Here is a 112748-nt window from a genome sequence, read left to right on the forward strand (position 1 = left end):
GCCGGTGGTGTACCGGATCGACATGCGCGACCCGAACAGCCTGTTCGTGTCTCAGGCGTTCCGGATGCGCAACCGCGACCTCGTCTACGTGTCGAACGCGCCGTTCACCGAGGTCTCGAAGGTGCTGACCGCCTTCAGCGGCGTCACCGGGCCGGTCTCGTCTGTCGCCACGGCCTACTACTACGCAAAGTAAGGCGGGACGACGCTCGAAAGGACGCGGAAAAAAATCGCGTTTCCCCGCGTCCTCGCGTATGGGCAAAGGGTGCGGTGCGAGAATGCGGCGCGGATGCCGCATGCCTTCCGCCTGTGGTGGCCGCGCGCAAGGATGCCTAGAAGAGCCCGATGAAGATCGGACGCGTCGTCCCCGCCAGCGGGCCGTTCCGGCCCGCGCTGATATCCCTAAGCCTGTGTGTCGCGCTCCTCCCGGCGGTGCCGGCGAAGGCCGACGTGGTGATCGGCGTCGCGGTCCCGCGCTCGGGGCCCTATGTGGCGGTCGGCGAGCAGGTGCTGCGCGGGGCCGAGGCCGCGGCGCGCGACGCCAACGCCATGGGGGGGCTCGACGGCCAGCCCGTGACCCTCGACGTGCAGGACGATGCCTGCGACTCGAATACCGCGACGGCGGTAGCCAACCATTTCGTGCGCGGGAACGTGCGCCTCGTCGTCGGGCACGTCTGCTCGAATGCCTCGATCGCCGCCTCCGACATCTACGCCCAGAACGGCGTGGTGATGATCACCGCCGCCTCCGTGGCGGCCCGGCTCACCGACCGCGGGCTGCCGACCATCTTCCGGGTCTGCGGGCGCGACGACGATCAGGCGCGCCTGTCGGCCGCCGTGCTGGCCGAGCGGTTCCGCGACCGGAAGATCGCGCTGATCCAGGATCAGACCCCGGCCTCCCGGGCGCTCGCGGCGGCCACCAAGGACAATCTCAACCGGATCGGCGTCAACGAGACCCTGTCGCTCTCGTTCTCGCCGAGCGACGCCGACGATGCCGCCCTGGCCGACCGCCTCAAGGGTGCGGGGATCGACGTGGTCTATTACGGCGGCGACGCCGCCGAGATGGGGCGCCTCGTGAAGATCGCCGCCGACCGGGGTTTTCGCCCGCAATGGTTCGGCACCTCGGCCATCGCCACGCCGGACTTCGCCAAGATCGCAGGGCCCGCGAGCAACGGCGTGCTCATGACTTTCTACCTCGATCCGAGCCGCCAGCCCGCCGCCGCCAACGTGGTGAAGGCCTTCAAGGCCGAGGGCGTCGATCCCACCGGCTCGACGATCTACGGCTACGCGGCCATGCAGGCCCTGGTGGCCGCCGGCAACTTCGCGCATTCGGTCGAGCCGAAGCCGATCGCGCAGGCGCTGCACACGGAGCGGTTCGACCTCGTGCTCGGCACGGTCGGGTTCGACGCCAAGGGCGACGTCACCGCGCAGGGCTACGTGCTCTACGTCTGGAAGGACGGGAGCTTCACGCCGGCGGGGAAGTGAGGCGTTTCCCGCCACCGGGCCGATCCGCCGCGCCCTGATCCAACGAAGGATTTCAGCGCCACCGCGTCCGGCCCGCCGCGCGAATCTGTCCACTCAGGCCTCCGCCGCGTCGACCTCCGCCCCGCGCCCCAGCCCGCGCAGCAACTCGGCGAGGTGCGGCCGCACCCCCAACTGCAGAGTATGAAGCTGCCGCACCGCCTCGCTGAGCCGTCCCGCGCGGCCGAGCTGCGCGTCCGCAAAGCCGATCATCCGCGCGTTGGGCCAGGCCGGCTCGCGCAGGGCGTGGAGCCGCGCCACCAGGGTTTCGGCCGGCGCCTCCGGCTCGGCCTGCGCGAACAGCATCAGCAGCGCCGCGGTGGAGCGCGACAGGCCGTAATGGCAATGCACCAGCAGATGCGCCGCCCCGTCGAGCTGCCGCCCGAAGGCGAGGATCGCCGCGACGTCCTCCGGCTCGGGCGGTACGAGGCCGTCGCCGGGCCCCAGACAGTCGTGAAAGCGCAAGGTCGTTCGCGTATGGGCGCCGTAGGCCGCGAAGGCCTCCGGATCCGGCGTGCCGGGATCGAGCAGGGACAGGACATGGCTGACGCCGCGGGTCCCGTGCCCGGCCAGCTCCTCCAGGCCGCAGACGGTGTGCAGGGTGACGGCGGGGGTGGGTTCCATGCCCGGCGCCTAGCACGGGCCGGCCTCCGATTCGAGCCGCGACGGAACTGCCGCCGCCGCCCGCGGCTTTCGAGAACCGGTGCGGACATGCTAGCTGCGGCCGGCGAATCCGCGCCGGACGGACATCACACGCTCGGACGAGATACCGTTGGACGACACGCTCATCGCGCATCCCTCGAAGGCCGGAACGCGGCGCACCCTCCTGGCCGCTGGCCTCGGCGCGGCCGTCGCCGGGCCGCTCGCCGCTCCGGCACGCGCCGAGGGCGCCCCCGAACTGCGCTGGCGCCTGTCCTCGGCCTACGCCAAGACCCTGGACATCCTGTTCGGCGCCTCCGAGTCGCTCAGCCGGATCGCCGCCGAGGCGACGGACGGCCGGTTTCAGATCAAGGTCCAGGGTCCCGGGGAGCCGGTGCCCGCGGAGGGGCTCCTGGACGCCGTGGCGGCCGGCACGGTCGAGATGGGCCATGGCCCGGCGACCCTGGGCATGGCCAAGGACCCGACCTTCGCGCTCGCCACCGCCGTGCCGTTCGGGCTCAACGCCCGGGGGGGCGCCGCATGGTGGCTGGCCGGGGGCGCGGCGGAGCTTTTTGCCGAGGTCTTCGCGAAGGCCGGCCTCGTCTGCCTGCCCGGTGGGAATACGGGCGCGCAGATGGGCGGCTGGTTCCGGCGCGAGATCAAGAGCGTCGCCGATCTCCAGGGGCTCAAGTTCCGGATCGACGGCATGGGTGGGCAGGTGCTCACCAAGTTCGGCGTCCAGCCGCAGACGATCCCCGGTTCTGAGATCTACGCGGCCCTGGAAGCGAAGAAGATCGACGCCGCCGAGTGGATCGGCCCCTACGACGACGAGCGCCTCGGGCTGCAGAAGGTCGCGCCGGTCTACCATTATCCCGGCTTCTGGGAGGGCGGCGCGATGCTGCACTTCTGGTTCAACGCCGAGGCGTGGAAGGGGCTGCCGAAATCCTATCAGGCGATCCTGCGGGCCGCCGCCGCTCAGGTCGGCGCCGAGGTGCAGGCCAAGTACGACGCGCGCAACCCCCAGGCCCTGCGCCGGCTGGTCGCTGGCGGCGCGCTGCTGCGGCCCTTCCCGCAGGACGTGATGGAGGCCGCCCTCAAGAACGCCAACGACGTCTACGGCGAGATCGCCGCCAAGAACGCCGATTTCCGCCGGGTCTACGAGGCGATGCGCACCTTCCGGAACGAGGAATACCTCTGGTTCCAGGTCGCGGAATACACCTACGACAACTTCATGATCCGGGCACGGGCGCGGGGGTAGGGCCGTTCCCCGTCCTTGCTTGAAATCTGCACCCGGTTTCCCAGTCCGCTGGAATCCCAGCCCGCGCCCTCATCCTGAGGTGCCGGAGCGCAGCGGAGGCCTCGAAGGAGCCCTCCGGCCAGCTTAGCGATCCCTGGAGCCCTCCTTCGAGGCCCGCCGCTGCGGGCACCTCAGGATGAGGGGAGGGGGTAGGACCACGGGTTTCCCGCGCGTCGTAAGAGCCGACCCTAATGCAGCTTCACCCGGGGCTCGGTGCGGCGGGTGAGGGCGCGCGCCAGGGTGTCGAGGGCCGTCTTGATGGTGCCGTGCAGCGCCTGCTCGTGCATCTTGTAGAGCGAGCGGTACATCACCCGGGCGAACAGCCCGGCGATCAGCATGTTCTTGCCGCGCACGAAGCCCATCAGGCTGCCGACCGTCGAATACTCGCCGAGCGAGACCAGCGAGCCGAAATCCTTGTACTTGAAGGGCTTGAGCGGCTTGCCGTCAATCCTGGCCTTGATCTGGCCGATCAGGTGGCTCGCCTGCTGATGCGCCGCCTGGGCGCGCGGCGGCACCGGCGTGTCGGAGCCCGCCTCGACCAGATAGGCGCAATCGCCGATCGCGAAGATGTCGAGGTCCCGGGTCGTCTGCAGGGTCGGGGTGACCACGAGCTGGTTGGTGCGCGTCGTCTCCAGCCCGCCGATGCCCTGGAGGAAGGGCGGCGCCTTCACGCCCGCCGCCCAGACCACCAGCTCCGACGGGATGAAGGTGCCGTCGGCGAGCTGCACGCCGTCCGCCCGCACCTCGGTCACCCGCGCCTTCACGCGGACATCGACGCCGATCTTGTTGAGGAGCTGCATCACCTCGACCGAGAGGCGCTGCGGCACCGCCGGCAGGATCCGTTCGGCCGCCTCCACCAGGGTGATGCGGATGTCCTTGCCGGGATCGATCTTGTCAAGACCGGTGGAGACCACGTGGCGCAGGGTCCGATGCAACTCGGCGGCGAGCTCGGTGCCGGTGGCGCCCGCGCCGATCACCGTCACGTGGAGCTGCCCGGGGCGGACCGGGCCGGCCTGGGTGTGGGCCCGCAGGGAGGCGTTCACGAGGCGCTGGTGGAAGCGCACCGCCTGATCCTGGGTGTCCAGCGCGATGGCGTGCTCGGCGACTCCCGGCGTGCCGAAATCGTTGGTGGTGGAGCCCACGGCCATCACCAACGTGTCGTAGGGGACCGCGCGCTCCGGCGTGATCTCGCGGCCTTCGGCGTCGTGGCTCGCCGCGAGCTGGATCGTGCGCGCCTCCCGGTCCAGGCCGGTCATCCGCCCGATTCGGTAGCGGAAGCCGTGGATGTGGGCGTGGTGCAGGTAATCGACCGCGTGGTGGCCGACATCGAGGCTGCCGGCCGCCACCTCGTGCAGCAGCGGCTTCCAGATATGCGTGCGGGCGCGGTCCACCAGCGTGATATGGGCGCGCTTGCCGCGGCCCAGCTTTTCGCCGAGCTTCGTCACCAGCTGAAGCCCGGCGGCCCCGCCGCCCACCACGACGACCCGATGCAGACCTGACTCGTTCTCGACGGATGCCATCGACACTCTTTCCGCTCCCGCACCGGGATTAAACCGCCGGCCTGCTTACACGGACCGGGTGTCCGATTGCCACATCCGCCGATCGTGAGCACGCGTGACGAAGCCACGCGCAGCCGGAGCGTGCGTTCCGGGTCACGCCTTCGGGGCGCCGGGTTGCCGCAGGGGATGCGCCTCGGCCACCGCCGGCAGGGCGAGGCACTCCGCGGCGATCCGCCCGACCGTCGGATAGGCCGCCGTGTCCACGCCGAAGATGCCGGTGCCGACCCAGAGGCTGACGAGGCAGAGATCGGCGTGGCTCACCGCGTCGCCCTGGCAGAATCGGCCGGTCCCGGGCTCGTTGGCGAGCCGCGTTTCCAGCGTCCGCAGGCCGGACTCGAAGGCGTTGCGCAGGAAGTCGAGCATCCGCTCCCGGGGCAGGTCGTAGTGCTCCATCAGGAAATTGCGCACCCGCGGCACGTAGAGGGGGTGCGTGTCGCAGGCCACCACCTGCGCCAGGGAGCGCGCCCGGGCCCGCGCCCGGGGCTCCTCCGGCAGGAGGCGCACGCCGCCCTTCGTCTCCTCCAGGTAGTCGAGGATCGCGAGCGACTGGGTGAGCGGCGGCCCGTCGCCGTCGAACAGGGCCGGCACCGCGCCCTGCGGGTTGATCGCCCGGAAGTCCGGCTTGTGCTGATCGCCCGCGTCGAGGTCGATGAACGTCTCCTCGTAGGCGATGCCCTTCAGCTTCAGGGCGATTCGCACCCGGAAGGCGGCGGCCGAGCGCCAGTTGCCGTACATGTGCATGTGGAGATCTCCCGAGGCTCCGGTGAGCACAGCCGAGTTTGCGGCGCGCCGCAAGGGGGGCGCTGCGGCTGCCTGGGGGCGACAACCCGAAGCGGCGGGCCCATATCGGGCGCCTGTCCCGGAGACCCGATCCATGGCCGACCAGCCCGCCCCCCGCGCCTTCATCCCCCTGTCGATCGCGGTGCTGACCGTGTCGGACACCCGCCGCCCGGAGGACGACCGCTCCGGCGACACGCTGGTCCAGCGTCTCACGGAGGCGGGCCACCGGCTCGCGGCGCGGGCCATCGTGCCCGACGAGGTCCCGGCGATCCGCGGTCAGGTCGAGGCGTGGCTGCGCGATCCGGGCGTCGACGTGGTGCTGACCACGGGCGGCACGGGCTTCACCGGGCGCGACGTGACCCCGGAGGCGCTGGAGCCCCTGTTCGAGAAGCGGATGGACGGCTTTTCCGCCGTGTTCCACCGCATCTCCTACGACAAGATCGGGACCTCGACCCTGCAGTCGCGCGCCACCGCGGGGGTCGCGCGGGCAACCTACGTGTTCGTGCTGCCGGGCTCCCCCGGCGCCTGCCGGGACGCCTGGGACGGGATCCTGGCGCAGCAGCTCGACTACCGGCACCGGCCCTGCAACTTCGTGGAGATCATGCCGCGTCTCGACGAGCATCTGCGGCGGGGGGCGAGCATATCCGTGTGAGGCGCGAGGCGTTCCCTTACCCGCAGAGCTACGGGCTCCACAGGTTTGCGGGCTCGCCCGCCAGCCTGGAAGAGCGCGGGCCCCCTCTCCCGCCCGGGAGAGGGGGCTCGTAGCGCTCTGGCATAAGCCGCCTGCGTCAAATCGGTGTCGCCGGTAGCCCGTAGAGGGGAGGTGGATCCGCCGCGCCAGCCGACCTGGATCCCATCCCGAACGGCGCTACGCCGTGGTCCCCTCCTTGCGGCGCAGGACCGAGTGCTTCCGTCCGTAGAAAAAGTACACGACCAGCCCGATCGCCATCCAGATCACCAGCCGCAGCCACGTGTCGAGCGGCAGGCCGGCCATCAGGAGCAGGCAGAACAGGATGCCGAGGATCGGCACCATCGGCACGGCGGGGGCCCGGAACGGGCGCTTCATGGTCCGGTTCGTCCGGCGCAGGTAGATCACCGCGCCGCAGACCAGGATGAAGGCCGCGAGCGTCCCGATGCTCACCATCTCGCCCAGGATGTTGATCGGCACCAGGGCCGCCACCAGCGCCACCGCGGCCCCGATCAGCGCCTGGCTGCGGTAGGGCGTCTGGTAGGTCGGATGCACGTGGGAGAACATCTTCGGCAGCAGGCCGTCCTGCGCCATGGTGAAGAAGATCCGGCTCTGGCCGTAGAGCAGCACGAGGATCACGGTGGTCAGCCCGGTCAGCGCGCCGAGCTTGATCAGCAGGGCGAACCAGCCAATGCCGATCACGTCGACGCCCTTGGCGATCGGATCGGGTACGTTGAGCTCCTTGTAGGGGACGAGCCCGGTGAGCACCGCGGCCACCAGCACGTACAGGATCGTGCAGACCGCCAGCGATCCCAGGATGCCGATCGGCATGTCCTTCTGGGGCTTGCGCGCCTCCTGGGCGGCGGTCGAGACGGCATCGAAGCCGATGAAGGCGAAGAACACGACGCCGGCGCCGCGCAGGATGCCGCTGTAGCCGAAATGCCCGAACGTGCCGTCATTCTCGGGGATCAGCGGGTGCCAGTTCGCCGAATCGACATGGCCCCAGCCCAGCGCGATGAAGGCCACCACCACGGTGAGCTTCACCGCCACCATGATGTTGTTGAAGCGCGCCGATTCCTGCGTGCCGCGCATCAGCAGGAGCGTGATCAGCGCCACGATCAGCACGGCGGGGAGGTTGAGCAGGGCGGTGCCGCCGCCGTCGATCGGCGTGCCGGGTGCGTGCGCGAACTGGGCCGGGATCACGATCCCCACATCCTTCAGGATGCTGGTGACGTAGCCCGACCAGCCCACCGCCACGGTGGCGGCCCCCATGGCGTATTCGAGGATCAGGTCCCAGCCGATCAGCCACGCGAAGAACTCGCCCAGCGTCGCGTAGGTGTAGGTATAGCTCGACCCCGCCACCGGGATCAGCGCCGCCATTTCGGAGTAGCACAGGCCGACGAACGCGCAGGCGATGCCGCCGAGCACGAAGGACAGCATGATCCCCGGCCCGGCATACTGGGCCGCGGCCGTACCGGTCAGGACGAAGATCCCGGCCCCGATGATCGCGCCGATGCCCATCGCGGTGATCGACAGGGCGCCGAGCGTTTTCGAGAGCTGCTGCTCGCCTTCGCCGCTCCTGATGATGTCGTCGACCGATTTCCGCCCCATCAGGCCTGACGCATCCATCGCAACATCCTTTCCAGGGTGGAGCGGGCGTACGCGTCCCCCCGCGGATGGAACGGCCGCAAATCCTTTGCCACGCTAAGGGTGTTGTAGAGGCGAATTGAGCGACAACAACGAGCCGTATCGCAATAATCTTTGGATCAGGCCCGGTCGATACGGGCGATCAAGGGGCGAACCTTGAGGCGCGCCGCGAAGGCCGGCCCGCATCGCAGCGCCTCGCGGCGGACCACGTCGCCCGCCCTGGCCCGAGGGGCGCCGGTCAGGATCTCGATCCGTCCGATCAGCCGGGCCCGCCAGCCGGCCGCCGGGCGGCGCAGGCGGCCGAGGCCGGTCTCCGGCCGGGCGGTGCCGACGAAGCGGTCGAGGGTGCGGATCCAGCCTTCGGCCGGGACGTCCCCGGCCTCCAGGCAGAGGATCCAGTCGCGGCGTGCCAGGGCGGCGCCCGCCGCGTAGGGGCCGGCGCCCCCGTGGACGACGAGGGCCGCCCCGGTCGCCTCGGCGACGGCCGCCACCGCCTCGCTCGCGCGGCCCGACACGATCACGGCGTCGCCGATCAGCCCCCCGGCGACGCCGGAGACGAGCACGCCGAGGGTATCGGCGAGGCGATCAATCGCGTCCGGATGGGCCGGATCGGCCAGATAGGTCACCGCAGAAAGCATCAGCGCGCGCATAGACGATTTTGCGCCGCCGTAAACCATTCCGGCGTCTCCGCAACATGAGGACGCGTCCGTGAGACGCTGACACGCGGGGTTTGCCTGAAAAACAGGCGCCTTCCAGCGCGATGTTCTCTATATGTTTCACGTTAAACAGGGGACACATCATGGCGGGCGACCAGACGGGTTCGCGCGACGGATCGCGACCGGGGACCGCGCGGCGGCTCGAAGCCAGCGCGCCGCACGAGGCCGGCCGCCGGGGGCGTGGGGCGATCTCCAACCCGACCGGCCGTTTCGAGGCGGCCCGGCGCGAGGCGTTCCACGATCCCGACTGGGTCGCCGACGATCCGGCGCCTCTGCGCACGCAGGTGACGGCGGAGCGGTCGTCGCGGATCATCGCCCGCAACACGTCGCCCGACATTCCGTTCGACCGCTCGATCAACCCCTATCGCGGCTGCGAGCACGGTTGCATCTACTGCTACGCGCGGCCGACCCATGCCTGGCTTGGCCTGTCGCCGGGGCTCGACTTCGAGTCCCGGATCTTCGCCAAGCCGGACGCGGCCCGGCTCCTCGTGCGGGAACTCGCGGCGCCGGGCTACAGCCCGGACACGATCGCGCTGGGCACGGCGACCGATCCCTATCAGCCGGCCGAGCGCACGCATCGCCTCACCCGGGCGGTGCTGGAGGTGCTGCGCGACGCGCGACACCCCGTCGGCATCACCACGAAGTCCGACCTCGTGCTGCGAGACCTCGATATCCTGGCCGACATGGCCGCCGATGACCTCGTCCTCGTGGCGATCTCGCTGCCGACCCTGGATGCGGCCCTCGCCCGGCGGCTCGATCCCCGCGCGCCCCGGCCGGAGAAGCGCCTCGCCGCGATGACGCGCCTGAGCGCGGCGGGGGTGCCCGTGATGGTCAACGTCTCGCCGATCATCCCGGGGCTGACCGATCACGAGATCGAGGCGATCCTCGCTTGCGCCCGGGAGCATGGCGCGAGCCGCATCGGTCACGCCCTGCTGCGGTTGCCCGGAGAGGTCGCCGACCTGATGGCCGACTGGTTCGCCGAGCACTATCCGGAGCGGAAGGACCGTGCCTTCGCGCTGCTGCGGCAGGCCCGGGGCGGACGCGAGAACGATCCCCGGTTCGGCCACCGCTTCCGCGGCGAGGGCGCCTACGCGGCGATGATCGGCCAGCGCGTCCGGATCGCCGGGACTCGGCTCGGCTACGGCTTCGGCCGGATGGCGCTGAACCGCGAGGCGTTCCGGAAGCCGGGTGCGCAGCTGGCGCTATTCTGAGGGAGCGCCCTGATCAAGATCTCAGGGCTCCGCCCTGAGAACCCGCCCAAGGGCTCGCCCTTGGGGAACCCCATCGAACCCGCGGGTGAAGCTCAGCCGATGGTGCGGGCTGCGGCCGAGGCTGATCAGGCCGGCCCGGTGGAGGGCGGTGCCGTAGCCGACGTTGCGCTCCCAGCCGTAGCCGGGGTGGCGCAGGGCGAGGCGCCGCATCAGCGTATCGCGGAACACCTTGGCGACGATCGAGGCCGCGGCGATCTGCGGAACCAGACGGTCGCCGCCGACCACCGCGCGGCCGGGCAGGCCGGGCAGCGCATCGCGCCCGTCGACGAGGACGGGCGCCGCGATCCCCAGCCGGGCGACCGCGCGCGCCATCGCGTCGAGGGTGGCGGCGCGGATGTTGATCCGGTCGATCAGCGCCCGGGAACCGGCGGAAACCGCCACGCGGGCCTCGGCGCGGATCAGAGGGGCGAGCCGGTCCCGCTCGGGCTCGAGGAGCCGCTTGCTGTCGTCGAGGGCCGCGAGCAGGTCGGGCCGGATCGCCGCCGGATCGAACCAGACCGCCGCCACCACGACCGGGCCGCACAAGGCCCCGCGCCCGACCTCGTCGCAGCCGATCGCCGGGGGATAAGCGGCGGCGCGGGACGGATCGAACGGGCGCGCCATCGCCCGAGCGGCTGACATGGCCCTCTCCCGTGGGATCGCGAGTGTCATGGTTTCAAAAGGTCTGCGACCTTTTGCGGGTGCAGGGCAGGGCCCTGCAACACCGTCAGGGCTTTGCCCCGACGACCCACCCAAGGGCAAGCCCATTGGAAACCCGATCAGGCGGCGTCCCGGACAAGGCGCTCGCCGCCATGCGCCTCGATGATGTTGCCGAAGAATTGGCCCGCACTCACGTCCCAGCCCCGGCGCAGGGCCTCGGCTCGGCACTCGGCTCGGGACAGGTCGAGGGCGGCGAGGGCTGCGGCGCGCAGATCCTGGTCGAGGATTCCCACGCGGGTGCCCCCGATCACGTCGTTCGGGCCGGGCACCGGAAAGGCCGCCACCGGGAGGCCGCAGGCCAGCGCCTCCAGCAGCACGATCCCGAACGTGTCGGTCAGGCTCGGGAACACGAACACGTCGCAGGCCGCGTAGGTCGCCGCCAGCGCCGCCCCCGTCCGCGTTCCGAGGAACCGGGCGTCGGGCGCCAGCCCCTGCAGCCGCCCCCGGTCCGGCCCGTCGCCGACCACCACCTTGGTGCCCGGCAGGTCGAGCTTCAGGAAAGCCGCGATGTTCTTCTCCACCGCCAGCCGGCCGACATAGAGGAACAGCGGCCGCGGCAGATCCGCGAGCTCCGCGGGCGGCGGCGTGCCGGGGGCGGCGGGGCGGAACCGCTCGGTATCGACCCCGCGGGTCCAACGCATCAGATGGGTGAAGCCGCGGGCCTCCAGCTCGCCCTGGAGCGAGGCGGTGCTCACCATCGTGCCGCGGGCGGCCCCGTGGAACCGGCGCAGATAGGCGTAGGACCACGCCTCCGGCACCGGCAGGCGGGCCGCGAGATATTCGGGGAAGCGCGTGTGGTAGCTCGTGGTGAAGGGCAGGCCGTGGGACAGGCAGTGCCGCCGCGCCGCGAACCCCACCGGACCCTCGGTGGCGATGTGGACATGGCTCGGCCGTTCCGCCTGCCAGCGCGCCGCCACCCGTGACCGGGCGACATAGGCGAGGCGGATCTCCGGATAGCCCGGCATGGGCAGCGAGGGGAAATCCGCCGCCGTCAGCAGCGTCGTCTCGAACCCGTGCTCGGGCGCGCGGCGGACCATCTGCTCCAGGGAGCGCACCACGCCGTTGACCTGCGGGTGCCACGCGTCGCTGGCGATCAGGAGCTTCACGGGTGATGCCCTCACGCCACCGCGCGCCGGCCGGGGACCGGTTGCGGCACGGTCTCCGCCGCGCGGGCGCGCAGGATGCTCGGGTAGTGCAGAACCTCGATGCGGCCGTCGTAATGCTCCACCATCCCGGTGCAGGATTCGACCCAGTCGCCGGTGTTGAGGTAGCGCAGATCGCCGATCGGCCGATCGGCCGCGTGGTGGATGTGGCCGCAGATCACGCCGTTGGCGCCCTGCCGGCGGGCCTCCTCGGCCAGGATCGTCTCGAACCGGCCGATGAAGCTGACGGCGTTCTTCACCCGCAGCTTCGCCCAGGCCGAGAGCGACCAATAGGAGAGACCGACCCGCCGCCGAACCTTGTTGAGAACCGTGTTGAGGGTCAGCGCCAGCGTGTAGGCCCCGTCGCCGAGATGGGCGAGCCAGGGCGAGTGCCGCACCACCATGTCGAATTGGTCCCCGTGGATCACGAGGTAGCGCTTCCCGTCGGCGGCCTCGTGGATCGCGGTCTCGGCCACTTCGATGCCGCCGAAATTCATGCCGACATAGTCGCGCAGGAACTCGTCGTGGTTGCCCGGCAGGTAGACGATCCGGGCGCCCTTGCGGACCTTGCGCAGGAGCTTCTGCACGACGTCGTTGTGCTCCTGCGGCCAGTACCATCCGGACCGGAGCTGCCAGCCGTCCACGATGTCGCCCACGAGGTAGATCGTGTCGGCGTCGTAGTCCCGCAGGAACGACAGCAGCAGCCCGGCTTGGCAGCCGCGCGTCCCGAGATGCAGATCCGACAGGAACAGCGTCCGGACCCGGACCGGCATCTCCTCAACCTCGGCCACGGCTTCCTCTCCCGGCGGCGAACGGTGCCGGGATCCAGAGCGCGATCCCATCTCAGTTTGATGACGCGATCAGGCACCATCTGCCGCAGGTTGCGTGCGCTGCGGCGAAGCCTCTCAACCGAAGATCGGCTTCGTTGCGCCGCACAAAAAATTTTTTTGCCAAGTTCCGGAAGTTTTTCCGGTTTTCCTTTCGAGCCTCGGCGCCTCATAATACCAGGAACTGGCGGCCTATGAGGGTTCGGCCGGGCGTAGACAGGAAGGCGGCGAGGACGGCCCGAGGGCCGTTGGACGGGACGGCCATTCGGAGGCGACCGGCGCGCGGGGGCGCGTCGCGACGCGAGCGGCGTGAGGCCGCCTGCCGCTCCGCAGCGCCCCCCACTTCACGGCCCTGGCAGGGGTTCGAAGGCGCGCGGAACGCGCCGCGACCGCCGCCGGACCGACTCCCGAGACATTTGGACAACCGGCGCGGGCGCGAGTTCGCGCGCAACGGATTATTCGGAGGAAACATCATGGCCGCAACCCGGCGCCCCGGTCGCAACCACCTCTTCATCCCCGGCCCCACCAACATCCCGGAGCGCGTCCTGCGCGCCATGCACGTGCCGTCGGAGGATCACCGCTCGCCGAGCTTCCCCGAGCTGGTGAAGCCGCTCCTGCAGGATTCCAAGATGGTGTTCGGCTCGACCGCCGGGACCGTGATCCTGTTCCCGTCCTCGGGCACCGGCATCTGGGAATCGGCCCTGTCCAACACCCTCTGCCGCGGCGACACGGTGCTGACCTCGCGCTACGGCCAGTTCAGCCACCTCTGGATCGACATGGCCCAGCGCCTCGGGCTCGACGTGGTCGTCCAGGACGAGGAGTGGGGCACCGGCGCCGATCCGCAGAAGATCGAAGAGGCGCTCCGGGCCGACAAGGATCATAAGATCAAGGCCGTGATGGTCGTCCACAACGAGACCGCCACGGGCGTCACCAGCGACATCGGCGCGGTGCGCAAGGCGATCGACGCCGCCGGCCACCCGGCGCTGCTGTTCGTGGACGGCATCTCGTCGATCGGCTCGCTGCCGTTCTACATGGACGACTGGAAGGTCGATTGCGCCATCGCGGGCTCGCAGAAGGGCTTCATGCTGCCGGCCGGCCTCGGCCTGATCTGCATCAGCCAGAAGGCGCTCAAGATCGCCGAGGGCGGCACTGGCCGCAACGACCGGCTGGGCCACGCCTACTTCGCCTGGAAGGATCAGCTGGCCGCCAACGCCACCGGCTACTTCCCCTACACCCCCGTCCTGCCGCTGCTCTACGGCCTGCGCGAGGCCCTGGCGATCGTGAAGGAGGAGGGGCTGGAGAACGTCTACCACCGCCATCACGTGCTCGCCGAGGCGACCCGTCAGGCCGTAGCGGCCTGGGGCCTCAAGCCCTGCGCCAAGGAGCCGAAGTGGAACTCCGACACGGTCACGGCGATCGTGGTGCCGGAGGGCGCCGACGCCGCCAAGGTGATCACCCACGCCTACGAGCGCTACAACCTCTCGCTGGGCGCCGGCCTGTCGAAAGTCGCCGGCAAGGTGTTCCGCATCGGCCACCTCGGCGACCTGAACGAGCTGTCGCTCCTGGGCGCCATCGCGGGCGCCGAGATGGCCATGATCGATTGCGGCATCAAGGTCACGCCGGGCTCGGGCGTCGCCGCCGCCTCCAGCTACCTGCGCGAGAATCCGCTGCATAAGGCGTGATCGGCGCACGCGTTCGGGGCGGGGCCGGGTTGCCGGGCCCGCCCCGACGCGCAAGAAGACCAAGACTATCGAGGAAACCGCCCGTCGTCCGAGAGGGGTCCTATGACCAAGAAGATCGTGTTCCTGGACCGTGAGTCCCTCGACGCGAAGGTTCGGCCATTCAACTTCCCGCACGAATACGTCGAGCATGACTCGACCTGGACGCCGGAGGAGATCGTCTCCCGCCTTCAGGGGGCGGAGATCGCGCTGATCAACAAGGTCCCGATGCGGGCCGAGACCCTGAAGCAGCTCCCCGACCTGAAGCTGATCGCGGTCGCCGCCACCGGCACCGACGTGGTCGACAAGGCCCAGGCCAAGCAGCAGGGCATCACGGTCGTCAACATCCGCAACTACGCGTTCAACACGGTGCCCGAGCACGTGGTCGGGCTGATGTTCGCCCTGCGCCGGGCGATCGTGCCCTACGCCAACTCGGTCAAGCGCGGCGACTGGGCGAAGTCCAAGCAGTTCTGCTACTTCGATTATCCGATCTACGACATCGCCGGCTCGACGCTCGGCATCGTCGGCTACGGGGCGCTGGGCAAGTCGATCGCCAAGCGCGCCGAGGCGCTCGGCATGACGGTCATCGCCTACGACGTGTTCCCGCAGGAGGGGCTCGTCGATTTCGAGACGATCCTCGCGCAGTCCGACGTGATCACGCTGCACGTGCCGCTGACCCCCGACACCAAGGGGATGATCGGCGCCGCCGAACTCAAGAAGATGAAGAAGAGCGCCATCCTCATCAACACGGCCCGGGGCGGGCTGGTGGACGAGGCGGCTCTGCTCGAAGCGCTCAAGGACGGCACCATCGCGGGCGCCGGCTTCGACGTGGTGGCGCAGGAGCCGCCCAAGGACGGCAACATCCTGTGCGAGGCCGACCTGCCGAACCTGATCGTCACGCCGCACGTCGCCTGGGCCAGCAAGGAGGCGATGCAGATCCTGGCGGACCAGCTCGTCGACAACGTCGAGGCGTTCGTGGCGGGCAAGCCGCAGAACGTGGTCGAAGCCTGAGCTCAAGATCTACGGCGGGCTTTCCCCTCCCCCTTGCGGGGAGGGGTTAGGGGTGGGGGTGGTGCAGGAGGCACCGCTTCGCTCGATTCTGCACCACCCCCACCTCCGGCTCCTCCCCGCAAGGGGGAGGAGAGGGGCTGCGTTTCCGCATCGACACAATCAACATCAGCGCCGGCGCCTCACGGGCGCGACGGAAAGGTCCCAGAAGAAATGACGAAGAAACTGCTGTTCCTGTTCGACACCGATGCCGTTCCGAACGTGTTCGACACGGTCGTCGGCTACGACGGCGGCGCGGACCACATCACCGGCTATGGCGGCGTGAACCCCGACAATGTCGGCGCGCTGGTCGACGGCACGATCTACACCCGTGGCGGCTCCGAGAAGAAGTCGACGGCGATCTTCGTCGGCGGCGGCAGCATGGCGGCCGGCGAGGAGCTGTTCACCGCGGTCAAGAAGCGCTTCTTCGGCCCGTTCCGGGTCTCGGTGATGCTCGATTCCAACGGCTCCAACACCACGGCCGCCGCGGGCGTCGCGCTGGTGGCCAAGGCTGCAGGCTCGCTCCAGGGCAAGAAGGCCGTCGTGCTGGCGGGCACCGGCCCGGTCGGCATGCGCTCGGCGGCTCTGCTCGCCGGCGAGGGCGCCGAGGTCACCATCGCGGGTCGCGCCCTCGACAAGACCCAGGCCGCCGCGGATCAGATCAACCAGCGGTTCAAGGTCAACGTGAAGGCCGCCGCCACCCCGGACGAGGCCTCCCGCGTCGCCCTGGTGAAGGGCACAAACCTCGTGTTCTCCGCCGGCGCCATCGGCGTCGAGCTGCTGCCGGAGGCCGCTTGGGCGCAGGAATCGTCCATCGAGTTCGTGGCCGACTACAACGCCCAGCCCCCGACCGGCATCGGCGGCATCGAGGTGATGGACAAGGGCAAGGAGCGCAACGGCAAGCAGGCCTTCGGCGCCCTGGGCATCGGCGGGCTTAAGCTCAAGCTGCACCGCGCCTGCGTCGGCCAGCTCTTCGAGAGCACCGACAAGGTGCTCGATGCCGAGGAGATCTACGCCCTCGCCAAGTCGATGGCCTGAGGAGGCGCCGGTGACCGAGACGCATCGCCCCGAGACCGACAGCATCGAAACGTTCCTGACGGAGCTCGCGAGTGCCGCCCCGACCCCCGGCGGCGGCGGCGCGGCGGCGATCTCCGGCGCCATGGGCGCGGCCCTGGTATCGATGGTCTGCAACCTCACCATCGGCAAGAAGAAGTACGTCGAGGTCGAGGCCGAGCTGAAGGACGTTCTGGCCAAGTCCGAGGGGTTGCGGGTGGTGCTCACCGGCATGATCGGCGAGGACGTCCAGGCCTTCGACGCCGTGATGGGGGCCTACGGCCTGCCCAAGGCCACCGACGACGAGAAGGCGGCGCGCGCGGACAAGATCCAGGCGGCGCTCAAGACGGCCTGCGACGTGCCGCTCGCCTGCTGCCGGGCCTGCCGCGCGGTGATCGACCTCGCGGCGATCACCGCCGACAAGGGGAACCTCAACGTGGTGTCGGATGCCGGCGTGGCGGTGCTCTCGGCCTATGCCGGGCTGCGCAGCGCGGCGCTCAACGTCTATGTGAACGCCAAGGGGCTCGAGGACCGGGACTTCGCCGACGAGCGGCTGAAGGAACTGGAGGAGCTGCTCGCGGATGCCGGCGCGCTGACCGAGAAGGTCTACGGCGTGGTGAAAGCCAAGGTGAACTGAACGATCGTGTGCGTCTCCCTCTCCCGCAGAGGGGGGAGGGGATGCACGCCGCTGTCGCTGCAGCTTTCTACTGCTCAGCGTCGCCAAACCTCTCTGCCAAAATTCCTGATCGACAGTCGAGGCCGGGTGCATCATGCCCCGGCCTCGTTGTTTTTCTGTATGTTGCGTTGCAAAATCGAATACGATCCGTGTTGCGCTTGCGAAAAAGCCCCCCTGAACCGACGGATCAAAAAATTTGACGGGCGTAATCTTTCGACTCAACTAAACTGAATGGCGTCAACGGCGGCAACGAACCGCGGAGGAGGCGCCGAATGGACGTCCACGAATATCAGGCCAAGGAGCTGCTCGCGAGCTTCGGCGTGGCCGTCCCGAAGGGCGCCATCGCGTTCAGCCCGGATCAGGCGGTCTACGCCGCCACCGAGCTCGGCGGCTCGTTCTGGGCCGTGAAGGCGCAGATCCATGCGGGTGCCCGCGGCAAGGCCGGCGGCATCAAGCTGTGCCGGACCTATAACGAGGTCCGCGACGCCGCCAAGGAGCTTTTGGGCAAGCGCCTCGTCACGCACCAGACCGGCCCCGAGGGCAAGCCGGTGCAGCGGGTCTACGTGGAGACCGCCGACCCGTTCGAGCGCGAACTCTATCTCGGCTACGTGCTGGACCGGAAGGCCGAGCGCGTCCGCGTCATCGCCAGCCAGCGCGGCGGCATGGACATCGAGGAGATCGCCGCCAACGAGCCGGATTCGCTCATCCAGGTCGTGGTCGAGCCGGCGGTGGGCCTGCAGCAGTTCCAAGCCCGGGAGATCGCGTTCCAGCTCGGGCTGAACATCAAGCAGGTCTCGGCCGCGGTGAAGACGATCATGAACGCCTACCGGGCGTTCCGCGACTGCGACGGCACGATGCTGGAGATCAACCCGCTGGTCGTCACCAAGGACGACCGGGTGCTGGCCCTCGATGCCAAGATGTCGTTCGACGACAACGCCCTGTTCCGCCGCCCCGGCATCGCCGACATGCACGATCCCTCGCAGGGCGATCCCCGCGAGGCCCAGGCCGCCGAGCACAACCTCAGCTACATCGGCCTCGAGGGCGAGATCGGCTGCATCGTCAACGGCGCGGGTCTGGCCATGGCCACGATGGACATGATCAAGCACGCGGGCGGCGAGCCGGCGAACTTTCTGGACGTGGGCGGCGGTGCTTCTCCGGAGCGCGTGGCGACGGCCTTCCGGCTGGTCCTGTCGGATCGCAACGTGAAGGCGATCCTCGTCAACATCTTCGCCGGCATCAACCGCTGCGACTGGGTCGCCGAGGGCGTCATCCAGGCGGCTCGCGAGGTGAAGATCGATGTGCCGCTCGTCGTGCGGCTGGCCGGCACCAACGTGGAAGCGGGCAAGAAAATCCTGGCCGAGAGCGGCCTCGACCTGATCACCGCCGACACCCTGTCGGAGGCGGCCCGCAAGGCGGTCGACGCCTGCGCGGCGGCCAAGACCAAGCATTGAGGGGGGACCGCGCCATGAGCATCCTCATCGACGAGACCACCCCGATCATCGTCCAGGGCATCACGGGCGACAAGGGCACCTTCCACGCCAAGGAGATGCTCGACTACGGCACCCACGTCGTCGGCGGCGTCACCCCGGGCAAGGGCGGGCGCACGCATCTCGGCCTGCCGGTGTTCAACACCGTCAAGGAGGCGGTGGCGGCGACCGGGGCCACGACCTCGATCACCTTCGTGGCGCCCCCCTTCGCGGCGGACGCCATCATGGAGGCGGCCGATGCCGGGCTGCGGCTCGTCTGCTCGATCACCGACGGCATCCCGGCCCAGGACATGATGCGGGTGAAGCGCTACCTGATGCGCTACCCGCGGGATCGCCGCACCATGGTGGTCGGACCGAACTGCGCCGGCATCATCTCCCCCGGCAAGGCGATGCTCGGCATCATGCCCGGGCACATCTACCTCCCGGGCAATGTCGGGGTGATCTCCCGCTCGGGGACGCTGGGCTACGAGGCCGCCGCGCAGCTCAAGGAACTGGGCCTGGGAATCTCGACCTCGGTGGGCATCGGCGGCGATCCGATCAACGGCTCGTCGTTCCTCGATCACCTCGCCCTGTTCGAGACCGACCCGGATACCGACGCGGTGCTGATGATCGGCGAGATCGGCGGCCCGCAGGAGGCCGAGGCCTCGGCCTGGATCCGCGAGAACATGTCGAAGCCGGTCATCGGCTTCGTGGCCGGGCTGACGGCGCCGAAGGGCCGCCGGATGGGCCATGCCGGCGCGATCATCTCGGCGGCCGGCGACAGCGCGGCCGAGAAGGCGGAGATCATGCGCTCGTATGGTCTGACGGTGGCGCCAGATCCGGGGAGCTTCGGGCAGACCGTGGCCGACGTGCTCGCCCGGGCGGCGTAACAGCGCCTCAACCCTCCCCCCTCTGCGGGGGAGGGTGCCCCGCGGATGCGGGGCGGGAGAGGGGCAGCGCGACGGTGCGGGCTTCGGCTCCCGTCGCGGCCTTTCCGGACATGGCGCTCCCCTCTCCCGACCCCTGCTGACGCAGGGGCCACCCTCCCCCGCAGAGGGGGGAGGGGGCGTCGCGCTCGATCGAACACACTGCGCCACGAGGTGGCCCCATGACCCGTACCCTTCACGCAACCCCCGGTCTCGTCGATGCCACGGCCTTCGCGCCGCCGGTGATCGTCGGCACGTCGTCGGAGCAGGCGCTGGACATCCTGTTCCAGGCGCTGCTCGACGTTGCCCGCCGGCACGATCCGGACCTCGAAGCCGTTCTGCATGGCACGGCCGACATCTCGCGCTTCTCGCCGCAGATGCTGGCGCGCGCGCTCCAGGTGCAGGGCATCTGGTTTCAGCTGATCTCCATCGCCGAGCAGAACGCCGCGATGCGCCGCCGCCGCCACGTGGAGCGCACGGAGGGACGGGCCGCGCTCGGCGGCTCCTTCGCCAAGGTCTTTGCTGACGCCCGAAAGCAGGGCGTGCCGCCCGAGAAGATCCAGGCGCTGCTCACCGACCTGCGCATCCGCCCGACGCTCACCGCCCATCCCACCGAGGGCAAGCGCGTCACGGTGCTGGAAAAATTCCGCCGCATCTACCTCGTGCTGCGCGAGCTGGAGATGCCGCGCTGGACCGATCGCGAGCGCAACGGGCTCATGAACGCGCTGCGCGACCAGATCGAGCTGGTCTGGATGACGGGCGAGCTGCACCTGGAGAAGGCCACCGTCGAGCGGGAGGTGGCCTGGGGGCTGCACTTCTTCGACGAGACCCTGTTCGAGATGCTGCCCGAGACCCTGGAGACGCTGCACGAGGCATTGGCGGAAACCTATCCGGGGACGGACTTCAAGGTCCCGCCGTTCTTCCAGTTCGGCTCGTGGATCGGCGGCGACCGGGACGGCAACCCCTACGTCACGGCGGCCGTCACCCGGCAGACCCTGCACCGCAACGCGCTGGCCTCGCTCACCCGCTACCGCGACGGCGTGCGCGAGCTGGGCCGGACCCTCTCGCTGACCGAGCGCGCGCTGCCGCTGCCGGACAGTTTCCGCGCGGAGCTCGACCGGCAGCTCACCGAGAGCGGCCAGGCCCGTGCGATCACCCGGCGCAATCCGGGCGAGCCCTATCGCCAGTATCTCTCCTGTGTGCTGCGCAAGATCGAGGCGACGATCGCCCGCAACGAGGGCGAGCACCCCTCCGGCCCCGATTACGCCAGTGCGGACGGCTTGATCGAGGATCTGCGCACGCTGGAGCGCGGCCTGACCGAGGCCAAGTGCGGGGCGCTGGCCCGCGACCTCGTGCGCCCGGTTCGCCGGATGGTGGAGATCTTCCGCTTCTCGACGGTCCGGCTGGACCTGCGCGAGAACACCACCCGGACCACCGACACGCTCCACGCCCTCTGGCGCCAGCGCAACGGCGAGGGGGAGCCCCCGGCCCTCGGCAGCGCCGCATGGCGCCAGTGGCTCGACGCGGAACTCGCCCGGCCGCGCGATCCCGAGCGCTCCTTCGAGGATCTGCCGGACGCGGCCCGCGAGACGCTCGCCACCTTCGCGTTGGTGGCCGAGATGCGCGAGGCCCTGGACCGCGAGGCGTTCGGCGCCTTCGTGCTGTCGATGACCCGCTCGGTCGAGGACGTGCTCGGCGCCTATCTGCTCGCCAAGGAGGCGGGCGTGTTCCTCGACGCCGCCGGCACCGAGATCTGCCCGCTGCCGATCGTGCCCCTGTTCGAGACCATCGACGACTTGCGCGCCGCCCCGGCGATCATGCGGGCGCTCCTCGGCACGCCGGTGGTGCGCCGCTCCACCCGCTGGCAGGGCGGGGTGCAGGAGGTGATGATCGGCTACTCCGACTCCAACAAGGACGGCGGTTTCGTCGCCGCCAACTGGGAACTCTACAAGGCGCAGAGCAAGCTGACCCGCCTTGGCCAGGAACTCGGCATCGGCATCGCCTTTTTCCACGGGCGCGGCGGCTCGGTGAGCCGTGGCGGCGTGCCGACCCAGAAGGGTATCATGGCCCAGCCGCCGGGCTCGATCCGCGGCCGGTTCCGCACCACCGAGCAGGGCGAGGTCGTCTCGTTCAAATATGCCAACCGCGGCACCGCGGCCTACCAGATGGAGCTGCTGGCGGCCTCGGTGTTCGAGCATGCGCTCGCCGGCGACGGCGAGCGGGTGGGGCCCGGCCACGACGATGCCCTGGAGGCGTTGGCCGGCGCCTCGCGGGCGGCCTACGTGCAGCTGCTCCAGACCGACGGACTCGTCGACTACTTCCAGGCCGCGAGCCCGCTCGACGAGATCGCCCTCCTCAACATCGGCTCGCGCCCGGCCCGCCGATTCGGCGCCCGGTCGCTCTCGGACCTGCGGGCGATCCCCTGGGTGTTCGCGTGGTCGCAGAACCGGCACGTGATCACCGGCTGGTACGGCGTCGGCTCCGGGCTCGCGAGCTTCATCGAGGTGCGCGGCCGCGAGGGCGAGGCCACCTTGAAGCGCCTGTTCCAGGAATCGCGCATCCTGCGCCTTGTCCTCGACGAGGTCGAGAAGACGCTGATGATGGTCGATCTCGACATCGCCCGCGCCTATGCGGGCCTCGTCCCGGATGCCGGCATTCGCGATCGCATCTTCTCGATGATCGAGGCCGAGTACGCGCTGACCCGCGAGATGGTGCTGCGGGTGAGCGGCGGCACCGAGCTGGCCGAGCGCTTCCCCCTGTTCCGCGACCGGCTCAAGGGTCGGCTGCCGACGATCAATCAGGTGAGCCGCGAGCAGGTGGAACTCCTCGCCCGCTATCGGGCCGAGGCCGACGAGGACCGGCGCGAGGCGGTGAAGTCGGCGCTGCTGTTGTCGATCAACTGCATCGCGGTCGGCTTCGGCGCGACGGGGTGATGGCGATGCAGAGAGACCACGCGCCTTCCCTCCCCCCTTTGCGGGGGAGGGGGACGCGGGATGTCATGCGCCGATGGGAGCGAACCGAAACGCGCCGCCGCGCCCTGTCAGGGAACCACGCGCGCGCCATTTGCCGCCGATGAACGGGACCGCATCCCGCACCGGCATCAGAACCGTCACCAGGAGAGAGACCCCACGATGAGCTTCACCCTGATCCAGCAGGCCAAGGCCCGCCTGCACCGCTCCGAGCTGGCCGTCCCCGGCTCCAACCCGACCTTCATGGAGAAGGCGACCTCCTCGGCCGCCGACGTGATCTTCCTCGATCTGGAAGACGCCGTCGCCCCCGACGACAAGGAGAAGGCCCGCACCAATATCATCCAGGCGCTGAACGACCTGGATTGGGGCAACAAGACCATGATGATCCGCATCAACGGTCTCGACACCCACTACATGTACCGCGACGTGGTCGACATCGTCGAAGCCTGCCCGCGGCTCGACATGGTGCTGATCCCCAAGGTCGGCGTGCCGCAGGACGTCTACGCGATCGACGTGCTGGTCACCCAGATCGAGCAGGCCAAGAAGCGTGAGAAGAAGCTCGGCTTCGAGGTGCTGATCGAGACGGCGCTCGGCATGGCCAATGTCGAGGCGATCGCCCAATCCTCGAAGCGCCTGGAGGCGATGTCGTTCGGCGTCGCCGATTACGCCGCCTCGACCCGCGCCCGCTCGACCGTGATCGGCGGCGTGAACCCGGACTTCTCGGTGCTGACCGACAAGGATGAGGGCGGCAACCGCCAGACCCACTGGCAGGACCCGTGGCTCTTCGCCCAGAACCGCATGCTGATCGCCTGCCGCGCCTATGGCCTGCGCCCGATCGACGGCCCGTTCGGCGACTTCTCCGATCCGGACGGCTACGTCTCGGCGGCCAAGCGCTGCGCGGCGCTGGGCTTCGAGGGCAAGTGGGCGATCCATCCGAGCCAGATCGATCTGGCCAACCAGGTGTTCACCCCGTCCGAGGCCGAGGTCACCAAGGCCCGCCGGATTCTGGAAGCCATGGAAGAGGCCGCCAAGGCCGGCCGCGGCGCCGTCTCGCTCGATGGCCGCCTGATCGACATCGCCTCGATCCGCATGGCCGAGGCGCTGATCGAGAAGGCGGATGCCATGAAGGGCTGAGAGCCGGCAGGGAGGCGCAGCGTCAGTTGCGCCTCTCTTGAAGGCACTGGAGCGAGTGTCCCGCGGGCTTCACTAGCCCGCCCGTGATTGGCCGCAGGTTCTTGTGTGACCTCGGCTGGTTGCCGCCGGGAGTCGAACGAATGGTCATCGTTCTGACGATCGCCAGAAAAGAAAGCGGTGAGTGGAGCTTCCCCCTCCGCCTCGCCGCCTGTTCTTTCTTCTGGAAATGGCTGAACCCTAACGGGTGATCGCCAGGAGCCGGTGAAGCCATCACCGGCTCCATTCCCAAACATAATTAAAGTCTTCCGCCTCGCCAAGAACCAGCATGCGGAGAGCTGCTTCCCCCCGCGCCGCAGTGGGGAAGAGCGGTGCGGCTCAGAACGGCCGATCATCCGGCAGCCGCGCCGCCGCCATCTCCTCCGGCGTCGGGTCGCGTCGGATCGCGATCCCCTCACGCCAGTCCGCCGCGATCAGCCCGAGCCGGGCGAAGCCGTCGAGCCAGCCGTCCATCGGCCAGAGGCCGTGCCGGGCGTGAAACCGCGACGCGTTGGCGACGATGTCGCGAAAATGCTGGAGCGGCGGGTCGAAGCCCGGATGGTGCTGGTGGTAGGCCCGCGGGCCGCCGAGGAACAGGATCGGCACCCCGGCCTCCTCGGCCCGGAACGCCAGATCGGTGTCCTCCGCGCCGTAGCCCGAGAACGATTCGTCGAAGCCGCCGAGCTGATCGTAGGTCTCTGCGCGGACCGCGAAGGCCAGCGACCAGAACAGGCCGGGCTGCGGCGCGGCGGTCACCGCCCCGGCGGGCGGGAAGGCCCGCACCGGATGCGGAGCCCCGCGTCGGTCGAGGTCGGTCTCGCGCCATCCATCCGTGACGGCGCCGGCCGGAAGGTAGCCGATCTCGCAGCAGATCAGCCCGTCGTGCTCGGTGACGGCCCGGGACAGGCCGGCGACGAGCCCTGCCGAGGGGATGCAGTCCACGTCGAGGAAGATCAGCGTGTCGGTCCGAGCCGCCCGACGGCCGGCATTGCGCGCGGCCGCGAGCGGCAGGCCGGCATGGGGGAACGGGACGCGCTCGACGGGGAAGGGCAGCCGAGGGAGGGGCGCCGCATCGCCGATCTCCACCACGATGCAGGCAGCCGGCGGTGCCCCCCGGGCGAGCCCTTCGAGCAAGCGGGCGAGATGTGCGTCCCGACCCTTGTTGAGGGTGATGACCGTCGCGCTCACGCCGCGGCCCCGGCGCGCAGGACGTCGAGCCGATAGGCCGCCGTCCGGGCTTGATGCAGCAGGCCGGCGAACGGCGCGGCCTGCGCGATGAAGCCCTCGGCGGCTTCGTCGCCGGATTGCGGGTAGTCGGTCACGCCGAGCCAGTGGACCAGAACGATGTCGCCCCCGGGCTCGATCGCGTCGCCGGCCCGGCGCACCAGGCCAGCCAGATCCGGTGGCGCCAGGAAGTACAGGAACTCGGACAGCACGATCAGATCGAACCGGCCTTCGGGCCAGTCGGCCGGCACGGCACCCTGCCGGATCTCGACATTGGGCCGGTCGGCGCAGCGGGCGCGGGCCGCCTCCACCGCGGCGGGGACGAGGTCCGTGGCGACCAGCCGATCGCAGCGCTCCGCGAGGGCGCGGGTGAACACGCCGATCGAGCAGGCGGGCTCGAAGGCCGATCGATAGCGGGGTTGCGGCAGGGCCGCCAGCGTCGCCGCGTACTTGTCGCGCTCGTAGTCCGAGTTGGTGAAGCGCCAGGGGTCCGCATCGCTGGCGTAGATGCCCGCGAAGTAATCAGCCGGCACGGTGTCCCTGCGGCGGTTCATGCCGGGACAGCGACGAAGCGCTCGTAGGAGCCGCAGAGGCGCTCGATCATGGCGTGTTCCAGCCGAAAGCCCTGCGGATCGTCCGCAATCAGGTTGGTCGTCTGCGATTCATGGGCCGCGACCGCGCGCGCCTTGGTCTCGCGATAGGGCGCAACGTCGAGGCGCAGGCCCGTCGGCGCCGGGCCGACCTCGGTCTCGGGCGGCAGGGTCCAGCCCCAGACGGGATACTCGTAGACCCGGACCCGGGGCATGTGGGGCCGGGCGAGGCCCACGATGGCCGCCGCTGCCTTGTGGTCGCAATGCGGGTCGTGCCGCCACGTCACGAACACGGCGCCGGCACCGCAGGCGTCCGCAGCCCCCGCGACCGCCCGTGCGGCCTCCTCGGCGGCAGGCCCCGCGCTCGGGACGTGCGCGTCGGGCAGGCGCAGGAAGGTGACATCCGTCGCGGCGAGGCCGAGGATCTCCACCGCCCGCACGGTCTCGGTCTCGCGCAGGGCGCGCAGCCTGTCGGGCGGGTAGAGTCGGGAATGGGTGTGCGAGCCGCAGCCGTCGCTCACCACGACGAGGCGGACCGCTCGCCCCTCCGCCCGCGCCGCAGCGATCAGGCCGCCGCTGCCCAGACTCTCGTCATCAGGATGGGGCGCGACGACGACCAGACCGCCGGTCCCGACCAGGGCTTCGAGGTTCCCGATGGGCAGGGCGTCGGCCGCCGCCAGAAAGGCATCGGCGCGCATCAGCGGACCACCGCCCAAGCGGGCGCGTGAGGCGTGGTAGTCCGGCAGCGGAGGCGGAAAGGGTCGGTCACGGATCGCTCCAGGCGGTCGGCAGGGCGTGGCCCCGACCATCGGGCCGAACGCCTGAACGCGCCCTGAGCGACGTGTTCGGGCTACCGGTCGTTCTCGGTGGTCAGGGCGCCGAGCCGGGTGCCCTCGTCGGCCCCGGAGGCTTCCGCCAAGTGGACGCCCTGTCGCGGCGCATCGGTGAACACGGCGCCCGCCGCACCGAGGGCACTGCGCAGGGCCTCGATCTGCCCGCTCGGCGGATCGCCGTAGCCAGCCTCGAAATCCCGCACCAGCTGTGCGTCGAGCCCGACCTTCCCGGCGAGGTCCGCCTCGGACCAGCCGAGCAGCCCGCGGGCCGCCCGCGACTGCGCCGGGCTCATCGCCAGCGCGCTCGCACCGCTCTGCGCACCCTCGTCCGATCCTGCCAAGGCCACTCTCCCGATCTGCAATGATCAACAACGACGGGCGCCGCGGATCGTTTCCGGGCGAACATGCGGGGCGCATGACCACAATTGTGCTGAAATCCTGTCGCATCCGCCAAGGTGCAGGGATTCGGAGCGGCGCTGCTGGCGCCTCCGGATCCGGGATGACCTGAGCGCGGAGCGCGCGAGATGGGGACTGAACGATGAGAGGGGTGCTGATCGCAACCTTGGCCTGCGCCGTTCTGGCTGCGGGTCTGGCCGCATCGACGCAGGCGCAGGCCCAGATGGGGTCTCCGACCGGCTTCGGTAAGGGCAACCGCCGCCCCGGCGGCGAGGAGGAGAAGAAGCCCCAGTACGTGCCGGGGGCCAAGGCCAGCGAAAAAATCTTCCCGCTCGATTCGACGTGGACGGCGGTCAGCCTCAACGGCAAGCCGTTCTCCGGCGGCGACCGGCCGAGCTTCATCATCGACAAGCAGTACCGCGCCCGCGGCTACGGCGGCTGCAACACCTTCGCGGCCACGGCCTTCCCGCTCAAGGAGCAGCATATCGCGGTCGGGCCGCTCGCCCTGACCAAGAAGAGCTGCGACAAGGGCCTCGCGGCCACCGAGCAGGCCTTCTTCGTCGCCCTCCGCACCTCGGCGGTGTGGGATCTGGTCGGCTCTCAGCTGGTCCTGAAGAGCCCGAACGGCGAGCTGAAGTTCGACCGCGCGCTTTAAGCGGTCGTTCACCACGCCACACGAAGGCCAGCGCCGATTCAGACGGTCTTGGCGGGTTTCGGGTCCTCCTCCTCGTGCAGCGAGGAGGCGATGGATGCCCGTTGGAATCGGTATCGGACGCGGGGCGGATCTGCGCCCGGGCGCGACGCGGAGCCTGCGTTTCGCGGGTCCCGAGGGCGTCCATGGCGGCGCCCTGTGGCTGGCTGCGAGCGTACCCTTGCTGGCGACCCTGTTGCTCCTCGCCCGCCTCGCGTCCTGAGGGCGACGCTCCGTTCAAGGCGTGTCGGCCGTCTCCTGCAATCGGTCCGGGTGATCGGCCCGGGTCGGCTCGCTCGGACGCTCCGCGGCTTTGACCGGCGGGAACAGCGCCGCCAAGCCTGCCGCGACTCCGTAAAGAACCGGGTCCGAATTCAATCCCGCCCTCGGGGGATGGAGATCATTTGTCCGCATCGTTTGCCTGCGGGCATCGCGCGCATTCGCGAGCATCTGACCGCGCCCTCACGTCTGTCAGTCACCATTTCGCGATTGGTCAATGCGACGATCCGCGTTTCGTTGCCGCGGCCGCTTGATATTTTCCGCGCGGGAACCGCCGCTCCGCCAGAACGATTGGCGCTCCTCAAGAACCCTGCCCGATCGCGTTGCAGTCGGGCAGGGTTCTAAGCTTCTGTTGTGACGCGCTCTCTCGCGCCGAACCGGTCTCCACTTCAGCGAAGAGCGCTCTAGCCGCGCCGACGCAGGACGGGGAACGGCTCCGCCTCGGGAGACGGGCAGGTCGACGGGATCACGCTCATGATCGCCGCGCTCGGGCAGCGCGCCCGGCACGCCTGTGCAGCCTCGATCTGATCGCGACCGCAGGCATCGGCGAAGCAGAAGGTCCCGAGATCCTCGCAGGTCGCCCGGAAGCCGCGGATCGGCACGCCGTCGCGTAGATCGGCCGCGGATGCCGCGCTTTGCACCAGCAGGAGCGCCACCAGGCCGAAACACGTCGGGATCCGCCGCATCGCCGTGTCCATCCCTGTCCAAACGCTCACGGCGCAGCCTTAGCATCTGCAGGCGAGGGGCGCCGTGCCCTTCTCGTGACAGGGGATGACGGCCGTGACCGCGCGTCCGTCGCGGAACGGCGCGCGGCCCCGGGCCGGTAGTGGCTTACGCCTTCGCCTTGCCGCGCTCGATCGCCTGTTCGATCAGCCGGTGCGCCTCTTCCTTGTCGCCCCAGCGGACGAACTTCACCCACTTGCCGGGCTCCAGATCCTTGTAGTGCTCGAAGAAGTGCTGGATCTGGTGGATCGTGATTTCGGGCAGGTCGGTGTAGTTCTCGACTCGGTCGTAGCGCTTGGTCAGGTGGCGGGAGGGGACCGCGATGATCTTTTCGTCCTCGCCGCCCTCGTCCTGCATCACCATCACGCCGACAGGGCGGGCGCTGATGATCGCCCCCGGCACCACGGCGCGGGTGTTGGCCACCAGCACGTCGCAGGGGTCGCCGTCGCCCGACAGGGTATGGGGAATGAAGCCGTAATTCCCCGGATAGAACATCGGCGTGTACAAAAACCGGTCGACGACCAGCGCGCCGGATTCCTTGTCCATCTCGTACTTGATCGGCTCGCCGCCGAGCGGGACCTCGACGATGACGTTGACGTCGTGCGGCGGCTTCTTGCCGAGCGAGATAGCTTCAATTCTCATGGCGTTCCGCTTCCAGGATCCGGGGTGCCGATGGCGTCCGGGTTCTCTTAGTGGCGCCGCTTGAACTTGCAAATCAGTCGCCGCTACCGGCCGGCAACGGGCTTGGGAAAACGTTAGCCGAAGAGGAAGCCGACCTTCGGCAGGGGAACCCCCGCCACCCGGTCGAGCACGCGCGGGCCGGTTTTGCCGCCGAGACCCTCGTAGAAAGCGCCGGCGCGATCGTTGTCCTCCAGGCTCCAGACGCCGAGCTGCGTCAGGCCGTGATCGGCGAGGTCGTTGCGGACCGCCCGGAACAGGCGGCGGCCGAGGCCGAGGCCCTGGTACTCGGGCAGGAGATAGAGTTCGTCGATCTCGGCCTCGGTGCCCAGCGCCCGGCTGCGCGTCCGCCCGTAGGCCGCGTAGCCGACGATCCTGTCGGCCGTCTCGACGACGGCGATCGGCCGTCCCCGGCGCAGGGCCCCACGCCACCACGCGCGGTCCCGGCTCGCGATCAGGCGCTCCAGGGCGACGCCCGGGATGATACCGCGATAGGCCTCGCGCCACGACGCATCGAACACCTTCGACAAGCCGCCGAGATCGGCCTCGCGGGCCCGGCGGATGCTCGTGGTGCGCGTGCTCATGGGCTTCGGGCCTCCCCTCGTCCGACCGGCGGATAACCCGCGCGGTCCGCCCAGGTTCGATGCCGATCCGGGCAGAGTGAAGGCAAGATCGGCGCCGGAATCCAGCGGTCTGCGGCCGGGATGCCGGTTCGGCCGTGAATTGCCGGCTCGGTGGGCGGCTGGTAGAGCCCGCGCTCCTCCCCCCGCGGCAGCCCGGCCTTGTTCAACCGCTTCCTGAAGCCCGAGACGCGCTACGCGCGCCGCATGGCCCGAATCGCCCGCTTCGAGCGGCCGATCGCCGGCCCGGGCGACCGGCTGCGGGCCTGGGCCAACATGCTGCTGATGGATCACGGCGTGTTCCGGCTCGCCTATCTCAACCGCCACCGGGTCGGCACGGGGGCGCTCTGGCGCTCCGCCCAGCCCGGCCCGCACCAGCTCGCCCGGTTCCGGGCCGAGGGCGTGCGCACGGTCATCTCGCTGCGCGGCGGGCGCGAGCACGGCTCCTGGCCGCTGCAGCGCGAGGCCTGCGAGCGCCACGGGCTGAAGCTCGTCGAGTTCGTGCTGCGCTCCCGGGAGGCGCCGGACCGGGCGACGATCCTGGCCGCCAAGGCGTTCTTCGCCGGCATCGAGTACCCGGCGGTGATGCACTGCAAGTCGGGCGCCGACCGGGCGGGCCTCGCCTCGGCCCTCTACCTGATCCTGCACGAGGGCCGCCCGGTCGCCGAGGCCGCGCGCCAGCTCTCGGCCCGCTACGGCCACCTCCGCTTCGCCAAGACCGGCATCCTCGACGCGTTCTTCGCGCGCTACCGGATCGAGGGGGAGGCGAGGGGGATCGACTTCCTGACCTGGGTCGAGACGATCTACGACCCGGAGGCGCTCAAGCGGGATTTTCGGCCGGGGTTCTGGTCGGATCTGGCGGTGGACCGGGTGCTGCGGCGGGAGTGAACGTTCAAGCTATCGTCGCTTCTCCTGGGCCCGCACATAGCTCTTCAGCACCGCGTTGATCCGGGTTTGATAACCCGTTCCGGTGCTCCGGAAGTGCCGCAGCACCTCCGCGTCGAGTCGAAGCGTAATCTGTTCCTTGCCCTCGGGCAGCACAGCATCCACTTCGTCCCAAAAACCGGCGGGAATCGAGCCGGCATCGGGGTCTGCGGCCGCGCGCCGTTCGATGTCCGCATCGCCCATGTCCTTGAAGGCATCGCTGAGCGGTTCGGCCGGCGGCATGTCCTCGAACCCTTCAAACCGGACGGTTGCCTTGCGCGCGGGCTCGGGCTTCTGCGTAGACCTGCCTGTCATGGCGGTTCGCCTTCCATGCCGAAATGATGCGGATGTCGTTGTCGCGTTCGACATAGACGACCCGCAGCACTGTTTCATCGTAGAGCCCCAGGCTGATAAACCGGCGCTCGCCGTAGTCGCGGCGCCTGTCTTCACGAGTCAGCCGGAAACTCCGAAAGATCTCCGCAGCCTGTCGGAATCCGATGAGATGCTTAGCTTGATTGGCTGCATCCTTGTCGGGATCCCATTGAAAGCCCATGCCGCAGCGTAGTTACAAAACGTCGTTACGGCAATGACGGGGTATGGGGTACAGTCCCGCGCCTGTCACTCCGCCGCCGGCCGCGCTGCCTCGCGGAACGGGTGGGCCGGGTAGGTACCGATCACCCGCAACTCGCGCGAGAAGAAGTCGAGCTCGTCGAGCGCCCGGGCGAGGCCCGGATCCTCGGGGTGGCCGTCGACCTCCGCGTAGAACTGCGTGGCGGTGAACTCGCCGTCCATCATGTAGCTCTCGAGCTTCGACATGTTGACGCCGTTGGTCGCGAAGCCGCCCAGCGCCTTGTAGAGCGCCGCCGGGATGTTGCGCACCCGGAACACGAAGCTCGTCACGCAGGGGCCCGTCCCGGGCTCCACCGGCTCGGCCTCGGGGGAGAACACCACGAAGCGCGTGGTGTTGTGCGCCTCGTCCTCGACGTCGCGCGCCAGGATGTCGAGCCCGTAGACCTCGGCGGCGAGCGCCGGCGCCAGGGCCGCCCGGCTCGGATCGCCGAGGTCCTTGATCTCCCGGGCCGCCCCGGCGGTGTCGCCGGCCACCACGGCCTTCAGCCCCAGGCGGCGGATGATCCGGCGGCACTGGCCGAGGGCATGGACGTGGCTGTGGACGCTCTTCAGCGCCTCGAGCGGCGTGCCCGGCAGCACCATCAGCTGAAAATGGATCGGCAGGAAGTGCTCGGCCACGATGTGCAGCGGCGAGGTCGGGATCAGGTGGTGGATGTCGGCGACCCGGCCGGCGATCGAGTTCTCGATCGGGATCATGGCCCGCTGGGCCCGGCCCTCCGTGACGGCCGCGAAGGCGTCCTCGAAGCTGGGGCAGGGGAGCGGCGTCCAGTCCGGATAGGCCTGCGCGCAGATGATGTGGGAATTGGCCCCAGGTTCCCCCTGATAGGCGATGGTGCGGTCTGTCATGGCTCGGGCGTTCATGCGGTCAGTTCAGGCGCCGGCCCTGGAGCAGGGCACGGGCGCGTTCCAGGTCGGCTTGGGTGTCGACGCCCAGCGGCAGGTCGTCGACGATCACGGCGTCGATGCGCATGCCGGCCTCCAGAGCCCTGAGCTGCTCCAGCTTCTCGCGGCTCTCCAGCTCGCCCGGCGGCAGGGCGACGAAGCGGCCGAGGGCCGTCCGGCGGTACGCATAGAGGCCGATATGATGCCAGAGCGGTCCGTCGCCCCAGGGGGCGCGGGCGCGGGTGAAGTAGAGGGCGCGCAGACGGCCGGGGCCGACCGTGTGGCCGACGAGCTTCACGACGTTCGGGTTGTCGGCCTCGTGCGGGTCGGTGATCGGAGCGCAGAGCGTCACGATGTCGACGGTGCGATCGGCGAGCGGCAGGACGGAGGCGCCGATGATCGCCGGATCGATGGTCGGCAGGTCCCCCTGCACGTTGACGACCACGTCGTGGCGCCCCTCCGGATCGACGATCTCCAGCGCCTCGGCGAGCCGGTCGGAGCCGGAGGGGTGGTCGGCCCGGGTCATCACCGCGAGGCCGCCCACCGCCTCCACGGCCTGAACGATCTCCGCCGTATCGGTGGCCACCACCACGGGGCCGATCCCCGCCTCGACGGCCCGGCGCCAGACATGGACGATCATGGCCTCGCCCGCGATGTCGGCGAGCGGCTTGTTGGGCAGGCGGGTCGCCGCGAGACGCGCCGGGATCAGGATCAGGGGATCGGACATCGCGCTCGGACCCGACGATTCGCACCGCACGCCCGGAGCCGGACGGCCGCGCCCGCGCGCGGGCCGGCTGCTTAACAGGACGGCCTTCGATTGTCGTCCCCTCAGTCGGGGCGCCGCTTCGGCGAAAAGGTGCCACTCGGTAACAAGCTTGACGATTCCACGGCACAATTCTGCGCCTCAGCGCCGCGGAGGGCCTCGCCGGCATTGTCAGGAGGCGTGCGGAACGGCTAAGGCAACCTCGAAATCTTCCAATGTCCGGCGTCCGAACTCGCCCGTGATCAGGCGCGCGACGGGTCCGGGCGAGACGCGAGAAGAGCATGAACTCGTTCGAGGTGAACAAGGTCCTGGGCGCGGTCCTCGGCGCTCTTCTGTTCGCGGCCGGATCGGGTTTCGTCGCCGAATTGATCTACCATCCGAAGCCGGCGGGCAAAGCCGGCTACGATCTGCCCGAGCCGGAGCCCGAGGCCGCCGCCGCGGCGGCGCCGGAAGCCAAGGTCGAGCCGATCGCGGTCCGGCTGGCGAGCGCCAATGTCGAGAAGGGCGAGGCCGGCACCAAGGCCTGCCATGCCTGCCACAACTTCGAGAAGGGTGGCCCGAACAAGGTCGGGCCGGATCTCTACGGGGTGGTGGAGCGGCCGAAGGGCGCGCATCCGGGCTTCGACTACTCGGCCGCCATGAAGGAGAAGGGCGGCGCCTGGACCTACGCGGATCTCGACGAGTTCCTTACGAACCCGAAGGGCTACGTGAAGGGCACCAAGATGGCCTATGCCGGCATCGCCTCGCCGCAGGAGCGGGCCAACGTCATCGCCTACCTGCGCAAGAACGCGGATGATCCGAAGCCGCTGCCGGCCGTCGAGAAGTCCGAGGCACCCCCCGCGGCCGCCCCGGCGGCGGCGAAGCCTGAGGATAAGCCGGCCGCCGCTCCGGCCGCCGCCCCCGCCGACAAGCCGACCGCTGCGCATCCGGCCGCTTCCAAGCCGTCGGAGGGCAAGGACAGCCCGGCGAAGCCTGCCGATACCAGCACCGCCAAGCCGGTCGAGGAGAAGTCCCCGGGCAGCCCGCGGGCGCCGAGCGAGTCCAGCGACCGCAATGCCCCGGCTCCGCCCGCCGATGCCCATGACAGCGACCAGCAGGGTCAGCCCTCGAGCGTGATTCCCGCCGAGCCGACCGCCCCGACGGCGCCGGCCGCCAAGGAGCCGCCCGCCCAGGCCAATCCCGAGGCGGTGGAGCGGGCCAAGGATCTCAATGTCGGTGTTCCGACCAAGGATCCGAACGCCCCGCTGCCGACTCCTCAGCCACTCCCGAAGGAGTAAGAGCGGTACGGCCGGGGCGCGCGTCCCGGCCCCCGCCTGTCAGCCGCGTTGAGCCGGCATGGCTGCGGGCCTGTCTCTTGCTGTAGGGCGACCGCGTTCCGGCAACTTGCCGGATTGAAAACCGCGTAGGACCCCTTGGCTGACCGAAGTCCCGAAGTCGCGGAGCGCCGGGCGCCCCTTCCGCTGCTCGTCGCCGTGACCATGACCGGGACGGTGGCGCTCCATATCTTCGTCCCGGCGCTGGCCGCCGTCGCCGTCGATCTCGGCACCAACGCGGCCGGTGCGCAGCTCACCATCACGGTCTACCTGATCGGCCTCGCGGGCGGGCAGCTGCTCTACGGCCCGCTGTCGGACCGCTACGGCCGGCGGCCGATCCTGATCGGCGGGCTCGGCCTCTATCTCGCCGGGCTGCTGCTCGCGATCCCGGCACCCAATATCGGCGTGCTGCTGGTGGCGCGGGTGCTCCAGTCGCTCGGGGCCTGCGGCTCCCTGGTGATCGGCCGCGCCATGGTGCGCGACGTCTCGACCCGCGAGGACGCCGCCCGCAAGCTCGCAATCCTCACCACCGCGATGACGCTGACCCCGGCGCTGGCACCGGCGATCGGCGGCGTGGTCAACGAGGCCCTCGGCTGGCGGGCCGTGTTCGTGGTGCTGGCCGCTTTCGTGGCGGTGCTCGGTGCGCTGGTGGTGTTCACCCTGCCCGAGACCAACCGGCACAAGGTGGCGCTGCCCGGGTTCGTGGCCGTGCTGGCGGGCTATCTCCGGCTCGTGCGGATCCCGGTCTTCCGTGCCTATCTGGTGGCGGGGGCCTGCGGCGGCACCAGCCTCTACGCCTTCCTGGCGGTGGCGCCGTTCCTGCTGGTCGACCGGCTCGGGCGCTCGTCGCAGGAGGTCGGGTTCGATTGCCTGATCGTGGTGTTCGGGATGGTCGGCGGGGCGGTGTTGGCGAGCCGGCTCGCCGCGCGGGTGCCGATCCGGAAAGCCGCGCGGAGCGGCAACCTCCTCTGCATCGCGGCGGCGCTGACCCTGCTGGCGGTGGATCGGACCGGGATGCTCGGCGTCGTCAGCCTGATCGCGCCGCTCTTCGCCTACGCGGTGGGCGTCGGCCTGCTCAGCCCCAACGCGGTGGCGGGGCTGATGAACGTCGATCCGCACGCGGCGGGCTCGGCCTCCAGCCTCTACGGCTTCACCCAGATGACCTTCGGGGCGATCTTCACGGCCGCGGCCTCCGCATGGCCCGCCACCTCGGCGGCGCCGGTGGCGTTGGCGCTGCTCGCGGCCGGGCTGATCGCCGCCCTGGCGCTGCGGCGGGCGTAGGACCGAGACTCGTGGTTTCGAAAGGTCGAGACCTTTCGTGGGTGCAGGGCAAAGCCCTGCAACGCACGTCAGGGCGCTGCCCTGATGACCCGCCAAAGGGCCACAGCCCTTTGGGATCCCGTTTCAGCCGCGAACCGCCTCGACCAAACCGCCGACCCGGTCGCGGAACCCATCGGTGAGTTCCAGCCACAGGAGCCGCGCCGGATCGACGGGCCCCGGCAGGGTCAGCCGGCCGGGCGGAACCGGCGTGAAGCCGAAGCGGCTGTAATAGGGCGCGTCCCCCACCAGGATCACCAGCCCGTCGCCCGCCTGTCGCGCCGCCGCGATCGTCGCGCGGGTGAGGGTGCCGCCGATGCCGCGGCCTTCGAAGCTCGGATCCACCGCCAGCGGCCCGAGCATCACGAAGGGCGTCACCCCGGCCCGCACCGGCCCCATCCGCACCGAGCCGACGAGGAGGCTGCCCACAAAGGCGGTGACGCCGAGATCCATCCGCTCGGCCGCCCCCTCGCGCAGACGGTAGGCGGTGCGGGCGAAGCGGCCGGGGCCGAAGGCCCGGGCCTGGAGGCGCGCGATGGCGGGGGTGTCCTCCGGCCGCTCCGGCCGGATGACGAGGGACAATGCGGTCACGAGACGCCCTTGGGCTGGCTGGTCGCCGCGTAGCAGCGCCGGGCCCGCCCGGCAAACGACGTCCTATTCCGCCGCTGCCAGCGCCGGGCGTCCGCCGGCTTGCGTCAGCTTCAGGAAGCCGATCGCCGACAGCCAGATCACCGCGCCGCAGGCGGAGGCCGCGCCGAGCACCAGCCCGAAGCCGCCCCGGTCGTGCAGCAGCGCGATCGCCGGCACCACGAAGCCGCTCGCCGTGAAGCCCACGAAGTAACGCACGCTGTAGGCCCGGGCCCGATAGGCCGGGGGCACGTAGCGGGCGATCATCGCGTCGTTGATCACCACCTGCCCGTAGATCGCCGTCATGGCGATCACCAGCCCGGCGAGCAGCGGCAGGCCGGTGGAGACGGCCGCGATCCCGAGGCCCAGCGGTTGCAGCACCGAGAGCGCCACGAACAGCGTCGGCAGGCTGTAGCGGTCGATCAGGCGGCCCATGGCGAGCTGCATCAGCGCGCCGAACAGGAACACCACCGTGGCGATCGAGCCGGTAAGCGCCAGCGGCAGGGCATGGCCGACGCCCTCGTCGATCACCTTGGGCAGGCTGATCGTGGTCAGGTTGAAGGTCAGGCCGCCCGCGAAGATCGCCACGGCGAACATGGCCATCAGGGCCCAGGGCCGCGTGACGGGGATCACCGCCGCGCCCCCGGCCTGCTTGCCGCCGCCCTCGCCGTCACCCGGGACCAGCGCCACGAAGGCCGCCCCGCAGGCGAGGCAGATCAGGCCCGGCACCACGAAGGCCGCGCGCCAGCTGATCGTCGCGGCGAGCAGCGCGGTGACGCCGGAGGCCGAGGCCGCGCCGAAATTTCCCCAGACGCCGTTGAGGCCGAGGTCGCGGCCGAGCCGCCGGGCGTGGGTCACCAGCATGGCCGAGCCGACCGGGTGGTAGATCGCCGAGGCGAGGCCGAGCACGCATAGCCAGAGGGCGAAGGCCAGCGGCGTCGAGGCCGTGGCGACGCCGAGGCACGAGAGCCCGTAGCCGAAGAAGAACACCGCCAGCATGGTGCGGCGGCCGAAGCGGTCGGCCAGCGACCCCATCGGCAGGGAGCACAGGCCGAAGGCCACGAAGGCCCCGGTGGCGAGGCCGATCAGCTCGCCGTAGCCGAGCCCGGTCTGAGCCGCGATGGCGATCACTGCGGTCGGGTAGATTAGCAGGACGAAATGATCGAGCGCGTGCGCGACGTTCACGAAGCGCAGGGTGCGGCGGGACAGCGTATCGGAATCCATCGCGGCGTATCCTCCGGGATCAGACGCTGATAGCCTGACCCGATGGAGGCGTCGGGCCGGATATGCATGCGAACGGGCCAAACGCGTCGTCGCCACGCTCGACCGCGGCGGCCGATTACCAAGCGATCCCGCGCCCGATCGCGGTGGTCCGCAAGCCTCTGGCGGCCGACGCCCGGACCGACCTGCACCACCACATCCGCGCGCAGCTCCTCTACGCCACGGCCGGGCTGATGTCGGCCTCGGCCGAGGACGGTGCCTGGGTCGTGCCGGAGGGCCACGCGCTCTGGATCCCGGCGCGCCTGCCGCACACCACCGTCACCCACGGCCCGGTGGCCCTGTGTACCGCCTATCTCGACCGCGACGCCGTCGCGACGTTCCCGGAGACCTGCCGGGTCATCGCGGTGTCGCCGCTGCTGTCGGCCGCGCTCGTCGCCCTGGCCGAGGAGCCGGTGCTCTACGCCGAGGATGGCCGCGGCGGTCATCTCGCCGCTTTGGTGCTCGACGAGATCGGCCGTGCCCCCGCGACGCCGCTCACGCTGCCGCTGCCGCGGGATCCGCGCCTGCGCCGGGTCTGCCTGGGGATCATCGCGGATCCGGCCTCGGAGGACGATCTCGACGCCTGGGCCGACCGGGCCGGGGCGAGCCGGCGCACGCTGACCCGGGGGTTCCGCGCCGAGACCGGCCTGAGCTTCGGCGACTGGCGGGCGCGGGCCCGGGTGATCCGCGCGCTGGCGCTCACGGCCGAGGGGCGTCCGCCCCGGGCCGTGGCGGCGGCGGTGGGGTACCGGAGCGCGCAGGCCCTGCGCCTGACCGTGGCGCGGGTTCTCGGGCCGGCCGGAGCGCGACAGGCGCTCGTCTGATCCTCGCCGCATGCCGCGGACGTTCTACCTCTGGCTCAAGACCCTTCGGAGAACACCGGGCATGCTCTACGAACTCACCACCCTGTCCTGCCCGCTCCTGGCGCCGGGCCAAGTCTGCGAGCGGGCGCAGGCCTGGGCCGCCGAGGCGGAGGCCGGGACGCTGCTCGGCTGCTGGCGGACGGAGATCGGCACCCTGGGGCAGGTGATGGTCCTGCGCGGCTTCGAGGCCCCGGAGGCGATGACCGCCGAGCGGCGACGCGCCCTGATGAGCGCCAACCCGTTCCACGGCGGCGAGCTCCTGACGGCCTTGACCATGGACAGCTACGCGCCGTTTCCCTTCCTGCCGCCGCTTCGGACCGGAGCCCGGGGCGGCGTCTACGAGATCCGCACCTACCGGCTGCGTCCCGGCGGGCTCGCGCCGACGCTGGCGGCCTGGGAGGCGGCGATCGGGCCGGCCAAAACCTACACCGACCATCTCGTGACCAACCTCTACGCCCTGGATGGGCCGCCGCGGATCACGCACATCTGGGCTTTCGCCAGTCTGGAGGAGCGGGCGCGGCTCCGCGGGGAGGCCTACGCCGCCGGACTCTGGCCGCCGAAGGGCGGGCCCGACCAGATCCTCGAGGCGACCTCGACCATCGCGCTGCCGGCTCCGGGCTCGCCCCTGTCGTGATGCGGCCTCAGGTCGCCCGCGCCGAAAAGTCGATCCGCGGGTCGATCCAGACGTAGATCAGGTCCGAGAGCAGGTTCACCGCGAGTCCCAGCAGGGAAAAGATGTAGAGGGTCGCGAACACCACCGGATAGTCCCGGCCCACGATCGCGCGGAACGACAGCTCCCCGAGCCCGTCGAGCGAGAAGATCGTCTCGATCAGGAGCGAGCCGGTGAAGAAGGCCGAGATGAAGGCCCCCGGAAAGCCCGCGATCACGATCAGCATGGCGTTGCGGAACACGTGGCCGTAGAGCACGCGGCGCTCGGACAGGCCCTTCATCCGCGCGGTCAGGACGTATTGCTTGCGGATCTCGTCGAGGAACGAGTTCTTGGTCAGCAGGGTCGAGGTCGCGAAGGCGCCGATCACCAGGGCGGTCAGCGGCAGCACCATGTGCCACGCGTAATCGGTCACCTTGTGCCACGTGGAGAAGCCCTCCCAGCCCTCGCTGGTCAGGCCGCGCAGGGGGAACCACTGATAGAACGAGCCGCCCGCGAACAGGATGATCAGCATCAGGCCGAACATGAAGCCCGGGATCGCGTAGCCGATGATCACCACGAAGGAGGTCCAGCGGTCGAAGCGCTCGCCATCCTTCACGGCCTTGCGAATGCCGAGCGGGATCGAGATCGCGTAGGACAGGAGCGTCATCCAGAGCCCCAGCGAGATCGAGACCGGCAGGCGCTCCTTGATGAGCTGGATCACCGTCACGTCGCGAAAATAGCTGCGGCCGAAATCGAACCGGACATAGTCCCAGAGCATCTTGGCGAAGCGCTCCGGGGCCGGCTTGTCGAAGCCGAACTGCTTCTCCAGCTTGGCGATGAATTCGGGGCTGAGGCCCTGCGCGCCGCGGTAGCGCGAACTCGCCTCGCCGCCACCGCCGGAGGGGCGTGTGCCACCGCCGAGATCGCCCCCGCCGCCGCTCACCCGCGACATCGCCCCGTCGCGCTGGCCCTGGAGCTGCGACAGCACCCGCTCCACCGGGCCGCCGGGGGCGAACTGCACGATCGTGAAGGTGATCAGCATGATCCCGAACAGGGTCGGGATCATCAGGCCGATGCGGCGCAGGATGTAGGCGAGCATGATCTCCCGGAGGCTGACGAACTGGGGCTTCCCATCCACGACCTCATCCTGAGGTGCCGAAGCGGAGCGGAGGCCTCGAAGGAGGAATCCAGAGATCGCCGAGGCATCTGGAGGGCTCCTTCGAGGCCCGCCGAGGCGGGCCCCTCAGGATGAGGTCGTGGGTGGGAGAGTCGGTGTTTCCGAACGTCCTCGGACGCGATCGTGCAGAGGGACAAGATTTCACTCCCGCCCGATCCGCTTCGCCTTCTCGGCGTCGTACCACCAGGTTCCCGGCGCACCGAGGTCGTATTTCGGCGGGCTGGCCGGGCGGCCGTAAACGTCCCACAGGGCGAGGCGGTGGGTCGAGGCGTACCACATCGGCACCCAATAACGCCCGGCGCGCAGCACCCGGTCGAGGGCCCGGCACGCGGTGGTCAGGTCCGCCCGGGACTTGGCGTCGGCGATGGCGGTGAGGAGCGCATCGATGGCGGGATCCGCGATCCCTGACAGGTTGTTCGAGCCCGCCGTCTTGGCCGCCCGGGAGCCGTAGGTCTCGCGCAGCTCCGCGCCGGGCGTCAGGCCGCTGCTGTAGCGGCGCGGCGAGACGTCGAAATCGAAATCCTTGAGCCGCGTCTGGTACTGCGCCGGATCGACCACGCGCAGACTCGCCTTGATGCCGAGCAGCCCGAGGTTGCGGATGAACGGCTGCGTCACCGCATCGAAGACCGGGTCGTCATCCAGGAACTCGATCGTCAGCGGCCGCCCGCCGGGCAGGACGAGGCTGCCGCCCTGGCGGGTGCAGCCGGCCTCGCGCAGCAGGGCGTCGGCGCGCTTGAGGAGCGCCCGGTCCTGGCCAGACCCGTCCGAGACCGGCGGCGTCCAGGCCTCGCCGAACACCTCCGGCGGCAGATCCTTCAGCGGCTCCAGCAGGGCCAGTTCCTCGGCCGAGGGCTTGCCCGTCGCCTTGAGGTCCGAATTCTCGAAGAACGAGGCCGTGCGGGTATAGGCGCCGTACATCAGGTTCTTGTTCGACCATTCGAAGTCGAAGCACAGCCCGATCGCCTCGCGCACCCGGGGATCGCGGAACGCGTCCCGGCGGGTGTTGATCCACCAGCCCTGCGTGCCGCTCGGCCGCGCATCCGGAACGGTCTCCCGGGTGACGCGGCCCTCCTTCAGGGCCGGGAAATCGTAGCCGGTGGCCCAGACCCGGGCGGTGAATTCCTCTCGGAACGTGAAGGCGCCGCTCTTGAACGCCTCGAACGCCACGGTGCGATCGCGGAAATACTCGTAGCGGATCGCGTCGAAATTGTTCTGGCCGATAGTCACGGGCAGGTCGGCCGCCCAGTAATCCGGCACCCGCTCCAGCCCGATCGAGCGGCCGACATCGACCGTCCCGACCCGGTAGGGGCCGGAGCCCAGCGGCGGCTCCAGGGTCGAGGCCTCGAAGTCGCGGGCGCCGTAATAGGCGGCGGAGAAGATCGGCAGCTGCGCCACGAACAGCGGCAGGTCCCGGGCGCGGCCGGGCGCGAAGGTCACGACGAGCCGCTCGTCGTCTTCCGCCCGGGCGTCCGTCATCGGGCGGATCACCTCGGCAATCTCCGGGTGGCCCTTGTCGCGCAGGAGCTTGAGGCTGAAGGCAGCATCCCGCGCGGTCAGTCGCGAGCCGTCGTGGAACCGGGCCTGCGGGCGCAGCAGGAACGTGTAGGTCAGCCCGTCCGAGCTCACCGTGACGGCGCGCGCGACAAGCCCGTAGACCGCGTCCGGCTCGTCGAGGGCCCGGACCATCAGGCTGTCGAAGGTGAGACTCATCCCGGCGGCGCCCTCGCCACGCAGCACGTAGATGTTAAGCGTGTTGAACGTGTTGAACGCCTGATTGCCGGTCGTGCCGGAGAGCTGGGCGGAGAAACGGCCCCCGCGCGGCGCCATCGGGTTCACGTAATCGAACCGCTCGAAGGTCGGGGGATACTTGAGCTCGCCGAAGCTGGAGAGGCCATGGCGCTCCCCGTCCTCCGCCCAACCCGGCCGTATCGCCGCGAGGGCGGCACCGCCGAGGACGACCCCGCGCCGGGTCGGCGTCCAGAGGCGACCCGTCAACGGGGCGCCCCGGTCTTGGTCGCGAGCGCCTTGTCGTACCACCACGTCGTCGGGAAGCCGGAGCTGGCATAGAGCGGCAGGATCGCCGGGTGGTTGAAGCGGTTCCAGCGCAGCGTCCGCTGCTGGTTGGAGGACCATTGCGGCACGACGTAATCGTGGGCGAGCAGCACCCGGTCGAGCGCGTGGGTGGCCGCGATCACGGCGGGCCGATCCTTGGCGAAGATCACCTTCTCGATCAGGGCGTCGATGCCGGGATCCTTGATGCCGATCAGGTTGCGCGAGCCGGGACTGTCGGCCGCCTTCGAGCCCCAGTACTCGCGCTGCTCGTTGCCCGGGGAGAGCGACTCGCCCCAGTTCGTCGTGGTGATGTCGAAGTCGAAGTTGCGGATCCGGTTCTGATACTGCGCGGCGTCGATCACCCGCAGGGTCGCGTCGATGCCGATCAGCTTGAGTGAGGCCGAGAACGGCAGGATCACCCGCTCGAAGGTGTTCTGGAATTCGAGGAACTCGACGGTGAGCGGCTCGCCGGTCGCCTTGTTGACCATCTTGCCGCCGCGCAGCTCGTAGCCCGCCTCGCGCAGCAGGCCGACCGCCTCACGCAGGTTCTTGCGCACGGCTTCGGGGCTGTCATTGACGGGGTTGGTGTAGGGCGTGGTGAAGACCGAGGCCGGGATCTTGTCCTTCACGCTCTCGAGGATCGCCTTCTCGTCGCCCTCCGGCAGGCCGGAAGAGGCCAGCTCCGAGCCGAAGAAGTAGGAGTTGATCCGGTTGTAGAGCCCGTAGAACAGGGCCTTGTTCATCTCCTCGTAGTTCATCGCGAGGTTGAAGGCCCGGCGGACGCGCGGGTCCTTGAACTTGTCCCTGCGGGTGTTGAACGCGAAGGCCTGCATGATGCCCATGCCACGGTCGGGGAAGGCCTCCTTGATCAGGCGCCCTTCCTTCACGGCCGGGAACTCGTCGTAGGCCGTGGCCCAGTTCCGGGCGATGTTCTCGACGCGGAAATCGTAGAGGTCGCCCTTCAGCGCCTCGACCAGGACGGTGCCGTCGCGAAAATACTCGAAGCGCTCGGTGTCGAAGTTGTAGTGCCCGGCATTGGCCGGCAGACCCTTGCCCCAGTAATCGGGCACGCGCTCGTAGGTCGTGCTGCGGCCGGGATCGAACTTCGCCAGCCGGTAGGGGCCGGAGCCGAGCGGCGGCTCGAGGGTCGTCTCGGTGGGGTTGCGCGGCTTGCCGTTGGCATCCTTGGCCATCCACCAGTGCTTGGGCAGGATGCGCAATTGCCCGATCACCTGCGGCAACTCACGGTTGCCCTTCTCGGTGAAGGTGAAGGTCACCTCGTGCGGCCCGGTCGCCTCGGCCTTCGACACCGTGTGGTAGTAGGCCGCGTAGAACGGGCTGTTGGCCTTCAGGATGTCGAAGGACCAGACCACGTCCTCGGGGGTGATCGGCTTGCCGTCGTGCCAGCGGGCGTTCTCGCGCAGGCGGTAGGAAACCGAACCGAGATCGGGGGCGACCCGCACCGCCTCGGCGATCAGGCCGTAGGAGGTGAACGGCTCGTCGGAGGATTGGGTCATCAGCGGATCGTAGATCTGCTGGATGCCGTTCTCGAGGTCGCCCTTCAGGCCGGAGACGATGATGTTGAAGTTGTCGAACCCGCCCTGGGTGCCGAGGCGCACCATGCCGCCCTTGGGGGCGGCCGGGTCGGCATAGTCGAAATGCTTGAAGTCAGGGCCGTATTTCGGCTGGCCCATCAGCGTGAGCGCGTGGACCCACTGGCCAGTGGCGGCGGGCATCGACGGCGGATCGGACGGCATCGCGGCCGGCTCCTGCGCACGGGCCGGGGCGAGATGCAGGCAGGCGACGAGGAGCGTCGCGGCGAGGAGGCGTCCGGTCACGGTCTGCGCTGTCACGGGCAGGCTGTCTCCGTTGTGTGGGTTCGCGCGGGGCGCGGGCGGTCAGCGAAGCTCATAGGCTGGGCGCGCCCCGGGCGTCGAGCGCGCTCGCACACGGGGCGCATTGCAGGAGGGGCGCGGGTTCTCCCTCCCCCCTCTGCGGGGGAGGGTGGGCCCCGAAGGGGGTCGGGAGAGGGGAGCGACGGTGCCGGATGAAACGCTCGCCTTCATGAATGTCGCGCCCCGTCCTGAACCCGGGTTCCCCTCTCCCGACCCCTGCTGACGCAGGAGCCACCCTCCCCCGCAGAGGGGGGAGGGGATCCGCACGCGGCGCGAGACCACTGACTCACACCGACCGGCCCCGTCGTCCCTCCACCAGCCACATCGCCAGCAGGGCGGCGGCCAGGGCGGCGAGGGCCGCGAGGCCCAGCGCCAGCGGGTAGACCTCGACGCCGCGGATATTGGCGCTGTCGCTCGGCCGGAAGCCGATCCAGTCCGCGCCGGAGAGCCGTCCGCCGCGCACCACCGCGAGCCGCGGCACGTCGATGGCGCCCCCCGACCCGGCGATCCGGCGGATCGATCCCCCCGACCCGTCCGCCACCGCCTTCAGCCGCTCGGTGTCACTGAACACATCGGCGAGTTCGCGGGGATTGGCCGGGCCGACGCTCACGAAGGCCACAAGGTTGCCCGAGCGGAGCGTGTGCAGGCCCAGGCTTTCGGCGTCGAAGGTCGCGGTGAAGAGGCCCGGCTCCTTGGGCTTGAGCGTCAGCGTCGTCACCTTGCCGGTCGGCCCGGTGACGGTGACCGGCTCGGACTGATCCGCCATGGTCTGGCGCTCCACCCGGACCTCCCGGCCGCGGCCGGTGGTCTGGGCGCGCAGGGCTTCCTCCTCGAGGGCCGGCTCCTTCATCAGCCAGTGGCCGAGGCGGCGCAGCAGGTCGAGATAGGGGCCGCCCTCCTGGTAGCCCCGCGCCCAGAGCCAGGCTTGGTCCGATAGGAGCAGGGCGACGCGGCCCTTCTCCTCCCGGGACAGGGCAAGCAACGGCAATCCCTCGGCCCCCGACAGGATCGGCTGGATGCCGGCCCGGGTCCGGGCCTCGACGATGCGTACCCAGTCGCCCCAGGCGGGCGGATTGGCATCCGAGCCCGGCAGGTCGCGGGTCACCGGGTGGCGCTGGCCGACCTGGGTCGGCGTCGCCTTGTAGGGCTTTTCCACGACCCGCCCGTCCGGATCGCCCGGCAGGATGCCGGCGAGGCGGGTGCGGGCCAAGCTCGCCGGGCCGGCGAATTCGGGGCCGGCGGCGATCAGCAGGGCGCCGCCCTCGCGGACATAGCGGACGATGTTGTCGAAATAGGCCTGCGGCAGCACGCTCTGGTTGGCGTAGCGGTCGAAGATGATCAGGTCGAAGTCCTTGATCTTCTGGACGAACAGCTCGCGCGTCGGGAAGGCGATCAGGGAGAGTTCGGAGATCGGCGTGCCGTCCTGCTTCTCCGGCGGGCGCAGGATGGTAAAGTGGACGAGGTCGACGTTGGCGTCGGACTTCAGCAGGTTGCGCCACGTCCGCTCGCCCTGGTGCGGCTCGCCCGAGACCAGCAGCACCCGCAGCTTCTCGCGGATCCCCTCGATCGGTAGCACCGCGCGGTTGTTGACGGTGGTCAACTCGCCCGGCAGCGGCTCAACCTCGATCTCCACCACGTTCGGGCCGCCATGCTCGATCCGGGTGGTCAGCGAGAACGGCTTGTCGGTGGCGACATCGCGCCGGCCGATCTCCTCGCCGTCGCGGCGCACGGTGACGACCGCGTGGCCGGTGCCGCCGCGCTCCATCACCTCGGCGCGGATCGTCAGGTCCTTGCCGACGATGCCGAAGCGGGGGGCCTCCAGCAGCTTGATCTGCCGGTCGCGCTCGTCGGGATGGCCGGTGACGAGGACGTGGAGCGGCGCCTTGATGCCGAGCTGGGCCATCGCGGCCGGGATGTCGTGGACCACGCCGTCCGTGAGCATCACGATTCCGGCGAGCCGCTCCGGGGGGACGTCGGCCAGCGCCTGGCCCAACGCCGTGAACAGCTTGGTGCCGTCATCGCCCTCCTTGGCGTCGGGCACGTCGATGAAGCGGGTTTCGATGTTGGCGAGTGCCCCGAAGCGGCGCTGCAGCTCGGCACGGACCGCGTCGGTCATCTGCGGCCGGTCGCCGAGCTGCTGGGAGCCCGAGCGGTCGACCACGATGGCGGCGATGTCCTTCACGGGCTCGCGGTCCTCGTGGACTAGGGCCGGGTTGGTCAACGCCGCCAGCACCAGGGCGAGGACGAGGACACGCAGCAGCGCGGTCCGGCCCCGGGCCAGCACGGCGAACACCGCCAGGATGGCGACGATCACCCCCAGCACGGCGATGGCCGGCCAGGGGAGGAGGGGGGTGAAGCTGAGGCTCAGCATGACGGTCCGGCCTCCGGAACGTGGATCGCCCAGGCACTGCCCCTTTCCCGGGCGCGTGGAGCGTCAGCGGAACCCGACCCGGGATCCAGCACGGGAACTCGCGAAGCGTCCAAACGGCTTGTCCGGTGCCGCTGCGCGACGCTTGTCGTGCTGGGTCCCGGATCACCTTCCACTGCGTTCCAGGCGTCCGGGAAAGGGGCGCGCGCCAAAGCGGAAGCCGGCGTGAGGGTGAGACGGGATGCGCCGATCTGAGTGTTCAAAAAAATCACTGCCCCAGCCGCTCCAGCAGCGCGGGCACGTGCACCTGATCCGCCTTGTAGTTGCCGGTGAGCGTGTACATGACGATGTTCACGCCCCCGCGGAACGCCATCTCGCGCTGGCGCTGGTCGCCGCCCACCACCGGGTAGAGCGGCTCGCCCCGGCGGCCGATCGCCCAGGCGGCGGCGAGGTCGTTGCCGGTGATGATGATCGGGCTCACCCCGTCGCCGGCCCGGGCCGGGCGGCGCTCGGCGCCCTCGGCGGCCGGCGGTAGGGCCTCGACCCAGGTCTGGCCGGTGGCGTAGCGGCCCGGGAAGCTGTCCACGAGGTAGAACGCCTTGGTCAGCACGTGGTCGAGCGGCACCGGCTCCAGCTCCGGCACCTCCAGCGTCGCCAGCATGGTGCGCAGATACGTGGCCTCCGGGGTCGGCGGGCCGCCTGGCCGGGCGGTCAGCGCGTCGCGTGTGTCGAACAGGATGGTGCCGCCGTTGCGCATGAAGGCGTCGATCTTGCGGATCGCCGTCTCGGAGGGCTGCGGCCGGTTCGGCGCGATCGGCCAGTAGATCAGCGGGTAGAAGGCCAGCTCGTCCTTCGCGGGGTCGATCCCGGCGGGCTCGCCCGGCTCCAGGGCGGTGCGGGAGGCCAACATCTGCGTCAGGCCGGTGAGACCGGTGCGGCTCGCCTCGTCGACGGCGGCGTCACCCGTGATGATGTAGGCAAGCCGCGTGACGAGGGCGGATTCGAAGCCGTTCGGCCGGTTGACCGGCGGCTGGGCCTCCTCGGCGCGGACGGGCGAGGCCGGCAGGGTCGCCAGCAGGACAAGTCCCACGAGCGCCAGAACCGCCGGGCGGCCGCGCAGGCGGGCGGCGAGGCCGCCGCGGCGCAGGAAGCCGCCGAGCCACAGGCCCGCCAGGGTATCGAGGGCGAGCAGCAGCAGCGCCAGGGTGAACAGGCTCGGGCGCAGGTCGACGGTCTCGGCTCCAGCGAGCGACTCGAACCGGGCGCCGCTGATGGCGGTCATATCCAAGGGCTTCAGCCTGTCATCGGGCTTGAGGGCGTTCACGCTGATGCCTCCGTCCGGCGGGCCATAGAAGCCCGGCGGATGCTCCAGGGTCGCCCGGTCGGCGTAATCGGCCGACACCGCCGTGGCCGAGGCCGGGGGCGAGCCGAGCGCCCCGAACCCGTCTAGCGTCACCCGCGGGGCGAGGACCGGGGCGGCCGCCCGCGGCGCCTCGCCCTGAACCGGGGCCGACGCGCCGGCCAGGGCCACGACGCGCCGGAGCATGTCGATGAACAATCCGGAGAGCGGCAGGTTCGACCACGTCGTGTCGGCGGTGACGTGGAACAGCACGATCGTGCCCTGGCCGCGCTTCTGCGCCGTGACGATCGGCGTGCCGTCCTGAAGGGAGGCCCAGGTCCGGTTCGGCAGGTCGCCGTCGGGCTCGGCCAGGATCTGGCGGCGCACGCCGATATCGGCCGGCGGCGTCAGCCCCGCGAAGGGGCTCTCGGGCGGGAAGGGTGCGAGGGTCTTCGGGCTGTCCCAGGACAGCGTGCCGCCGAGCGTCCGGCCCCCCCGGCGCAGGCGCACCGGCACGAGCGGGTCGTTGCCGGCGGCGAGCCGCGGGCCGGCGAAGCGCAGCAGCATGCCGCCATCCTTCACGAAGCTCTCGATCCGCGCGGTGGTTTTTTCGTCGAGGGCGCCGACATCGGCCAGCACGAGGACCGAGACCTGATTGTCGAGGAGCTGATTGATCGATTCCGCCGTCCCTTTGGCGCCGCGGGGCTCCTGCACGTCCGCGAAGGGCGCAAGGGCCCGGGACAGGTAGTAGGTCGGCGCCAGCAGGGGCTGGGCCTGATCGAGGGTGCCGCCGAACACGAGGCCGACCCGGCGGCGCTTGCCACGCTCGTCCTGCAGCACCACGGCCCCGGCCGAGCGCTCCCCCGCGATCTCCAGCCGGCTGATGCTGTTGCGCAGCTCCACCGGCAGCTCGAAGGTCGATTCCGCCTCGGTGGCATCCCCCGCGAAGGCGAAATCCCGCTCGGCGAGCGGCAGGCCCTTCTGGTCGAGCGCCCGGATCACGCCGGTATCGCGCCCGTTCGGAACTGCCCGCAGGGCGTGGGTGACGAGCTTGCCGGCCGTCTCGGTGGCGGTGAGCGCCAGGGCCGGCGGCCGGTCGGCGCGCAGCACGGTGAGCGCGGCGCCCTTGTCGCCCGCGAGGTCGGCGAGCGCCTTGACGAAGCGCGTATCCTCCGCCCCAGCGACGCCGTCGCTGATCCAGACGAGGCCGGCGCCGCGGTTCTTGTCCAGGAAGGTCTCGATCGACGCGAGATGCGCGTCGCGGGAGGGCACGATCGGGCGCGGCGCGAGGGCGCGCAGGCGCTCCAGGGCGGCGGCTGGGGTCTTCGCCTCAAGGGCCGCCGGGGCGTCGGCGAGACCGATCACGGCGACCGGGCGGCCGTCGCGGGCGGCGCCTTCCACGGCGTCGGTGGCGACGCGCAGGCGGTCGCGCCAGTCGTGGGCGGCGGGGAAGCCGTTGTCGAGGAGCACGAGGAGGGCGCTGCGTCCGCCTCCGGCCCCGATGCCCCCGGCGTTCCAGACGGGGCCCGCCACCGCCAGGATCAGGGCGGCGGCGATCAGCAACCGCAGGATCAGGAGCCAGGGCGGTGTGCGCGCCGGGGTCTGCCGCTGTGGGATCAGGTCGGCGACGAGCTTGAGCGGCGGGAAGTTGATCCGGCGCGGGCGCGGCGGGGTCACCCGCAGCAGGAACCACAGGGCCGGCAGGCCGATCAGGGCGGCGAGCGCCAGGGGCGCCGCGAAGGTCAGACCCAGCATGGCGGCCTCACTCCGTGCCGCGGGCGGCGATCAGCGTGGCGAGCCGCAGGGCCGCCTCGCTCGCCGGCCGGTCCGTGCGGTGGATCGTCAGGGTCCAGCCCTGGCCACGGGCGATGGCGGCGAGCGCCGCCCGGTGCTCGGCGATCCGGGCCCGGTAGCGCGCGCCCCAGGCGTCGGCATCGCCGATATCGAGGCTGAGGCTGCCTTCGAGATCGTGCAGGACCGCTTGCCCGGTAAACGGGAACGTCTCCTCGATCGGGTCCACCACCATCAGCAGATGGCCGCGGCTGCCGCGGCCCGCGAGGCTCTGCACGGAGGATGCGATCCGGTCGGGTTCGGTGAGGAAGTCGCCGATCAGCACCACCTCGTCGAACCGGGCCGGCTGCGCCTGCGGCGGCAGGTCCTGAGTCAAGCCGGCCGTGTCGGCGACCAGCGCCTGCGCCAGCCGCTCGACGATCCCCCGCGAGGCGCTGGCCCGGGTCAGCCCGAGGAGACCCACCCGCTCACCGCCCTCCACGAAAGCGTCGGCCAGGGCGAGGCCCAGGATCAGCGCCCGCTCGACTTTCGGAGCGGAAGCCAGATCCGAAGCAAAGCCCATGGAGGCCGAGCGGTCGATCCACAGCCAGATGTTGTGGGCGGCCTCCCATTCGCGCTCGCGCACGTAGAGCCGGTCGTCCCGGGCCGAGCGGCGCCAGTCGACCCGCGCGGCGGCCTCGCCGGTCACGAAAGGACGGAACTGCCAGAAGCTCTCGCCCGGGCCGGCCCGGCGGCGGCCGTGCAGGCCATGGGCCAGCAGGCTCGACACGCGCCGTGCTTCCAGCACGAGGCGAGGCATCTTGTCGGAGAGCGCGGTCGCGCCTTCGCTCTCGCGCCGGCCGGGGGTGCGCCTGCCCGCGTCGAGGGCGTTCGTCGCGACCATCGTCAGCGCAGCCCTCCGAGGCGGCTCAGCGCGGCCGATGGCTCGAAAGCACGCATTGTCTTCCTGTTAGCCGGCATCCACCCAACTCGAAAATGCTTCCGGATCAGATCTTCTCCGCGAGCTTGGCGATCAGCCCCTCGATGGTCTCGCCGTCGGCTCGGGCGGTGTAGCTCAGCGCCATCCGGTGCTTGAGCACCGGCTCGGCCAGCGCCTTCACGTCGGCCACCGAGGGGGCGACCCGACCCTCGATCAGCGCCCGGGCGCGGGCGGCGAGCGTCAGCGCCTGGCTGGCGCGGGGGCCAGGACCCCAGAGGAGCTTGTCCTTCACGATGGCGTCGCCGCTGTCGGGCCGGGCGGCGCGCACGAGATCGAGGATCGCCTCGACCACCGCCTCGCCCACCGGCAGCCGGCGCACGAGGCGTTGGGCGGTGAGCAACTGCTCGGTGGACATCACGGCGCGCGGGCGCACCTCGTCGACGCCGGTGGTCTCGATCAGGATCCGGCGCTCGGCGGCGCGGTCGGGGTAGCCGACGTCGATCTCCAGCAGGAACCGGTCGAGCTGCGCCTCGGGCAGCGGGTAGGTGCCCTCCTGCTCGATCGGGTTCTGGGTGGCGAGCACGTGGAACGGTCGGGGCAGGTCGTGGCGGGCGCCCGCCACTGAGACGTGGCCCTCCTGCATGGCCTGGAGCAGGGCCGACTGGGTGCGCGGGCTCGCCCGGTTGATCTCGTCGGCCATCAGGAGCTGGGTGAAGACCGGCCCCTGCACGAACCGGAAGGCCCGGCGGCGCTCGGCATCCTCCTCCAGGATCTCGGTGCCCAGGATGTCGGAGGGCATCAGGTCTGGGGTGAACTGCACGCGCCGCGCGTCGAGGCCGAGCACGGTGCCGAGCGTCTCGACCAGCTTGGTCTTGGCCAGCCCCGGCAGGCCGACCAGCAGGCCGTGGCCGCCGGCCAGGATGGTCACGAGTGCGAGATCGACCACCTTCTCCTGGCCGAAGATCACCCCGTGGATTGCCTCCCGCGCCGCGCCGACATCGGCGAGGCAGCTCTCCGCCGTCGCCACGATGCCGTCGTCGAGGGTGGTGGCCGGGCTGATCCCCTGCGTCATGCCGCTATCCAACTCCTGCCCGGGCCTCGAAGGGGCCCACCGGTCAATCCCGTAAGTGTGGGGCTGATGATACCGGGCTGGCAAGGTCGGGATCGCCGCACGCCGATTTGGGGCGCCGAACGCGCCCCGGTGCGGGTCAGATCTTACCCTGAAGACCCATCGTGTAGTATTTGTGCACGATCTTATCCTGGTTCTCGAGGAGCCAGTCGATCGAGGGCTCGTTGGTCATCGCCTTGCGGATCGCCTCGGTCATGCCCTTGCGCTGGATCTCGAACAGCGCCTTGTGGTCGACCGTCTCGGCCTGGATCACGCCCGGGCTCAGCCAGACCGAGCAGATGATGCCGAGGTCGTTGGCCTTCTCCTTCGGGATGTAGCCGGCCCGCACCGCGTCCAGCACGCCGTTGGCGATGGCGAACTGAACCGTGCCCATCAGGATCGACGTGTACTTGCTCTCGGTCACGCTGACCTTGGAGACGCAGAGCGTCACCGGGCGGACCATGATGTCGGTGTTGAGCAGCGCGAAGACGCGGCTGTGGCCGACGACCTGATCGCCCGTCAGCGTCGCGAGCGCGGTGCCGACCGGCCCGTCGAGCTCGCCGATGATGACCTCGGGCTCGGAGGCGGTGTTCGGCGGCCCGCCCGCCACGAGGGCCTCGCCGGCGCGGAGGATGATGCGTTCACTCATTGCGGTAGGCTCCATCGGTTGCGGCAGGTGCAGGTGGCCGCCATCCGTCGAGGCGGACGGGGAGCCGCGCGCGTTCGAGCGGCCCGGGCCTTCGCGATCCGCGGGGAGGCGGATCGGCTGCCGAAGGCCGCGCGTGTCGTCTATGACGGCCGTGAGCGCGCCTCGTACACGATTGCGGTCGCCGCGGGATAGGCGAGGGGCTGCATTTCCGAACGCGATCCGCAGTTTCGGGCATCGCTGCGGACCGGTTCGGAGGCCGGAGCTCGGTATAGGTCCAGGTTCCAGCCGCGGCGAAGGTCTTGGCGTCGGCGACCCGGACCTTTAGGAAGGCGCCCAAGCCGGGGCGGTCCCGCCCGCGATCGCCGGACCGGCCGATTTCCCCTGATGTCTCTCGCGGATCGCGGCGTGGGCAGCTGCACGGGCTTCCCGCGTATCCGGACCTGACCATGCGCCTTCGAGATGTGTTCGCCGCCGGATCGTCGGACAAAGCCGGCCTCGCCGGGGCGGCGCAGTCCCTCGCGCGTCCGCTGACCCGGCGCCTGAAGCGCCGCCGCGGCGAGCCCCGGCAGGCGGATGTCGTCCAGGCCGTGAGGGCGTCCGACCTGTTCGATCCGGCGTGGTACGCAAGGCGCTACCCCGACGTGGTCGGCGAGGGGATCGATCCGGCGGTACACTACGCGGTCCATGGCGGCCGGGAGGGGCGCTGGCCGCACCCGCTGTTCCACGGCGACCTCTACCTCGATTCCGTGCCGGGGCTGCGGGCCGAGGGCGTCAACCCGGTGCTCCACTTCCGCGACCACGGCGCCGAGGCGGGGATCCGCCCCAACCCGCTGTTCGATCCGGACTGGTACGCCGAGCGCTATCTCGGCGGCGCGGCGCAGCGCGGCCGGGCGTTCCTGCACTTCCTGGCCCACCCCGATACCGATCCGTCGCCGGCGTTCGATACGGCCTGGTACCTGTCCCGCTACCCGGATGCCCGGGCGGCCGGCGGCAGCGCGCTGGCCCATTATTACGAGACCGGCCGGAAGCAGGGCTACCTGCGCAACCCCGAGGAATTCGCCGGCCTGTCGCGGCACGTGGACCTGATCCGCCGGGCCGGACTCTTCGACGCGGAATTCTACCGCGCGCGCTGTCCCGAGGCCGAGACCAGCGGGCTTGAGGCCCTGGAGCACTACGTGATGGCGGGCGGCTACCGCCGCTACGCGCCCCATCCGCTGTTCGACCCCACTTGGTACGCCGCGCAATCTGCCGCCGTGCGGGCCGACGCCCTCAATCCCCTGGTCCATTATCTGGAGCACGGCGCCGCCGAGGGGCTCGACCCCGGCCCCTGGTTCGACACCCGCTGGTACGCCGAGACCTACCTCGCCGACGATGAGGCCGGGCAGAACCCGCTGGTGCATTTCCTGGCCGATGGCGGGCGCAGCACCAGCCCGTCGCCGCGCTTCGACGCGCCCTGGTATCTCGCCCGCTATCCGAGGGTCGCGGCCCTCGGGCTCAACCCGCTCGTCGATTACGTGCTGACCGGCCTGGAGGCGGGGCGGCTCACCCGCCGCGTCCCCGGCACGGCGGTGCCGGAGGCGTCCGATGCCCGCCTCTCGTGCCTGAAGCGGGAGCCCCGCCGGCACAGCCGCACGGCCCTGTTCATCACCCACTGCCCCGAGGGGCGGATCCGGGGCCATGTCGAGCCCTACCTCAAGGCCTTCGCGGAGAACGGCGCCGACATCGTCCTGATCATTGCCGCCGACCAGCTCAAGAACGCGGTGCCGCAGGCGATCCTGGATCTGTGCGCGTCGGTCTACCTGCGGGAGAACACGGGGTTCGACTTCGCCGCCTGGGCGCATGTCCTCCTGGAGGACACCGATCTCCTGGACGCCGAGACCCTGTACCTCGCCAACGACAGCCTCGTCGGCCCCCTCGGCCGGACCGATTTTTCCGCGCTGCTCGCGAAGATCGACGCGTTTCCGGAGGCGGTGATCGGACTCGCCGACAATTTCTATTACTCTCACCACCTCCAGAGCTTCTTCCTGGCCCTGAAGCGGCGCTGCCTGTCGTCCTACGCGTTCAACCAGTTCCTTCTGTCGGTGGCGAACTGGCCGGACAAGAATTCGGTGATCACCGAGTACGAGCTGACTTTCTCGCAGCGGATGCGCGCCGCGGGGCTCGGGATGCGCAGCCTGTTCTCGGCGCAGAACAAGCACATGTCGCTGGTCAACGACCCGCGCAACAACCGCACCCTGTTCGACTGGGAGAACATGCTGGCCCAGGGCTTCCCGTTCGTGAAGCGCTCCCTGCTCGGCGAGCACGCCGCGATCGGCGGTACGGCGGTGCGGGAGGCGATCGCGACGAGCGGCTTCGACCTCGACCGGCTCGACGTGACCTACACCTACCCGGGCGCCCGGATCTGGGCGGACCTGCGCAAGCCCCAGGCGCCGGAGCGGCCCCTGCGCGTGTCGTTCGTCGCGCCGATGAACTACGCCAACGGCCTCGGCGTCGCCGGCCGCAGCTACGTCCGTGCGCTCCACCACGCCCCGTTCGCGCTGAACATCCACCCGATGGAGCGGCCCTTCCACGTCCACGCCCGGGTGGCGCCGGCGTGGCAGGCCCGGACCTTCTCGGGCCCGGCGGATGTCGCCCTGGTGCATTTCAATGGCGACAGCTGGCATTCGCTGATGAGCGACGCGCAGCAGGCGGTGGCCGCGCAGGCCCCGCTGAGGATCGGGCTGTTCGTGTGGGAGACCTCCCACGTGCCGGGGGGCTGGCTGCCGACCGTCGATCGCCTCGACGCGATCTGGGCGCCCACCGAATTCTGCGCGGCGATCTTCCGGCAGATCACCGACATCCCGGTCGATGTCGTGCCCTACGTCGTGGAGAACGAGGCCGGCGAGCCGGCGAGCGCCGCCGCCAAGGCGAACCTGCGCAAGGCCTTCGCGATCGACCCCGCCAAGCGGGTGATCCTCTACGCGTTCGACGGGTCGAGCTATCTCGCCCGCAAGAACCCGCACGCCCTGATCCGGGCGTTCCGGGCGGCGGGGCTGGGGCAGGCGGGCTGGCAGCTCGTGCTCAAGACCAAGCACGTCTTCGACCTGCCCGAGGAGGGCCAGAAGCTCCTCGATCTCGTGGGCAAGGCCGGCGACGTGGTGGTGATCGACCAGCCCCTGTCGCAGAATGAGCTCGGCGCCCTGTTCGCGCTCTGCGCGGTCTATGCCTCGTCGCACTCCTCGGAAGGGTTCGGCCTGACGATCGCCGAGGCGATGGAGATGGGCAAGGTCGTGGTCGCCACCGATTACGGCGGCTGCCGCGACTTCCTCGACGCCAGCTGCGGCTTCCCCGTAAAAGCCGAGGTCACGGCGCTCGACCAGACCTACGGCCCGTACCTGCGCGGGGCCGAATGGGGCCAAGTGGACGAGGCCGACCTCGCCCGCGCGCTGACGGATGCGGCCCGCGCGGTGACGGGTGGGGACGCGGCCCGGATCGGCGCCGCCGCCCGGGCCCGGATCCGCGAGCGGCTGTCCACCGGCGCGGTGGCGGCCGCCATGGAGGCGAGCCTCGATCGTCTCCTGGCCGCCGAACGAATCTGACGCCCCGGAGACGCGACCCGTGTTGAAGAAAAAGCCGGTCCCGGCCCCGTCGGCCTCCTGGGGGACGCTCGCGTGGCCGGACGCGATCCTGCCGCTGCCCCTCGACCCGCAGTTCCGCCCCGTGGACGAGCGGCGGCTCGACCAGATCGCCGCCGGCCAGCTGCCATCCTGCCGGGCCGTATTCGTGGCCCCGGCGGCCGCGGAGTTGCGCCCCGACCTCGTTGCCCAGGTCACGCGCGCCCTGGCCGCGCGGCCCGATATCGGCATCTTCTACGGCGACGACGCCGTGGTGGACGGCGCCGGCCAAATCCGGAGCGTCCACTGCAAGCCGGCCTTCAACCCGGCCCTGCTGATGGCCGACGACTATATCGGCTTCCCGCTCCTGGTCCGCGCCACGGCCTTCGCGGGCCTCAGGCCGGATTTCCGCCAGCGCTACCCCAGTGCCGCGTGGTTCCGGTTCCTGCTCGGGGCGATCTCGGCCGGCATCGGCATCGACCGGATCCCCGAGACCCTGATCGCCGCGTCGCTGGAGCGGCCCAAGGCGACGCGCACGGCGCGCGCTCACGCCCTCGACCGCTGGTTCGAGACGACGGGCATGCCCCTGCGCACCGGGCCCGGGCTGACGGCTGACACGCTGGAGATCCGCCGGACGCTCGACCCGCGCCCGCCCGTCACCCTCGTGGTGCCGACCAACCAGAGCCGGCCCAAGGACGATCAGGGCCGCCCCGTGGAGGGCGCCAAGCCGCACGTGATCAACCTGCTCGATAGCCTCGGCCGCAGCACCTATCCGGCCGACCGGATCCGCGTGCTGATCGGCGACGATGTGGCCGACGACACGATCTACCAGGGCCGCTCGGACCGCTTCACGGTGACCCGCCTGCCGACGATGCGGGCGCCCGGAGAAAAGTTCAACTACGCCGCCAAGATGAACACCCTGTGGCGGGCGGCCGAGACCGACCTCGTCATCCTGATGAATGACGACCTGGTGGTGCGTCGGCCCGGCTGGATCGAGGCGCTCCTGACCTTCGCCCTCGACCGGGGCGTCGGCGGCGTCGGCGGCCGGCTGCTGTTCCCCAACGGCAAGATCCAGCATGCCGGCATGACCGGCGGCATTTTCGACGTGTTCGCCCATCCCTGGTACAACCGGGACGCGGCGGAACCGACCTACGGTGACTGGGCGCTGACCCAGCGCGATTGCTCGGCGGTGACCGGTGCGCTGTTCGCGACCCGCAAGGCGGTGCTCGACGCCGTGAACGGCTTCGACGAGGAATTCGCCCTCGATTTCAACGATGTCGACCTGTGCCTGAAGCTGCGCCAGCTCGGCTATCGCATCGTCTACACGCCGTTCGCCGAGATGGCGCACCACGAGAGCGCCTCGCGCCAGACCAGCTTCGCCCCGGGCTCGCAGACCGCGCGCTTCCTGCGCCGCTGGCACGACGTGCTGGCGGAGGATCCCGCCTACTCGCCCCAGCTGCGCACCGACACCGACGTGGTCGCCCCCCGGGCGGACGCGACGCGCTGGATCGTGGAGCGGCGCGGCTAGTGCATCGATCCAGACGGAGGATTCAGCCGAGTCTGGAAAAATTGATGCTGGAACAATGAGCGAGTGCTCACTCGCATGAACGAAGTGAGTGCGTCTGAGCACTCGGGGCGCGCATAATCCGCCGCCCGCGCAGCGGGAACCGGGCGATACGCGGAGACCGTCGCCCAGCACGCAGGCCCGGCCCTCTCAACGCCGCCGCGTGCGTCCCGGTCGGGGCCGGAAGCTGGAGTTTCTATTCGTCTCGAAGTCGGATTAAGCAAACCCAGCAAAGAACCCTGTAGGTCCGGTAAAACGCGCTCAAAGGCAGTTCTCAGGGATGGCGGAATAGCCGACAGTGCTGCCACCCTTCGAGCGGGCACTGTCCGCCGCGTGCTGGAGCTGACCGTGAAGAGGATCCTCGTCGCCGCCGCCCTGCTTCTGGCCGCCGCCGGCGCCTACGCGGAGATCCGCCTGCACGAGGGCGGGCGCCCGATTGCCGGCACCGCGATGCGGCCCGGGGTCGCCGCCTTCAGCCCCGCACCGATCCCGTCGGACTGGGTCGTCTCGGGCAACCCCGTCACCGAGGTCGCGGAGGTCTCGGAGACCCATGACGGAAGCGCGAACGTCTATCTCTGGCGCACCACGGCGAGCACGTTCCGCTGGACCCATCACAGCGACGAGATCATCACGATCCTCGACGGTGACGTGTTCATCACCGAGGCGGACGGCAAGCGGCACCACCTGACCCCGGGCGATGTCGCGCATTTCCCGGTCGGGTCGGTCCAGCTCTGGGAGATACCCAAGACCCTTCTGAAATCGGCGATCCTCAAGCATCGCGAGCCCGCGCTGGTCGAGGCGTCGCTGCGCTGGATGCGCCGGGCCCGCGCGCTGGTCGCTGGTTGAGTGCCCGGATCGTCTCCGTCGTCCGTGTGAACCCGGTCGGCTGAAGCGTGAGGTGGCGGCTTTCGACCCTGCTCAGCCCCTCGCGCGACTTTCGGGCGTGCGCTAAAGCGGACACTGGTCTCCGGATCAGCTTGCTGTAAAAAAGCCAGCGTGGGCGTGATTGGGCCCTGCTGGCCCGTGGGATGAATACACTGCCTACTGATCAGATTGTCAGTCACCCGAACCGACTTGCCGCCCTCGACGCCCTCGTCGTCCTCGACACGCCGGCCGAGCCCGGCTTCGACGATGTGGTCCGCCTCACCACGAAGCTCTGCGCCGTGCCGGTGGCCCTCGTCAGCTTGGTCAGCGCCGACCGACAGTGGTTCAAAGCGCGCGTCGGGTTCCCACCCTGCGAGACCGATCTCGACCGCTCGGTCTGCAAGTTCGCCCTCTCCGCACCCGATCTCCTCATCATCCCGGATCTGGCAGCGGACCCGCGAACCGCCGTCAATCCGCTGGTGACCGGCGAGCCCCATATCCGCTTCTATGCCGGCGCGCCCCTGCGGTTGGGCAATGGCCTCGTGGTCGGTGCGCTGTGCGCCATCGACACCGAGCCCCGGCCCGAGGGACTGACGCTCGATCAGGCCGACGATCTACGGGCGTTGGCGCGCCAGGTCGTGGCGCAACTCGAACTGCGCGAGGCGCTGCGCATCCGGGATGTCGCGGCCGTGAGCGAGCAGAAACTCGTCGCCGACGTCAAACGGAGCGAGGCACGCTATCATTCCCTGTTCGAGACGATCGACACCGGCTTTTGCGTCGTCGGACTCCGCTTCGAGGACACTGCCAACGGACTGCGCGCGGTCGACTACCGCTTCCTGGAGGTCAACCCGGCTTTCGTGAAACAGACCGGGCTCAGGGGCGCAGCCGGTCGGTGGATGCGCGATCTCGCACCCGATCACGAGCAGCACTGGTTCGACACCTACGGTCACGTCGCCCTTACCGGCGAGCCGATCCAATTCGAACACGGGGCGGACGCGCTCGGTCGCTGGTTCGACGTGCGGGCCTTCCGCGTCGGCGATCCAGAGGACCGGTGGGTCGCCATTCTGTGCAACGATATCTCGGCGCGGCGCGCGGCCGAGGTGGCGCTGCGGGCGAGCGACACGCGCTCGCGCTTGGCCCAAGAGGCCGGGCAGGTCGGAACCTTCGAACTCGACGTCACCAGCGGCGACATCACGGTGTCGGCGGAGTACTGCCGGCTGAACGGGCTGCCGATCGCGCCGGTCTACAGTCTCGTCGATGTGACAGCCCCGATCCTCCACGCCGATCGGACGAAACTGTCTACCGCGACCTCGCGCGCAGACGGCAGCGCGGCCGAACCGATAGAGTACCGCATCCACCGGGTCGATGACGGGGCCCTGCGCTGGATCTCCCGCCACTGGCAGCCCACCCGTGACGAGGCCGGGGTCATCGTCCGCTGGTTCGGTACCGTCCGTGACGTGACCGAGCGGCACATCGCCCAGGAGGCGCTACGGGTCAGCGAGGAGCGGCTGAGCCTCGCCTTCGAGGCGTCGGGCTCGCTGGGCTGGTGGGACTGGGACATCCCAAACGACCGGCTGTACGCCGGCGAGCACTTCGCCCGGATGTACGGCGTCGATCCTGACGTGGCGGCTGCAGGCGCACCCCTCAGCGCCTTCGTCGACGGCATCCACCCCGACGATCGTGATTGGGTCGGTGAGCGCATACAGAGGGCGCTCGACACGGCCGGCGAGTTTGCCGAGGAATACCGCTTGCTCGCGGCAGATGGCGGCATCACCTGGGTCTTCGCCCGCGGGCGCTGCTATCACGACGCCGCAGGCCAACCTCTCCGCTACCCGGGCGTGGCGACCGATGTGACGGATGCCAAGTATGCAGGCCTCCGCCAAGACGCGCTGCTCCGGCTCGGCGACCGCTTGCGCGACCTCGATACCGTGCCCGCACTCGTGCAGGCGGCGGCCGAAATCATGGCGGAGATCCTCGGGGCTTCGCGCGCTGGCTATGGTCTCGTCGATCCGCTCAACGAGACCCTCGACATCCCAACGGACTGGTGCGCACCGACGGTCAAGTCCATCGCCGGGCTGCACGGGTTCCGCGACTATGGCAGCCATATCGACGATCTGAAGCGCGGCGAGATCGTTCTGATCGGGGACGTCGAAAATGATCCCCGCAGCCGGGACACGGCTCAGAGATACCTCGCCCTCGGCATCCGTACGCTGATCAACGTGCCGGTAATGGAGCGCGGCCGCCTCGTGGGGATCGGCTTCGTCCACTACGCCAAGGGCCGCAGCTTTCGGCCGAAGGAACTGGCCTTCGTGCAAACCGTGACCGATCGCGTGCAGGCAGCGGTCGCGCGCATCCAGGCCGAGCAGCAGCGCGTCCTCCTGAACGGAGAATTGTCACACCGCCTGAAGAACACCCTGGCGATGGTCCAGGGCATCGCGGGTCAAACCCTGCGAACGGTGCCCGATCAAGCGCCGGTCCAGGCGTTCACCAAACGGCTGATCGCCCTTTCGCGAGCCCACGATGTGCTGATGCAGGACAGCTGGGCTGCGGCCCCGATCCAGCCGGTCGTCGAGAGCGTGTTGGCCTTGCAGACTTCCCTTGAGCGCTTCCGCATCGAGGGTCCGAGCCTCGCTCTCGCGCCGCAAGCGACACTGTCGCTGTCCCTGCTGCTGCACGAGTTGACGACCAACGCCGTCAAGTATGGCGCGCTCTCCGTCGAGGGCGGCTCGGTCGGCCTGTCCTGGCGGATTGAGGACGGCGCAGAGAAGGCCGTCGTGTTGACATGGCAGGAGCAGGGTGGTCCGCCTGCGACCGCACCGACGAGGCGCGGCTTTGGAGCGCGGCTGATCCAGACCGGCCTCGTGGGAACGCGCGACACGCGACTGGATTACTCTCTCACGGGTCTGGACGCGGAGTTTCGTGCGCCCATGTCCCAGGTTGTGGCATCGTGATCGGGGCAGACGCCAGTCCTCGAAGGGGGATTGTGTGACGGCATCGGTCGAACGGCGGCCCATCGTTCTCCTCATCGAGAATGAGCCGATCCAGATGATGGTCCTGTCAGACCTCATCGAGGAAGCCGGCTGTGACGTCGTCGAGGCGACGACACCGGCCAAGGCGATCCAGATCCTCGAACAACGCGCCGACATCCGCGTCGTCATGGCCGATCTCGATGTGCGCGGCTCGGTGGTGGGACTGCAGCTGGCGGCGATGATCCGCGATCGCTGGCCGCCGGTTGAGCTGATCCTGACGGGCGCTGTGAAACCGGATCTGTCTCGCATCCCGGCACGCGGTGTGTTCCACGATAAACCGTTCGACGAGCGCAAGCTCATCCAAAGTATCCGCTCGTTCGTGGCGGCGGGCCTATAAATGGGCTCCACCCGATAGGAGCCACGGAACGCTGCGTGATTTGCCTGCTCCTTCGGAGCTTGGCTCACAAGCGGACGGTCTCAGACCCTTCCTTCTGAGACATCGCCACGGCCGAGTTGATTGCGCACACACCCTCAGAGCGCCTCCCCGCGCATCAGCCGGGGCCGCGATCCGCGGGCTGCCGCCGCCTCGCCGATGAAGAAGCGCTTGAGCCCCGGCAGCCGGTCCACGATCCCGAGGCCGAGGTCCCGGGCCAATCGCAGCGGCAGGGCGTCGTTCGAGAACAGGCGGTTCAGCCCGTCGGTGGCCGCCGCCATGGCGAAGCTGTCGAAGCGCCGGGCGCGCTCGTAGTCCCGCAGCACGTCGGGGCCGCCGGGATCCAGGCCGAGGCGCAGCGCTCCGGTCACCGCCTCGGCGAGCGCGGCCGCATCCGCGAGGCCGAGGTTGAGTCCCTGGCCGGCGATCGGATGGATCACATGGGCCGCGTCGCCCAGCAGGGCGAGACGCGGCGCGCAAAAGCTCCGGGCGAGGCCGAAGGCCAGGGGATGCCGGCTCGGCCCATGCTCCAGCGCGAGCGCTCCGAGATCGAGGGTGAACCGGCGCTCGATCTCGGCCAGCACCTCGTCGGGCTCCCCGGAGAGCAGGGCGTCGGCCGCGTCCGCACGTTCGGTCCAGACGATCGAGGACCGGTGGCCCAGGGGGCCGCCGTCCCGCAGCGGCAGGATCGCGAAGGGCCCGGCGGGCAGGAAATGCTCGAAGGCCCGGCCCCCGTGCGGCCGGGCATGGCCGATCGTCGCCACGATGCCGACCTGCGGGTAGGACCAGCCGACCCAGCCGATCCGCGCCGCCTCCCGCAGACGCGACCGCGCGCCGTCGGCCGCCACCAGCAGATCGCCGCGCAGGCGTTCGCCCGTGGTCAGCTCCGCGTGGATCGCGGCGGCCTCCGGAGTCGCGCGCACCACGCCGGCCTGCATGAAGTCGACGCCGGCCTCCCGGCAGGACTCCGCCAGCGCCGCGGCCAGGGGTTCGGCCTCGACCATGTGGGCGAAGGGCTCGCCGGCGTCCCGCTCGTCGTCCGCATCCTGGCCGAAGGTCAGGAAGACCGGGCGCACCGGGTCGGCGAGGCGGCTGTCGCTGATCACCATCTCGGCGATCGGCTCGACCGCGCCCGTGAGCCTGTCCCAGACCCCGAGCCGGTCCAGCATCCGCCGCCCGCCCGCCGCCAGGGCATAGGCCCGGCCGCGATGACGCGCCGGATCGGCGCCGGCCGGATCGATCACCGTGACGGCGAGCGCCGGCCCGTGGGCCTGCTTGAGGGCGCGCGCCAGGGCGAGGCTGGGCAGGCCGCCGCCGGCGATCAGGAAGTGGCGGCTGCCGGGGCGGGGCGTCTCGGCCGTCATCGTGGCGGATCTCCGGTGTGGCTCCCGCGCGGGAGACGTTGGCTTGGTTCGCTCGAAAGGCCTATGTCGCACGCGGGCAACGAACGGAAACCCCGCGCAGCCATGACGGATGCCAACACCGACGCGATGACGGACGCCGTCGCCGAACTCATCGCCATCCTCGACCTCGAACGGCTGGAGGTCGACCTGTTCCGCGGCCAGAACCCGAGGACCGGCTGGCGCCGGGTCTTCGGCGGCCAGGTAGTGGCGCAGGCGCTGGTCGCCGCCACCCGGACCGTGCCGGACGACCGTCCAGCCCATTCCCTGCATGCCTACTTCATGCTGCCGGGCGATCCCCGTACGCCGATCGTGTACGAGGTCGAGCGCATCCGGGACGGTCGCAGCTTCACCACCCGCCGGGTCAAGGCGATCCAGCACGGGCGGGCGATCTTCGCCACCACGGTCTCGTATCAGGTGGTGGAGGAGGGGCTCGTCCACCAGCCCGCGATGCCGCATGTCGCGGGGCCGGAGGGGCTCCTCGACGGCAAGGCCCTGGCGGCGGCCGGCGGCAGCGGCATGCCGGAGGCGATCGCCGCCTATTTCGGCCGCGAGCGGCCCATCGCCCTGCGGCCGGTCGACCTGAACCGCTACCTCTCCGCCGAGGCGGGCGGGCGGCCCCCCGAGCCGGTCTTCAACGTCTGGCTGCGCGCGGCCGCCGCCCTGCCGGACGATCCGGCCCTCCACCGGGCGGTCCTGGCCTACGCCTCCGACATGACCCTGCTTGACGTCTCGCTGATCCCGCATGCGCGCTCGGTGTTCGATCCCACCATCCAGGCGGCGAGCCTGGACCACGCCCTATGGTTCCACCGGCCGGTGAAGATCGACGACTGGCTGCTCTACGCCCAGGACAGCCCAGCCGCCGGCGGCGCCCGCGGCTTCGCCCGCGGCCAGATCTTCGACCAGGCCGGCAACCTCGTGGCCTCCGTGGCACAGGAGGGCCTTATTCGCCCGGTCCGGGATTAAAACGCGTTGTCGCGCGCGTGTTGCCGATCTGCAACGGGTGGGGTTGCATCGTGGTGAGCAGATTGCCCAGATTGCGTGCACCTCGCCCGATGGATCTGCGCGCCGATTGATCGTCGGCGGTCAATCCGTGGGCAGATGTCTCCGGGCGTAAAAGGTTCCCGGTTAAGCTTATCTGGCACGCTCCTTGAATAGCGGCGTTCGACCGCGGGCCATCCCGACCCCGCGGGCGACCCCGGCCGGGTCGCCCGCGGATCGGGTGACGGCAACGGTTCCCAGGCATTTCCAAGGGGGCGTCGCCCATGAAAATCGTGATGGCCATCATCAAGCCGTTCAAGCTCGAGGAGGTGCGCGACGCGCTCACCGGAATCGGCGTGCATGGCCTGACGGTGACGGAGGTGAAGGGGTATGGCCGGCAGAAGGGCCACACCGAGATCTACCGCGGCGCGGAATACGCGGTGAGCTTCCTGCCCAAGCTGAAGATCGAGGTCGCCGTCGCCTCGGACCTGACGTCGAGCGTCATCGACGCCATCGCGGGCGCGGCCCGCACCGGCCAGATCGGCGACGGCAAGATCTTCGTGATGCCGCTGGAGAAGGCGGTACGCATCCGGACCGGCGAGACCGACGCCGACGCCCTCTGAGCCGCGGCCCGGTGCCCCCGGGCCAGCGCAAGACAGAGTCTTTTCAAGCAATACGGATTTGAGACCGGGAGCCACGTGCCCATGAAACTTCGTCATGCCCTCATGCTCGGCTTGGGAGGGGCGGCGATCGCCGCCCTCCTGATCGAGCCGTCCCTCGCACAGACACCGACAGCGGAAGCCGCCTCGCCGCCCCCGTCGCCGATCCCCAACAAGGGTGACACGGCCTGGATGATGATCTCCTCGGCCCTCGTGCTGCTGATGTCGGTGCCGGGTCTGGCCCTGTTCTACGGTGGCCTCGTGCGCACCAAGAACATGCTCTCGGTCCTCACCCAGGTCTTCGCGATCGTGTCGATCGTCGGCCTGCTCTGGGTGTTCTACGGCTACAGCCTCGCCTTCACCAACGGTGCCGGCCTCAACGACTTCGTGGGCGGCTTCTCGAAGGCCTTCCTGAAGGGCATCGATGCCAACTCCACCGTGGCGACCTTCTCCAACGGCGTCGTGATCCCCGAATACGTCTATCTGTGCTTCCAGATGACGTTCGCGATGATCACCCCGGCGCTGATCGTCGGCGCCTTCGCCGAGCGGATGAAGTTCTCGGCCCTGGTGGTGTTCGTGATCCTCTGGGTCACGGTGATCTACTTCCCGATGGCCCACATGGTCTGGTACTGGGGCGGCCCGGACGCGGTCGGCAACGCCGCCAAGGCGCTCGCCGCCGCCACCGACGACGCCTCCAAGGCCACCGCCCAGGCGGCGCTGGACGCGGTCAACAAGGATGCCGGCTTCCTGTTCCAGAAGGGCGCCCTCGACTTCGCCGGCGGCACCGTGGTGCACATCAACGCCGGAATCGCGGGCTTCGTCGGCTGCCTGATCATGGGCAAGCGCATCGGCTACGGCCGTGACCTGCTCGCCCCGCACTCCCTGACCATGACGATGATCGGCGCCTCGCTGCTGTGGGTCGGCTGGTTCGGCTTCAACGCCGGCTCGAACCTCGAGTCCAACGGCACGGCCGCACTCGCCATGCTCAACACCTTCGTGGCGACCTGCGCCGCCGCGGTGGCGTGGCTGTTCGCCGAGTGGGCGCTCAAGGGCAAGCCGTCCCTGCTCGGCATGCTGTCGGGCGCGGTCGCCGGCCTCGTGGCCGTCACCCCGGCCTCGGGCTTCGCCGGCCCGATGGGCTCGATCGTGCTCGGCCTCGTCGCCGGCGTGGTCTGCTTCGTGATGTGCTCCACGGTGAAGAACGCCCTCGGCTACGACGACTCGCTGGACGTCTTCGGCGTCCACTGCATCGGCGGCATCCTGGGCGCCCTGGCGACCGGCATCCTGGTCGACCCGAACCTCGGCGGCGTCGGCATCCCCGACTACACCTCCAAGCCGGGCGAACTGGCGGTCGGTGCCTACGACATGATGGGCCAGCTCATCATCCAGGCCGAGGCGGTCGGCCTGACGCTGCTCTGGTCGGGCATCGGCTCGGCGATCCTCTACAAGCTCGTCGACCTGACGATCGGCCTGCGGGTGACGCAGGAAGAGGAGCGCGAGGGCCTCGACATCGCCGATCACGGCGAGCGCGCCTACAACTACTGAGAGCGAACGGCGCGGTCCTGCGGGGCCGCGTCGCCCAAACGGAAAACCCTGGCTCCGCGTGGGCCGGGGTTTTTCTTTGCAGGAGTCGCCGCTTGGATCGGTGCGCCTCAGAAGGCTTTGGGCAAGCCGGCCTGCTTCAATACGGCGTTGGCCGTGTGGCGGGATTTTATGGCGGAATCGACCACGACCTTCCGGCCGGTCTCATCGTTGCGCCAGATCTCGTGATCGCCCCGCCCATTGCGGAAGAAGCGATAGCCCTGAGCCTGCAGGAGCTTCTTGAGCGGCGGCGTGAAGTCGGTCACGCGGCTCCCACGCGCACCCGATCATGCGCGTAGGCGATGAGATCGACCTCGATATCTTCACTCTCATCGTCTTCGAGAAGATCCTGGATCATTCCGGGGAGCTTCCGCCGCAACGCTTCGAGCGAAACCGCCTCCGTCGCGAGCCCTGGAACATCGCTCTCCGAGACGTACCAGACGGCTGCGTCCGTATCCCAGGCGCAGCGGACAACGGCGTGGCGGCTCATCGTGGAACTCCGAAGCTTGCATCGAGACATTGCGCGGTCCCGTCATCGGGGCAAGGCTGCGTCACCTCGCCCCCAGAGGAGATTGCAGCCGCCGCCTCTCACGCCGCCTGCGTCAGCGCCGCCTTCTCCTCGGCAAAGGCCCAGTCCAGCCAGGGCGTCAGCGCCTCCAGATCGGCGGTCTCCACGGTCGCGCCGCACCAGATCCGCAGGCCCGCCGGGGCGTCGCGATAGGCGCCGATGTCGAGGGCCACGCCCTCGCGCTCGAGCCGCGCGACGAGCCCCGCCGCGAAGGCCGAGACCGCCGCGTCGCCCCGGGCCAGCACGTCCGGATCGGCGATCACGAGGCAGACGCCGGTGTTCGAATAGGTCGCCGGATCGACCGCCAGCGGCGCGATCCAGGGGGTGCGCGCCACCCAGTCGTAGATCGTCTTGGCGTTGGCATCCGCCCGGGCGTGCAGCGCCGGCAGGCCGCCGATCCCCTCGGCCCAGGTGAGCGTGTCGAGGTAATCCTCCACCGCCAGCATGGAGGGCGTGTTGATCGTGTCGCCCTTGAAGATGCCCTCGATCAGCTTGCCGTCCTTGGCGAGACGGAAGACCTTCGGCAGCGGCCAGGACGGGGTGTGGCTCTCCAGCCGCGCCACGGCGCGGGGCGAGAGGATCAGCATGCCGTGCGCGGCCTCGCCGCCCATGACCTTCTGCCAGGAGAAGGTCACGACATCGAGCTTGTCCCAGGGCAGGGCCTGAGCGAACGCCGCCGAGGTGGCGTCGCAGATCGTCAGCCCCTCGCGGTCGGCCGCGATCCAGGCGCCGTCCGGCACCTTCACGCCGGCCGCCGTGCCGTTCCAGGTGAAGACGAGGTCGCTGTGCTTCGTGTCGATCGCTGCCAGGTCGGGCAGAACGCCGTAGGGGGTCTGGTGGATCGTCGGATCGATCTTGAGCTGCTTCAGCGCATCCGTGACCCATTCCTTGCCGAAGGCCTCCCAGGCGGCGACCGCGACGGGCTTCGGACCGAGCAGGGTCCACATCGCCATCTCGACGGCGCCGGTGTCGGAGGCCGGCACGATGCCGATCCGGTACTCGGCGGGCACCTGCAGGACGGAGCGCGTCAGCTCGATCGCCCGGGCGAGCTTGGCCTTGCCCAGCGGCGAGCGGTGCGACCGGCCGAGGGCGGCATCGGCCAGGGCGGCGGGGGTCCAGCCCGGGCGCTTGGCGCAGGGGCCGGAGGAGAAATGGGGCACGCGCGGGCGCTGCGTGGGGCGGCTGGTCATCGCGAAGTCATCCTGCAGAGGGGCGCTCCCCGGCGGAGGGGAGTCCCGAGCTCGCGCATGCGCCGAAACCGGCCGTCTGGCAAGCGCCTGTCGGCATTGCGATCTTCGCGGGGTGGCCCCCGCCGGGACAGGCCTCCGGCCCGCGCGGAACAGTCGATTAAGCCTGGCCCGTTAGGCTTAATGCTGTGCCGCGTAGCGTTTGAGGTACAGCGATGTCTATGCACAGCGCCGCGATAGTGGCGATCTGGTCCGCTCTACTTGTGGTTATTGGAGCGTTAACGGCCCACATCGCGCTCCCGAGCCGCCTGCGAAGACCGGCGGTGCAGGCCCTGCAGCGCGATCCCCTCGATTACGACCGGGACGGTCCCGTGATCGACCTCGAGGCGGCCTGAGCGGCGCCGGGCAGGTCCGGCCGCCGCGCGGCGGTGATGCGCTCGGCCTCTTCCCGCCGCCAGCGGGCGATGGCGGCGTGATTGCCGCCGGAGAGTATGTCGGGGATCGCGCGGCCCTCCCAGTCCCGGGGGCGCGTGTAGTGCGGGTATTCGAGCAGGCCGCCCTCGAAGCTCTCCTCGACGCCCGATTGCATCTTGCCCATCACGCCGGGCAGGAGCCGCACGCAGGCGTCGAGCACCACCAGGGCGGCGATCTCGCCCCCCGAGAGCACGTAATCGCCGATCGAGACCTCCTCCAGGTTGCGCCCGGCGATCACCCGCTCATCCACCCCCTCGAACCGGCCGCAGACGATGACGGCGCCGGGACCCTCCGCGAGGGCGCGCACCCGTGCCTGCGTCAGGGGCCGGCCGCGGGGCGACATCAGCAGGCGGGGTCGCGGATCGTCGGCCGGGCTCGCGGCGTCGATGGCGCTGGCCAGCACATCGCAGCGCAGCACCATGCCGGCGCCGCCCCCGGCCGGGGTGTCGTCCACCGCGCGATGGCGACCGATTCCGTGTTCGCGGATGTTGCGGGGCTCCAGGCTCCAGGTGCCCCGGGCGAGGGCATCGCCCGAGAGCGAGACCCCGAGGGGCCCCGGGAACATCTCCGGGTAGAGGGTCAGGATCGTGGCCCGCCAGGGCGTGTCGGTACGCGTCATGGCGCTTGATCGCGCGTGGGGTGCGGCACGGTCAACGCCGCCGGCACCGATCGGGCCTGCCCGGTGTTACCCGCCATGATCCGGATCCTGGCCCTTCTCGCTCTCCTCGTCGCCGGGCCGGCCCGCGCGGCCGAGCCGCTGGCACCCCCCGGTGCCCCGGCCGACGCCTTTCCGAAGCCCGACCGGCCGGTGGCCGAGATCGTGGCGCCCCGCTGGTCCTCCGACTCCGCGCGCGACAAGGCCGGCGAATTCGCCGCGGTCGCCCGGGGGATGGGGTTCAAGCCCGGCGAGACGGTCGCGGATATCGGGGCCGGCAGCGGCTACTACGTGGTGCGGCTGAGCCCCCTGGTCGGGCCGGGCGGCCGGGTCCTCGCCGAGGACGTCACCCCGGATTACCTCGCCGCCCTGGAGACCCGCGTGAAGGGGCTCGCCAACGTCACCGTGGTGCGGGGCGAGCCACACGATCCGCGCCTGCCGCCGAACTCCGTGGACGCGGCGATCCTCGTGCACATGTACCACGAGATCACCCAACCCTTCGGCCTGCTCCACAACCTCGCCCCGGCGATGCGGCCGGGTGGCCGGGTCGGCATCGTCGATGCCGACGACATCCCCTCCCGCCACGGCACGCCTCCGGCGCTCCTGCGCTGCGAACTCGCGGCCGCCGGGTATCGGGAGACCGGGTTCCATCCGCTGAAGGACGGGGCCTATCTAGCGGTGTTCACGGCGCCCGCGCCCGATCAGCGCCCGGCGCCGGGGACGATCCGCCCCTGTCGGGACGGGGCGAGCCGGCGGTAGGGCGAGCCGAGCCGCCGGCGACCTTCACGTTTTCTCAGCCTAAAATTGTCAGCATCGCGGCCCCGTCGCCCACGATGCAGGCCGCCGCATGCTCCTCGGACTCTGGCTCGATCAACCGCTCTGGGCGATCTTCGCGGTGCTGGCCCTGCTGTTCGGCGCCCTCAGCGCAGGCTTGTACGGGCTGTCGCATCGGCGCCGGACGCGCCCGCTGATGCGCCGCCTCGGCGCCGGCATGGTGCCGACCTACTTCACCGCGCTCGCGACCCTGCTGGCGCTGCTGACCGGCTTCGTGGCCAACGATGCCTGGGAGCGCCAGCGCTCGGCCTCCCGCGCCCTTCAGGCCGAGCGCGCCAACGCCCTGGCACTCTACGATCTCAGCCTCGCTTCGGCCTCCGACATGCGCAACATCCGGGCGGCCCTCGTCGCCTATCTCGACGCGGTGATCGAGCGGGAATGGCCGCGGATGAGCGAGGGCGGCTATGCGCCGGAGGCCGGGGCCGGGCTGCGGCGGCTGCTGGAGACGGTGTCCGATCCGAAGATCACCGCGGAGGCGGGGGCGCCCACCCACAGCGCCTTGGTCAGCGCCGCCATGGCGCTGCGGAGCGACCGCGGCGAACGGCTGGCGCTCAGCCAGACCGCCAGCGACGGGACCAAGTGGCTGACCCTGCTGATCCTGGCGGCGCTGACCCTGGTGGCCCTGGGCCTCGTCCACACGGAGCACCCGGCCGCCCAGGCGACGGTCCTGACGACCTTCTCGCTGGCGATGGTGACCACCCTCGGGCTGATCGCCCTGCACGAGCGCCCCTTCGACGGGCCGCTGGCGATGAGCGCGGAGCCCCTGGTGATCGCCCGGACCGCGGTGGCGGCGCCAGCACCATAAGGTTCGGTCGATAGGCTGATCCTCCCAACAATCCCCCTCATCCTGAGGTGCCGAAGCGCAGCGGAGGCCTCGAAGGAGGGCTCCAGGGATCGTGGCGCCTTCTGGAGGGCTCCAGGGATCGTGGCGCCTTCTGGAGGGCTCCTTCGAGGCCCGCTGGCGCGGGCACCTCAGGATGAGGGCGCTGGTTGGGATTCGCGGGCTCGAAGAGCGAAGTTGCGGCCTCGTTCAGACTTGAGCGATCAACCCGGATCGTCCGCGGGTTTCTCCCCCGGCGGCGCGAACAGATCCTCCGGGGGGACGACCGTGACCCGCCGCTGTGCCATGTCGAGCACCGGCACGAACGCCTTGGTGAAGGGCAGGAGCGCGGTTGCGCCACCGTCCGGCGAGCGCAGCTCCAGGAGATCGCCGCCGCCATAGTTCGGCACGGCCACGATCGTGCCGATCACGGTGCCGGCCTCGTCGAAAGCCGTGACGCCGATCAGGTCGGCGGCGTAGACCTCGTCCTCGTCCTCGGGGGCGGCGAGGCGGTCGCGGGGGATGAACAGGGCGAGCCGGTTCAGCGCCTCCGCGGCGGTGCGACCGGAGACGCCCTTCACCCGGGCGATCAGCATATCGGGGGAGGTGCCCGGCGCGGGGCGCACCTCGGCGAGCGTCAGGCTGCGCCCGTCCGCGGTCAACAGGGCGCCGTAGCTGGCGATCGCCCGCGGCTCGGCGGTGTAGGATTTCAGGCGGACCTCGCCGTTGAGCCCGTGCGCCCGCCCGAACTCGCCCACCAGGACGAGATTCGGGTCGGCGGCCTGCGGCGCCGGCTTGGGGGCCGGCGCCTTAGGCGAGGTCGCGGCGTCGGGCGCGATCGCGCCGACGGCCGCGTTCATGCGGCCCCGGCGGCCGCCGTCGCGGGGAGGGGGACCTGCGGGGCGGCGCGCCATGCTGCGCGCGCCTTAAGCGGCGGCGTCCTCGGCGGGGGCGGCGGCCTTCTCGGCCCGCTTGGCGGCGCGCTCCTTGGCCTTCTCGCCGGGCTCCGCCTTCTGCGGGTTGTTGCGGGTCGGGCGCTTGGCCAGGCCGGCCTGATCGAGGAAGCGCAGGACACGGTCGGTCGGCTGCGCGCCCTTGGCGAGCCAGCTCTGGATCTTCTCGTTGTCGAGCACGATGCGGGCCGGATCGTCCTTAGCCTTCATCGGGTCGTAGGCGCCGACCTTGTCGATGAAGCGGCCGTCGCGGGGAGCGCGGGCGTCGGCGACGACGATGCGGTAATAGGGGCGCTTCTTGGCGCCACCGCGGGTGAGACGGATCTTGAGGGCCATGACTTAGGACTTTCTCTCGGTGTCGGTCGCCGACTCGTGCGTCGCCGCGATCGACTGGTGGTGCCGGATGACTTCCTTGACCACGAAGGCCAGAAACTTCTCGGCGAAATCGGGGTCGAGCTTGGCTTCGACCGCGAGCTTGCGGAGCCGGGCGACCTGACGGGCCTCCCGGTCCGGATCGGAAGGGGGGATCCCCTTTCGGGCCTTGAGCTCGCCGACCCGCTGCGTGCAGCGGAAGCGCTCGGCGAGGAGATGGATCAGCGCCGCATCGAAATTGTCGATGCTGTCGCGCAGGCGCGCGAGTTCGGGATCGACGGCCTGCGCCGCGAGCACGCTCATTTCTTCTTCCCCGGCATGAACCCACCGAGACCCGGCAGCTTCGGACCGCCGAGTCCCGGAAGTCCCGGAAGCTTCGGCATGCCGCCCCCGCCGCCCAGGCCCGGCGGCATCGGCGGCAGCTTGCCGCCGAACTGCTTCTCGATCTGGGCGATCTGCTCCGGCGTCGGCTCCGGCATGCCGGGGGGAAGGCCGGGCATGCCGCCCCCCATCCCGCCCATACCGCCTCCGCCAAGGCCGAACATCGAGCCGAGCGCCTGCCCGATCCCACGCTTGCCCGAGCCCATCGCCTTCATCATGTCGGCCATGGTCCGGTGCATCTTCAGGAGCTTGTTGATCTCCGAGACGTCGACGCCCGCGCCCGCCGCGATGCGCTTCTTGCGCGAGTTCTTGAGGAGGTCCGGGTTCTTTCGCTCCTGCGGGGTCATCGACGAGATGATGGCGCGCTGACGCCTGAACATCTTCTCGTCGAGGTTGGCACCCTCGACCTGCTTCTTGATCGCGCCCATGCCGGGCAGCATGCCCATCAGGCCGCCGATGCCGCCCATCTTCTCCATCTGGCCGAGCTGCATGGACAGGTCTTCGAGATCGAACTTGCCCTTGCGCATCTTCTCCGCGGTGCGGAGCGCCTGCTCGTGGTCGATGGTCTCGGCGGCCTTCTCGACCAGCGAGACGATGTCGCCCATGCCGAGGATGCGGTTGGCGACGCGGGATGGGTGGAACTCCTCCAGCGCGTCGACCTTCTCGCCGGTGCCGACGAGCTTGATCGGCTTGCCGGTGACGGCGCGCATCGACAGGGCCGCGCCGCCGCGGGAATCGCCGTCCATGCGGGTCAGCACGATGCCGGTGACGCCGAGCCGCTGGTCGAAGGCGCGGGCGGTGTTGACCGCGTCCTGACCGGTCAGCGCATCGGCGACGAGCAGCACCTCGTGGGGCCGCGTCGCGGCCTTCACCTCGGCGGCCTCGGCCATCAGGCCCTCGTCCACCGTGGTGCGGCCGGCGGTGTCGAGCATCACCACGTCGAAGCCGCCGAGCCGGGCGGCATCCATCGCGCGCTTGGCGATCTGCACCGCCGACTGGCCGGCGATGATCGGCAGCGACTCGACGCCGACCTGCTTGGCCAGCACCGCCAGCTGCTCCATGGCGGCCGGGCGGCGCGTGTCGAGGGAGGCGAGCAGCACCTTGCGCTTCTCGCGATCGGAGAGGCGCCGGGCGATCTTGGCGGTGGTGGTGGTCTTGCCCGAGCCCTGCAGGCCGACCATCAGGATCGGCACCGGGGCGGGGGCGTTCAGATCGATGGTCTCGGCGTCGGTGCCGAGCATGGCCACGAGCTCGTCGTTGACGATCTTGACGACCATCTGGCCGGGCGTCACCGACTTGAGCACGACGGCGCCGACCGCCTTCTCCTTCACCTTGTCGGTGAAGCCGCGGACCACTTCGAGGGCGACGTCGGCCTCCAGCAGGGCGCGGCGCACCTCGCGCATGGCGGCGGTGACGTCGGCCTCAGTCAGCGCACCCCGGCGGGTGAGCCCCGAGAGGATGCCGGAGAGGCGGTCGGACAGGCCTTCGAACATGCTCTGACGCCCTGCGCTTACTGTTCGAGCCCGGCGCGCTCGACGCGGCGCGCCTGGAGGGCGGCCTCGAAGCTGCGCAGGGCCTTGGCGAACTTGTCCCGGCACTCCGGGTTGCAGAAGCCCACCACGGCGCCGTTGTAGAGAGTCAGCGAATCCGCCGAGATCGGCTTGCCCGACCACGGGCAGGTCTCGTTGATCGCGTCCTCTATGTTCAGCGTCTGGGTCAACGCTTGCTGATCTGGCGTCATGCGGGTGCCTCGGCCGGCGGGGCCCGTCGTGGCGTCTCGGCCAACGCCCATCGCGCCCGAGGGCGCAGACGCGCTGTCGGGCGTTGACCTCCGGCCTCACGGAACCGGTCGGCTTGGCATCGGTCGATCTGCTTCGGATCGGGAGGCCGGGGCGTAGCGGCGCCGGCGGAGAAAGTCAATTTCCGGGCCGATGCGGCGGCCTTGGCGGACCCCTCCTTTACCGATCGTTAAGCATGTTCGGATTGTCTGCGAGACGATTTCGTTCAGGACGCCGCCCATGTCGGAACCCGCCCGCTCCCTGTCGCCCGAGTCCAGCGGTCGCCCCGCGCCCGGGCCGCTCCGGGACTGGCTCTCGGCGATGAAGACCCACAGCCCGGCCGAGACGCCCCGGTCCAGCGCGAAGACCGGTCCCGGTCCCGCCGAATCCGCATGGTCGCCGCGGGTGGTGGCGCCCGCCGGACCGTCGCAGGCGGCCGAGCCCGACGATGCCGACATCTCCGAGTTGATGGCCGAGAACCTGATGCTCAAGGCGAAGCTCCGGCTGGAGGCCGAGCATCAGGACGCGCTGCAGGCGATGGTCGCGGAGGAGATTCGCACCCTGCGCGCGCACATTCAGGACGAGATCGGCTCCCTCGACGACCTGCGGGCGGAGCAGGCGGAGATCCGCGCGGAGCGCGAGCGCTTCAAGACCGAGCGCGCGGCGATGCAGGCCGAGCGCGAGCGGGCCGCGGCCGAGCGTTCCGCCCTGGTTGGCGAGCGCGATGCCCTGCGCGAGGAGCGCGACCTGTGGCGCGCCCGGACCGAAGCTTTGGCGCAGCCCCTGTTCCAGGCGCAGAAGCGCTGACCCTGAAAAGCCGAAGGGCCACCCGAGAGGGTGGCCCTTCCATTGCCGAACCGTGTCGTCCGGCGGAACTGTCCCGAGATCGGGTCTCTGACGCGTCTTAGAGCGACGCGCCGGAGGCGACGGTCCAGGTCCGATGAGCCGAGACACACGGCTGATGACAATGAGACACTGGATCACCTCCTTTCGTTGGTTGCGGATGACGCGAAGGTAGGCGGTGCGAACCGGCTTGTGAAGCCCCGTCCCTGCGCCCGTTTGTCCTCCCCGGACTCGCGCTTTCGCCCATCGGCCGCCCGGCGTATGACGGGGCACCCCGTCCGCCGCCAGAGCCGCCTTGAACGCGCCCTTCACCACTCCGCCGCGTCCCACCGACGAGGCCGCCCTCGATCCCGACGCGATGCGCCAGCCGCTCGGCGACGCGTGGTACTGCGTCGGCCAATCCCGCAGTCTCGGCAAGGCTGGCGGCAAGGCTCGCGGTAAGACGGGCCTCCGCGCCGTGGAGCTGAACGGCGAGCAGATCGTGCTGGGCCGCGCCCCGGACGGAACCCCCTTCGCCCTGCGCGACCGGTGCCCCCACCGCGGCATGGCCCTGTCCAAGGGCCGGTTCGACGGCGACAGCCTGATGTGCCCGTTCCACGGCTGGCGCTTCGGCACGGACGGGCGCTGCCGCGACGTGCCGACCCTGTCGGAGCACGACGCCGCCGATTTCTCGCGCATCCAGGTCCAGCGCTTCCCCATCCGCGAGAGCGCCGGCTTCCTCTGGGTGAATCCCCATACCGGACCGGCCAGCGGCGATGTCCCGGCCCTGCCGAAGCTCGATTTCACGCCGGCCGGCTCCCTGGTGGTGGAACTCGTGGTGGAGGCCTCGTTCGATCTCACCACCTTGAGCCTCGTGGACCCCGGCCACGTCGCCTTCGTCCACGATTCGTGGTGGTTCCGGCCCTCGAAGCAGCTCCGCGAGAAGGTGAAGACCTTCCAGCCGGTGCCGCACGGCTTCGTCATGACGAGCCACGCCACCACGACGAGTTCCCCGGTCTACCGGCTGCTCGGCGGCGTGCCGGAGGTCGAGATCGAGTTCCGCCTGCCGGGTGTCCGCCTGGAGCGGATCCGCGCGGGTGAGAAGCGGGTGGCGAACTACACCTTCGCGACGCCGCTGACGCCGGACCGGACGCTGCTGACCAACGCCCTCTACTGGAACATGCCGGCGCTGAACCTGCTCAAGCCCGTCGCGCGGACGCTGATGCGGCAGTTCCTGACCCAGGACCAGCAGGTGCTGCAGCACGCGCAGGACGGCCTCGACCGCAAGCCCACCATGGTGCTGTTCGGCCAGGGCGATCTGCCCTCGCAATGGTATTTCCGCCTCAAGCGCGAGGCGCTGGAATCGGCCCGCGACGGGCGTCCGTTCGTGAACCCGCTGGAGACGCGGGAGCTGCGCTGGCGCTCCTGAGGGCGGATCGGCCCCGGGCGGGCTGGCCACCGAAGGCTCCGGTTCTCCTTCCCAACCCCCTCATCCTGAGTGCCGGAGCGTAGTGGAGTCTTCGAAGGAGCCCTCCAGGGTACGCGCGGCTGGCTGGAGCCCGCTTTCGAGGCTCGCTGCGCGCCTATCTCAGGATCGGGGCCCTGGTGGGTTTGCCGTTCCGCACATGCTCAAGCAGCCAATCAGTTGCCCGGCGAAACCCGGTCATAACCAAAATTAAGTTCCTATTAACCATGACTAGAGCAATCATACCAGCGCAGTACCTCTTATCGAGACGCTTCGCGCTGATGCCCCGATTCTTCATCGATCTTCACGACGGCTCGCAGCCGATCCGCGATGAGGTCGGCTTCGACCTTCCGGACCTGCCGGCCGCCCGCGCCAAGGTCACCCGCATCATGTCGGCGATCGCCCGCGACATGCTGCCGGATGTCGAGCGCCAGGATTACGTCGCCTGCGTGCGCGACGGAGTCGGCAACATCGTCTATCGGGCGCGGCTGTCCCTGGCCGCCGAGGCGGTGGACTGAGGCTTGCCGCCGCAAGGCCCGGGAACTTGACCGGCGCGCGCCACCCGCCATCTCGGGGGACATGAAACGGCGCAGCCTGCTCACGGTCGCGAGTGCGGCCACGGTGATGACGCTCGGCGGCGTCGGCTATGCCGCGCATAAGCGCGGTCGAAACCCCTATTATCGCGGCCCGGTCTCCGACCATTTCGACGGGCTGCGCTTCTTCCTGCCGGATCAGGCGACCGACAAGTCGCTGCCCGATGTGCTGCGCTGGCAGGCCAAACGCGCGCGGGAGGCTTGGCCGAATAGCTTTCCGAGCCCGTTCCCGGCGGATCACCCGCCCGAGCGCGTCGAGGGATTGCGGATCACGCTGATCGGGCACGCGAGCTACCTCGTTCAGGTCGCCGGCCGCAACATTCTGATCGATCCGGTCTTCGCCAAGCGCGCGAGCCCGGTCCGCTTCGCCGGGCCGAAGCGCTTCAACCCGCCCGGCATCGCCTTCGCCGATCTACCGCCGATCGACGCGGTGCTGATCACCCACAATCACTACGATCATCTCGACGGGCCGGCGGTCGCCCGGATCTGGCAGGCGCATCAGCCGCTGATCGTCGCGCCGCTCGGCAACGACGCGATCCTGCGCGGCTACGACGACACGATGCATGTCGAGACCCGCGACTGGGGCGAGTCGGTCGATGTCGGCGGCGGGTTGCAGATTCACCTGACGCCGGCCAATCACTGGTCGGCCCGGGGCGTCCGGGACCGGCGGATGGCCCTGTGGTGCGCCTTCGTGATCACCTCGCCCCGGGGCGTGCATTACCATGTCGGCGATACGGGCTTCGGCGACGGCGCGCTGTTCCGGGACATCCGGGCGCGCTTCGGACCGCCCCGGCTGGCGACCCTGCCGATCGGCGCCTACGAGCCGCGCTGGTTCATGCGCCCGCAGCACATGGACCCCGCTGAGGCCGTGCAGGCATTCCGCCTCCTCGGCGCCGAGCAGGCCCTCGGCCACCATTGGGGCACATTCCAGCTGACCGACGAAGGGGTCGAGCGCCCCGCCGAGGCGCTGAATGCGGCGCTCGGGGCCGCCGGCCTCCCGCCGGAGCGGTTCCTGGCGCTCCGGCCCGGTCAGGTCTGGCAGGCCTGAGGGCGGCCCGGCCGGCTGCCGCCCGATTGGGCATGATGCGTGCATGATACTGTATGCAGCATGGGGTCGCGGCTGAGGAGAAGCTGCCGCGCCCCTGGAGAGCGGGCGCCGCTCCATGCGGCGCATCCGCTTCCAGCCGAGAGACACGATGGACCTGATCAAGCCGACACGCCGCTCGCTCATGATCGGGGGCGCGGCCCTCGCGGCGCTCGGAGCCCCGGGCCGGGCCGGCGCGCAGGGCGCGGGGCCGAGCAGCCTGACCTACGGCATCTCGATGACCGACCTGCCACTCACGACAGGCCAGCCGGATCGCGGTGCGGGCGGCTACCAGTTCACCGGCCTGACCCTCTACGACCCGCTGGTCGCCTGGGAACTCGACGTCGCCGACCGGCCCGGCAAGATGGTCCCCGGGCTGGCCACCTCCTGGGAGGCCGACACGGCGGACCCGAAGGTCTGGACCTTCCACCTGCGGGAGGGCGTGACCTTCCACGACGGCTCGGCCTTCGACGCCGACGCGGTGATCTGGAACTTCGACAAGGTGCTCAACAAGGAGGCACCGCACTTCGACCAGCGCCAGGCCGCCCAGGTCCGCCCGCGCCTGCCCGGCGTCGCGAGCTACAGGAAGCTCGATACCAAGACCGTCCAGGTGACCACCAAGACGCCCGACAGCCTGTTCCCCTACCAGATGCTCTGGTTCCTGATCTCCTCGCCCGCGCAATACGAGAAGGTCGGCCGGGACTGGGCGAAGTTCGCCTTCGAGCCCTCGGGCACCGGGCCGTTCCGCATGGGCCAGCTGGTCCCGCGGGTGCGCCTCGAACTCCTGCCAAACGTCGGATACTGGAACCCCAAGCGGGTGCCGAAGCTCGCCAAGCTGACGCTCACCTGCGTGCCCGAGGATCTCGCTCGGGTGAATGCGCTGCTTTCCGGCACGGTCGACCTGATCGAGGCGCCCGCGCCCGACGCCGTCCCGCGCCTGAAGGCCGCCGGCATGCGCGTCGTCGGCAACGACACGCCGCATGTCTGGAACTACCACCTGTCGATGCTGGAGGGCTCGCCCTGGCGGGACCTGCGCCTGCGCAAGGCCGCCAATCTCGCGATCGACCGCGCGGGCGTCGTCGAGCTGATGGGCGGGCTGGTCCAGCCGGCGATCGGGCAGGTTCAGCAGTCGAGCCCCTGGTTCGGCAAGCCGCGCTTCCAGATCAAGACCGACGTCGAGGCCGCCCGCAAGCTCGTCGAGGAGGCGGGCTTCTCGGTGAAGAATCCGGTCAAGGCCACGGTGCTGATCCCGACCGGCGGCACCGGGCAGATGCTGTCGCTGCCGATCAACGAATACGTGCAGCAGAGCTGGGCGGAGGTCGGCATCCAGGTCGAGTTCAAGACCGTCGAGCTGGAGGTCGCCTACACGGCCTGGCGCCAGGGAGCGGCCGATCCGAGCCTCAAGGGGGTCAGCGCCGGCAACATCGCCTACGTCACATCGGACCCGTTCTACGCGATTCTGCGCTTCTACGATTCGAAGCAGATCGCTCCCAATGGGGTGAACTGGAGCCACTATCGCAATCCCGAGGTCGATGCCCTGTGCGACAAGGTGAAGGCCAGCCTGGATACCGATGAACAGAACAGGCTCCTGGCGCGCATCCACGAGATCGTCGTCGATGATGCGGTCCAGGTTTGGGTGGTGCACGACACCAATCCGCACGCGCTTTCGCCGCGGGTGAAAAACTATGTGCAGGCGCAGCACTGGTTTCAGGACTTGGCGACGCTCGCCTGAGCCCAGGCGATAGCCTGATCGCAGCCGGAACGATTGGGTTTTCTTGGGAACGATCCTCGCGAGGATGTGTTGAAACCTCAACGCACGAAGGAGTGTCCCATGAAGACCCTGCTTGCCGGCGCCGTCCTGGCCGCCTCCCTCGCGAGCGTCGTTCCCGCAGCGGCGCAGCGCATCGAACTCGGGCCGAACGGCCCCAGCGTGGATCTGCGCTCCCGCGCCCAGCGCGAGCGGGATTTCCGACGCGAAGATTATCGCCGCGACCGCGCCGACGAGGAGGACCGCCTGTACCGGCGCCAGCGGTACGACGATGATCGGCCGGTCGTCCGCCGAGGCTACGGTTACTGATTCGGTCCGCTGCGGGCGAACCGACGATTGTTGCAAGATTGAAGGGGTCGGCATCCGCCGGCCCCTTTCCACATGATCGATGCGATCGACGCCCCGCGAACGTTCACGATCAGACGATTTCGCACTTGTAGCAAACCGAATCGCCGATTAGGAAGTTTGGGCATCATATTTCGGGAGAATTTGGCAATGATCCTTCGTGTTCTCAGTGGCTTCGCCGCCGTGGCCCTCGCCGTGTCCAGCCTGTCGGCTCCGGCTGCGTTTGCAAAGCCCGTCAGCGGCACCAGCGCCGTCAAGATGATCGATACCGACAGTGACGGCACGGTGGACATGAAGGAAGTCGAGGCGGTCGCCTCCACGACCTTCGATCGTCTCGAGAAGGATTCGGACGGCACCCTCGACGCCCGCGAGCTGAAGGGCCGCCTGAGCGCCGCCGGCGTCAAGCAGGCCGATCCGGACAGCGACGGCACCCTCGACAAGAAGGAGTACCTCGCGGCGGTGGCCGAGCGCTTCAAGATGGCCGATCCGGACGGTGACGGCACGCTCGACGCCAAGGAGCTGAACTCCAAGGCCGGCAAGGCGCTGCTCGCCCTCATCAAGTAAGCCGGTCTGGCAGCCGAGCGGCTGCCCGCGATCGAAGCCCCCGTGGATCCGTCCGCGGGGGCTTTTGTGTTGCGGGGCGCCCCAGCCCGATCGCGACCCTCCGGGCGGGCCGTCAGGCCCGGCCCAGGGAAACCAGACCCCAGCCGCGCTCGTGCAGGTAGTACAGCACCGTCTTGGTCACGGTCTCGGTCGACGCGATCGAGCCGGCGATGAGGACGTTCCCCGTGAACAGGTACGACAGCAGCAGCGTGTCGAGACTGCCGACGACGCGCCAGCTCACCGCTTTGGCGATCGAGCGCCGGCGCGTCTCCCCCGGTCGCCCGGCCGGGTCCTGTCGGGCCGGCCGTTCTCCGGTCGGCGCATCATCAGCCGTCATGTCGTTCCCCTGCATCTCCGCCCGAAGACAAACGCGCGAGGGCACCGCCTGTTTTGCGCCTCGCGGAACGCGATCTCCGCCAGATCCGTATGACAAGAGCGCGAGCGCCCCGAGGCGATCGCCGGATCGTGTCGGCGCATTCAACATGGGTGAATGCAACGTCCCGCGAAGCGCCGCACAAGCCCAGCCTGTGAGGCAGGAGGGGCGAAGCCATGCACGAGCCTTCGATTCGGGAGCCCACCAATTGTCCGCCCGAGTTCTGGGATACGGTCGGCGGGACGGTGACCGCCAGGGTCGAACCGGTGATCGGACGGGGTGAAAAGCAGCGCAGCCCGGTGATCGACTACCTGCGCGACCTGGAAGCCCTGGCCCGGCGTCAGTGCAGCAGCCGCGACACGGTCCAGATCATCGCCTCGGCGCGGCGGCTGCTCGGTGACCGCAGCGAGATCGGCCCCTCGGACGGCCCCTTCGCGCAGAGCTGATCGGGACGCTACCGGGCGGCGCCGGCCCGTCACGTCCGGGCGCGAAGGCACCAGATCGCGCCCGCGACCGCCCAGGCGGCGCAGGTCGGCGCCACCCATTGCTGAAGGTTCGGCAGCGACCAGCCGTACAGGAACTCGGCGCCGAGATGCGCCTGGACGGCGTCCCAGCCCGCATGCTTGATGTCGTGCTCGCGCTGTCCGGCCTCCCGGCCATAATAGTAGGTCGAGACGAGGAGCGCGGCGGTGCCCTCCGGCCGGGGCGTGCGCAGCAGGGTCATGGCGATCGCCATGCCGGCGGTCTCGAGGGTTGCCGTCAAGGCGTGGCTGGTCGCGGGATTGGCGACCATGAAGGCGACGAGCGTGCCGAGCATGGCCGGCGCTTACACCGGGGCGACCGGCGCGTCACGGATCACGACCGAAGCGGAGCGCGTCGATGGCGGATACCCATGATCTCGGTCGCTTCGTCGAAGCGCAGGCGGATGTCTATGCGCGGGCCCTGGCGGAACTGGAGGCCGGCGAGAAGCGCAGCCACTGGATGTGGTTCATCTTCCCGCAGATCGCCGGCCTCGGCTCCAGCCCGATGGCGCGGCGCTACGCGATCGGTTCCCTGGACGAGGCGCGGGCGTATCTCGGGCACCCGGTGCTCGGCGAGCGCCTGTGGGCCTGTACGGCGGCGGTGAACCGGGTTCCGGGCCGCTCGGCGCACGCGATCTTCGGCTCTCCGGACGATGTGAAGTTCCGCTCCAGCATGACGCTGTTCGCTGCGGCTGCACCCGACGAGCCGCTCTTCGCCGAAGCGCTGGCGACGTATTTCGGGTCCGAACCCGACCCGCTGACGCTCGCCAAGGTGGGAAAAGGTTGAGCGGCAGCTCTTTCGAGGTGTTGTCCGAAGCACAGGCCCACTCTCCTCCCCTTGTCGCGCCAGGCGACACAGGTTTGCGGTCTCGGCGGGGCGCCCGCCGATCTGGAAGATCGCGGGTCCCCTCTGCCGAGCGGGAGAGGGACAGGGTGGAGAACTCTTAGAATGAAGCGCGCCCTGTTGGCGCAGCCATCGCGTGCCCGAATCCGGAACCTTCCCTTCCCTCACCCCAGCCCTCTCCCGCACGGGAGAGGGGGCCCGTCGCGCCACGTCATGCGCCGCGTGCCTCAAACCTGTGGGACCCGTAGCCCTTGGGGGAGGCGTTGGAGCTGGGGGTGGCGCAGGAGGCAACGGAACGCTCGATCCTGAACCACCCCCACCTCTGGCCCCTCCCCACAAGGGGGAGGGGAAACACGGCGCTCTTTCAATCTGTCAGGGCCAGGACCGCGATCCTTGCAGCCAGCCCGAGCACCTTGAGGCGGCCGGGCTGAGCGTTCAGCGGCCCCACAAACCCACGCGCTCGGCGCGGGCCTGTTCCTCGGCGCCGAGCAGGTCCGCCGGTGCGTCCTCCGTGGCGCGGGCCCCGCCGGCGGCCAGGATCAGCCCGGCAAGATCTTCGCCCTCGATCTGGCAGCGCGCCGAGGCGCCATCGGAGAGGCCGGTGCAGACCACTTCCCGCCGCCGCAGGTAATTCGCGAGCTGACGGGCGAGGTGCCCGCGCTCGCCCTCGACGCCGAGCAGATGCACGACGCGTCCGCGCAGATTGAGGGTCCCGGTGTCGATCACCTCCGGGACGCCGCGCAGCTCCCCGACGGCGGCCGGGACCGCGGCGGGGGCCGCCGCCCGGGCCGGTTCCGCCCGCTCCGCCGAGGGGCGCGGCTTGCCCTTGGCCAGCTTCTCGGCCGCCCGCTGCACGAAGTCGTGGAAGATGCCGGCCGGCATCTCGCCACCGAACATCCGGTTCATCGGGCTGTCGTCGTCGTTCCCGACCCAGATCCCGACGACGAGGTCCGGCGTCATGCCGACGAACCACGCATCGCGGAAGTCCTGGCTCGTGCCGGTCTTGCCACCGATGATCTGGCCGGGCACCCGCGCCGCCCGTCCGGTCCCGGATTCGACCACGGCCTGGAGCGAGTCGAGCATCATCGTGCGCGGGGCCTCGGCGAGGCCCGCCGTGGGGGCGGGGTCGGTCTGGACGTAGAGCGGCTGCGGCGCAGACCCGCGGATCGCCTGGATGCCGTAGGCCTGGAGCGGCGTGCGGCCGGACAGGACCGAGCCGTAGGCGCGGGCCATCTCCAGAAGGCTCACGGCGCCGGAGCCGAGCACGAGGCTCGGCACGTTCGGCAGGTCGGACTGGATGCCGAGCTTGCGCGCAGTGGCGATCACCGCCGGGATGCCGACCTCCTGGCCGAGCTGCGCCGCCACGGTGTTGATCGAGAGCGCGAAGGCGGTCCGCAGCGGCACCGACCCGCGGTAGCGCCCATCGTCGTTCTCGGGCTCCCAGTCGCCGATCTTCACCGGCCGGTCGACCACGATGGAGTCGGGCGTGTAGCCCTGCTCGTAGGCGGTCAGGTAGACCAGCAGCTTGAACAGGGAGCCCGGCTGGCGCTTGGCCTGGACGGCGCGGTTGAACTGGCTGTCCTCGTAGTCGCGCCCGCCCACCATGGCGAGGATCGCCCCCTCCTTCGACAGCACCACCATGGCGGCTTGTCCGACCTTGCGGCGGCGCCCGTCCTTGTCGAGGCGCCGGGCGACGACGCCCTCCGCGAGGCTCTGCAGATCAAGGTTCAGGGTCGAGCGGACGGTGAGGTCGCCGTCCTTGCCGGCCAGCCGCTTCACGTCGCCCGCGATCATGTCGAGGAAGTAGTTGGTGCCCGGCGGCGCCTCGGGGGGCGTCTTCAGGGTCACGCTCTGCCGGCGGGCCGCGTCGGCCTCGGCTTGGGTGATCGCGCCGGTCTCCACCATGGCCTGGAGCACCACGTCGGCCCGCTCCTTGGCGCCGCCGAGGTTGCGGGTCGGCGCCAGCTGCGAGGGCGCGCGGACCAGCCCGGCCAGCATGGCGGATTCGGGCAGGTTCAGCGCCTTGGCGGGCTTGCCGAAATAGCGCCGCGCCGCCGCGTCGGCCCCGTAGGCGCCGGCGCCGAAATAGGCGGTGTCGAGGTAGCCGAGCAGGATCTCGTCCTTGCTCATGGTCGATTCGAGCCGCAGGGCCAGGATCGCCTCCTGGACCTTGCGCCAGAGCGTCTTCTCCTGGTTGAGCGAGGTCAGGCGGGCATATTGCTGCGTGATCGTGGAGCCGCCCTCCCGCACGCCGCCGCCCAGGGCGTTGCGGTACGCGGCGCGGGCGAGGCCGCGCAGATCGATGCCCCAGTGGCTGTAGAAGCGCCGGTCCTCGATCGCCACGATCGCCTGGGCGAGGTGCGGCGGCAGGTCGGCGGCGGTGAGCTTCTGCCCGCGGAAGCTGCCGCGGGTGGCGAAGACGCGTCCGTCATCGGCCTCCACGGTAATCGCCCGCTGGCCGCTCTCGACCACGGCTCCGCCCAGCGGCGGCAGGGTGAGGAACGCCGCCAGCAGAAAGATGCCCAGCGCCACGATCGGCAGCAGGATCGCGGCCCCGGCCGCGAGCACGATCGGCCGCCGGCGCAGGCGTGCGACAAGCGGCGACGCGACATGGGGATGCGGCGGGACCGCGGTCGATCCCGATGATGCGGGCGCCGGGCCGGCGCGACGTCGCCGTTCCAGCAGGTCCCGGGACCGTGCCGCCGCGGCGCGCCCCGCACCGGCGAGGCCGAGACCGCCCGCCACGATCAGGGACCGGAGGCTACGGCCCAGATCGCCGGCGGCGCGCCGCGCCTCCCGGGCCGCCGCGCGTGGATCCGGCGCCCCGGGATCCTCATCCCGCCCGGCCTTCCGGGCCGAAGGCCTGTCAGCCGGGTCGCTCCCCGGCGCGTCGGACGTCATCGCGTGCGGTTTCCAGGGCCGATCATGCCGGACGAGGGTCCATTCTAAGCCTCATCGGGCTCCCTGTCGTTCCGTCGCCGCGACGCAGCCGCCGCGCCCGGGCGGTCTTATCGCCCGGACGGCGTCAGCGGCTGCCCGGCGGCACCGTGCCGGCTGCGCAGCTTGAACGCGAGGATCAGTAGCAGAATGCCGAAGGCGAAGCTGTAGCTGCCGATCCACCATGTCAGCACCAGGGCCGACATGCCCGGCTCGATCATCAGCGCGATCCCGAATAGGATCGAGACGACGCCACCCAGGATCAGCCACCAGCGCCCGTAATGCAGATGCAGGCGGAATGCGGCCGCGATCATCAGTCCGCCGGTCACCAGGGCCCAGGCGGCCAGCAGCAGCACGAAAGCCCAGACGGCGGCGCCCGGCACCAGCACGGCGGCGACCGCCACGACGATGTCGACGATGCCTTCCAGGAGCAGGAAGCCCCAGCGCTCGTGATGCTGCGCGGCCCGGACCGCGCCGAGGATGGCGAAGAGGCCGTCGGTCAACGTGTAGGCGGCAAAGAACAGGACGAGGGACAGGACGAAGGCACCCGGCGCGACGAAGGCGAGGATGCCGAACAGGATCGCGACGACGCCGCGCAGGGCGACGAGCCACCAGTTTCGGGCGAGCGCCGCGCTCATGGCGTCGAGGCGGGCGATTCCGACGAGCGGGACGCCGCTGGGGGAGGTTCCCGTCGGTCCGCTTTGCGGTGCAGAACTGCTGGTCATGGCAGGACTCCGAAAACGTGATGCCGTGAACGGCAGAGGTTTCCGGCGCAGAACGCCGCACCGCGGCAACCGTTCCTGACCCGGAGGGTCCGCTCATGGAACCTTGAGCCTGCGCTCGGCTTTTGCTGGACGAGGCGGGCGATGTGCAGTGCCCGGTCGCCGCGAGGTGACCGGCCCATCGGGCGACGACTTCCCATGTTTGACGATCAGCGGCAGGTCTCCGACGCCGAGATGCGCGCGCGGCCGGGCTCTGGCCGCGCCGAAGCCGGCGATCGCGACGCCCCGGAGCGCGACGTCCTGGATCTCGGCCGGGTGGAGCGGAACCGGGAGACGGCCCGCAAGCCCGGCTCGGAGGACGAGGATCAGGCCACACAGGCCGAGGGCGACGACGACCGGAAGGACGATGACGAGGACGACGGGGATGGCCAGCGCCGCCCCAACGTTCTACGGCGTCACCCCTGGGCTTTCCTGCTCGGGACGCTCGCCGTCATCGCCCTGGGCGTCGGGATCTTCTTCTACTGGCTGCTCTACATGCACCCGTATGAGAACACCGACGACGCCTTCGTGGATGCCCGCAGCATCTCGATCCAGCCCAAGGTCGGCGGCTACCTCGTTGACGTGCCGGTGACCGACAACCAGCACGTCGATGCCGGGCAGATCCTCTTCCAGATCTATCAGCGCGACTACGCGATCGCCCTCGATCAGGCCAAGGCGCAGGTCGAGGCCGACCAGGCCGGGATCAAGAACATCGACGCGCAGATCCAGGCGCAGAACGCCAATATCGACGTCTCGAAGGCGCAGGTCGCCACCGCCCAGGCGGCGCTGAAGTTCGCCCAGGAGGACGCGGCCCGCTACAAGGACCTCGCCGATCGCGGTTCGGGCTCGATCCAGCAATCGCAGTCGGCGACCTCGACGCTGCAGCAGCGTCAGGCCTCGGTCCAGAGCGCCAATGCCAGCGTGGTCGCGGCGCAGAAGCAGATCGGTGCGCTGGAGGCCCAGAAGGCCTCGACGCAGGCGCAGCTCGCCCGCGACACGGCCCAGGTCGAGCAGGCGGAGCTAAACCTCGGCTACACCACAATCCGCTCGGTCCAGCCCGGCCGCGTGGTGCGGCTCACCGGCGGCATCGGCCAGCTCGCCCAGGCCGGCCAGACCCTCGCGACCTTCGTGCCCGACGACATCTGGGTCACCGCGAACTTCAAGGAGACCCAGATCAACGACATGCGCCCGGGCCAGCCGGTCGCCATCGAGATCGACGCCTATCCGGGGCGCAAGATCCGCGGCACCGTGGCGTCGGTCCAGCCGGGCTCGGGCACGGCCTTCAGCCTGCTGCCCGCCCAGAACGCCACCGGCAACTACGTGAAGGTCACCCAGCGCATCCCGGTGAAGATCATCGTCAAGGACTGGCCGAAGGACGTGTCGATCGGCCCGGGCATGTCGATCGTCCCCACCGTCACGGTGCGGTGAGCGCCGTGGCCGGCAAGGGGGCGTCCGCCAAGAAGGCGCCGGGCGGGCACAATCCCTGGCTGATCGCGGGCGTCGTGGCGCTCGCGACCTTCATGGAGGTGCTCGACACCACCATCGCCAACGTGGCGCTCCGCTACATCTCGGGCGGCCTCGCGGTCGGCCCGGACGAGGCGGCCTGGGTGGTGACCAGCTACCTCGTGGCCAACGCGATCACGCTCACGGCCTCGAGCTTCCTGGCCAAGCGCTACGGCCGCAAGGCCTTCTTCATGTGGTCGGTCGGGCTGTTCACGATCTCGTCGGTCCTGTGCGGCTTCGCCTGGAGCCTGGAATCGCTCCTGTTCTTCCGGGTCCTCCAGGGCCTCGGCGGCGGCGGCATGGCGCCGCTGGCGCAGTCGATCCTGGCGGATTCCTTCCCGCCGGAGAAGCGCGGGCAGGCCTTCGCGCTCTACGGCGTCGCCATCGTGGTCGCGCCGGTGATCGGCCCGACGCTCGGCGGCTGGCTGTCCGACAACGCCTCCTGGCACTGGTGCTTCCTGATCAACGGGCCGGTCGGCGTGATCGCGCTGGGCCTGATGTACTGGCTGATCGAGGACAGCGACGCCGCCAAGAAGGAGCGCCGCGCCCTGGTGCGCAAGGGCATCCGCTTCGACATCGTGGGCTTCCTGCTGGTCGCCCTGTTCCTCGGCTCCCTGGAGGTGATCCTCGACGAGGGCCAGCGGAAGGACTGGTTCGGCACCTCGACGCTGATGAACGTTTCCGGCGTGCTGATGGTGGTCTCGTTCATCGCCATGATCCCGTGGCTCCTGAAAAAGGAGAACCCGGCGGTCGATCTGCGGCTCATCGGCAATCGCCAGTTCGGATCCTGCTTCGTGGTGATGATGTTCACCGGCGCGATCCTGATCTCGACCACGCAGTTCATCCCGCAGATCACGCAGGATTATTACGGCTACACCGCCACCCTGTCGGGGCTGGTCCTGGGGCCGGGCGGCATCGTCACGGTGGTGATGATGTTCCTCACCGGCCGCGCCTCGGCCTATGTTCAGCCGAAATGGCTGATCGCCACCGGCATGACCATCGTGGCGCTGGGGATGTACGACCTGACGCGGCTCAGCGGCACCACGACCTTCGCGTTCTTCGCGTGGTCGCGGGTCTATATCGGGCTGGGCCTGCCGATGGTGTTCCTGTCGATCACCTCGGCCTCCTACGAGGGCATCCGCAAGGACCAGACCGATCAGGCTTCGGCCCTGATCAACGTCGCCCGCAACGTCGGCGGCTCGATGGGCGTTTCGCTCGCCCAGAACATCCTGGCCTACCGCAGCCAGTTCCATCAGAGCCGGCTGGTCGAGAACATCAATCCGGCCGAGCCCGCCTATCAGGAGACGATGCGGCAGGCGACGCAGTACTTCTCCGAGCACGGCTATGTCGGCGTCGAGGCGCAGAACCAGGCGACCGCCTGGATCGGCAGCGTCCTGACCACGCAGGTCGCCTACTGGGCCTATATCGACGTGTTCTGGGTGCTCGGCATGGTGGCCGCCTGCGCGGTGCCGATCGCGCTGAGCCTGAAGACCGTCAAGCTCGGGGGCGGGGCACCGGCCGGGGGGCATTGAGGTGAGGCAGCCCTCACACCCCGTCCGGCGGCAGCGCCTCGGTCACCTCGACGCGGCGATTGCTCACCGCCGGAGCCGCCTCGTCGGTGCCGGCGACATCGGTCTGGGCCGGTGCCTTGTCGAGCGCCTCCGCCACTGCGGCGACGCCCTGGTAGCGGGTGAGCCGCCGGTCGATCATGCCGTCGAGCCGATCATGCAGCTCCGAGACGGTCAGGCTGCGGCGCTTGCCGCCGTCCGCCTCGGTGAAAAGGCGGCGGTTGGCCCGGGCGGCGCTGCGGAACGCACGGCCCGCAACCTCGTCGGGCTTCTCGGAGGAGAGCGACAGGAAGCGCCCAGCACTCGCCGTGCCCAGAAAATGCGCGAGGTAGAGCTCGGTCGTGGTCAGCGCCCGGCCGACCCGGGCCTCGATCCGCTCGCGGTCGCGCTTGATCAGTTCGGCCGCCATCAGGGCCGCCACGCGCGGGTCGTTGCGCAGGCCGAGCACCCGCGAGCGCATGTTGCCGGCAACCGTGATCGCGGAGCCCCGACCCTTCACGGCGGCGGCCTCCTCGGCGAGCCCGTAGCGGGCACCGTAGTCGCGGATCATCTCCAGCCACGTCCGGCTGACGAACTGGAACAGACCCTGCGCCGAGGAGGTCGCGGCCTTGGCGTCCGTGTCGAAGCTCGATTCCTTGTCGGCGAGCGCCATCATGTAGACCGGGTCGACGCCGGCCTCGTCCGAGGCCTTCACGATCGTGTCGACCACCTTGCGCGGCACGGTCCGCTCGCCGAATTGCACGGCGTCCTCGCCCTGCGTCTGCGTCACCCGCGGCAGGGCGGCGAGGTCGTCCTGGATCAGCGCCGTCGTCGCGGGCTCCTGCTCCGGCACGGGCAGGCCGTTCCACCGGAGCGCGGCGTCGGTGCCCGCGTCCTGTTGCGCGTCCTGTTGCGCGTCCTGCGCCAGATCCTGCGTCGGATCCTGATCGAGCGACGAGCGAAGGGCCATGTCCTGGGCCGACAGCTCGGGCGTCATCGTGTCCTGCACCGGCGTCCGAGCCGCGAGGGCCTGGGCGGCGCGTGGGCTGGTGTCGACCCGGTCGTGGGCCTGGGCCGCGGGGGCGAAAAAGGCGGGCGCGAAGGCCGCCTGCGGCAATCCGAACCCGGCCACGAGGCCCAGCGCCACCGTCCCGGTGACGCGCCCGGTCACCTGGCGCAGCCGGGTGCGGGATGTCTGGCGAGAAGACCGGCGCATCATCTGGCCGCCGGCCCGCGGCAGCCACGCCACGGCTTCATCCTCGGAACGGCTCGTGTTCGGCACGAGTCGGCTCACGTCGTCGGCGCGACGCGCCGGCTCCGGGAAAACCCCCATCCTCAATCCTCTTCAGGTCGGTCCTTGCGTCGGCCCGGCGTCTGGCGGCCGGGCTCCTTTGTGCGGCGGCCGTATCGGCGCCGGCCGTGACCAGAATGGGACGACCCCGTGATCCAAGCGTGGCACGGTCAACGAAGGGTTAACCGTGCGGATTAGGGGGGCCTTAAGGACGCGGCCCGTCGCGCCGCGCTCCGGAGCCCTTACGATCGAGGACAGCGCCAAGGTCTTGTTTTGACGCGCTGTCTCGTGCCCAGGACGGCGACTTCGAGGGACAAGCGCATGTCATAGAGCGGCAAAGTTGTCGCATTTGGCTTGGAACGCCGCAGCACTGAGCCAGTTAGGTACGGCCCCGGGCGGGCGAACTTTCCGTCCCAGGACGGACCCTTCAAGACGCCACCCGCGTCCCCACAAGGACATCAGTTTCCAATGAGCATGCAGTCCGGTCGCCGCGTCGGTGTCGCGTTCGTTGGCATGGGTGGCGCCGTCGCCACCACCGCCATCGCCGGCATCGAGATGATCAAATCCGGCTCGAACCGGCTCGACGGGCTCCCGCTCGCCGGCCTCTCCGTGGCGGGCATGGCCGATTACAAGGATCTCGTCTTCGGGGGCTGGGACCTGAACGGTGACGACCTCGCCACCGCCGCCAGCGGCCACGGCGTGTTGTCGAAGGACGATATCGAGGACGGCGCCGAAGCGCTGAAGGGCATCACGCCCTGGCCGGCGGTCGGCAGCGCGAAGTTCTGCAAGAACATCGACGGCCAGAACCGCATCGTCGCCAAGGACCACCGCGAGGCGGTCTCGGTCATCGCCAACGACCTGCGGCGCTTCCAGAAGGAGAGCAACCTCGACGACGTGGTCGTGGTGAACCTCGCCTCGACCGAGCGCTGGCCTGACCTCAACGACCCCACCCTGAACTCCACGGCCGCCTTCGAGAAGGGCCTGGATTCGAGCGACGAGGCGATCTCGCCCGCGATGCTCTACGCCTATGCGGCGATCAAGAGCGGCATCCCCTACGCCAACTTCACCCCGAGCGTGGCGGCCGACGTGCCGGCGCTTCTCGACCTCGCCAAGGAACTGAATGTTCCGGTCGCCGGCAAGGACGGCAAGACCGGCCAGACCATGATGAAGACGGTGCTGGCCCCCGCCTTCAAGGCCCGCGCGCTCCACGTCGACGGCTGGTTCTCGACCAACATCCTCGGCAACCGCGACGGCCTCGCGCTGAATGACCCGAACTCGCTCCAGTCGAAGCTCAACACCAAGGGCACGGTGCTCGATTCGATCCTCGGCTACCCGGTCGAGGACCACCTCGTGCACATCCACTATTACCGCCCGCGCGGCGACGACAAGGAAGCCTGGGACAACATCGACGTCACGGGCTTCATGGGCCAGCGGATGCAGGTGAAGGTGAACTTCCTCTGCAAGGACTCGATCCTGGCGGCCCCGCTCGTGATCGAGATCGCCCGCGTGCTCGACCTCGCCCACACCCGCGGTGACGGCGGCGTGCAGGAGCAGCTCTCGACCTTCTTCAAGGCGCCGATGGTCAAGAACGGCCGCGGGCCGGAGCACGCCTTCGGCAAGCAGGAGCAGATGCTGCGGGACTGGCTCGGCGTGCACTGAGGCATCCCACCTCGCCCTTCGATTGCTGCTGCCAGCACTCTAACGGGAGCAGCATGAACCGGGGCGACCCTAGCGTCGATGACGGGTCGCAACCGACTCCCTCTCCCGTGCGGGAGAGGGTTGGGGTGAGGGTGGGGAAGTCTCAGGATAAAGCGCACCCTCGAAGCGCCGATAAGTCGAGCCCAGGCCGGACAGACCTGATCCCTCACCCTGTCCCTCTCCCGCACGGGAGAGGGGACCCGCGACCAACAAACGATGGGCGAGTCCGTCCCAGCCGCCTGTGAGGGCGTAGGGCTCATCCGGCCTGAAAGAAACGATGCCCAGCGAGACCCACCCGTCGCAATCCGGTGCCGCCGCGCCCGAGGCGTTGCGCGACCTTCTGGTCGAGATGAACGACCTCAAGCGGGTCCGGTCCGCCGGCCGCACCGGCTCGATCGCCGAGCGGCTGTTCGCGCAGGGGTGGGGACGTCTCACCGGCGGCGCCGCGCCCGACGAGGTCGCCCTCGACATCACGGCGATAACCCTCGCGGCGACGCGCCTCTGCGACCTTGACGCCGCCTTCCTGACCGCGGCCGGCCTCTCCGAGGAGGCGACCTCCGCGGTGCTGATCGCGGGCTTCGATGCCGTGACCGGCGACCTCGATCCGGATCTGCGGGCCCGTCTGCGGGCTCGGCTCGCCCCGCGCCCGGCTGTCGCGCTCGGGTCCCTGCCGGGCTTCGTCGCCGCCCTGGCGCAGCAGCCGCGGGCCGGCGTGACCTGCCCTGGCCGCGCCCGGATCCTGCTGGAGCCGCCGGAGAACCACGCCGAGCATTGCCTGATCGTGGCGGTCTACGGCGTGTGCCTCAGCCCGTTCTACCGCGCCGATCCCGGTACGGTCTTTTTGGCCGCCATGGCCCACCACTTCCACAACGCCGCCATGCCCGACGCCGGCTTCACCGGCGAGATGCTGCTCGGCGACCATCTCGGGCCGATCATGGCCACCACCACCGCCTGGGCGCTGGCCGAACTCGCCGAGCCCCTCCGCGGCCAGGTCGAGCGCGCCCGCGCCGTTCTTCCGGACGATGCCACCGGCGAAGGCCGCGCCTTCCACGCGGCGGATTGCATCGACCGGGTGCTCCAGATCGCCCAGCACCTGCGCGGCGCCTCGACCACCATGGGAATGGTGCTCGATGAGTGGGAACTGGTCCATGCCGGGCCGGTGAAGGGCTTTCACGACCGCGTCCTCGCCGACATGCGCATCCCTTGAGCGCAAGTCCCTTGATCGCCGGACCCCGCGGCCCATCTGCCGGGTCGGTCGCGAGAGCCATGATCCCGTTCGAACTCCAAGCGCCGGATACCGGCCATCCGCTGAAGCCCGACGGCCCGCATGCCCTGCGGGACGCCGAGACCGGTGCGCGCTGGCCCGTCATCGACGGGATCCCGTACCTGCGGGTGAACCGCGAGGCGCTGGTCGAGCGGGTCCTGGCCCATCTCGACGCGGGCGAGCCCGACGAGGCGCTGGCCGCCCTGCTGGTCGATCAGGACGAGTGGTGGACCGGGCCGCCCGCCGACCCGGCCGGGATCATCCGGCTCATCAAGGACCGGCGCACCGCGACCCTGCGCGATGCGGTCGACCGCCTCGGCTGGGGCCGCGTCGGCGACTATTTCCTTCACCGCTGGAGCGATCCGACCTTTCTGGCCGGGCTGTCGCTGCTGGAGGCGCACTGGAACGAGCCGTCCTGCGTCTTCGAATTCGCCTGCGGTATCGGCCATTACCTGCGCGAGCTGCAACGGCGCGGCTGCAAGGTCGCGGGGGCCGACGTGGTCTTCGCCAAGCTCTGGGTCGCCCGCCACTGGGTCGTGGGCGCGAAGGCGCAGCTCGTCTGCTTCGATGCGGGCTCGCCCCACTGGCCGATCCCGGGGGCGCCGGTCGATCTCGTAGCCTGCAACGATGCCTTCTACTTCCTCGACGACAAGGCGGCGCTTCTGGAAAATCTCCGCCAGAACGCGGGCGACGACGGCTGGCTGGCGCTGAGCCACATCCATAATCGCGATTGCCCCGGTTTCTCGGCCGGACGGGCGGTGACGGCCGAGGAGATCGCCGAGCTGTTCCCCGATGCCCTCGTGTACGACGATGCGGAGCTGACCCGAGCCCTCATCGAGGTCCGGGCACCGGCGCCGCATGAGCCCGCCGCCCTGCGGCGCTGCGAGGCCTTTTCGGTCGTGTGCGGGCCCGGAATGCGCCCGGCGCCGCGCGCCCTGATCGACGGCCTGACCCTGCCGAAGCCCGGCACCGTGCTGCGGCTCAACCCGCTCTATGGGCCGGACGGCGATGGCTATGCCATCCGCTGGCCCTCCGAGCGCTATGAGGCGGAATACGCCCCCCGCGCCACCTATCCGCTGCATTCCCCCGGCCCCGAGCACCTGACCTTCACCGAGGACCTCGACGCCCGGGAGACGCAGCGCGTCCGCGTGCGCGAGTTCGTCGACCTGCCGGAGCGCTGGTGATGGACGCGGTCGGCTGGGGCATCGTCGGCTACGGCTGGGTCGCCCGCGACTACATGGAGCCCGGGATCCGCGCCGCCGGCCATCGGCTGGTCGCGGTCTGCGATCCCGATCCGACGAGCCGGGCGGCGGCGGAACGGGCGGGCGCCCGTGGTCACGCCGACCTCGCCGGCCTGATCGCCGAGCCCGAGGTCGAGGCGGTTTACGTGGCAACGCCCAACCACCTGCATCGCGGCGCCGTCGAGGCGCTGGCCGCCGCCGGCAAGGCGATCCTGTGCGAGAAGCCGATGGCGGCGACGCTCAGCGATGCCGAGGCGATCACGCACGCCGTCGAGGCTCATAAGATTTTCTACGGGACGGCCTTCGATCAGCGGCATCACCCGGCCCATCGCATGATCCGCGCCCAGGTCGAGGCCGGGCGGCTCGGCACGGTGACGGCCGTGCGGATCGTCTACGCCTGCTGGCTCGGGCGCGAATGGTCGGAGGCCGGGCAGCCGAACTGGCGGATCGACGCCGCCCAGGCCGGCGGCGGCGCCCTGATGGACCTCGCGCCGCACGGGCTCGACCTCGTGGACTTTCTGGTCGGCGAACCGATCGCCGCCATCGCGGCCCTGACCCAGAGCAAGGCCCAGGATTACGCGGTCGATGACGGCGCCCTGTTGATCGGGCAGACCGCGGGTGGCGCGCTCGCGAGCCTGCACGTCGCCTACAATTGCCCCGATGCGCTGCCCCGCCGCCGCCTGGAAGTGGTCGGCACGAAGGGGATGCTCGTGGCCGAGAACACGATGGGCCAGGTTGCCGGCGGCACGCTGACCTTCATCGATGGTGCCAGCGGCCGCGCCGCGCCATTGGCATTCGACACCGAGAGTTCGCCCTTCACCGAGCAGGTGCGCGCCTTCGGCTCGGCCCTGCGCCGGCCCGAGGAGCGGGCAACGTACTCGGCGTCCCGCGACCTTCACACGATGCGGCTCGTCGCCCAGGCCTACGGGCAGGGGTAGCGGACAGGATGCTCAAAGCACGCAACCAACCCACGTATCTCCCACTCACCCCCTCATCCTGAGGCGCCGGAGCGCAGCGGAGGCCTCGAAGGAGGGCTCCAGGGATCGCGCGGCTGGCTGGAAGCCTCCTTCGAGGCTCGCTGCGCTCACACCTCAGGATGAGGGCGTGGTTGGGACGAAGGTGGGAAGGCCGGCGGTTCGAGGAAGACGGAAACACGACGTGAGCAACGCAGACGCCTTCCACGACCAGGACGACCGCGCCCGCCACGAGCGGATCAAGGCGCCGCGCCCCTACCGCTTCGGCGCCAAGCGGCCGATCGAGGGCTTGCCCGAGACCCTGCCCGACCCGGTCAAGGCCTATCTCGACGTCCTGCCGGAGGGCCGCATCGTCGGCTTCCCGCTGGCGCCCCTCGACCGCACCGGCGTGCCGGTCTGGTTCGTCGCCCTGTTCCTCGACGATCCGTTCTTCGTGGGCGCGATGCCCTCCGGCATCGGCTACGGCGCCACCGACGACGAGGCGCTGATCGGCGCGGTGGCGGAGATCGCCGAGAACCTGATGCCCTCGCTGGCCGTGCTGCCGCGGGCCAAGGAGCGGGCGAGCTACAATGATCTCGCCCGCGTGTACGGCGCGACATCGGTCGCCGACCCGCTGACCCTGTGCCTGCCCGCGGGCTCCCCGGTGAACCGCGATACCGTGCTCGAGTGGACGCCGAGCGTCCGGCACGCCACGGGCGAGATCGTGCTGATGCCGCTCGATATCGCCGCGACCGACTATTTCGAGCTGTCGGAGGGCTACAAGCCCTTCACCAACCTGATCACCAACGGCCTCGGCGCCGGGCCGGACGTGCCCTTCGCGCTGGGCCACGGCGTGCTGGAACTGCTCCAGCGCGACGGCAACGGCCTGCTGTTCCGGGCGCTCGATCAGGGCGTGATGCTCGACCTCGACGGCATCGGCCCGGAGAACCGCGCGATGCTGGCGCGGTTGAAGGAGCTGGGCATCCGGGCGCTGCCGAAATTCGCCACCGACCAGTTCGGCCTGACCAACCTCTACGTCGTCGGCTACGACGAGGACCCGGCCCGCACCCCGGCGCCGATCGCCCTGTCGGCCTGTGGCGAGGCCTGTGACCCGGACCGGGACCGGGCCCTGCGCAAGGCGCTCCTGGAGTTCCAGGCCGCCCGTGTCCGTAAGACTTTCGGGCACGGCCCCCTCGACATGGCCGCCACCGTGACGCCGCCGGGCTACGTCGACGCGTTCATCCAGAAGGCGCTGCCGAGCCTCGATCTCGAGGAAAGCCGCGCCCTCCAGGCAATGCTCGAATGGATCGAGATGCCGGCCGCCGATCTGCGCGGCGTGCTCGCCGACACCGTCTATTCCGAGCGCAGCACCAAGCGCTTTTCGGAGCTGCCCTCCACCCCGGCCGCCGACGGCCATGCGCGCGGCAAGATCGCCTGCGACCGGCTGCTCGAAGCCGGGTTCGACGTGCTCTACGTCGAGTGCTCGCCCCCGGGCGGCGGAGTCGGCGTCGTGAAGGCGATCGTGCCGGGGCTCGAAGTCGAGACCATGAGCTACTACCGGATTGGCGAGCGCAACACGAGGAAGCTCGTCGAGCGCGACCACCCGCTGATCAAGTTCGGCGCCGAGAGCGAGACCCTGCGCCCGGTGCGCCTCACCCCGGAGGCCCTGGAGCGGTTCGGCGGCCAGCCGTTGTTCGACGTGGCCCTGGCCGAGCGGATCGTCGGGCGCCACTATCCGCTCTACCGCGAGCCGGAATCGCATCACGCGCCGTTCCGCCTCGCAGAGCGGCAGGGGAGGGCGGCGTGACGCTCCGGTTCGCCTACAACACCAATGGCGCGGCCAACCACCGCCTCGACGACGCGCTCCACCTGATCAAGGCGGCGGGCTACGACGGCGTGGCGCTGACCCTCGACATCCACCACCTCGACCCGTTCTCCGAGACCTGGGCGACGGAGGCCGGCCGGGTGGCGAGCCTCTTGGAGAAGCTGGAGCTGAGCTGCGTCATCGAGACCGGCGCCCGCTTCCTGCTCGATCCCTCCGCCAAGCACGAGCCGACGCTGGTGACCGCCGATGCCGCGGGCCGCGCCCGGCGGGTCGGCTTCCTCAAGCGGGCCGTCGAGATCGGCGGAATGCTGTCCGCCGAGGCGGTCTCGTTCTGGGCCGGCGTGCCGAAGCCCGGCGTCGATCACGGTGAGGCCCAGCGCTGGCTGGAGGAGGGGCTGCACGCGGTCGCGGCCTTCGCCACGGAATCCGGCGTCGTGCCCTGCCTGGAGCCCGAGCCCGGCATGCTGATCGAGACGCTCGACGATTACGCGGCCCTCGACATCCCGGGCCTGAAGCTCGCCCTCGACACCGGCCACTGCCTTGTCACCGGTGAGCGCGAGCCGGCGGCGGCGGTGCGGGAATTCGCCGACCGGATCGGCACCGTGGCGATCGAGGACATGAAGCGCGGCAGCCACATCCACCTGCCCTTCGGCGAGGGCGACATGGACGTGCCGGGCGTCCTGGAAGCGCTGGAGGAGGTCGGCTTCGGCAAGCTGATCTGCGTCGAGCTCTCCCGCGAGAGCCACCGGGCCGACGTGATGATCCCGCAGGCGGTGGAGTATCTCCGCGGCTGCCGGCGCCCCGGGCCGGTGCTCGCCGGCGAGCAGGAGACGCGGCGGCAATGGCAGTGAGGCGGCGTGCGCTTCTCTCCTCCCCCTTGCGGGGAGGAGCCGGAGGTGGGGGTGGTGCAGAAGGCACCTCTACGCTCGATCCTGTACCACCCCCACCCCCACCCCTACCCCTCCCCACAAGGGGGAGGGGATTTCGACCGGCCCGCACCCCGCATCGCGTGCACCCATGAGAATCCTCTTCCTCAGCCGCCGCTACTTCCCGGCGATATCCGGCATGAGCGTCTACGCGCAGAACCTGCTGCGCGAGCTGGTCGGCGCCGGCCACGACGTCACGATGATCTCCCAGTACCGGGGCGACGCCTTCGGCACCCGGGTCTATGGCGGCGGCCCGCCGCCGCCGGTGCCGGGGGTGCGGGTGATCGGCCTGGAACAGCTCGGCGAGCAGACCTCGGGCGATTTCGAGCGCGACATCGCCACGATGGTGGACGCCATCGCGCAGGAGCACGCGGAGAAGCCCTTCGACATCCTGCACGCGCAATACGGCTACCCCACCGGCTGGGCGGTGCTGCTCGCGGCCCGAAAACTCGGCGTGCCCAGCGTCGTCTCGATCCAGGGCGGTGACGGCCACTGGGTCGGCTCCTGCTGCGAGACGCACCGCGTCGCCATGTGCGAGGTCCTGGCCCACGCCAACGCGCTTCTGATCGGCGGCGCCTCCTTCGTGGACGAGGTCTGCGGGCGGCTGGGCTCGGACCCGGCCCGGTTCACCATCGTGCCCGGTGCGGTCGATACCGACCGGTTCGCCCAAGGGACGCCGGACGGGCTGCCCGCACCCCATGCCGGCCCGGTGCGTCTGTTCTATCACGGCCGGGTCGACCGCCGGAAAGGCGTGCTCGACTTCATCGAGGCCTTGGCGATCCTGCGCCGGCAGGGCACCCCCTTCGCCGCCACCATCTCGGGGATCGGGCCCGATGTCGATCCCGCCAAGGCGCTCGCGGCGGAGCACGCCTTCTCGGAGCGCGAGATCGCCTTCACGGGCTACGCCGAGTACGGCTCCGTGCCTGATCTCTACCGCCGCGCCGACGTGTTCGTCTCGCCGACCTACGCGGAGGGGTTTTCCAACACGATCCTGGAGGCGCTCGCGGCCGGGCTCGCCACGGTCTCGTGCCACGCGGTCGGCGTGTCGGACTGCCTGCGCGACGGGGAGAACGGGTTGCTGGTCAATCCGGGCGACGTGCCGGCCCAGGCCGCCGCGCTGACCCGGATCATCACGGACGCCAATCTGCGCCGCCGCATCGCGATGGCCGGGCTCGAGGAATGCCGGCGGGTCTATTCGTGGCACGCGGTCGGGCGGCAGATCATGGAGGTCTACGCCCGCGTCCGCGACGAGAAGCCCGCCACCGATTTCCTCGAAGACCTGCCCTACGACCCGACCTGCCGCTTCCGCGCCGAGCCGCATCTGCTCTGACGGATCCGTCAGGTTCGGGCATCCCAATCCAATCCCTCATCCTGAGGTGCCCGCGCCAGCGGGCCTCGAAGGAGCCCTGCAGAAAGCGCTGCGATCCCCGGAGCCCTCCTTCGAGGCTGCTCCGCAGCACCTCAGGATGAGGGCGAGGGTCGGACCTGTCGAAGGCGATCATTCCGGACCATGCCCACTGCGCTCGCCCTCTCCCCCCATCTCGACGACGCGGCCTTCTCCTGCGGCGGCCTTCTGGCGCAACTCGCACAGGGGGGCTGGCGGGTGGTGATGGCGACGCTGTTCACCGGCAGTGTCGCCAATCCGGAGGGGTTCGCGCTCGCCTGCCAGCTCGACAAGGGCCTGCCCGCCGAGATCGACTACATGGCGTTGCGCCGGGACGAAGATGTCGAGGCCGCCGCCGCGCTCGGCATCGCCCCGCCGGTGCATCTGCCGTTCCGGGAGGCGCCGCACCGGGGCTACGGCTCGGCGCCGGAGCTGTTTTCCGGGACCCGCCCGGATGACGGCATCGCGGCCGACCTCGCCCCCGCCCTCGCCGAGCTGATCGCCGCCGAGAAACCGGATCTCCTCCTCGCCCCGCAGGCGATCGGCGGCCATGTCGATCACGTCCAGGCCGTCCAGGCCGTCCGGGCCCTGCGCAGCCTCGATCCGCGGCCCGCGATCCTCTGGTGGCGCGATTTCCCCTACACGGTGCGCGAGGCCGCCCCCCGGGAGCCGCTCGCGGACCTGTACGCGGAGCTGCCCGAGCGGACTGTGACACTCGATCCGGATGCCCAGGCCCGGAAGCGCGCCGCCTGTGCGGCCTATGCCAGCCAGATCGGCTTCCAGTTCGGCGGCCGGGATGGCCTCGACGCGCGTCTCGCCCGGGAGAACGGGATCGAGCGCTTCCGCCTCTCGGGTCGGCTCGGTCCGGCAATCCCCGGCCTCGATGCCGGCTGAGCCGCAGGCGCCCAAATCGCTGGCCGATCCCGGCGCCCTCGCGGCCCGCCGCGCGCTGATCGAGGCCCCACACATCGCGCCGATCCGGGCGCTCGCCGCGCGAATCTCCGCCGAGCGCGGCGCCCCGGTCCCCATACCCGACCCCTTGGATGGCGGCGTCGGCGCCCGGATGCTGCTCCTGCTGGAGACGCCCGGCCCGGCCGTTCTGCGCACCGGCTTCGTCACCCGCGACAGCGCGAACGGCACGGCCGCCAACCTGTTCCGCTTCCTGGCCGAGGCCGGGATTCCCCGGGCCGACACGCTGATCTGGAACGCCGTGCCGTGGCTGATCCATCAAGAGGGCGCCCTCAACCGCGCGCCCCGGCGGTCCGAGGTCGCGGCGGCCGCCCCCTATCTGGCGCCCCTCCTCGATCTGCTGCCGCGCCTCGCCGTGGCGGTTCTCGCCGGCCGCTACGCCGCCGAGACAGAGCCGGCGATCGCGGCCCTGCGCCCCGCCCTTCCGGTCATTCGGATCCCGCATCCGAGCCCGACCTATGTCTGCACCGCGCCGGAGGTGCCGGCGCGGATCCGGCGCGGGCTTTCGGAGGCGGCTAAGCTCCTCAATGGGGCAACCGGCTGAGGATAGAAGACCTGTTCCGGCGGCAACTTCCCTGGCCTTGCGCGTGGGTTCGGCCTACATGCGGGTCAACGGGCCGCGGTCCGGGACCATCCGGCGCTGGCTCTCGGCCTTGGCCGGGCCGCGCAGCCGGAAGGGCGGACGCCGAACGGCATGAATTTTCAGGATCAGCACCGGAAGCCGGCCGAGCCGGTCGAACCGGTCCAGCAGGAAGCAGCGGCCGCGAAACGCAAGAGCCGGCGCAGCCGCTATGCCTGGATCGGCACGGCCGCCAGCATCGTTCTGTTCGCGGTCTCCCTCGGCGTGCTGTGGAAACTGGTCCAGAGCGTGAGCTGGGCCGAGGTGCGCACGGCGATCGCGGCGGCGACGGGCCGGCAGCTCGGCCTCGCCTTCCTGTTCGTCGGCATCAGCTACCTGTTCCTGACCGGCTACGATGCGCTGGCCCTGCGTCAGCTCAAGATCAAGGTGCCCTACCGGATCACGGCGCTCGCCTCGTTCACGAGCTACGCGGTGAGCTTCACCCTCGGCTTCCCGCTGCTGACCGCCGGCACCATCCGCTACTGGATCTACTCCCGGCAGGGCCTGACGACCCCCAAGATCGCGGCGCTGACGGTGATCGCCGGCTTCACCTTCTGGCTCGGCATGGGCGTGGTCCTGGGCCTCAGCCTGATCATCGAGGCGGGCCAGCTGGCCGGGCTCGCCTTCACGTCGATCCGGATCAACCAGACGGTGGGTCTCGCGGCGCTGGCCCTCGTGCTGGGCTACCTCGCCTGGGTCTCGGCCAAGAAGCGCAGCATCACCGTCAAGCACTGGCGGCTGGAACTGCCGGGCGCCTCGGTATCCATCGGCCAGATGCTCGTCGGCATCGGCGATGTCTGCGCGGCGGCGGCGGTGCTCTACGTCCTGCTGCCGCAGGAGACGACGATCGCCTTCACCACCTTCCTGGCGATCTACGTGCTCGCCGCCATGCTGGGCATCGCGTCCAATGCGCCGGGCGGCATCGGGGTGTTCGAGGCGACGATCCTGCTCGCCCTGTCGAGCCTGCCGCGCAACGAGGTGCTGACCTCGCTGCTGCTGTTCCGCGGCTGCTACTACGTGGTGCCGTTCGTGACCGCGCTGGCGATGCTCGGCCTCTACGAGATCGTCAAGCGCGCGGGCGGCGCCCGCGACCCCGGCCCCCCGGAAGGCACCGCCGGCCCGTCCGGCCGGGCGTGGCGCGACGAGTCCGATCCGCGCTGACGCGCCGGGACGGCCCGCCATGTCCGAGCGCCTGCGCAGCTCCCCGGCCTGGACCGGCGCCGCGATTGCGGTGGGTCTGCTCGGTCTCGCGCTCGCGCTCGCGGGGCGTCTCGACCTTCCGCTGATCCTCGCGGGCCTCGGCGCGATCTGCCTCGGCGGATGGCTCGGCGGGCGCGGTCCCGCCCAGTCACCGCCGCGGCCGGCCGCGACCAAGCAGCGCCACGCGGTCGCCGATGCGCTGCTCGCCCACGTGCCCGATCCGGTCATCCTGGTGGACCGGAGGACCCGGGTGGTGGAGGCGAACCCCGCCGCCCGGGCCCTGTTGCCGGCCCTCCATCACGCCCGGCCCCTGTCGTTCGCGCTTCGGGATCCCGAAGTGCTGGACGGCATCGAGGCGGTGCTGAGTTCGGGCCTGCCGCGCCGGGTCGCCCTGTCGACCCGGGTGCCCACGGAGCGGACCTTCGAGGTGCAGATCGGCGCCCTGCCGATGCCCGACGGGTCGGGCGTGAGCGCCCTGCTGTTCCTGCGCGACCTCACCTCGGCCCGGCGCCTGGAGGCGATGCGGGTCGATTTCGTCGCCAATGCCAGCCACGAGCTGCGCACGCCCCTGGCCACCCTGATCGGCTTCATCGAGACCCTGCAGGGCCCGGCCCGGGACGACGCGCAGGCCCGCGAGCGCTTCCTGGAGATCATGCGCGTCCAGGCCCTGCGCATGACGCGGCTGATCGACGACCTTCTGTCGCTCTCCCGGATCGAGCTGCGCGAGCACGTGGCGCCGACCAACGTGGTCGATCTCGGGGCGCTGGCCCGCCAGATGGTCGATGCCCAGGGGCCGCCCGCCCAGGCGCGGGGGGCCACCATCGGGTTCGAGGACGGCGACGGCCCCTACCGCGTGGCCGGCGACGCCGACGAGCTGGTCCGCGTGATCGAGAACCTCATCGAGAACGCCGTGAAGTACGGCGGCGGCCGGATCAGCGTCGGGCTCGCCCGGGAGGACGACCCCCGGCTCGGCCGCCGGATCGTCCTGTCGGTGGCCGATGACGGGCCGGGCATCGCGCCCGAGCACATCCCGCGGCTGACCGAGCGCTTCTACCGGATCGACGTCGCGTCGAGCCGGGCGCGCGGCGGCACGGGCCTGGGGCTCGCCATCGTCAAGCACAGCCTCAATCGCCACCGGGGGCGGCTGACCATCGAGAGTACGGTGGGGCAGGGGACCGTCGTGCGGGTCAGCCTGCCGGAATACGGGGCGCCCTCCGCGCAGTCGGCGGCCGATCAGGTCGGACCCGGATAGGCCCCGATCCCGAGCCCCGCCTCGACCCGCGCGATCCAGCCGCGGATCGCGGGGTAATCCGCGAGGTCGAAGCCGCCCTCATGGGCCATGCGCGTGTAGGCCACGAGGGCCACGTCGGCGAGGGTCAGGGTGTCGCCCACCAGGAAGGCGGAGCGCTCGAGCGTTTCCTCCATCAGCCGCAGGGCGTCGGCGCCGCGCTCGGCAAGCTTCGGGTCGAGCTCGTTCGGCGACCGCCCGAGATAGTGGAGCTGGTAGCGGCGGACCGCGATGTAGGGCTCGTGGCTGTACTGCTCCCAGAACATCCATTGCAGCATCCGCGCCCGGGCGAAGGATGCCTCCGGGATCAGCGCGGAGCCCTCCGCGAGGTGGATGATGATGGCGTTCGATTCCGACAGGACAGCCCCGTCGGGGAAGACCACGATCGGCACCCGGCCGGCGGGGTTGAGGGCCAGGAATTCCGGCCTGCGCGTTCCGCCCCCCGGCACGTCCACGTCGCGCCACGTCGCCGGGATGCCGAGCTGGGCCGCCACCCACTTGACCTTGAGGCAGTTGCCCGAGCCCGGATCGCCGTAGATGGTCAGCGGTTCCGCCATGTCTGCCCTCGATTCCCTGGTCCGGGGAAGCTTGGCCGAGGATGGGCGATCCCGCAACGCGCGTCAGCCGCGCCATGCATACCTGACCCTTGACCTCGCAATGCCAAGAATCCCCATTTCAGGGGGCATGGACACCGCGCTCCGCTCCGCCGCCCCCGTGGCCCTGAACCTCCCCGTCGAGGGAATGTCCTGCGCGAGTTGTGTCGGTCGGGTCGAGCGGGCGCTCGCGGCGCTGCCGGGCGCGCGCGACATTGCGGTCAACCTCGCCACCGGCCGGGCGAGCCTCGTCCTGGGCGGGCAGGCCGGCCCGGTCGAGGCCGCGGCGGCACTGGCGGATGCCGGATATCCGGTGCCCGAGGCCCAGACCCTTCTGGCCATCGACGGTATGTCCTGCGCGAGCTGTGTCGGCCGGGTCGAGAAGGCCCTCGCCGCGGTGCCGGGCGTGACCGGCGCCAGCGTCAACCTTGCGACCGGGCAAGCCGCAATCCGCCATCCGGAGGCGCTGGTGGCGATGCCCGACCTCATCGCCGCCGTCGCGGAGGCAGGCTACGAGGCGCAATCCCTCGATGCCGAGACGCCCACCGATCCGGCGGCCCGTCGCGTCGAGGAGGCCCGGGTGCTGCGGCGCGACCTGATCGCGGCGGCGCTCCTCTCCGCACCCGTGGTGGTGCTCGACATGGGCGGCCACGTCCTGCCCGGCCTGCACGGCGGATCCGCGACCGCCCTGATCCAGGCGGTGCTGGCGACCCTGGTGCTGGCCGGGCCGGGCCGGCGCTTCTTCCTCCGCGGGCTGCCGGGCCTGGTCCGCGGGCATCCCGACATGAACGCCCTGGTCGCGCTTGGGGCGGGGGCCGCCTACCTCTATTCCCTGGTCTCGACCCTGGCCCCCGGCCTCCTGCCCGCGGGGGCGGCGCATCTCTACTTCGAGGCGAGCGTGCTGATCGTCACGCTGATCCTGCTCGGTCGGACCCTGGAGGCCCGCGCCAAGGGCCGGACAGGACAGGCCATCGCCCGTCTGATGGATCTCGCACCGAAGACCGCGCGGGTCGTCCGCGACGGGGCTGAAGTGGAGGTGCCGCTCGCCGCGCTCGGCCTCGGCGACGTGGTGCGGGTGCGCCCCGGCGAACGCGTCGCCGCCGACGGCGTGGTGATCGCCGGCACGAGCGCCGTCGATGAGAGCATGGTGACCGGGGAGCCGGCCCCGGTGCGCAAGGCGCCGGGCGACCGGACGGTCGGCGGCACCCTCAACGGCCGCGGCAGCCTGGACCTGCGGGTCGATGCGGTCGGCAGCGCCACCGTGCTCGCCCAGATCACCGCGATGGTGGAGCGGGCCCAGGGCGGCAAGCTGCCGATCCAGGCGCTGGTCGATCGGGTGACCGGGCGCTTCGTGCCGGCCGTGATCGGCATCGCCACTGTGACTTTCCTCGGATGGCTGCTGCTGGGGCCGGCGCCCGCCCTCGGGACGGCGTTGGTCAACGCGGTGGCGGTTCTGATCATCGCCTGTCCCTGCGCGATGGGCCTCGCCACCCCGACCGCCATCATGGTCGGGACCGGGCGGGCGGCGGCGCGGGGCGTGCTGTTCCGCGACGGGGCGGCCCTGCAGCGCCTGCGCGACGTCCGCGTCGTGGCCCTCGACAAGACCGGGACCCTGACCGAGGGACGCCCGCGGCTGACCGATCTCGTAGCCCGGCCCGGCGTTTCGGAAACCGAAGCCCTGGCGCTCGCCGCCGGGCTGGAGACGCGCTCCGAACACCCGCTGGCCGGCGCCGTCGTGGCGGCGGCGCGCGAACGCGGCCTCGCCGTGGCCGAGCCGGACCGCTTCGAGGCCACGGAAGGGTTCGGCGTTTCCGGCCGGGTCGCGGGGCGGGACGTGGCGCTCGGCGCGCCGCGCTTCCTCGACCGGCTCGGCATTGCCAGGGATTCGGACCTCACCGCCCGCGCCGACCGTCTGGCGCTCGAGGGCCGGAGCCCCATCCACCTCGTCCTCGACGGCCGCCATGCCGCCGTGCTGGCGCTGGCCGATCCCGTCAAGGCGGGGGCCCGGGAGTCGGTGGCGGCGCTGACGGCGCGGGGCCTCGCGGTCGCGATGGTGACGGGCGACGATCCCGCTGCAGCCGCCAGCGTCGCGAAAAGTCTGGGCATCGCCGTCGTGGCGGCCGGGGTCCTGCCGGGCGGGAAGGTCGAGGCGGTCCAGCGGTTCCGGGCGGAGCACGGATCGGTCGCCTTCGTGGGCGACGGCATCAACGACGCGCCGGCTCTTGCCGAGGCGGATGTCGGGCTCGCCATCGGCACCGGCACCGACATCGCGGTCGACAGCGCCGACGTGGTGCTGATGTCGGGATCCCTCGACGCCCTGGTGGAGGCGCTGGCGCTCTCCCGGGCGGTGATGGCCAATATCCGCCAGAACCTGTTCTGGGCCTTCGCCTACAACGCCGCGCTGATTCCGGTCGCGGCGGGCGTGCTGGTGCCCTTCGGTGGGCCGGCCCTGTCGCCGGTCCTGGCTGCGGGCGCGATGGCGTTCTCCAGCGTGTTCGTCCTCGGCAACGCTTTGCGCCTGCGCCGGGCCGGCGGCGCACCGGACCCGGCATAGGGCGCCCTCAGTCGCGCCGGATGCGCCAGACCCGGAGCGCCGAGCCGCCCGGCAGGTCGGTCACCGGCGTGAGCCAGTCCGGGGCCGGCACGGCGCCGCGGGCGAGGTCCGTGGCGAAGGGCTCGGGTCCGCCCGGCTTGGCCCGGTCGAGGGCGGCCGTGCAGAGCATCAGGTAATCGGCCCCCCGTTGCCGGGTGATCCGCCGCAGCGTGTCCTCCGACCCTGCCGAGGCCTCGATCGCCGCGCGCATCCCCACGAGGTTGCGGTGATACGGGGCGGCGACCACCGCGTGGTGGGTCATCAGCAGGAGGGCCGGCCCGAGATCGATGCTGCTGAGCACCAGTCCCGGCGTGAGCCGGTCGAGGGCCGCGTAGGCGGCGGGCGCCGTGCAGGTCCGCCAGTTGGAGGCGGGCACGCTCTGCGCTCCGATGGCAGCCGGGCTCAGGAGCCGCGCCGGCTGGGCCGTGAGGACCGCCCAGGCCTTGCTCAGCATCGCCATGGCCAGCAGGACCAGCGCCAACCGGTGCAGGCCTGATCCCGGCATCCGCAGCCCCGCGATGGCGCGATCGAGCGCGACCGCGCCGAGCAGCGGCACGAAGGCCCCGGCGACGTACATGCCCCGGGCCTGCCCGAGGGCGATCAGCGCGCCCGGGACGATCAGCGCCGCCACCACGACGAAGAATCGGCGCCGGTCGGGCGTCCGTTCGCGGACAGCCATCACGGCCGCGTAGAGGGCCGCCACGAGGATCGGCATGATGTTGGGCAGCGCGACATCCGGCTCGCCGCGCAGGAACTGCGGGAAGGTGCGCATCTCGTCCACTTGGTCGAGCCAGGCGCTGCGCACGAGGTCGTCCATGCCGGCGAACGGCCCGGCGAGGCAGGACGGCGCGATCCGGAGGAAGCCGAGTGCCATCCCGGCGCCGACGAGGGCGGTGAGGGCACAGCGCGCAGGCCCGCCCATGCTGCGTCTCTCGGCCAGCAGGGCCGCTCCGCCGATCGCGGCGGCGCCGGCCGCCAGCAGGAGCCAGGGCGGGGACAGGGCATCGCAGGCCGGTACGGTCCAGAGGGATGGCGCCGTCTGGACGCCGAACAGCAGCAGGCTCGCCCCGAACAGACCGGCCCCGTAGCCCGCCAGCAGGCCGGCGGCGCGGTCGCCCTGGCGCAGCCAATCTGCGAGGACGAGGAGGCCCGCCGCCGCGATCACCGGCAGGGTCTCGAGGCCGATCGCCAGCGACAGTCCGGCCACGGCCCCGGCGAGGAGCCCGCGCCGCATCCGCCGGGCCGGATCCGCCAGCGCCAGGGCGATCGCCAGCACCGCGCAGAGCTGCGCGTTGTGGTGGTCGATCCGTCCGAAGCGGAAGACGTTCAGGAACACCGCGGTCTGCGGCGCGACGAACAGCACCAGCAGGGCGACGCGCCACCCGAACAGGCGGCGCATCCCGAAACCCGCCAGTGCCCCGTAGAGAAGGAACAGCAGCGCGGGCCACGTGGCGGCTGCGGCGGCTTCCGCGGCGGCCCGTCCGAGGATCGGCGTGAAGGCCAGGACGAGCCCCGCGATCGGCAGGTCGATCAGGCGCGACCAGTGCGAGGCGATGCCCGCCGGGGGCAGCATCCGGTGCTGCACGGCGTCGAACCAGCCCTGGCCGGCGAGCAGGTCGCGCACGCCGACGAGGCGCATCATGTCGTCGGTATCGGGCAGGCGTAGCCCGTCGAAGACCGGCGCGAGCGTGCGCGGATCGTAGAGGCCGAACAGGGCGACCAGGATCAGCGCGACCAGCAGCGCCGGGCTGTCGAAGGGCGAACGGCCGGCCTGCGCGCGGGGCGGCGGCGTTCCGACGAGGCTGGTCATTCAGGGATCCCGGGCTCGGCGGCATGGTGCCAGCCTGCGCTTACCGGGGGGTGAACCGGGGGCGCTGTCGGGCCTCAGATCGTCAAACCGTGCGACCCGCGGTGCTCTCTCCTCCCCGCAAGCTCGAGCGATCCCGGGCAGGCCTGGGATCGTCAGGGGAGGGGAAAGCGCTTTGGCATCGGGGCCTTGGTGGCAGATTCAGGCGTTTGGATTCGCTCCGCCGCCGGGCCGCGGCCCCATGAGCCCTCCGCTCTCCCACCGCTCGACGCCCCCATGGCGGGAGCAGGTCCCGCTGCGCGAGTGACTGAAGCTCCAGGTTCCGTCGCGGCATTTGGCCGAGGCGCCCTCCGGCTTGCCGCCGTCGCGCGATCTGGCTGGGCCATGGACGTCGCAATCGTCCTGCCGGCTGCGATAGTGCTGGTGGCTTTCGAGCGTCGACTCGTCCGGCTGGAAGCAGGCGCGGGCCAGCGCGGCATCCGGGGCGAGGGGCGAAAGCCACGCCATCGCCGACAGGGCCGCCGTGGCCAGGGCGATCCCGAGGTGGAAGCGCATCGCCGCGCCTCAATCCCGGAAGAAGCGGCCGGCGACGTAGTGCCGACCCCGCCGGTTGGTCCGCCACTCCGAGCGCGGATGGCAGTGCCGCGGATGGCCGTGGCAGCCCCGTGCGTTGAGCATCCCGGGCGTCGCCGAAGCCGGGGCCGCGGGCAGCAGCAGCGGTGCTGCCAGGGAAACCAGGAACAGCAGCACGGCCCTGCGCATGGGTCTATCCTCAGGTTGAGGATTGCAACCCTACAGCGCATCGCTCAAAAAGCGAAGCTTGTCGAAGTGCGTAACGCACAGATTGAAATCTGCGCGTGGCGGCAGGCCTGCTCCCCCGAGCGTGGCCGTTGACGCGGGCTCTGGCCCCGGCTTTGCTGGTCACCCTGAGACCCGCAGGTGCCGAGAGTCCCGACCCGATGCCCGTCCTCGAACGGATCCGCGACTTCGCCGACACGATGACGGCGTGGCGGCACGACCTCCACGCCCATCCCGAACTGCTCTACGACGTCGAGCGGACGGCGGGGTTCGTAGCCGAAAAACTCAGGGCGTTCGGCTGCGACGAGGTCGTCACCGGCATCGGCCGGACCGGGGTCGTGGGCGTGATCCGCGGCAGGGGACGCTCGTCCAACCGCGCCATCGGCCTGCGCGCCGATATGGACGCGCTGCCGATCCAGGAGGTGCGCGATCTGCCCTACCGCTCCACCGTGCCGGGCAAGATGCACGCCTGCGGTCACGACGGGCACACCACGATGCTGCTCGGGGCCGCCAAGTACCTCGCCGAGACCCGCGCATTCGACGGCGCCGCCGTACTGATCTTCCAGCCCGCCGAGGAGGGCGGCGGCGGCGGCGACGCGATGGTCGAGGACGGCCTGATGGAGCGGTTCGGGATCGAATCGGTCTACGGGATGCACAACATCCCCGGCATGGAGGTCGGCACCTTCGCGATCCGGCCGGGCCCGATCATGGCCTCTACCGACCGGTTCACCCTGACCATCGAGGGGCGGGGCGGCCACGCGGCCCTGCCGCAGAACGCCGTCGACAGCGTGCTGGTGGCCAGCCACGTGATCATCGCCCTGCAGAGCATCGTGGCGCGCAACCTCGATCCGCTGCAATCGGCGGTGGTGTCGGTCTGCGCGCTCGATGCCGGCGAGGCGTTCAACGTCCTGCCCCAGACCGTGACCATGCGGGGCACGATGCGCACCCTGTCCCAGGGGGTGCGGAGCCAGATCAAGGCCCGCATCGAGACGCTGGTGGCGGAGATCGCCGCAGGTTTCGGCGCCACGGGGGTGACGGACTTCGGGGCGAGCTATCCGGTCACCGAGAACCACTCGGCCGAGACGGACTTCATGGCCGACGTCGCCGCGGCTCTGGTCGGCGGGGAGAACGTCGATCGGGCCGTGGCGCCGATGATGACCGCCGAGGATTTCTCCTACATGCTCGGCCGCCGCCCCGGCGCCTACATGTTCATCGGCAACGGCGACAGTGCCTCGCTCCACCACCCGCATTACGATTTCAACGACGCCGCCGCGCCCTACGGAGCCTCCCTGTGGGCGCGCCTGATCGAGACGGGGCTGCCGCTGACGGCCTGAGCGCACCGTCGCTGGCCGAGACCGTCCCGGTCTGGGCGCGGGTGGCGGCGCTCTCCTTCGGGGGGCCGGCCGGCCAGATCGCCGTGATGCACCGCATCTTGGTTGAGGAGCGGCGCTGGGTCTCGGAGCGGCGTTTCCTGCACGGGCTCGGCTTCTGCACGCTGCTGCCCGGCCCGGAGGCGCAGCAGCTCGCGACATATATCGGCTGGCTGATGCACGGGCCGGCGGGCGGGCTGGTCGCGGGCGGCCTGTTCGTGCTGCCGGGGCTCGTCGCCCTGATGGCCCTGAGCTGGCTCTACGTGCTGTACGGCCATGTCGATGTGGTCGCCGGCCTGTTCTTCGGCTTGAAGGCCGCGGTGCTCGCCATCGTGCTGCACGCCCTGTGGCGGCTCGCCGGCCGCGCCTTGCGCAACCGGACCGACCGGCTCGTCGCGCTCGCCGCCTTCGCGGCGTTGTTCGTGCTGGGGGTGCCGTTCCCCCTGGTGGTGATCGCCGCGGGGCTGCTGGGGCTCGCGCGGCGCAGGCCCGACGCGACCACCGCGGATGCGGGGGCGGACGAGGCCGGCTTCCTCATCGGCGCCGCGATGCTGCCGCGGGAGCGGGCGGGCGGTGCCGCCTCCCTGCGCATGGGTGCGCTGTGGCTCGCGATCTGGCTCCTGCCGGTGGCGGCGCTGCTGCTCGCGCCCGGAGTCCCGCCGGTCTTCGGGCAGGTGGCGCTGTTCTTCTCCAAGATGGCGCTGGTGACCTTCGGGGGCGCCTACGCGGCGCTCGCCTACGTGGCGCAGCAGGCGGTGGACCACTACGGCTGGCTGAAGCCCGGCGAGATGCTCGACGGGCTCGGCCTCGCCGAAACGACGCCCGGCCCGCTAATCATGGTGCTGCAATTCGTGGGCTTCCTGGCGGGGTTCCGGGCGCCCGGGACGCTGCCGCCGCTCCTCGCAGGAACGCTCGCCGGGCTGCTCACCACCTGGGTGACCTTCGCGCCCTGCTTCCTGTGGATCTTCGCCGGTGCGCCGCTGATCGGGCGCCTGCGCGGCAGCCGGCGGCTTGCGGGGGCGCTCTCGGCGATCACCGCCGCGGTGGCGGGGGTGATCCTGAACCTCGCGGTCTGGTTCGGGCTGCGGACGCTGTTCCGGGAGGTCGAGACGGTGCCGCTGGGGCCGCTGCGCTTCGATTGGCCGGTGGCGGGCAGCCTCGATCCGGCGGCCCTCGGTTTGACGCTGGCGGCGATCCTGGCCGTGTTCCGCTTGAGGCTCGGCACGCTGCCCACCCTGGCGTTCTGCGCCGGGGCGGGGGTGGTGCTGCGGCTGGCGGGCTTGGCGTAAGAGCCTGATTGGAAACTCGTCACGAGAGAAATCCAATCCCCGC

102 protein-coding genes and 1 pseudogene are annotated in these 112748 nt (G+C 70.4%); 55 read left to right on the plus strand and 48 right to left on the minus strand.

Features of this window, described 5'->3' with window-relative positions; all coding sequences use genetic code 11:
* A pseudogene (locus tag AAHG09_RS09765) lies at positions 1 to 193 on the plus strand (polysaccharide biosynthesis/export family protein); the annotation flags it as partial.
* Between the two features lie 149 nt (positions 194 to 342).
* Entirely contained in the window at positions 343 to 1479 is a 1137-nt protein-coding gene (locus AAHG09_RS09770) for a branched-chain amino acid ABC transporter substrate-binding protein (protein WP_342106838.1), read from the plus strand.
* Positions 1480 to 1572: 93 nt separating this feature from the next.
* On the opposite strand, the gene AAHG09_RS09775 is transcribed toward AAHG09_RS09770, so the two are convergent.
* Entirely contained in the window at positions 1573 to 2139 is a 567-nt protein-coding gene (locus AAHG09_RS09775) for a tyrosine phosphatase family protein (protein ID WP_342106839.1), read from the minus strand.
* A gap of 142 nt (positions 2140 to 2281) precedes the next feature.
* Here AAHG09_RS09775 and AAHG09_RS09780 point away from each other — a divergent pair, with 142 nt between their 5' ends.
* Entirely contained in the window at positions 2282 to 3412 is a 1131-nt protein-coding gene (locus AAHG09_RS09780) for a TRAP transporter substrate-binding protein (RefSeq protein WP_342107389.1), read from the plus strand.
* Between the two features lie 227 nt (positions 3413 to 3639).
* Here the strand turns inward: AAHG09_RS09780 and AAHG09_RS09785 are convergent, their stop codons facing one another.
* Together AAHG09_RS09785 and maiA are read right to left on the minus strand one after the other, a co-directional pair.
* Positions 3640 to 4971, minus strand: coding sequence for an NAD(P)/FAD-dependent oxidoreductase (locus tag AAHG09_RS09785; protein WP_342106841.1), 1332 nt, complete (start codon positions 4969 to 4971; stop codon positions 3640 to 3642).
* Positions 4972 to 5103: 132 nt separating this feature from the next.
* Positions 5104 to 5751: a maleylacetoacetate isomerase gene (gene maiA, locus AAHG09_RS09790; RefSeq protein WP_342106842.1), complete on the minus strand. Its 648-nt coding sequence runs from the start codon at positions 5749 to 5751 to the stop codon at positions 5104 to 5106.
* Positions 5752 to 5884: 133 nt separating this feature from the next.
* Between maiA and moaB the strand changes: the two genes are divergently transcribed.
* Entirely contained in the window at positions 5885 to 6442 is a 558-nt protein-coding gene (gene moaB / locus AAHG09_RS09795) for a molybdenum cofactor biosynthesis protein B (RefSeq protein ID WP_342106843.1), read from the plus strand.
* A 216-nt stretch (positions 6443 to 6658) separates the two neighbouring features.
* Here the strand turns inward: moaB and AAHG09_RS09800 are convergent, their stop codons facing one another.
* Positions 6659 to 8107, minus strand: coding sequence for an amino acid permease (locus AAHG09_RS09800; RefSeq protein WP_342106844.1), 1449 nt, complete (start codon positions 8105 to 8107; stop codon positions 6659 to 6661).
* Positions 8108 to 8244: 137 nt separating this feature from the next.
* Positions 8245 to 8775: a hypothetical protein gene (locus tag AAHG09_RS09805; RefSeq protein ID WP_342106845.1), complete on the minus strand. Its 531-nt coding sequence runs from the start codon at positions 8773 to 8775 to the stop codon at positions 8245 to 8247.
* Between the two features lie 149 nt (positions 8776 to 8924).
* Here AAHG09_RS09805 and AAHG09_RS09810 point away from each other — a divergent pair, with 149 nt between their 5' ends.
* Positions 8925 to 10052: a PA0069 family radical SAM protein gene (locus tag AAHG09_RS09810; protein WP_342106846.1), complete on the plus strand. Its 1128-nt coding sequence runs from the start codon at positions 8925 to 8927 to the stop codon at positions 10050 to 10052.
* Between the two features lie 21 nt (positions 10053 to 10073).
* On the opposite strand, the gene AAHG09_RS09815 is transcribed toward AAHG09_RS09810, so the two are convergent.
* The 3 genes from AAHG09_RS09815 to AAHG09_RS09825 all read right to left on the minus strand — a co-directional run bounded on the left by AAHG09_RS09815 (position 10074) and on the right by AAHG09_RS09825 (position 12726).
* Positions 10074 to 10733 (minus strand): ribonuclease HII, encoded by a 660-nt coding sequence (locus AAHG09_RS09815; RefSeq protein ID WP_342106848.1) that lies wholly within the window; start codon positions 10731 to 10733, stop codon positions 10074 to 10076.
* Positions 10734 to 10870: 137 nt separating this feature from the next.
* Positions 10871 to 11917 carry a glycosyltransferase family 4 protein gene (locus AAHG09_RS09820; RefSeq protein WP_342106850.1) on the minus strand — a complete coding sequence of 349 codons (1047 nt, stop codon included), beginning with the start codon at positions 11915 to 11917 and terminating at the stop codon, positions 10871 to 10873.
* An 11-nt stretch (positions 11918 to 11928) separates the two neighbouring features.
* On the minus strand, positions 11929 to 12726 hold the full coding sequence (locus AAHG09_RS09825; RefSeq protein ID WP_412760023.1) for a UDP-2,3-diacylglucosamine diphosphatase: 798 nt from the start codon (positions 12724 to 12726) through the stop codon (positions 11929 to 11931).
* Between the two features lie 527 nt (positions 12727 to 13253).
* Between AAHG09_RS09825 and AAHG09_RS09830 the strand changes: the two genes are divergently transcribed.
* The 8 genes from AAHG09_RS09830 to AAHG09_RS09865 all read left to right on the plus strand — a co-directional run bounded on the left by AAHG09_RS09830 (position 13254) and on the right by AAHG09_RS09865 (position 23769).
* Positions 13254 to 14462, plus strand: a complete 1209-nt coding sequence (locus AAHG09_RS09830; RefSeq protein ID WP_342106853.1) for an aminotransferase class V-fold PLP-dependent enzyme — start codon at positions 13254 to 13256, stop codon at positions 14460 to 14462.
* A gap of 102 nt (positions 14463 to 14564) precedes the next feature.
* The gene (locus tag AAHG09_RS09835) at positions 14565 to 15509 is read left to right on the plus strand and encodes a D-2-hydroxyacid dehydrogenase (protein ID WP_342106854.1); all 945 of its coding nucleotides are present in this window, start codon (positions 14565 to 14567) and stop codon (positions 15507 to 15509) included.
* Positions 15510 to 15719: 210 nt separating this feature from the next.
* Positions 15720 to 16583, plus strand: a complete 864-nt coding sequence (locus AAHG09_RS09840) for an NADP-dependent methylenetetrahydromethanopterin/methylenetetrahydrofolate dehydrogenase (protein WP_342106855.1) — start codon at positions 15720 to 15722, stop codon at positions 16581 to 16583.
* A gap of 10 nt (positions 16584 to 16593) precedes the next feature.
* Entirely contained in the window at positions 16594 to 17235 is a 642-nt protein-coding gene (gene fchA / locus AAHG09_RS09845) for a methenyltetrahydrofolate cyclohydrolase (protein WP_342106856.1), read from the plus strand.
* 311 nt (positions 17236 to 17546) lie between these two features.
* Entirely contained in the window at positions 17547 to 18725 is a 1179-nt protein-coding gene (locus AAHG09_RS09850) for a malate--CoA ligase subunit beta (RefSeq protein WP_342106857.1), read from the plus strand.
* A gap of 14 nt (positions 18726 to 18739) precedes the next feature.
* Positions 18740 to 19630: a succinate--CoA ligase subunit alpha gene (gene sucD, locus AAHG09_RS09855; RefSeq protein WP_342106858.1), complete on the plus strand. Its 891-nt coding sequence runs from the start codon at positions 18740 to 18742 to the stop codon at positions 19628 to 19630.
* A gap of 218 nt (positions 19631 to 19848) precedes the next feature.
* Positions 19849 to 22599 carry a phosphoenolpyruvate carboxylase gene (locus tag AAHG09_RS09860; RefSeq protein ID WP_342106859.1) on the plus strand — a complete coding sequence of 917 codons (2751 nt, stop codon included), beginning with the start codon at positions 19849 to 19851 and terminating at the stop codon, positions 22597 to 22599.
* Positions 22600 to 22797: 198 nt separating this feature from the next.
* A complete protein-coding gene (locus tag AAHG09_RS09865) occupies positions 22798 to 23769 on the plus strand; it encodes an HpcH/HpaI aldolase/citrate lyase family protein (protein WP_244004478.1) in 972 nt (323 codons plus the stop codon).
* 375 nt (positions 23770 to 24144) lie between these two features.
* On the opposite strand, the gene AAHG09_RS09870 is transcribed toward AAHG09_RS09865, so the two are convergent.
* From AAHG09_RS09870 to AAHG09_RS09885, 4 genes are all read right to left on the minus strand, one after another.
* Positions 24145 to 24993, minus strand: coding sequence for a glycosyltransferase family 2 protein (locus AAHG09_RS09870; RefSeq protein ID WP_342106862.1), 849 nt, complete (start codon positions 24991 to 24993; stop codon positions 24145 to 24147).
* Positions 24990 to 25583 (minus strand): class I SAM-dependent methyltransferase, encoded by a 594-nt coding sequence (locus AAHG09_RS09875; protein WP_342106864.1) that lies wholly within the window; start codon positions 25581 to 25583, stop codon positions 24990 to 24992. Before AAHG09_RS09875 ends, AAHG09_RS09870 begins: the two co-directional genes overlap by 4 nt.
* Entirely contained in the window at positions 25580 to 26317 is a 738-nt protein-coding gene (locus AAHG09_RS09880; RefSeq protein ID WP_342106865.1) for a PIG-L deacetylase family protein, read from the minus strand. Before AAHG09_RS09880 ends, AAHG09_RS09875 begins: the two co-directional genes overlap by 4 nt.
* A gap of 152 nt (positions 26318 to 26469) precedes the next feature.
* Entirely contained in the window at positions 26470 to 26793 is a 324-nt protein-coding gene (locus tag AAHG09_RS09885; protein ID WP_342106866.1) for a helix-turn-helix domain-containing protein, read from the minus strand.
* A 197-nt stretch (positions 26794 to 26990) separates the two neighbouring features.
* Between AAHG09_RS09885 and AAHG09_RS09890 the strand changes: the two genes are divergently transcribed.
* Both AAHG09_RS09890 and AAHG09_RS09895 read left to right on the plus strand, forming a co-directional pair.
* Positions 26991 to 27503: an META domain-containing protein gene (locus AAHG09_RS09890; protein WP_342106867.1), complete on the plus strand. Its 513-nt coding sequence runs from the start codon at positions 26991 to 26993 to the stop codon at positions 27501 to 27503.
* Positions 27504 to 27597: 94 nt separating this feature from the next.
* Positions 27598 to 27762 (plus strand): hypothetical protein, encoded by a 165-nt coding sequence (locus AAHG09_RS09895; protein WP_342106868.1) that lies wholly within the window; start codon positions 27598 to 27600, stop codon positions 27760 to 27762.
* Positions 27763 to 28222: 460 nt separating this feature from the next.
* Here AAHG09_RS09895 and AAHG09_RS09900 read toward each other — a convergent pair whose 3' ends face one another.
* The 3 genes from AAHG09_RS09900 to AAHG09_RS09910 form a co-directional block, all read right to left on the minus strand.
* On the minus strand, positions 28223 to 28504 hold the full coding sequence (locus tag AAHG09_RS09900; protein ID WP_342106869.1) for a hypothetical protein: 282 nt from the start codon (positions 28502 to 28504) through the stop codon (positions 28223 to 28225).
* Between the two features lie 145 nt (positions 28505 to 28649).
* Positions 28650 to 29183 carry an inorganic diphosphatase gene (ppa, locus tag AAHG09_RS09905; RefSeq protein WP_342106870.1) on the minus strand — a complete coding sequence of 178 codons (534 nt, stop codon included), beginning with the start codon at positions 29181 to 29183 and terminating at the stop codon, positions 28650 to 28652.
* 113 nt (positions 29184 to 29296) lie between these two features.
* Entirely contained in the window at positions 29297 to 29803 is a 507-nt protein-coding gene (locus tag AAHG09_RS09910; RefSeq protein WP_342106871.1) for a GNAT family N-acetyltransferase, read from the minus strand.
* 198 nt (positions 29804 to 30001) lie between these two features.
* Between AAHG09_RS09910 and AAHG09_RS09915 the strand changes: the two genes are divergently transcribed.
* Positions 30002 to 30727, plus strand: a complete 726-nt coding sequence (locus AAHG09_RS09915) for a tyrosine-protein phosphatase (RefSeq protein WP_342106873.1) — start codon at positions 30002 to 30004, stop codon at positions 30725 to 30727.
* Between the two features lie 9 nt (positions 30728 to 30736).
* Here AAHG09_RS09915 and AAHG09_RS09920 read toward each other — a convergent pair whose 3' ends face one another.
* From AAHG09_RS09920 to AAHG09_RS09935, 4 genes are all read right to left on the minus strand, one after another.
* Positions 30737 to 31006: a BrnA antitoxin family protein gene (locus AAHG09_RS09920; protein ID WP_342106874.1), complete on the minus strand. Its 270-nt coding sequence runs from the start codon at positions 31004 to 31006 to the stop codon at positions 30737 to 30739.
* A 13-nt stretch (positions 31007 to 31019) separates the two neighbouring features.
* Entirely contained in the window at positions 31020 to 31316 is a 297-nt protein-coding gene (locus tag AAHG09_RS09925; RefSeq protein ID WP_342106875.1) for a BrnT family toxin, read from the minus strand.
* Positions 31317 to 31381: 65 nt separating this feature from the next.
* Entirely contained in the window at positions 31382 to 32239 is an 858-nt protein-coding gene (locus AAHG09_RS09930; protein WP_342106876.1) for a prephenate dehydratase, read from the minus strand.
* 19 nt (positions 32240 to 32258) lie between these two features.
* The gene (locus AAHG09_RS09935) at positions 32259 to 33002 is read right to left on the minus strand and encodes a 3-deoxy-manno-octulosonate cytidylyltransferase (RefSeq protein ID WP_342106877.1); all 744 of its coding nucleotides are present in this window, start codon (positions 33000 to 33002) and stop codon (positions 32259 to 32261) included.
* Positions 33003 to 33319: 317 nt separating this feature from the next.
* Between AAHG09_RS09935 and AAHG09_RS09940 the strand changes: the two genes are divergently transcribed.
* Together AAHG09_RS09940 and AAHG09_RS09945 are read left to right on the plus strand one after the other, a co-directional pair.
* Positions 33320 to 34315 (plus strand): c-type cytochrome, encoded by a 996-nt coding sequence (locus AAHG09_RS09940; protein ID WP_342106878.1) that lies wholly within the window; start codon positions 33320 to 33322, stop codon positions 34313 to 34315.
* Positions 34316 to 34450: 135 nt separating this feature from the next.
* A complete protein-coding gene (locus tag AAHG09_RS09945) occupies positions 34451 to 35632 on the plus strand; it encodes a multidrug effflux MFS transporter (protein ID WP_342106879.1) in 1182 nt (393 codons plus the stop codon).
* Between the two features lie 123 nt (positions 35633 to 35755).
* On the opposite strand, the gene AAHG09_RS09950 is transcribed toward AAHG09_RS09945, so the two are convergent.
* Positions 35756 to 36259, minus strand: coding sequence for a GNAT family N-acetyltransferase (locus AAHG09_RS09950; protein WP_342106880.1), 504 nt, complete (start codon positions 36257 to 36259; stop codon positions 35756 to 35758).
* Between the two features lie 63 nt (positions 36260 to 36322).
* Complete coding sequence (locus tag AAHG09_RS09955) at positions 36323 to 37519, minus strand: MFS transporter (RefSeq protein WP_342106881.1); 1197 nt, start codon at positions 37517 to 37519, stop codon at positions 36323 to 36325.
* Between the two features lie 62 nt (positions 37520 to 37581).
* Between AAHG09_RS09955 and AAHG09_RS09960 the strand changes: the two genes are divergently transcribed.
* Together AAHG09_RS09960 and AAHG09_RS09965 are read left to right on the plus strand one after the other, a co-directional pair.
* A complete protein-coding gene (locus AAHG09_RS09960; protein WP_342106883.1) occupies positions 37582 to 38379 on the plus strand; it encodes an AraC family transcriptional regulator in 798 nt (265 codons plus the stop codon).
* A gap of 61 nt (positions 38380 to 38440) precedes the next feature.
* Positions 38441 to 39052 (plus strand): NIPSNAP family protein, encoded by a 612-nt coding sequence (locus AAHG09_RS09965; protein WP_412760024.1) that lies wholly within the window; start codon positions 38441 to 38443, stop codon positions 39050 to 39052.
* 7 nt (positions 39053 to 39059) lie between these two features.
* Here AAHG09_RS09965 and AAHG09_RS09970 read toward each other — a convergent pair whose 3' ends face one another.
* The 8 genes from AAHG09_RS09970 to AAHG09_RS10005 form a co-directional block, all read right to left on the minus strand.
* Positions 39060 to 40166, minus strand: coding sequence for a microcin C ABC transporter permease YejB (locus AAHG09_RS09970; RefSeq protein WP_342107390.1), 1107 nt, complete (start codon positions 40164 to 40166; stop codon positions 39060 to 39062).
* A gap of 219 nt (positions 40167 to 40385) precedes the next feature.
* Entirely contained in the window at positions 40386 to 42239 is a 1854-nt protein-coding gene (locus tag AAHG09_RS09975) for an extracellular solute-binding protein (protein ID WP_342106885.1), read from the minus strand.
* The gene (locus AAHG09_RS09980; protein ID WP_412760012.1) at positions 42236 to 44149 is read right to left on the minus strand and encodes an extracellular solute-binding protein; all 1914 of its coding nucleotides are present in this window, start codon (positions 44147 to 44149) and stop codon (positions 42236 to 42238) included. The genes AAHG09_RS09975 and AAHG09_RS09980 overlap by 4 nt, the downstream gene beginning before the upstream one ends.
* Before the next feature lie 328 nt (positions 44150 to 44477).
* Complete coding sequence (locus tag AAHG09_RS09985) at positions 44478 to 46562, minus strand: hypothetical protein (RefSeq protein WP_342106886.1); 2085 nt, start codon at positions 46560 to 46562, stop codon at positions 44478 to 44480.
* Between the two features lie 265 nt (positions 46563 to 46827).
* Positions 46828 to 49653, minus strand: coding sequence for a DUF4159 domain-containing protein (locus AAHG09_RS09990; protein WP_342106887.1), 2826 nt, complete (start codon positions 49651 to 49653; stop codon positions 46828 to 46830).
* Between the two features lie 7 nt (positions 49654 to 49660).
* Positions 49661 to 50572, minus strand: coding sequence for a DUF58 domain-containing protein (locus AAHG09_RS09995; protein ID WP_342106888.1), 912 nt, complete (start codon positions 50570 to 50572; stop codon positions 49661 to 49663).
* A gap of 103 nt (positions 50573 to 50675) precedes the next feature.
* A complete protein-coding gene (locus AAHG09_RS10000) occupies positions 50676 to 51680 on the minus strand; it encodes an AAA family ATPase (RefSeq protein WP_342106889.1) in 1005 nt (334 codons plus the stop codon).
* Between the two features lie 136 nt (positions 51681 to 51816).
* A complete protein-coding gene (locus AAHG09_RS10005) occupies positions 51817 to 52365 on the minus strand; it encodes a formaldehyde-activating enzyme (protein ID WP_342106890.1) in 549 nt (182 codons plus the stop codon).
* Positions 52366 to 52811: 446 nt separating this feature from the next.
* Between AAHG09_RS10005 and AAHG09_RS10010 the strand changes: the two genes are divergently transcribed.
* From AAHG09_RS10010 to AAHG09_RS10030, 5 genes are all read left to right on the plus strand, one after another.
* Positions 52812 to 55943: a rhamnan synthesis F family protein gene (locus AAHG09_RS10010; RefSeq protein WP_342106891.1), complete on the plus strand. Its 3132-nt coding sequence runs from the start codon at positions 52812 to 52814 to the stop codon at positions 55941 to 55943.
* 19 nt (positions 55944 to 55962) lie between these two features.
* On the plus strand, positions 55963 to 57486 hold the full coding sequence (locus AAHG09_RS10015) for a glycosyltransferase family 2 protein (RefSeq protein ID WP_342106892.1): 1524 nt from the start codon (positions 55963 to 55965) through the stop codon (positions 57484 to 57486).
* Positions 57487 to 57870: 384 nt separating this feature from the next.
* A complete protein-coding gene (locus AAHG09_RS10020) occupies positions 57871 to 58368 on the plus strand; it encodes a cupin domain-containing protein (RefSeq protein WP_342106893.1) in 498 nt (165 codons plus the stop codon).
* Between the two features lie 182 nt (positions 58369 to 58550).
* The gene (locus AAHG09_RS10025; RefSeq protein WP_342106894.1) at positions 58551 to 61337 is read left to right on the plus strand and encodes a GAF domain-containing protein; all 2787 of its coding nucleotides are present in this window, start codon (positions 58551 to 58553) and stop codon (positions 61335 to 61337) included.
* Positions 61338 to 61371: 34 nt separating this feature from the next.
* A complete protein-coding gene (locus AAHG09_RS10030) occupies positions 61372 to 61752 on the plus strand; it encodes a response regulator (RefSeq protein ID WP_342106895.1) in 381 nt (126 codons plus the stop codon).
* A 134-nt stretch (positions 61753 to 61886) separates the two neighbouring features.
* Here the strand turns inward: AAHG09_RS10030 and AAHG09_RS10035 are convergent, their stop codons facing one another.
* Entirely contained in the window at positions 61887 to 63152 is a 1266-nt protein-coding gene (locus AAHG09_RS10035) for an FAD-dependent monooxygenase (RefSeq protein ID WP_342106897.1), read from the minus strand.
* Between the two features lie 102 nt (positions 63153 to 63254).
* On the opposite strand from AAHG09_RS10035, the gene tesB reads away from it, so the two are divergent.
* The 3 genes from tesB to AAHG09_RS10050 all read left to right on the plus strand — a co-directional run bounded on the left by tesB (position 63255) and on the right by AAHG09_RS10050 (position 66373).
* Complete coding sequence (gene tesB, locus AAHG09_RS10040; RefSeq protein WP_342106898.1) at positions 63255 to 64154, plus strand: acyl-CoA thioesterase II; 900 nt, start codon at positions 63255 to 63257, stop codon at positions 64152 to 64154.
* 299 nt (positions 64155 to 64453) lie between these two features.
* Positions 64454 to 64792: a P-II family nitrogen regulator gene (locus AAHG09_RS10045; RefSeq protein WP_010683623.1), complete on the plus strand. Its 339-nt coding sequence runs from the start codon at positions 64454 to 64456 to the stop codon at positions 64790 to 64792.
* An 81-nt stretch (positions 64793 to 64873) separates the two neighbouring features.
* Positions 64874 to 66373, plus strand: coding sequence for an ammonium transporter (locus AAHG09_RS10050; RefSeq protein WP_342106899.1), 1500 nt, complete (start codon positions 64874 to 64876; stop codon positions 66371 to 66373).
* 107 nt (positions 66374 to 66480) lie between these two features.
* On the opposite strand, the gene AAHG09_RS10055 is transcribed toward AAHG09_RS10050, so the two are convergent.
* The 4 genes from AAHG09_RS10055 to trmD form a co-directional block, all read right to left on the minus strand.
* Positions 66481 to 66675, minus strand: coding sequence for a type II toxin-antitoxin system HicA family toxin (locus tag AAHG09_RS10055; protein ID WP_342106900.1), 195 nt, complete (start codon positions 66673 to 66675; stop codon positions 66481 to 66483).
* Positions 66672 to 66899, minus strand: a complete 228-nt coding sequence (locus AAHG09_RS10060) for a DUF1902 domain-containing protein (RefSeq protein WP_342106902.1) — start codon at positions 66897 to 66899, stop codon at positions 66672 to 66674. The genes AAHG09_RS10055 and AAHG09_RS10060 overlap by 4 nt, the downstream gene beginning before the upstream one ends.
* Positions 66900 to 66997: 98 nt before the next feature.
* Complete coding sequence (locus AAHG09_RS10065; protein ID WP_342106903.1) at positions 66998 to 68167, minus strand: phosphoserine transaminase; 1170 nt, start codon at positions 68165 to 68167, stop codon at positions 66998 to 67000.
* A gap of 349 nt (positions 68168 to 68516) precedes the next feature.
* Positions 68517 to 69257, minus strand: coding sequence for a tRNA (guanosine(37)-N1)-methyltransferase TrmD (trmD, locus tag AAHG09_RS10070; RefSeq protein WP_342106904.1), 741 nt, complete (start codon positions 69255 to 69257; stop codon positions 68517 to 68519).
* A gap of 75 nt (positions 69258 to 69332) precedes the next feature.
* On the opposite strand from trmD, the gene AAHG09_RS10075 reads away from it, so the two are divergent.
* Complete coding sequence (locus AAHG09_RS10075; RefSeq protein ID WP_342106905.1) at positions 69333 to 70052, plus strand: class I SAM-dependent methyltransferase; 720 nt, start codon at positions 69333 to 69335, stop codon at positions 70050 to 70052.
* A gap of 88 nt (positions 70053 to 70140) precedes the next feature.
* Positions 70141 to 70932 carry a bestrophin-like domain gene (locus tag AAHG09_RS10080; protein ID WP_342106906.1) on the plus strand — a complete coding sequence of 264 codons (792 nt, stop codon included), beginning with the start codon at positions 70141 to 70143 and terminating at the stop codon, positions 70930 to 70932.
* A 239-nt stretch (positions 70933 to 71171) separates the two neighbouring features.
* Here the strand turns inward: AAHG09_RS10080 and rimM are convergent, their stop codons facing one another.
* The 5 genes from rimM to AAHG09_RS10105 are packed head-to-tail and all read right to left on the minus strand — an operon-like array spanning position 71172 to position 74394.
* Positions 71172 to 71861, minus strand: a complete 690-nt coding sequence (gene rimM, locus AAHG09_RS10085) for a ribosome maturation factor RimM (RefSeq protein ID WP_412760013.1) — start codon at positions 71859 to 71861, stop codon at positions 71172 to 71174.
* Positions 71862 to 71873: 12 nt separating this feature from the next.
* The gene (rpsP, locus tag AAHG09_RS10090; RefSeq protein WP_020092607.1) at positions 71874 to 72236 is read right to left on the minus strand and encodes a 30S ribosomal protein S16; all 363 of its coding nucleotides are present in this window, start codon (positions 72234 to 72236) and stop codon (positions 71874 to 71876) included.
* A 3-nt stretch (positions 72237 to 72239) separates the two neighbouring features.
* Positions 72240 to 72575: a chorismate mutase gene (locus AAHG09_RS10095; RefSeq protein ID WP_342106909.1), complete on the minus strand. Its 336-nt coding sequence runs from the start codon at positions 72573 to 72575 to the stop codon at positions 72240 to 72242.
* Entirely contained in the window at positions 72572 to 74146 is a 1575-nt protein-coding gene (gene ffh, locus AAHG09_RS10100; protein WP_342106910.1) for a signal recognition particle protein, read from the minus strand. Before ffh ends, AAHG09_RS10095 begins: the two co-directional genes overlap by 4 nt.
* A 17-nt stretch (positions 74147 to 74163) precedes the next feature.
* The gene (locus AAHG09_RS10105; RefSeq protein WP_342106911.1) at positions 74164 to 74394 is read right to left on the minus strand and encodes a glutathione S-transferase; all 231 of its coding nucleotides are present in this window, start codon (positions 74392 to 74394) and stop codon (positions 74164 to 74166) included.
* 277 nt (positions 74395 to 74671) lie between these two features.
* Between AAHG09_RS10105 and AAHG09_RS10110 the strand changes: the two genes are divergently transcribed.
* The 7 genes from AAHG09_RS10110 (at position 74672) to AAHG09_RS10140 (ending at position 81072) form a co-directional block, all read left to right on the plus strand.
* On the plus strand, positions 74672 to 75238 hold the full coding sequence (locus AAHG09_RS10110) for an ATPase (protein ID WP_342106913.1): 567 nt from the start codon (positions 74672 to 74674) through the stop codon (positions 75236 to 75238).
* A gap of 394 nt (positions 75239 to 75632) precedes the next feature.
* A complete protein-coding gene (locus AAHG09_RS10115; protein ID WP_342107393.1) occupies positions 75633 to 76682 on the plus strand; it encodes an aromatic ring-hydroxylating oxygenase subunit alpha in 1050 nt (349 codons plus the stop codon).
* A gap of 317 nt (positions 76683 to 76999) precedes the next feature.
* Positions 77000 to 77236 (plus strand): DUF6894 family protein, encoded by a 237-nt coding sequence (locus AAHG09_RS10120; RefSeq protein ID WP_342106914.1) that lies wholly within the window; start codon positions 77000 to 77002, stop codon positions 77234 to 77236.
* Between the two features lie 61 nt (positions 77237 to 77297).
* Complete coding sequence (locus tag AAHG09_RS10125) at positions 77298 to 78359, plus strand: MBL fold metallo-hydrolase (RefSeq protein ID WP_342106915.1); 1062 nt, start codon at positions 77298 to 77300, stop codon at positions 78357 to 78359.
* Positions 78360 to 78507: 148 nt separating this feature from the next.
* Positions 78508 to 80127: an ABC transporter substrate-binding protein gene (locus AAHG09_RS10130; protein ID WP_342106916.1), complete on the plus strand. Its 1620-nt coding sequence runs from the start codon at positions 78508 to 78510 to the stop codon at positions 80125 to 80127.
* Positions 80128 to 80226: 99 nt separating this feature from the next.
* A complete protein-coding gene (locus AAHG09_RS10135) occupies positions 80227 to 80472 on the plus strand; it encodes a hypothetical protein (protein WP_342106917.1) in 246 nt (81 codons plus the stop codon).
* A 186-nt stretch (positions 80473 to 80658) separates the two neighbouring features.
* Positions 80659 to 81072, plus strand: a complete 414-nt coding sequence (locus AAHG09_RS10140; RefSeq protein WP_342106918.1) for a penta-EF hand family protein — start codon at positions 80659 to 80661, stop codon at positions 81070 to 81072.
* Between the two features lie 112 nt (positions 81073 to 81184).
* Here AAHG09_RS10140 and AAHG09_RS10145 read toward each other — a convergent pair whose 3' ends face one another.
* Positions 81185 to 81448 (minus strand): DUF2061 domain-containing protein, encoded by a 264-nt coding sequence (locus AAHG09_RS10145; RefSeq protein ID WP_342106919.1) that lies wholly within the window; start codon positions 81446 to 81448, stop codon positions 81185 to 81187.
* A gap of 212 nt (positions 81449 to 81660) precedes the next feature.
* Here AAHG09_RS10145 and AAHG09_RS10150 point away from each other — a divergent pair, with 212 nt between their 5' ends.
* Entirely contained in the window at positions 81661 to 81930 is a 270-nt protein-coding gene (locus tag AAHG09_RS10150; RefSeq protein ID WP_342106920.1) for a hypothetical protein, read from the plus strand.
* A 29-nt stretch (positions 81931 to 81959) separates the two neighbouring features.
* Here AAHG09_RS10150 and AAHG09_RS10155 read toward each other — a convergent pair whose 3' ends face one another.
* Positions 81960 to 82301, minus strand: a complete 342-nt coding sequence (locus AAHG09_RS10155; RefSeq protein WP_342106922.1) for a hypothetical protein — start codon at positions 82299 to 82301, stop codon at positions 81960 to 81962.
* Positions 82302 to 82363: 62 nt separating this feature from the next.
* Between AAHG09_RS10155 and AAHG09_RS10160 the strand changes: the two genes are divergently transcribed.
* Positions 82364 to 82792: a DUF1810 domain-containing protein gene (locus AAHG09_RS10160; protein WP_342106923.1), complete on the plus strand. Its 429-nt coding sequence runs from the start codon at positions 82364 to 82366 to the stop codon at positions 82790 to 82792.
* A gap of 492 nt (positions 82793 to 83284) precedes the next feature.
* Here AAHG09_RS10160 and AAHG09_RS10165 read toward each other — a convergent pair whose 3' ends face one another.
* Positions 83285 to 85750, minus strand: a complete 2466-nt coding sequence (locus AAHG09_RS10165) for a PBP1A family penicillin-binding protein (RefSeq protein ID WP_342106924.1) — start codon at positions 85748 to 85750, stop codon at positions 83285 to 83287.
* A 107-nt stretch (positions 85751 to 85857) separates the two neighbouring features.
* On the minus strand, positions 85858 to 86511 hold the full coding sequence (locus tag AAHG09_RS10170) for an HdeD family acid-resistance protein (RefSeq protein WP_342106926.1): 654 nt from the start codon (positions 86509 to 86511) through the stop codon (positions 85858 to 85860).
* 195 nt (positions 86512 to 86706) lie between these two features.
* Here AAHG09_RS10170 and AAHG09_RS10175 point away from each other — a divergent pair, with 195 nt between their 5' ends.
* A complete protein-coding gene (locus AAHG09_RS10175) occupies positions 86707 to 87975 on the plus strand; it encodes an HlyD family secretion protein (protein WP_342106928.1) in 1269 nt (422 codons plus the stop codon).
* On the plus strand, positions 87972 to 89582 hold the full coding sequence (locus AAHG09_RS10180; protein ID WP_412760014.1) for a DHA2 family efflux MFS transporter permease subunit: 1611 nt from the start codon (positions 87972 to 87974) through the stop codon (positions 89580 to 89582). The genes AAHG09_RS10175 and AAHG09_RS10180 overlap by 4 nt, the downstream gene beginning before the upstream one ends.
* 13 nt (positions 89583 to 89595) lie before the next feature.
* Here the strand turns inward: AAHG09_RS10180 and AAHG09_RS10185 are convergent, their stop codons facing one another.
* On the minus strand, positions 89596 to 90930 hold the full coding sequence (locus AAHG09_RS10185; RefSeq protein ID WP_342106931.1) for a transglycosylase SLT domain-containing protein: 1335 nt from the start codon (positions 90928 to 90930) through the stop codon (positions 89596 to 89598).
* A gap of 426 nt (positions 90931 to 91356) precedes the next feature.
* On the opposite strand from AAHG09_RS10185, the gene AAHG09_RS10190 reads away from it, so the two are divergent.
* The 11 genes from AAHG09_RS10190 (at position 91357) to AAHG09_RS10240 (ending at position 104219) form a co-directional block, all read left to right on the plus strand.
* On the plus strand, positions 91357 to 92547 hold the full coding sequence (locus AAHG09_RS10190; RefSeq protein ID WP_091718825.1) for an inositol-3-phosphate synthase: 1191 nt from the start codon (positions 91357 to 91359) through the stop codon (positions 92545 to 92547).
* A 316-nt stretch (positions 92548 to 92863) separates the two neighbouring features.
* On the plus strand, positions 92864 to 93793 hold the full coding sequence (locus AAHG09_RS10195; RefSeq protein WP_342106932.1) for a hypothetical protein: 930 nt from the start codon (positions 92864 to 92866) through the stop codon (positions 93791 to 93793).
* Between the two features lie 59 nt (positions 93794 to 93852).
* Entirely contained in the window at positions 93853 to 95034 is a 1182-nt protein-coding gene (locus AAHG09_RS10200; protein WP_342106933.1) for a class I SAM-dependent methyltransferase, read from the plus strand.
* A complete protein-coding gene (locus AAHG09_RS10205; RefSeq protein WP_342106935.1) occupies positions 95034 to 96029 on the plus strand; it encodes a Gfo/Idh/MocA family protein in 996 nt (331 codons plus the stop codon). Before AAHG09_RS10200 ends, AAHG09_RS10205 begins: the two co-directional genes overlap by 1 nt.
* Before the next feature lie 220 nt (positions 96030 to 96249).
* Positions 96250 to 97851, plus strand: coding sequence for a YcaO-like family protein (locus tag AAHG09_RS10210; RefSeq protein ID WP_342106936.1), 1602 nt, complete (start codon positions 96250 to 96252; stop codon positions 97849 to 97851).
* Positions 97848 to 98720, plus strand: a complete 873-nt coding sequence (locus AAHG09_RS10215) for a sugar phosphate isomerase/epimerase family protein (RefSeq protein WP_342106938.1) — start codon at positions 97848 to 97850, stop codon at positions 98718 to 98720. The genes AAHG09_RS10210 and AAHG09_RS10215 overlap by 4 nt, the downstream gene beginning before the upstream one ends.
* Positions 98721 to 98886: 166 nt before the next feature.
* Positions 98887 to 100125: a glycosyltransferase family 4 protein gene (locus AAHG09_RS10220; RefSeq protein ID WP_342106939.1), complete on the plus strand. Its 1239-nt coding sequence runs from the start codon at positions 98887 to 98889 to the stop codon at positions 100123 to 100125.
* Positions 100126 to 100305: 180 nt separating this feature from the next.
* Positions 100306 to 101073, plus strand: a complete 768-nt coding sequence (locus AAHG09_RS10225; protein WP_342106940.1) for a PIG-L deacetylase family protein — start codon at positions 100306 to 100308, stop codon at positions 101071 to 101073.
* Positions 101063 to 101692, plus strand: coding sequence for a uracil-DNA glycosylase (locus tag AAHG09_RS10230; protein WP_342106941.1), 630 nt, complete (start codon positions 101063 to 101065; stop codon positions 101690 to 101692). Before AAHG09_RS10225 ends, AAHG09_RS10230 begins: the two co-directional genes overlap by 11 nt.
* Positions 101693 to 101842: 150 nt before the next feature.
* Entirely contained in the window at positions 101843 to 102928 is a 1086-nt protein-coding gene (locus AAHG09_RS10235; RefSeq protein ID WP_342106942.1) for a lysylphosphatidylglycerol synthase domain-containing protein, read from the plus strand.
* A 19-nt stretch (positions 102929 to 102947) separates the two neighbouring features.
* Complete coding sequence (locus AAHG09_RS10240; RefSeq protein WP_342106944.1) at positions 102948 to 104219, plus strand: ATP-binding protein; 1272 nt, start codon at positions 102948 to 102950, stop codon at positions 104217 to 104219.
* Here the strand turns inward: AAHG09_RS10240 and AAHG09_RS10245 are convergent.
* The gene (locus AAHG09_RS10245; RefSeq protein ID WP_342106945.1) at positions 104201 to 104812 is read right to left on the minus strand and encodes a glutathione S-transferase family protein; all 612 of its coding nucleotides are present in this window, start codon (positions 104810 to 104812) and stop codon (positions 104201 to 104203) included. The genes AAHG09_RS10240 and AAHG09_RS10245 overlap by 19 nt on opposite strands.
* Before the next feature lie 127 nt (positions 104813 to 104939).
* On the opposite strand from AAHG09_RS10245, the gene AAHG09_RS10250 reads away from it, so the two are divergent.
* Positions 104940 to 107402, plus strand: coding sequence for a heavy metal translocating P-type ATPase (locus AAHG09_RS10250; protein WP_342106946.1), 2463 nt, complete (start codon positions 104940 to 104942; stop codon positions 107400 to 107402).
* A gap of 7 nt (positions 107403 to 107409) precedes the next feature.
* On the opposite strand, the gene AAHG09_RS10255 is transcribed toward AAHG09_RS10250, so the two are convergent.
* The 3 genes from AAHG09_RS10255 to AAHG09_RS10265 all read right to left on the minus strand — a co-directional run bounded on the left by AAHG09_RS10255 (position 107410) and on the right by AAHG09_RS10265 (position 110010).
* A complete protein-coding gene (locus AAHG09_RS10255) occupies positions 107410 to 109251 on the minus strand; it encodes a hypothetical protein (RefSeq protein ID WP_342106948.1) in 1842 nt (613 codons plus the stop codon).
* Positions 109252 to 109449: 198 nt separating this feature from the next.
* A complete protein-coding gene (locus AAHG09_RS10260) occupies positions 109450 to 109803 on the minus strand; it encodes a DUF3761 domain-containing protein (RefSeq protein ID WP_342106949.1) in 354 nt (117 codons plus the stop codon).
* Positions 109804 to 109812: 9 nt separating this feature from the next.
* Complete coding sequence (locus AAHG09_RS10265) at positions 109813 to 110010, minus strand: hypothetical protein (protein WP_342106950.1); 198 nt, start codon at positions 110008 to 110010, stop codon at positions 109813 to 109815.
* 197 nt (positions 110011 to 110207) lie between these two features.
* Here AAHG09_RS10265 and AAHG09_RS10270 point away from each other — a divergent pair, with 197 nt between their 5' ends.
* Together AAHG09_RS10270 and chrA are read left to right on the plus strand one after the other, a co-directional pair.
* Positions 110208 to 111380 carry a M20 aminoacylase family protein gene (locus AAHG09_RS10270; RefSeq protein ID WP_342106951.1) on the plus strand — a complete coding sequence of 391 codons (1173 nt, stop codon included), beginning with the start codon at positions 110208 to 110210 and terminating at the stop codon, positions 111378 to 111380.
* Positions 111338 to 112705 carry a chromate efflux transporter gene (gene chrA, locus AAHG09_RS10275; protein ID WP_342106952.1) on the plus strand — a complete coding sequence of 456 codons (1368 nt, stop codon included), beginning with the start codon at positions 111338 to 111340 and terminating at the stop codon, positions 112703 to 112705. The genes AAHG09_RS10270 and chrA overlap by 43 nt, the downstream gene beginning before the upstream one ends.
* The last annotated feature ends 43 nt before the right edge of the window (positions 112706 to 112748 follow it).

Source organism: Methylobacterium guangdongense (assembly GCF_038442355.1).
Classification (GTDB): domain Bacteria; phylum Pseudomonadota; class Alphaproteobacteria; order Rhizobiales; family Beijerinckiaceae; genus Methylobacterium; species Methylobacterium guangdongense.

Coding starts and splice junctions, on each gene's coding strand:
- AAHG09_RS09770 (WP_342106838.1), top strand. CDS start 343: ATGAAGATCGGACGCGTCGTCCCCGCCAGCGGGCCGTTCCGGCCCGCG.
- AAHG09_RS09775 (WP_342106839.1), bottom strand. CDS start 2,139: ATGGAACCCACCCCCGCCGTCACCCTGCACACCGTCTGCGGCCTGGAG.
- AAHG09_RS09785 (WP_342106841.1), bottom strand. CDS start 4,971: ATGGCATCCGTCGAGAACGAGTCAGGTCTGCATCGGGTCGTCGTGGTG.
- maiA (WP_342106842.1), bottom strand. CDS start 5,751: ATGCACATGTACGGCAACTGGCGCTCGGCCGCCGCCTTCCGGGTGCGA.
- moaB (WP_342106843.1), top strand. CDS start 5,885: ATGGCCGACCAGCCCGCCCCCCGCGCCTTCATCCCCCTGTCGATCGCG.
- AAHG09_RS09800 (WP_342106844.1), bottom strand. CDS start 8,107: ATGGATGCGTCAGGCCTGATGGGGCGGAAATCGGTCGACGACATCATC.
- AAHG09_RS09805 (WP_342106845.1), bottom strand. CDS start 8,775: ATGCGCGCGCTGATGCTTTCTGCGGTGACCTATCTGGCCGATCCGGCC.
- AAHG09_RS09810 (WP_342106846.1), top strand. CDS start 8,925: ATGGCGGGCGACCAGACGGGTTCGCGCGACGGATCGCGACCGGGGACC.
- AAHG09_RS09815 (WP_342106848.1), bottom strand. CDS start 10,733: ATGTCAGCCGCTCGGGCGATGGCGCGCCCGTTCGATCCGTCCCGCGCC.
- AAHG09_RS09825 (WP_412760023.1), bottom strand. CDS start 12,726: ATGCCGGTCCGGGTCCGGACGCTGTTCCTGTCGGATCTGCATCTCGGG.
- AAHG09_RS09830 (WP_342106853.1), top strand. CDS start 13,254: ATGGCCGCAACCCGGCGCCCCGGTCGCAACCACCTCTTCATCCCCGGC.
- AAHG09_RS09835 (WP_342106854.1), top strand. CDS start 14,565: ATGACCAAGAAGATCGTGTTCCTGGACCGTGAGTCCCTCGACGCGAAG.
- AAHG09_RS09840 (WP_342106855.1), top strand. CDS start 15,720: ATGACGAAGAAACTGCTGTTCCTGTTCGACACCGATGCCGTTCCGAAC.
- AAHG09_RS09850 (WP_342106857.1), top strand. CDS start 17,547: ATGGACGTCCACGAATATCAGGCCAAGGAGCTGCTCGCGAGCTTCGGC.
- sucD (WP_342106858.1), top strand. CDS start 18,740: ATGAGCATCCTCATCGACGAGACCACCCCGATCATCGTCCAGGGCATC.
- AAHG09_RS09860 (WP_342106859.1), top strand. CDS start 19,849: ATGACCCGTACCCTTCACGCAACCCCCGGTCTCGTCGATGCCACGGCC.
- AAHG09_RS09865 (WP_244004478.1), top strand. CDS start 22,798: ATGAGCTTCACCCTGATCCAGCAGGCCAAGGCCCGCCTGCACCGCTCC.
- AAHG09_RS09875 (WP_342106864.1), bottom strand. CDS start 25,583: ATGAACCGCCGCAGGGACACCGTGCCGGCTGATTACTTCGCGGGCATC.
- AAHG09_RS09880 (WP_342106865.1), bottom strand. CDS start 26,317: ATGCGCGCCGATGCCTTTCTGGCGGCGGCCGACGCCCTGCCCATCGGG.
- AAHG09_RS09890 (WP_342106867.1), top strand. CDS start 26,991: ATGAGAGGGGTGCTGATCGCAACCTTGGCCTGCGCCGTTCTGGCTGCG.
- AAHG09_RS09895 (WP_342106868.1), top strand. CDS start 27,598: ATGCCCGTTGGAATCGGTATCGGACGCGGGGCGGATCTGCGCCCGGGC.
- AAHG09_RS09900 (WP_342106869.1), bottom strand. CDS start 28,504: ATGCGGCGGATCCCGACGTGTTTCGGCCTGGTGGCGCTCCTGCTGGTG.
- ppa (WP_342106870.1), bottom strand. CDS start 29,183: ATGAGAATTGAAGCTATCTCGCTCGGCAAGAAGCCGCCGCACGACGTC.
- AAHG09_RS09910 (WP_342106871.1), bottom strand. CDS start 29,803: ATGAGCACGCGCACCACGAGCATCCGCCGGGCCCGCGAGGCCGATCTC.
- AAHG09_RS09920 (WP_342106874.1), bottom strand. CDS start 31,006: ATGCCGCCGGCCGAACCGCTCAGCGATGCCTTCAAGGACATGGGCGAT.
- AAHG09_RS09925 (WP_342106875.1), bottom strand. CDS start 31,316: ATGGGCTTTCAATGGGATCCCGACAAGGATGCAGCCAATCAAGCTAAG.
- AAHG09_RS09930 (WP_342106876.1), bottom strand. CDS start 32,239: ATGACAGACCGCACCATCGCCTATCAGGGGGAACCTGGGGCCAATTCC.
- AAHG09_RS09935 (WP_342106877.1), bottom strand. CDS start 33,002: ATGTCCGATCCCCTGATCCTGATCCCGGCGCGTCTCGCGGCGACCCGC.
- AAHG09_RS09940 (WP_342106878.1), top strand. CDS start 33,320: ATGAACTCGTTCGAGGTGAACAAGGTCCTGGGCGCGGTCCTCGGCGCT.
- AAHG09_RS09955 (WP_342106881.1), bottom strand. CDS start 37,519: ATGGATTCCGATACGCTGTCCCGCCGCACCCTGCGCTTCGTGAACGTC.
- AAHG09_RS09960 (WP_342106883.1), top strand. CDS start 37,582: ATGCATGCGAACGGGCCAAACGCGTCGTCGCCACGCTCGACCGCGGCG.
- AAHG09_RS09965 (WP_412760024.1), top strand. CDS start 38,441: ATGCTCTACGAACTCACCACCCTGTCCTGCCCGCTCCTGGCGCCGGGC.
- AAHG09_RS09970 (WP_342107390.1), bottom strand. CDS start 40,166: ATGCTCGCCTACATCCTGCGCCGCATCGGCCTGATGATCCCGACCCTG.
- AAHG09_RS09985 (WP_342106886.1), bottom strand. CDS start 46,562: ATGCTGAGCCTCAGCTTCACCCCCCTCCTCCCCTGGCCGGCCATCGCC.
- AAHG09_RS09990 (WP_342106887.1), bottom strand. CDS start 49,653: ATGCTGGGTCTGACCTTCGCGGCGCCCCTGGCGCTCGCCGCCCTGATC.
- AAHG09_RS09995 (WP_342106888.1), bottom strand. CDS start 50,572: ATGGTCGCGACGAACGCCCTCGACGCGGGCAGGCGCACCCCCGGCCGG.
- AAHG09_RS10000 (WP_342106889.1), bottom strand. CDS start 51,680: ATGACGCAGGGGATCAGCCCGGCCACCACCCTCGACGACGGCATCGTG.
- AAHG09_RS10005 (WP_342106890.1), bottom strand. CDS start 52,365: ATGAGTGAACGCATCATCCTCCGCGCCGGCGAGGCCCTCGTGGCGGGC.
- AAHG09_RS10010 (WP_342106891.1), top strand. CDS start 52,812: ATGCGCCTTCGAGATGTGTTCGCCGCCGGATCGTCGGACAAAGCCGGC.
- AAHG09_RS10025 (WP_342106894.1), top strand. CDS start 58,551: ATGAATACACTGCCTACTGATCAGATTGTCAGTCACCCGAACCGACTT.
- AAHG09_RS10035 (WP_342106897.1), bottom strand. CDS start 63,152: ATGACGGCCGAGACGCCCCGCCCCGGCAGCCGCCACTTCCTGATCGCC.
- tesB (WP_342106898.1), top strand. CDS start 63,255: ATGACGGATGCCAACACCGACGCGATGACGGACGCCGTCGCCGAACTC.
- AAHG09_RS10045 (WP_010683623.1), top strand. CDS start 64,454: ATGAAAATCGTGATGGCCATCATCAAGCCGTTCAAGCTCGAGGAGGTG.
- AAHG09_RS10050 (WP_342106899.1), top strand. CDS start 64,874: ATGAAACTTCGTCATGCCCTCATGCTCGGCTTGGGAGGGGCGGCGATC.
- AAHG09_RS10060 (WP_342106902.1), bottom strand. CDS start 66,899: ATGAGCCGCCACGCCGTTGTCCGCTGCGCCTGGGATACGGACGCAGCC.
- AAHG09_RS10065 (WP_342106903.1), bottom strand. CDS start 68,167: ATGACCAGCCGCCCCACGCAGCGCCCGCGCGTGCCCCATTTCTCCTCC.
- trmD (WP_342106904.1), bottom strand. CDS start 69,257: ATGACGCGTACCGACACGCCCTGGCGGGCCACGATCCTGACCCTCTAC.
- AAHG09_RS10075 (WP_342106905.1), top strand. CDS start 69,333: ATGATCCGGATCCTGGCCCTTCTCGCTCTCCTCGTCGCCGGGCCGGCC.
- AAHG09_RS10080 (WP_342106906.1), top strand. CDS start 70,141: ATGCTCCTCGGACTCTGGCTCGATCAACCGCTCTGGGCGATCTTCGCG.
- rimM (WP_412760013.1), bottom strand. CDS start 71,861: ATGGCGCGCCGCCCCGCAGGTCCCCCTCCCCGCGACGGCGGCCGCCGG.
- rpsP (WP_020092607.1), bottom strand. CDS start 72,236: ATGGCCCTCAAGATCCGTCTCACCCGCGGTGGCGCCAAGAAGCGCCCC.
- AAHG09_RS10095 (WP_342106909.1), bottom strand. CDS start 72,575: ATGAGCGTGCTCGCGGCGCAGGCCGTCGATCCCGAACTCGCGCGCCTG.
- ffh (WP_342106910.1), bottom strand. CDS start 74,146: ATGTTCGAAGGCCTGTCCGACCGCCTCTCCGGCATCCTCTCGGGGCTC.
- AAHG09_RS10105 (WP_342106911.1), bottom strand. CDS start 74,394: ATGACGCCAGATCAGCAAGCGTTGACCCAGACGCTGAACATAGAGGAC.
- AAHG09_RS10110 (WP_342106913.1), top strand. CDS start 74,672: ATGTCGGAACCCGCCCGCTCCCTGTCGCCCGAGTCCAGCGGTCGCCCC.
- AAHG09_RS10115 (WP_342107393.1), top strand. CDS start 75,633: ATGCGCCAGCCGCTCGGCGACGCGTGGTACTGCGTCGGCCAATCCCGC.
- AAHG09_RS10120 (WP_342106914.1), top strand. CDS start 77,000: ATGCCCCGATTCTTCATCGATCTTCACGACGGCTCGCAGCCGATCCGC.
- AAHG09_RS10125 (WP_342106915.1), top strand. CDS start 77,298: ATGAAACGGCGCAGCCTGCTCACGGTCGCGAGTGCGGCCACGGTGATG.
- AAHG09_RS10130 (WP_342106916.1), top strand. CDS start 78,508: ATGGACCTGATCAAGCCGACACGCCGCTCGCTCATGATCGGGGGCGCG.
- AAHG09_RS10135 (WP_342106917.1), top strand. CDS start 80,227: ATGAAGACCCTGCTTGCCGGCGCCGTCCTGGCCGCCTCCCTCGCGAGC.
- AAHG09_RS10140 (WP_342106918.1), top strand. CDS start 80,659: ATGATCCTTCGTGTTCTCAGTGGCTTCGCCGCCGTGGCCCTCGCCGTG.
- AAHG09_RS10145 (WP_342106919.1), bottom strand. CDS start 81,448: ATGACGGCTGATGATGCGCCGACCGGAGAACGGCCGGCCCGACAGGAC.
- AAHG09_RS10150 (WP_342106920.1), top strand. CDS start 81,661: ATGCACGAGCCTTCGATTCGGGAGCCCACCAATTGTCCGCCCGAGTTC.
- AAHG09_RS10155 (WP_342106922.1), bottom strand. CDS start 82,301: ATGCTCGGCACGCTCGTCGCCTTCATGGTCGCCAATCCCGCGACCAGC.
- AAHG09_RS10160 (WP_342106923.1), top strand. CDS start 82,364: ATGGCGGATACCCATGATCTCGGTCGCTTCGTCGAAGCGCAGGCGGAT.
- AAHG09_RS10165 (WP_342106924.1), bottom strand. CDS start 85,750: ATGACGTCCGACGCGCCGGGGAGCGACCCGGCTGACAGGCCTTCGGCC.
- AAHG09_RS10170 (WP_342106926.1), bottom strand. CDS start 86,511: ATGACCAGCAGTTCTGCACCGCAAAGCGGACCGACGGGAACCTCCCCC.
- AAHG09_RS10175 (WP_342106928.1), top strand. CDS start 86,707: ATGTTTGACGATCAGCGGCAGGTCTCCGACGCCGAGATGCGCGCGCGG.
- AAHG09_RS10185 (WP_342106931.1), bottom strand. CDS start 90,930: ATGGGGGTTTTCCCGGAGCCGGCGCGTCGCGCCGACGACGTGAGCCGA.
- AAHG09_RS10190 (WP_091718825.1), top strand. CDS start 91,357: ATGAGCATGCAGTCCGGTCGCCGCGTCGGTGTCGCGTTCGTTGGCATG.
- AAHG09_RS10195 (WP_342106932.1), top strand. CDS start 92,864: ATGCCCAGCGAGACCCACCCGTCGCAATCCGGTGCCGCCGCGCCCGAG.
- AAHG09_RS10200 (WP_342106933.1), top strand. CDS start 93,853: ATGATCCCGTTCGAACTCCAAGCGCCGGATACCGGCCATCCGCTGAAG.
- AAHG09_RS10205 (WP_342106935.1), top strand. CDS start 95,034: ATGGACGCGGTCGGCTGGGGCATCGTCGGCTACGGCTGGGTCGCCCGC.
- AAHG09_RS10220 (WP_342106939.1), top strand. CDS start 98,887: ATGAGAATCCTCTTCCTCAGCCGCCGCTACTTCCCGGCGATATCCGGC.
- AAHG09_RS10225 (WP_342106940.1), top strand. CDS start 100,306: ATGCCCACTGCGCTCGCCCTCTCCCCCCATCTCGACGACGCGGCCTTC.
- AAHG09_RS10230 (WP_342106941.1), top strand. CDS start 101,063: ATGCCGGCTGAGCCGCAGGCGCCCAAATCGCTGGCCGATCCCGGCGCC.
- AAHG09_RS10235 (WP_342106942.1), top strand. CDS start 101,843: ATGAATTTTCAGGATCAGCACCGGAAGCCGGCCGAGCCGGTCGAACCG.
- AAHG09_RS10240 (WP_342106944.1), top strand. CDS start 102,948: ATGTCCGAGCGCCTGCGCAGCTCCCCGGCCTGGACCGGCGCCGCGATT.
- AAHG09_RS10245 (WP_342106945.1), bottom strand. CDS start 104,812: ATGGCGGAACCGCTGACCATCTACGGCGATCCGGGCTCGGGCAACTGC.
- AAHG09_RS10250 (WP_342106946.1), top strand. CDS start 104,940: ATGGACACCGCGCTCCGCTCCGCCGCCCCCGTGGCCCTGAACCTCCCC.
- AAHG09_RS10255 (WP_342106948.1), bottom strand. CDS start 109,251: ATGACCAGCCTCGTCGGAACGCCGCCGCCCCGCGCGCAGGCCGGCCGT.
- AAHG09_RS10260 (WP_342106949.1), bottom strand. CDS start 109,803: ATGCGCTTCCACCTCGGGATCGCCCTGGCCACGGCGGCCCTGTCGGCG.
- AAHG09_RS10265 (WP_342106950.1), bottom strand. CDS start 110,010: ATGCGCAGGGCCGTGCTGCTGTTCCTGGTTTCCCTGGCAGCACCGCTG.
- AAHG09_RS10270 (WP_342106951.1), top strand. CDS start 110,208: ATGCCCGTCCTCGAACGGATCCGCGACTTCGCCGACACGATGACGGCG.